At 66.2% G+C, this 113185-nt stretch carries 81 protein-coding genes, 1 tRNA gene and 10 pseudogenes; 38 read left to right on the top strand and 54 right to left on the bottom strand.

Features of this window, described 5'->3' with window-relative positions; genetic code table 11:
- The 6 genes and pseudogenes from XcuCFBP2542_RS08620 to xopL all read left to right on the top strand — a co-directional run.
- On the top strand, window positions 1-987 hold a 987-nt coding region (locus XcuCFBP2542_RS08620), incomplete at its 5' end, for a restriction endonuclease subunit S (protein ID WP_104603184.1).
- Window positions 984-4274: a type I restriction endonuclease subunit R gene (locus tag XcuCFBP2542_RS08615; protein ID WP_104603175.1), complete on the top strand. Its 3291-nt coding sequence runs from the start codon at window positions 984-986 to the stop codon at window positions 4272-4274. The genes XcuCFBP2542_RS08620 and XcuCFBP2542_RS08615, both read left to right, overlap by 4 nt.
- A gap of 23 nt (window positions 4275-4297) precedes the next feature.
- Window positions 4298-5017, top strand: a complete 720-nt coding sequence (locus XcuCFBP2542_RS08610; protein WP_104603174.1) for a M48 family metallopeptidase — start codon at window positions 4298-4300, stop codon at window positions 5015-5017.
- A gap of 299 nt (window positions 5018-5316) precedes the next feature.
- Window positions 5317-5514: a hypothetical protein gene (locus tag XcuCFBP2542_RS08605; RefSeq protein ID WP_104603173.1), complete on the top strand. Its 198-nt coding sequence runs from the start codon at window positions 5317-5319 to the stop codon at window positions 5512-5514.
- Between the two features lie 247 nt (window positions 5515-5761).
- Window positions 5762-6098 (top strand): annotated as a pseudogene (locus tag XcuCFBP2542_RS08600) (exo-alpha-sialidase); the annotation flags it as partial.
- 217 nt (window positions 6099-6315) lie between these two features.
- Window positions 6316-7965: a type III secretion system leucine-rich repeat domain-containing effector XopL gene (gene xopL, locus XcuCFBP2542_RS08595; RefSeq protein ID WP_223214460.1), complete on the top strand. Its 1650-nt coding sequence runs from the start codon at window positions 6316-6318 to the stop codon at window positions 7963-7965.
- Window positions 7966-8067: 102 nt separating this feature from the next.
- On the opposite strand, the gene XcuCFBP2542_RS08590 is transcribed toward xopL, so the two are convergent.
- The 10 genes from XcuCFBP2542_RS08590 to pilG form a co-directional block, all read right to left on the bottom strand.
- The gene (locus XcuCFBP2542_RS08590; RefSeq protein WP_104603171.1) at window positions 8068-8799 is read right to left on the bottom strand and encodes a copper homeostasis protein CutC; all 732 of its coding nucleotides are present in this window, start codon (window positions 8797-8799) and stop codon (window positions 8068-8070) included.
- Window positions 8796-9860: a glycosylasparaginase gene (locus XcuCFBP2542_RS08585; RefSeq protein ID WP_104603183.1), complete on the bottom strand. Its 1065-nt coding sequence runs from the start codon at window positions 9858-9860 to the stop codon at window positions 8796-8798. Before XcuCFBP2542_RS08585 ends, XcuCFBP2542_RS08590 begins: the two co-directional genes overlap by 4 nt.
- 221 nt (window positions 9861-10081) lie before the next feature.
- On the bottom strand, window positions 10082-10657 hold the full coding sequence (locus XcuCFBP2542_RS08580) for a GNAT family N-acetyltransferase (protein ID WP_104603170.1): 576 nt from the start codon (window positions 10655-10657) through the stop codon (window positions 10082-10084).
- Between the two features lie 181 nt (window positions 10658-10838).
- Window positions 10839-11318 (bottom strand): chemotaxis protein CheW, encoded by a 480-nt coding sequence (locus XcuCFBP2542_RS08575; protein WP_104603169.1) that lies wholly within the window; start codon window positions 11316-11318, stop codon window positions 10839-10841.
- 33 nt (window positions 11319-11351) lie between these two features.
- Entirely contained in the window at window positions 11352-12524 is a 1173-nt protein-coding gene (locus XcuCFBP2542_RS08570; protein ID WP_104603168.1) for a chemotaxis protein CheB, read from the bottom strand.
- 7 nt (window positions 12525-12531) lie between these two features.
- The gene (locus XcuCFBP2542_RS08565; protein ID WP_104603167.1) at window positions 12532-19419 is read right to left on the bottom strand and encodes an Hpt domain-containing protein; all 6888 of its coding nucleotides are present in this window, start codon (window positions 19417-19419) and stop codon (window positions 12532-12534) included.
- A gap of 113 nt (window positions 19420-19532) precedes the next feature.
- On the bottom strand, window positions 19533-21569 hold the full coding sequence (locus tag XcuCFBP2542_RS08560) for a methyl-accepting chemotaxis protein (RefSeq protein ID WP_104603166.1): 2037 nt from the start codon (window positions 21567-21569) through the stop codon (window positions 19533-19535).
- 39 nt (window positions 21570-21608) lie between these two features.
- The gene (locus XcuCFBP2542_RS08555; protein ID WP_039413900.1) at window positions 21609-22139 is read right to left on the bottom strand and encodes a chemotaxis protein CheW; all 531 of its coding nucleotides are present in this window, start codon (window positions 22137-22139) and stop codon (window positions 21609-21611) included.
- Window positions 22139-22501 carry a response regulator gene (locus XcuCFBP2542_RS08550; RefSeq protein WP_104603165.1) on the bottom strand — a complete coding sequence of 121 codons (363 nt, stop codon included), beginning with the start codon at window positions 22499-22501 and terminating at the stop codon, window positions 22139-22141. Before XcuCFBP2542_RS08550 ends, XcuCFBP2542_RS08555 begins: the two co-directional genes overlap by 1 nt.
- A 17-nt stretch (window positions 22502-22518) precedes the next feature.
- The gene (gene pilG, locus XcuCFBP2542_RS08545) at window positions 22519-22920 is read right to left on the bottom strand and encodes a twitching motility response regulator PilG (RefSeq protein ID WP_104562659.1); all 402 of its coding nucleotides are present in this window, start codon (window positions 22918-22920) and stop codon (window positions 22519-22521) included.
- 238 nt (window positions 22921-23158) lie between these two features.
- Between pilG and gshB the strand changes: the two genes are divergently transcribed.
- The gene (gene gshB, locus XcuCFBP2542_RS08540) at window positions 23159-24109 is read left to right on the top strand and encodes a glutathione synthase (RefSeq protein WP_104603164.1); all 951 of its coding nucleotides are present in this window, start codon (window positions 23159-23161) and stop codon (window positions 24107-24109) included.
- On the top strand, window positions 24106-24981 hold the full coding sequence (locus XcuCFBP2542_RS08535; protein WP_104603163.1) for an energy transducer TonB family protein: 876 nt from the start codon (window positions 24106-24108) through the stop codon (window positions 24979-24981). The genes gshB and XcuCFBP2542_RS08535 overlap by 4 nt, the downstream gene beginning before the upstream one ends.
- A 78-nt stretch (window positions 24982-25059) precedes the next feature.
- Here XcuCFBP2542_RS08535 and XcuCFBP2542_RS08530 read toward each other — a convergent pair.
- From XcuCFBP2542_RS08530 to mrcB, 5 genes and pseudogenes are all read right to left on the bottom strand, one after another.
- Window positions 25060-25305 (bottom strand): annotated as a pseudogene (locus tag XcuCFBP2542_RS08530) (ADP-ribosylglycohydrolase family protein); the annotation flags it as partial.
- Entirely contained in the window at window positions 25302-26021 is a 720-nt protein-coding gene (gene tsaB, locus XcuCFBP2542_RS08525; protein ID WP_104603162.1) for a tRNA (adenosine(37)-N6)-threonylcarbamoyltransferase complex dimerization subunit type 1 TsaB, read from the bottom strand. The gene tsaB and the pseudogene XcuCFBP2542_RS08530, both read right to left, overlap by 4 nt.
- 27 nt (window positions 26022-26048) lie before the next feature.
- Window positions 26049-28058 (bottom strand): DNA repair helicase YoaA, encoded by a 2010-nt coding sequence (gene yoaA / locus XcuCFBP2542_RS08520; RefSeq protein ID WP_104603161.1) that lies wholly within the window; start codon window positions 28056-28058, stop codon window positions 26049-26051.
- Window positions 28059-28214: 156 nt separating this feature from the next.
- Window positions 28215-28739 (bottom strand): tetratricopeptide repeat protein, encoded by a 525-nt coding sequence (locus tag XcuCFBP2542_RS08515; protein WP_104603160.1) that lies wholly within the window; start codon window positions 28737-28739, stop codon window positions 28215-28217.
- Window positions 28740-28752: 13 nt separating this feature from the next.
- Window positions 28753-31197 carry a penicillin-binding protein 1B gene (gene mrcB, locus XcuCFBP2542_RS08510; RefSeq protein WP_104603159.1) on the bottom strand — a complete coding sequence of 815 codons (2445 nt, stop codon included), beginning with the start codon at window positions 31195-31197 and terminating at the stop codon, window positions 28753-28755.
- Window positions 31198-31461: 264 nt separating this feature from the next.
- Here mrcB and XcuCFBP2542_RS08505 point away from each other — a divergent pair, with 264 nt between their 5' ends.
- Window positions 31462-33564 (top strand): glycosyltransferase, encoded by a 2103-nt coding sequence (locus tag XcuCFBP2542_RS08505; RefSeq protein ID WP_104603158.1) that lies wholly within the window; start codon window positions 31462-31464, stop codon window positions 33562-33564.
- Window positions 33565-33640: 76 nt separating this feature from the next.
- On the opposite strand, the gene XcuCFBP2542_RS19715 is transcribed toward XcuCFBP2542_RS08505, so the two are convergent.
- A complete protein-coding gene (locus XcuCFBP2542_RS19715) occupies window positions 33641-35155 on the bottom strand; it encodes a hypothetical protein (protein ID WP_167526925.1) in 1515 nt (504 codons plus the stop codon).
- 151 nt (window positions 35156-35306) lie between these two features.
- Window positions 35307-37604 carry a RelA/SpoT family protein gene (locus XcuCFBP2542_RS08490; RefSeq protein ID WP_425478017.1) on the bottom strand — a complete coding sequence of 766 codons (2298 nt, stop codon included), beginning with the start codon at window positions 37602-37604 and terminating at the stop codon, window positions 35307-35309.
- Window positions 37605-37783: 179 nt separating this feature from the next.
- On the opposite strand from XcuCFBP2542_RS08490, the gene pqqA reads away from it, so the two are divergent.
- From pqqA to XcuCFBP2542_RS08455, 7 genes and pseudogenes are all read left to right on the top strand, one after another.
- A complete protein-coding gene (gene pqqA, locus XcuCFBP2542_RS08485; RefSeq protein ID WP_002812057.1) occupies window positions 37784-37864 on the top strand; it encodes a pyrroloquinoline quinone precursor peptide PqqA in 81 nt (26 codons plus the stop codon).
- A 79-nt stretch (window positions 37865-37943) separates the two neighbouring features.
- Entirely contained in the window at window positions 37944-38843 is a 900-nt protein-coding gene (pqqB, locus tag XcuCFBP2542_RS08480; RefSeq protein WP_104603156.1) for a pyrroloquinoline quinone biosynthesis protein PqqB, read from the top strand.
- Complete coding sequence (pqqC, locus tag XcuCFBP2542_RS08475) at window positions 38840-39592, top strand: pyrroloquinoline-quinone synthase PqqC (protein ID WP_104603155.1); 753 nt, start codon at window positions 38840-38842, stop codon at window positions 39590-39592. Before pqqB ends, pqqC begins: the two co-directional genes overlap by 4 nt.
- Window positions 39589-39867, top strand: a complete 279-nt coding sequence (gene pqqD, locus XcuCFBP2542_RS08470) for a pyrroloquinoline quinone biosynthesis peptide chaperone PqqD (protein ID WP_104603154.1) — start codon at window positions 39589-39591, stop codon at window positions 39865-39867. The genes pqqC and pqqD overlap by 4 nt, the downstream gene beginning before the upstream one ends.
- Window positions 39864-40997, top strand: a complete 1134-nt coding sequence (pqqE, locus tag XcuCFBP2542_RS08465) for a pyrroloquinoline quinone biosynthesis protein PqqE (RefSeq protein WP_104603153.1) — start codon at window positions 39864-39866, stop codon at window positions 40995-40997. Before pqqD ends, pqqE begins: the two co-directional genes overlap by 4 nt.
- Before the next feature lie 52 nt (window positions 40998-41049).
- Window positions 41050-41554: pseudogene (locus XcuCFBP2542_RS08460) on the top strand (hypothetical protein); the annotation flags it as partial.
- A gap of 282 nt (window positions 41555-41836) precedes the next feature.
- The gene (locus XcuCFBP2542_RS08455; protein ID WP_104603181.1) at window positions 41837-43327 is read left to right on the top strand and encodes a PhoPQ-activated pathogenicity-related family protein; all 1491 of its coding nucleotides are present in this window, start codon (window positions 41837-41839) and stop codon (window positions 43325-43327) included.
- A 115-nt stretch (window positions 43328-43442) separates the two neighbouring features.
- Here XcuCFBP2542_RS08455 and hrpA read toward each other — a convergent pair whose 3' ends face one another.
- Window positions 43443-47555, bottom strand: a complete 4113-nt coding sequence (gene hrpA, locus XcuCFBP2542_RS08450) for an ATP-dependent RNA helicase HrpA (RefSeq protein WP_104603152.1) — start codon at window positions 47553-47555, stop codon at window positions 43443-43445.
- A gap of 105 nt (window positions 47556-47660) precedes the next feature.
- Between hrpA and XcuCFBP2542_RS08445 the strand changes: the two genes are divergently transcribed.
- The 4 genes from XcuCFBP2542_RS08445 (at window position 47661) to XcuCFBP2542_RS08430 (ending at window position 51308) form a co-directional block, all read left to right on the top strand.
- The gene (locus XcuCFBP2542_RS08445) at window positions 47661-48209 is read left to right on the top strand and encodes a Dps family protein (RefSeq protein WP_104603151.1); all 549 of its coding nucleotides are present in this window, start codon (window positions 47661-47663) and stop codon (window positions 48207-48209) included.
- 220 nt (window positions 48210-48429) lie between these two features.
- A complete protein-coding gene (recQ, locus tag XcuCFBP2542_RS08440) occupies window positions 48430-50232 on the top strand; it encodes a DNA helicase RecQ (RefSeq protein WP_104603150.1) in 1803 nt (600 codons plus the stop codon).
- A 113-nt stretch (window positions 50233-50345) separates the two neighbouring features.
- Window positions 50346-50825 (top strand): hypothetical protein, encoded by a 480-nt coding sequence (locus XcuCFBP2542_RS08435; RefSeq protein WP_104603149.1) that lies wholly within the window; start codon window positions 50346-50348, stop codon window positions 50823-50825.
- Window positions 50826-50903: 78 nt separating this feature from the next.
- Window positions 50904-51308, top strand: coding sequence for a response regulator (locus XcuCFBP2542_RS08430; protein ID WP_104603148.1), 405 nt, complete (start codon window positions 50904-50906; stop codon window positions 51306-51308).
- 606 nt (window positions 51309-51914) lie between these two features.
- Here the strand turns inward: XcuCFBP2542_RS08430 and XcuCFBP2542_RS08420 are convergent.
- The 3 genes from XcuCFBP2542_RS08420 to XcuCFBP2542_RS08410 all read right to left on the bottom strand — a co-directional run bounded on the left by XcuCFBP2542_RS08420 (window position 51915) and on the right by XcuCFBP2542_RS08410 (window position 54130).
- Window positions 51915-52625 carry an rRNA pseudouridine synthase gene (locus XcuCFBP2542_RS08420; protein ID WP_104603146.1) on the bottom strand — a complete coding sequence of 237 codons (711 nt, stop codon included), beginning with the start codon at window positions 52623-52625 and terminating at the stop codon, window positions 51915-51917.
- A 141-nt stretch (window positions 52626-52766) separates the two neighbouring features.
- Complete coding sequence (locus XcuCFBP2542_RS08415) at window positions 52767-53126, bottom strand: response regulator (protein ID WP_104603145.1); 360 nt, start codon at window positions 53124-53126, stop codon at window positions 52767-52769.
- Window positions 53123-54130: a sensor histidine kinase gene (locus XcuCFBP2542_RS08410; RefSeq protein ID WP_104603144.1), complete on the bottom strand. Its 1008-nt coding sequence runs from the start codon at window positions 54128-54130 to the stop codon at window positions 53123-53125. The genes XcuCFBP2542_RS08415 and XcuCFBP2542_RS08410 overlap by 4 nt, the downstream gene beginning before the upstream one ends.
- A gap of 499 nt (window positions 54131-54629) precedes the next feature.
- Between XcuCFBP2542_RS08410 and queC the strand changes: the two genes are divergently transcribed.
- On the top strand, window positions 54630-55304 hold the full coding sequence (queC, locus tag XcuCFBP2542_RS08405; protein WP_104603180.1) for a 7-cyano-7-deazaguanine synthase QueC: 675 nt from the start codon (window positions 54630-54632) through the stop codon (window positions 55302-55304).
- Between the two features lie 47 nt (window positions 55305-55351).
- Window positions 55352-55427: transfer RNA gene (locus tag XcuCFBP2542_RS08400), tRNA-Lys, on the top strand.
- A 173-nt stretch (window positions 55428-55600) separates the two neighbouring features.
- Here XcuCFBP2542_RS08400 and queE read toward each other — a convergent pair.
- The 13 genes from queE to XcuCFBP2542_RS08335 all read right to left on the bottom strand — a co-directional run bounded on the left by queE (window position 55601) and on the right by XcuCFBP2542_RS08335 (window position 67503).
- The gene (gene queE / locus XcuCFBP2542_RS08395) at window positions 55601-56284 is read right to left on the bottom strand and encodes a 7-carboxy-7-deazaguanine synthase QueE (protein WP_104603143.1); all 684 of its coding nucleotides are present in this window, start codon (window positions 56282-56284) and stop codon (window positions 55601-55603) included.
- 43 nt (window positions 56285-56327) lie between these two features.
- Window positions 56328-57146: a tol-pal system protein YbgF gene (gene ybgF, locus XcuCFBP2542_RS08390; RefSeq protein WP_104603142.1), complete on the bottom strand. Its 819-nt coding sequence runs from the start codon at window positions 57144-57146 to the stop codon at window positions 56328-56330.
- A 6-nt stretch (window positions 57147-57152) separates the two neighbouring features.
- Window positions 57153-57671, bottom strand: a complete 519-nt coding sequence (pal, locus tag XcuCFBP2542_RS08385) for a peptidoglycan-associated lipoprotein Pal (RefSeq protein WP_016904129.1) — start codon at window positions 57669-57671, stop codon at window positions 57153-57155.
- A gap of 57 nt (window positions 57672-57728) precedes the next feature.
- The gene (tolB, locus tag XcuCFBP2542_RS08380; RefSeq protein WP_104603141.1) at window positions 57729-59048 is read right to left on the bottom strand and encodes a Tol-Pal system beta propeller repeat protein TolB; all 1320 of its coding nucleotides are present in this window, start codon (window positions 59046-59048) and stop codon (window positions 57729-57731) included.
- A 273-nt stretch (window positions 59049-59321) separates the two neighbouring features.
- Entirely contained in the window at window positions 59322-60362 is a 1041-nt protein-coding gene (gene tolA, locus XcuCFBP2542_RS08375; protein ID WP_104603140.1) for a cell envelope integrity protein TolA, read from the bottom strand.
- Window positions 60352-60801 carry a protein TolR gene (tolR, locus tag XcuCFBP2542_RS08370; protein WP_104603139.1) on the bottom strand — a complete coding sequence of 150 codons (450 nt, stop codon included), beginning with the start codon at window positions 60799-60801 and terminating at the stop codon, window positions 60352-60354. Before tolR ends, tolA begins: the two co-directional genes overlap by 11 nt.
- Window positions 60802-60958: 157 nt before the next feature.
- Window positions 60959-61738, bottom strand: a complete 780-nt coding sequence (tolQ, locus tag XcuCFBP2542_RS08365; RefSeq protein WP_104603138.1) for a protein TolQ — start codon at window positions 61736-61738, stop codon at window positions 60959-60961.
- A gap of 11 nt (window positions 61739-61749) precedes the next feature.
- Entirely contained in the window at window positions 61750-62208 is a 459-nt protein-coding gene (ybgC, locus tag XcuCFBP2542_RS08360; RefSeq protein WP_104603137.1) for a tol-pal system-associated acyl-CoA thioesterase, read from the bottom strand.
- 52 nt (window positions 62209-62260) lie between these two features.
- On the bottom strand, window positions 62261-63295 hold the full coding sequence (gene ruvB, locus XcuCFBP2542_RS08355; RefSeq protein ID WP_104603136.1) for a Holliday junction branch migration DNA helicase RuvB: 1035 nt from the start codon (window positions 63293-63295) through the stop codon (window positions 62261-62263).
- A gap of 178 nt (window positions 63296-63473) precedes the next feature.
- The gene (locus XcuCFBP2542_RS08350) at window positions 63474-65381 is read right to left on the bottom strand and encodes a potassium transporter Kup (protein ID WP_104603135.1); all 1908 of its coding nucleotides are present in this window, start codon (window positions 65379-65381) and stop codon (window positions 63474-63476) included.
- Between the two features lie 53 nt (window positions 65382-65434).
- Window positions 65435-66019 carry a Holliday junction branch migration protein RuvA gene (ruvA, locus tag XcuCFBP2542_RS08345; RefSeq protein ID WP_104603134.1) on the bottom strand — a complete coding sequence of 195 codons (585 nt, stop codon included), beginning with the start codon at window positions 66017-66019 and terminating at the stop codon, window positions 65435-65437.
- Between the two features lie 118 nt (window positions 66020-66137).
- Window positions 66138-66662 (bottom strand): crossover junction endodeoxyribonuclease RuvC, encoded by a 525-nt coding sequence (gene ruvC / locus XcuCFBP2542_RS08340; protein ID WP_104603133.1) that lies wholly within the window; start codon window positions 66660-66662, stop codon window positions 66138-66140.
- A 112-nt stretch (window positions 66663-66774) separates the two neighbouring features.
- A complete protein-coding gene (locus XcuCFBP2542_RS08335) occupies window positions 66775-67503 on the bottom strand; it encodes a YebC/PmpR family DNA-binding transcriptional regulator (protein WP_104603132.1) in 729 nt (242 codons plus the stop codon).
- A 433-nt stretch (window positions 67504-67936) separates the two neighbouring features.
- Here XcuCFBP2542_RS08335 and xopR point away from each other — a divergent pair, with 433 nt between their 5' ends.
- Window positions 67937-69175, top strand: coding sequence for a type III secretion system effector protein XopR (gene xopR / locus XcuCFBP2542_RS19710; protein WP_170066967.1), 1239 nt, complete (start codon window positions 67937-67939; stop codon window positions 69173-69175).
- A 41-nt stretch (window positions 69176-69216) separates the two neighbouring features.
- Here the strand turns inward: xopR and XcuCFBP2542_RS08320 are convergent.
- From XcuCFBP2542_RS08320 to aspS, 4 genes and pseudogenes are all read right to left on the bottom strand, one after another.
- Window positions 69217-69566: pseudogene (locus XcuCFBP2542_RS08320) on the bottom strand (CobW C-terminal domain-containing protein); the annotation flags it as partial.
- A gap of 90 nt (window positions 69567-69656) precedes the next feature.
- Window positions 69657-70260, bottom strand: a pseudogene (locus tag XcuCFBP2542_RS08315) (esterase/lipase family protein); the annotation flags it as partial.
- Between the two features lie 146 nt (window positions 70261-70406).
- Complete coding sequence (locus XcuCFBP2542_RS08310) at window positions 70407-70934, bottom strand: GNAT family N-acetyltransferase (RefSeq protein WP_104603130.1); 528 nt, start codon at window positions 70932-70934, stop codon at window positions 70407-70409.
- 204 nt (window positions 70935-71138) lie between these two features.
- Entirely contained in the window at window positions 71139-72938 is a 1800-nt protein-coding gene (gene aspS / locus XcuCFBP2542_RS08305; RefSeq protein ID WP_104603129.1) for an aspartate--tRNA ligase, read from the bottom strand.
- A 156-nt stretch (window positions 72939-73094) separates the two neighbouring features.
- On the opposite strand from aspS, the gene XcuCFBP2542_RS08300 reads away from it, so the two are divergent.
- Entirely contained in the window at window positions 73095-73871 is a 777-nt protein-coding gene (locus tag XcuCFBP2542_RS08300; RefSeq protein WP_104603128.1) for a DUF3011 domain-containing protein, read from the top strand.
- A 75-nt stretch (window positions 73872-73946) separates the two neighbouring features.
- Here XcuCFBP2542_RS08300 and XcuCFBP2542_RS08295 read toward each other — a convergent pair whose 3' ends face one another.
- The gene (locus XcuCFBP2542_RS08295; protein ID WP_372372224.1) at window positions 73947-74531 is read right to left on the bottom strand and encodes a hypothetical protein; all 585 of its coding nucleotides are present in this window, start codon (window positions 74529-74531) and stop codon (window positions 73947-73949) included.
- Window positions 74532-74602: 71 nt separating this feature from the next.
- Window positions 74603-74896, bottom strand: coding sequence for an FmdB family zinc ribbon protein (locus tag XcuCFBP2542_RS08290; RefSeq protein ID WP_104603127.1), 294 nt, complete (start codon window positions 74894-74896; stop codon window positions 74603-74605).
- 551 nt (window positions 74897-75447) lie between these two features.
- On the opposite strand from XcuCFBP2542_RS08290, the gene XcuCFBP2542_RS08280 reads away from it, so the two are divergent.
- Both XcuCFBP2542_RS08280 and XcuCFBP2542_RS08275 read left to right on the top strand, forming a co-directional pair.
- Window positions 75448-77862: a TonB-dependent receptor gene (locus tag XcuCFBP2542_RS08280; RefSeq protein WP_104603126.1), complete on the top strand. Its 2415-nt coding sequence runs from the start codon at window positions 75448-75450 to the stop codon at window positions 77860-77862.
- A gap of 76 nt (window positions 77863-77938) precedes the next feature.
- On the top strand, window positions 77939-80086 hold the full coding sequence (locus XcuCFBP2542_RS08275) for a phosphocholine-specific phospholipase C (RefSeq protein ID WP_104603177.1): 2148 nt from the start codon (window positions 77939-77941) through the stop codon (window positions 80084-80086).
- Between the two features lie 152 nt (window positions 80087-80238).
- On the opposite strand, the gene bla is transcribed toward XcuCFBP2542_RS08275, so the two are convergent.
- Window positions 80239-81132, bottom strand: coding sequence for a class A beta-lactamase (gene bla / locus XcuCFBP2542_RS08270; RefSeq protein WP_104603125.1), 894 nt, complete (start codon window positions 81130-81132; stop codon window positions 80239-80241).
- Window positions 81133-81232: 100 nt separating this feature from the next.
- Here bla and ampR point away from each other — a divergent pair, with 100 nt between their 5' ends.
- Entirely contained in the window at window positions 81233-82105 is an 873-nt protein-coding gene (gene ampR / locus XcuCFBP2542_RS08265) for a LysR family transcriptional regulator AmpR (protein WP_104603124.1), read from the top strand.
- A gap of 315 nt (window positions 82106-82420) precedes the next feature.
- Here the strand turns inward: ampR and XcuCFBP2542_RS08260 are convergent, their stop codons facing one another.
- The gene (locus XcuCFBP2542_RS08260; protein WP_104603123.1) at window positions 82421-84340 is read right to left on the bottom strand and encodes an ABC-F family ATP-binding cassette domain-containing protein; all 1920 of its coding nucleotides are present in this window, start codon (window positions 84338-84340) and stop codon (window positions 82421-82423) included.
- A gap of 179 nt (window positions 84341-84519) precedes the next feature.
- On the opposite strand from XcuCFBP2542_RS08260, the gene XcuCFBP2542_RS08255 reads away from it, so the two are divergent.
- From XcuCFBP2542_RS08255 to ybaL, 4 genes are all read left to right on the top strand, one after another.
- The gene (locus XcuCFBP2542_RS08255) at window positions 84520-86913 is read left to right on the top strand and encodes a TonB-dependent receptor plug domain-containing protein (RefSeq protein WP_104603122.1); all 2394 of its coding nucleotides are present in this window, start codon (window positions 84520-84522) and stop codon (window positions 86911-86913) included.
- Window positions 86914-87508: 595 nt separating this feature from the next.
- Window positions 87509-89896, top strand: coding sequence for a TonB-dependent receptor plug domain-containing protein (locus XcuCFBP2542_RS08250; protein ID WP_104603121.1), 2388 nt, complete (start codon window positions 87509-87511; stop codon window positions 89894-89896).
- Between the two features lie 210 nt (window positions 89897-90106).
- Complete coding sequence (locus XcuCFBP2542_RS08245) at window positions 90107-92503, top strand: TonB-dependent receptor plug domain-containing protein (RefSeq protein WP_104603120.1); 2397 nt, start codon at window positions 90107-90109, stop codon at window positions 92501-92503.
- A gap of 470 nt (window positions 92504-92973) precedes the next feature.
- The gene (gene ybaL, locus XcuCFBP2542_RS08240; RefSeq protein ID WP_104603119.1) at window positions 92974-94671 is read left to right on the top strand and encodes a YbaL family putative K(+) efflux transporter; all 1698 of its coding nucleotides are present in this window, start codon (window positions 92974-92976) and stop codon (window positions 94669-94671) included.
- Window positions 94672-94825: 154 nt separating this feature from the next.
- On the opposite strand, the gene XcuCFBP2542_RS08235 is transcribed toward ybaL, so the two are convergent.
- The 7 genes and pseudogenes from XcuCFBP2542_RS08235 to XcuCFBP2542_RS08200 form a co-directional block, all read right to left on the bottom strand.
- Window positions 94826-95395, bottom strand: coding sequence for a relaxation protein (locus XcuCFBP2542_RS08235; protein ID WP_104603118.1), 570 nt, complete (start codon window positions 95393-95395; stop codon window positions 94826-94828).
- 29 nt (window positions 95396-95424) lie between these two features.
- Complete coding sequence (locus XcuCFBP2542_RS08230) at window positions 95425-96738, bottom strand: DUF6792 domain-containing protein (RefSeq protein ID WP_104603117.1); 1314 nt, start codon at window positions 96736-96738, stop codon at window positions 95425-95427.
- Window positions 96735-97313: a hypothetical protein gene (locus tag XcuCFBP2542_RS08225; protein ID WP_104603176.1), complete on the bottom strand. Its 579-nt coding sequence runs from the start codon at window positions 97311-97313 to the stop codon at window positions 96735-96737. The genes XcuCFBP2542_RS08230 and XcuCFBP2542_RS08225 overlap by 4 nt, the downstream gene beginning before the upstream one ends.
- Window positions 97314-97492: 179 nt before the next feature.
- Window positions 97493-98158: pseudogene (locus XcuCFBP2542_RS19345) on the bottom strand (Tle-like phospholipase domain-containing protein); the annotation flags it as partial.
- Entirely contained in the window at window positions 98155-98733 is a 579-nt protein-coding gene (locus XcuCFBP2542_RS08210; RefSeq protein WP_249027631.1) for a hypothetical protein, read from the bottom strand. The gene XcuCFBP2542_RS08210 and the pseudogene XcuCFBP2542_RS19345, both read right to left, overlap by 4 nt.
- A 156-nt stretch (window positions 98734-98889) precedes the next feature.
- A pseudogene (locus XcuCFBP2542_RS08205) lies at window positions 98890-99582 on the bottom strand (DUF6792 domain-containing protein); the annotation flags it as partial.
- Window positions 99579-100157 carry a hypothetical protein gene (locus tag XcuCFBP2542_RS08200; protein WP_104603114.1) on the bottom strand — a complete coding sequence of 193 codons (579 nt, stop codon included), beginning with the start codon at window positions 100155-100157 and terminating at the stop codon, window positions 99579-99581. The pseudogene XcuCFBP2542_RS08205 and the gene XcuCFBP2542_RS08200, both read right to left, overlap by 4 nt.
- A gap of 340 nt (window positions 100158-100497) precedes the next feature.
- On the opposite strand from XcuCFBP2542_RS08200, the gene XcuCFBP2542_RS08195 reads away from it, so the two are divergent.
- The 7 genes from XcuCFBP2542_RS08195 to XcuCFBP2542_RS08165 all read left to right on the top strand — a co-directional run bounded on the left by XcuCFBP2542_RS08195 (window position 100498) and on the right by XcuCFBP2542_RS08165 (window position 110861).
- Window positions 100498-101259, top strand: coding sequence for an HpcH/HpaI aldolase family protein (locus tag XcuCFBP2542_RS08195; RefSeq protein ID WP_104603113.1), 762 nt, complete (start codon window positions 100498-100500; stop codon window positions 101257-101259).
- Window positions 101260-103392, top strand: a complete 2133-nt coding sequence (locus XcuCFBP2542_RS08190; protein ID WP_104603112.1) for a TonB-dependent receptor family protein — start codon at window positions 101260-101262, stop codon at window positions 103390-103392.
- A 322-nt stretch (window positions 103393-103714) separates the two neighbouring features.
- Window positions 103715-104941, top strand: a complete 1227-nt coding sequence (locus tag XcuCFBP2542_RS08185; protein ID WP_167526927.1) for an ATP-grasp domain-containing protein — start codon at window positions 103715-103717, stop codon at window positions 104939-104941.
- On the top strand, window positions 104938-106740 hold the full coding sequence (locus XcuCFBP2542_RS08180; protein ID WP_104603110.1) for an IucA/IucC family protein: 1803 nt from the start codon (window positions 104938-104940) through the stop codon (window positions 106738-106740). Before XcuCFBP2542_RS08185 ends, XcuCFBP2542_RS08180 begins: the two co-directional genes overlap by 4 nt.
- Entirely contained in the window at window positions 106737-107921 is a 1185-nt protein-coding gene (locus tag XcuCFBP2542_RS08175; protein ID WP_104603109.1) for an MFS transporter, read from the top strand. Before XcuCFBP2542_RS08180 ends, XcuCFBP2542_RS08175 begins: the two co-directional genes overlap by 4 nt.
- Window positions 107899-109668, top strand: coding sequence for an IucA/IucC family protein (locus tag XcuCFBP2542_RS08170; protein WP_104603108.1), 1770 nt, complete (start codon window positions 107899-107901; stop codon window positions 109666-109668). The genes XcuCFBP2542_RS08175 and XcuCFBP2542_RS08170 overlap by 23 nt, the downstream gene beginning before the upstream one ends.
- Entirely contained in the window at window positions 109665-110861 is a 1197-nt protein-coding gene (locus tag XcuCFBP2542_RS08165; RefSeq protein WP_104603107.1) for a type III PLP-dependent enzyme, read from the top strand. The genes XcuCFBP2542_RS08170 and XcuCFBP2542_RS08165 overlap by 4 nt, the downstream gene beginning before the upstream one ends.
- 47 nt (window positions 110862-110908) lie before the next feature.
- Here the strand turns inward: XcuCFBP2542_RS08165 and XcuCFBP2542_RS08160 are convergent, their stop codons facing one another.
- The 5 genes and pseudogenes from XcuCFBP2542_RS08160 to cobO all read right to left on the bottom strand — a co-directional run bounded on the left by XcuCFBP2542_RS08160 (window position 110909) and on the right by cobO (window position 113066).
- Window positions 110909-111817, bottom strand: a complete 909-nt coding sequence (locus XcuCFBP2542_RS08160; protein WP_104603106.1) for an AraC family transcriptional regulator — start codon at window positions 111815-111817, stop codon at window positions 110909-110911.
- Between the two features lie 76 nt (window positions 111818-111893).
- Window positions 111894-111980, bottom strand: a pseudogene (locus XcuCFBP2542_RS20000) (nicotinate-nucleotide--dimethylbenzimidazole phosphoribosyltransferase); the annotation flags it as partial.
- Window positions 111968-112319 (bottom strand): annotated as a pseudogene (locus tag XcuCFBP2542_RS08155) (bifunctional adenosylcobinamide kinase/adenosylcobinamide-phosphate guanylyltransferase); the annotation flags it as partial. The pseudogenes XcuCFBP2542_RS08155 and XcuCFBP2542_RS20000, both read right to left, overlap by 13 nt.
- Window positions 112307-112471, bottom strand: coding sequence for a hypothetical protein (locus XcuCFBP2542_RS19575; protein ID WP_158251442.1), 165 nt, complete (start codon window positions 112469-112471; stop codon window positions 112307-112309). The pseudogene XcuCFBP2542_RS08155 and the gene XcuCFBP2542_RS19575, both read right to left, overlap by 13 nt.
- A 62-nt stretch (window positions 112472-112533) precedes the next feature.
- A pseudogene (gene cobO / locus XcuCFBP2542_RS08150) lies at window positions 112534-113066 on the bottom strand (cob(I)yrinic acid a,c-diamide adenosyltransferase).
- Window positions 113067-113185: the final 119 nt, after the last annotated feature.

The following is a 113185-nucleotide window of genomic DNA, read 5'->3' as shown; positions in this document are numbered from 1 at the left end:
CACCTTCTGGGACGGTGGAAAGGGCCTGTTTCCAAGGCTCAACGCAGATTCAGGGGCCTCAAGGCACCCACACGAATCCGCGATGAGCCAGATATCAAGGCGATGGTTCCCGTCGACGATCTTGATGCTCGGTTTTTCGCCTACCAACTTCAGAGTAAGAAGCATATTGTTTTGGATATGGTCGATACGGCAGGCCATGGAACAGGGAAGCTGGACACAATTCTTCTGAAATCTGTTGATTTAGCACTTCCACCAATCCGCGAACAACGCCGCATAGCCCACATCCTCTCCACCTGGGATCAAGCCATCGTCACCGTGGAAAAACTGCTAAAAAATAGCCAAAACCAAAAATCGGCACTGATGTGCGAACTTCTTTCGCGCAGGAAAGAAGGCGAAGACTGGAAAACTTACCAATTGGGCGATTTATTCACAGAGCGCATCGAAGGCAAGCAAGACAGCCTCCCCCTTCTTTCAATTACACGGGACGATGGCATTGTCTTGCGTGACAGCGTGGGACGCAAAGACACCTCGAATGAGGACAAGTCAAAATACCTGCGCATCTGTCCTGGCGACATTGGCTACAACACCATGCGCATGTGGCAAGGCGTTTCGGCGCTGTCCCAAATCGAAGGCATCGTTAGTCCCGCATACACCATCATTCTTCCAAACGAAAAAATCGATGCGCGCTTTGCGGCATATCTTTTCAAGCTTGAAGAAATGATTTTTACGTTCTATCGCCATTCGCAAGGATTGGTGTCAGATACGTGGAACCTGAAGTTTGAACACTTCAAGAAGATCAAGGTACGCATTCCAATGCTCGCCGAACAGGAGCGTGCCGTGAGGGTTCTGACAGCAGCAGATGACCTCATCAATGCGCACAAGGCCCAAATCAAAAAGTTGCGCAGCGAAAAAACAGCCCTCATGGCCCAACTCCTCACCGGCAAGCGCCGCGTGCGCCTGCCCGCCGAAGAGACGAGCGCCGCATGACCCACAGCGCCCCCGACACCCGCGAACAGGCCGGCGCGCAGCTGCCCGCCCTGCACCTGCTGTGCAACCTGGGCTGGCAGTACCTGAGCGCCGCGGACTGCCTGGCATTGTGCGGCAGCACCCGCGAGGTGCTGCTGGTGCCGCGGCTGCTGGAGGTGCTGCAAACGCGGCGCTACATCTACAAGGGCCAGGACTACCCGCTCTCGCCCGGCGCCATCGACCAGATCGTGCGCGAGCTGTCGGCATTGCCGCTGGGCAATGGGTTGCTGGCAGCCAACGAGCGGCTGTACCAGTTGCTGGCGCTGGGCATCACCGTCACCGAGTTCATGCCCGACGGCAAGAAGCACCAGCCCACCATCGCAGTGATCGACTGGCTGGATGCGGCTGCCAACCGCTGGGATATCACCGAAGAGTGCGAGGTGCTGTCCGCGCAGGGCACGCACAGCCGCACCCCGGACATAGTGGGCTACGTCAATGGCCTGCCGCTGGTGGTGATCGAGGCCAAGCGCCCGGCTGCCGGGCATGCCGGCAAGTCAATGGTGGACGAGGCTATCAGCCAGCAGTTGCGCAACCAGCGCAGTGAGGAGATTCCACAGCTGTTCGGTTACGCGCAGCTGCTGCTGGCGCTCAGCCTGACCGAAGCGCGCTACGGCACTACCCAAACGCCGGCCAAATTCTGGGCGCGCTGGCGCGACGAGCAGTTCGACGAGGCACATCTGCATCGCCTCAAGAACGCCGCGTTGCCCGCGACCACGCGCGATGCGCTGCTGGCCGGCAAGCCGGCGCCACTACGCGCTTACTGCCAGGCGCTGTGGAACCAACCCATGCTGCCGACAGAGCAGGACCGGCTGCTGGCCGGCCTGCTCACGCCGGCCAGGCTACTGGAGTTTCTGCGCAACTTCGTGCTGTTCGACCGCAAGGCCGGCAAGCTGGTGGCGCGCTACCAGCAGTTCTTCGGTATCCGTGCATTGCTGGCGCAGATCCGCAAGATTCGGCCCGATGGCGGCCGGGAGGGCGGCGTGCTCTGGCACACCACCGGCTCGGGCAAGAGCTTCACCATGGTGTTCCTGACCAAGGCGCTGCTGCTGGATGAAGCCCTGCAGGAATGCCGGGTACTGGTAGTCACCGACCGCACCGACCTGGAAACCCAGCTGGCGCGCAACTTCCTGAGCGGCGGCGCGTTCGGCTCGGCGGTCGCCACCCGCAAGGAGGGCGAACGCAGCAAGGCCACCACCGGCCGCGACCTGGCGCAGCGTATCGGCCAGGGCAATGAGCGCATCACCTTCTCGCTGGTGCAGAAGTTCACCACCGCCGCCAAGCTGCCCGAGTGCCGCAACCCCTCGCCCGATCTGATCGTGCTGGTGGACGAAGGCCACCGCAGCCACGGCGGCGAAACCCACGAACGCATGCGCAAGGCGCTGCCCAATGCGGCCTACCTGGCCTTCACCGGCACCCCGCTGCTGAAGGACGAAAAGACCGCCAACAAGTTCGGCCCGATCCTGCACGCCTACTCGATGCAGCGCGCGGTGGAAGACCAAACCGTGGCGCCGCTGCTGTACGAAGAGCGCGTGCCGGAGCTGGACGTCAACGAAGCAGCGGTGAACCGCTGGTTCGACAAGATCACCGCCGGGCTGTCCGAGGCGCAGAGCAGCGACCTGAAGAAAAAGTTCGCCAGCAAGCGCGCGGTGTATGGCGCGGAAAACCGCATCGAACTGATCGCCTGGGACATCGCCGCCCACTACCACGAGCACGTCAAACCGCTGGGGCTGAAGGGCCAGGTGGCCACCGACAGCAAGCGCGATGCAATTCGCTACAAGCGCGCATTGGACCAGACCGGCCTGGCCAGCAGCGCCGTGGTGATCTCCCCACCCGACACCCGCGAGGGCAACAGTACGGTAGACGAAGACAACGCGCCTGACATCCACAAGTGGTGGAAGCAGACCATGACCGATGCTCGCATCAGTCCAGAAGACTACGAGCGCGAAACGGTGCATGCCTTCGGCGGCGAAGGCGAGCCAGACCTGCTGATCGTGGTGGACAAGCTGCTTACCGGCTTCGACGAGCCGCGCAATGGCGTGCTGTACATCGACAAGCCGCTGAAGGGCCACAACCTGATCCAGGCGGTAGCGCGAGTCAACCGCCTGCACGATGCCAAGCGCCACGGCCTGCTGGTGGATTACCGCGGCATCCTGCCGGAGCTGGATACCGCCGTGCGCGCCTACCGCGATCTGGAAACCCGCACGCAGGCCGGCTTTGATGTAGCCGACCTGCAGGGGCTGTATCACGCGGTCAGCAGCGAGTACAAACGCCTGCCCGCACTGCATGCGCGGCTATGGGCGTTCTTCGAGGGGGTGACCAACCGCCGCGACCTTGAACAGTTCCGACAACGCCTGATCCCGCACTTCGTCCGGGACGCCGATGGCGAGGACTACGACGAACGCCAGGCCGTGCGCGAGGACTTCTATGCTGCCCTGACCGAATTCGGTTTATGCCTGCAGACCGCCTTGTCCTCGCGCAGCTTCTTCGAAGACACAGCCTTTCCCGATACGCTAATCGACCGCTACAAGCAGGATCTGCGGTTCTTCTCGGGCCTGCGACTGACCGCCCGGCGCGACGCGATGGAGACCGTGGACTACGGCGTCTACGAAGAACAGATCCGCAAGCTGGTGGACAAACAGGTGATCGGGCGTGAGGTCCGTGAACCGGAAGGCGCCTATGTGGTGCACGAACTGGGGCAGTCGCAGGACCCGCACACCTGGTCGGAGGAAAAAACCCGTAACGAGGCAGACCTCATCCAGACCCGGCTGCGCAAGACCATCGAACAGGACCTGGCCGGCGATCCCTACGCGCAAAAGGTGTTCGGCGAGCTGCTGCGGCAGGCCATCGCCGAGGCAGCCGCCATGTTCGACCATCCGTTGAAGCAATACGCGGTACTGCGGGCATTCGAACAGCGCCTGCAAAGCGAGCAGCCCCCTGGAATTCCTGCAGCGCTGGCCGACAAGCCACAGGCCAGTGCGTATTTCGGTGTCATCCGGCTCGCGCTGGGCGAACAGGCCATGGATGCCAATAGCGCGGAACGGATGACTGAGCTGGTGACGCTGGCCATCACCATCGACGAGGTGGTACGCAACGCGGTGGCAGAACATTCGTTGAACCCGCACAGCATCGAGTCCCAGATTCGTCAGACACTGCTTCCGGCGATGTTCGATCTGCTTGGGCTGGATCACGCCAAGACCATCGTGGACCAGGTGATCCACATCGTGCGCATCGGGCGCAGCCGCGCGTGACAAATGCCGCCCCACAAGACCACATGGTGGTGACCTATGGCGAGCGCCGCATTCACTGCCAGATCCACCGATCCCCCACCCGCCCCATCGCGCGCGTGGCGATCCATGTGGAGCCGGATGGTCGCGTCCGACTGGATGCGCCGCTACAGGCAACCGACGCGCAGATCCGACAGGCCCTCACCTGGCGCGCGCGCTGGATTCACCTGCACCTGACCGCGATCGAAAGCCGCCTGCGACACGTCACGCCCTACGCCTACGTCAGTGGCGAAACCGTGCTGCATCTCGGCAGACGCTACCGACTGAAGGTGACCCCTGACGCAGAGCAGAACGGCGTGCGCCTGCGTAGCGGCTATATCGAAATATGCGTAACCAGCCGGGCGCCCGAAGCGGTACGCACCGCGCTGGAGCGCTGGCAACGCGAGCGTGCCAGACAAGCGCTACCCCAGCGCGTCGCCGACATGGCCGCGCATCTGCGCTGGCTCAAGCAGCCGCCGCCCCTCGCATTGCGGGCGATGCAGCGGCAATGGGGCAGTTGCTCGCCGCTGGGCAGGATCAGCCTGAATCTGGCGCTGATCCGTGTGCCTGCGGTTTGCATCGATTACGTCATTCTCCACGAGCTGTGTCACCTGAAGCTTCACAATCACGGCAAGGGCTTCCATCGACTACTCGACGCCCATATGCCCGACTGGCGAAATGTAAAGCGTCGCCTGGATGGCCTGGCAGAGCTGGCGCTACGTCAGTGAAAGGCGGTTCCACCGCCTGCTGAGCGTCCACCTGACGGTAGCCATGCACAGAAGAGTGGAATTCCCTGTAACCCGCCGATGTGACACCACGGCCAGTCACTGACACACATAGAGTGATGTCGGCGGCCCTTCAGCCGGGCCGCCCCCAGCCGTTATCAGAACATCCGGTGCCGCCGCGCCGCCCGTTGCCCTGAAGGTATCGGGCGGACCAGATTCCAGGCAAGATCACCGGCTGACTCCGTTACGGATGCGCGTGCTTGCGACGTAGACGGCTTGATTGCAGGTTCCAGGAGCGTTGCATGTCCTCGTCCACCGTTACGCAAGAATCCGTTCCCGCCGCTGCGGGCAGCCAGCATGCCGTTGCCGAGCAGGTCCACGGCAAGCCCATGGACAGCACCGAGGCGGCGCACCGAATGGCCTTCCTGTGCCAGACCGAATCGGCGAAGAAGCCGCAGACGCTGTTGCCGCCACAGGTATGCGACGACAACGTGGCCTGAGCCCATCGAAGACGTGCAGCGGTGGCGGCGGCGTTCCGCCGTCGCCACCGCCCATCAGCTGACCGACTGGGACGACCTAAGCACCGTGAGCAAGCTGGTCATTGGGTATCCATCAAGTCCACACTGCATTGGATCCGGATGTTTGCCACGCGCCTGCTGACCTGCCTTGCTGGAAGTCTTGCTGCCTGCAGCGCGCAGGCACGCGCTCCCGTCCTTCCGGCCTTGCCTATCGTGCGAAGCGAATTCGTGGTGGGGGCTGCGTCTCACCTCCGTCGACAACGGGGCGACATGGTCGGCGCCGCAGCGACTGCCGGGCGGCATCCTTGGGCCGATCAAGAACAAGCCGCTGCAGTTGCCGAGCGGACGCATCCTGGCACCCAACAGCCGCGAAGATCGCGGCTGGCGCGCGCATCTGGAATGGTGGGTTGGTGCACATCAGCTACACCTGGAAGCGCCGACGGATCAAGCGTGTGGTGCTCGATCCCACCCGGATCAACGCATGCGGCTCCTGCTAGGCGCCCGCCCCCGCAACGCAGTCTGAGCGCTGTACAACGGCGTGCGGGCACGCCGCCGAGCCTTCGTAATGATGACGATGGCTTCGCCCCGCAGGATTAGCCGATAGCATTGCATGCCGATCATCGTCGGTGAGCTACAGCCAAGACGAGGAATGCGATGCGACGCGTCGATCAACCACGCCTGCCGGGCATGCCTGTCGGACTGCCGGAGCAGGATGCGTCCAATGCAACTGCGACCGCGCGCAATGTCCCACCCACACACCCCGCGCCCGAGCGCCCTACCGGCATGCTCGGCGGCCTGCTCAGATATGTGCCGGGCCACCGGCCCGGTCGCCCCCGTGTGCCACCGACCGTTGGCGCTTCACTATTACAGCGCTCCACAGCACTTCGCCCCTACCGCGACGTCTTATCGCAATGGCAACGACACTACAAGGCAGATCGCGATCGCTGGCACCGCGCATGGCGCGAGGCCAACCGCAACAACCCGGCGACCGAAACAAGCACCGCCCTGGCACTGAAAGCAACAGCCGACATGCTGGAGGACGCAGCCCTACCGGGGAGGGTATCGCTGGAGCTGCACTCAGTTCCCCTCCCACAATTCCCCGATCAGGCATACCGTCTTTCTCATCTGCAGCACATGACGATCAACGCGGCGGGGTTGATGGAGCTTCCCGCCACCATGCAGCAATTCGCGGGCTTGGAAACACTGACGCTTGCGCACAATCCGCTTGACTCGCTACCTACATCCATCGCAAGCCTCAGCCGATTGCGTGAGCTCTCCATCTTTTCCTGCCCGGAATTGAAAGAACTTCCCGAACGCCTGGCGCGCACCAATGCATCCGGCGAGCACGAGGGGTTGGTCAACCTGCAGAAGCTGCAGTTGGTAGGAACCGGGATCACATCGCTTCCGGCTTCCATCACCGGCCTGCAAAGCCTGAAAACGCTACAGATACGCAATTCGCCGCTGTCCGCCCTTGCCCCGGCCATCCATCAAATGCCAAGGCTGGAGGAACTTGATTTGGAAGGCTGCACGGCGCTGTGCAACTATCCTCCGATTTTTGGCGGCAGCGCGCCATTGAAACGACTGAGTCTGAAAGACTGCAGCAACCTGCGCACGCTGCCGCTGGACATTCACCGCTTGACGCAACTCGAAGAACTCGATCTGCGAGGCTGCGAAAATCTATCCAGACTGCCCTCGTCGATCGCCAGATTACCTGCCAGTTGCATTATCCTGGTGCCGCCGCATTTACAAGCGCAACTCGACCATCATCGTCTGATTGCGCGCCCCGCCGAACCAGAGCGGACTGGCCAGGTCGCCCCGGATCTCTCGCCCCCTATTGCCGGCAATCAAGCCAGCGCATCCTCCTCCACGGCGACTACAACCGAACTTCTGCACAAGGTTGCGCTCGAACGCATCGAAGACACCGCACAGGCTATGCTTAGCACGGTCATTGATGAGGAAAGAAATCCCTTTCTGGAAGATGCCCCATCCTATCTTCCAGAAAAGCGCCACCCCGGAACTCCCACCACCTTCGGCCAGATTCCGGTGTTGAAGAAAATGCTGGAGGAAAGCAGGGATGGCCATTTTCTGGCACGGGTGAGCGACATGGCAGGCCCATCCCCAAGGGTCGAAGACCCGACGGAGGAAGGCTTCAGCCGCCACTACACGAACGTCAGCAACTGGAAGGCGCAGAAGAGCGCGCACCTGGGCATCGTCGATCATCTCGGGCAGTTCGTTTATCACGAAGGAAGCCAGCTCGACGCAGCGACGCTGGCCAAGGCAGTCCAGATGTGGAAGACCCGGGAGCTGATTGTCAATGCACACCCCGAAGAACGGGCGCGCCTTCCCTCTTTCACGCTGCACATTCCCGAACGGGTCAGCGACGACTCTGATAGCGAACAGCAAACAACCTCGGAACATTCACGCCAGCGGTAGCGGCAAACGCGACATGCAGAGCGGCCAATCAAGCATTGCTGTGATTGTGCTTGAGCAAATCAGGCAGCGCCTACTTTGGCGAAACGACCCTTTGCACGTGTTTCACTCTTGCTGCAACGCGTCCACCATCCGTCGTACCCGCACGATATCGGTACGCTGATAGTCTCCGCCCAGATCGCGGATATACGGGTGCGGAGACGACACCTGGGCGGCGATCATGCCACGCGCCGAAGCATGGAATTCGTGGGCACCGGTGCGCTGCCGTACCATGCAGAGGTTGTGCTCGGAGAGTCCGGCGCCGGGCATGATGCCGATGCGACCGGCGGCCTGCCGCACCAGCGCGGCGATGACGTCCACGCCCTCGATGGCGCTGGCGCGTGCACCGGAGGTCAGCACGCGTTCGCAGCCCAGCGCGATCGCATCTTCCAGCGCGCGCGCGGGCTCGGCACTGACGTCGATCGCACGATGGAAGGTCACGCCCAGCGGGCCGGCCGCCTCGATCAACACGCGCATCGTGACCCTATCGACCTGTCCATCGCGATCCAGCGCACCCAGCACCACGCCATCGCAGCCCAGCGCCACGCACTGCTGCACGTCGCGGCGCATCGCCTCCACTTCATCGGCACTGAACACGAAGTCGCCCACACGCGGCCGGATCAGCACATACAGCGGAATCCGCAAGCGCGCGCGCACCACCGCCAACGTGCCGAACGACGGCGTCAACCCGCCGCCATCCAGCCCCCCGCACAACTCCACCCGCATCGCCCCGCCGTCCTGCGCAGCCACGGCCGATGCCACCGAATCGGCGGCCACTTCCAGGCCCAACGCACTCATGCGGCCGGCTCGGTGGTGTAGTGGCTGTCGCCGGGCACCAGCAGATCCTGCCGTTGCGCATCGCAGACCGCATAGCTGAAGCCCTTCTGGATCGCAAAGGCGCCCACCTCGCCACGCGTGTTCATCGCCAGGAACCCCACCTGCAGCGTGCGCGTCAGCTCCGGTTTGCGCCGGATCAGCCGCATCACCACCTCGCGGCAGGCATCGGCCGGCGACTTGCCCTGGCGCATCATTTCCACCACTGCAAAGCTGCCGACATTGCGGATCACCTCTTCGCCCACGCCGGTAGAGGTCGCGCCGCCCACCTCGTTGTCCACATACAGGCCGGCGCCGATGATCGGGCTGTCGCCCACCCGCCCGTGCATCTTCCACGCCATGCCGCTGGTGGTGCACGCACCGGACAGATTGCCGTGCGCATCCAGCGCCAGCATGCCGATGGTGTCGTGGTTGTCCTTGCCGCCGGGCAGCTTGGCATCACGCCAGGCGCGGTTTTCCACATTGGCCTCGGGCGAATACTGGGAGGTCTTCAACCATTGCTTCCACGCCGCTTCGGAACTCGGCGTCAACAACCTGGTTTGCGGAAAGCCCTGCGCAAGTGCGAACTGCCGCGCGCCGTCGCCCACCAGCATCACATGCGGGGTCTTTTCCATCACCGCGCGCGCCACCGAAATGGCATGCACCACGTCTTCCAGCGATGCCACCGCGCCACAATTGCCCAGGTGATCCATGATGCAGGCGTCCAGCGTCACCCGCCCATCGCGATCCGGATACCCGCCCAGGCCCACCGTCGGATTGTTCGGGTCCGCTTCGGGCACGCGCACGCCGGCCTCCACCGCATCCAGCGCCATGCCACCGGCGCTCAGGATCTTCCACGCGGCCTGATTGGCGGCCACGCCAAAATCCCAGGTGGAAATCACCCGTGCCTGACCTTTGGGCAATGCCGAAGGACGTACCGCCGCCGTGCCTGCGGCCGCGGCCTGCGCACGCGCGCCCCACCCGGCCAGGCCGGAAGCGATGGCGCCCAGGGTGGCGCTCTTGAGAAAACCACGGCGTTGAATCATCCAGGCGACTCCATGACCAAAACGACTGCCGCGCACCAGGCGGCAGCTTGCCATGATGCGGCAGCACGGCCTGCAGATAAACCGCCTGGCGGCCTGCGTGGATGCGGATCCAGGCACAACGGCCAATGCGCAGCACTGGCCGCCTGGCCCTGCAACGCGCTGCACTCATCGGGTTGCTGCAGGTTCGCCCATGCGCCGGACACGCCTGCCCCACCGCCACCTCACTCGACCGCCGTCTGCTCGTCATCGTCGCGCAACAGGCTGGTCAGCACATGGTCGCGCCACACCCCGTTCAACTGCAGATAACGCCGCGCGCGGCCTTCGATCTGGAAACCCAGCCGTGCCAACACCTGTGCGCTGCGCACGTTCTCCGGCACGTATTGCGCCATCACCCGGTGCAATCTCAATGGACCGAACACGAACGCAATGCCTTGTGCGGCGGCCCACTGCATCAGGCCACGGCCCTGCCAGGCGGCGTCCAGTCCATAGCCCAGATGGCAGGCCTGCAACGCACCGCGCTGAATCTGGGTGAATCCCACCGTGCCGATCACCTGCTGCCCGGTCAGCAGCACCAGTTGCAGTTCGCGTTCGCCTGGCACCGCGCTGCGATAGGCAATGCACAACCTGCGCCAGCCTTCTACGGTGTAGAACGCGGTTGGCCGCAGTGGCATCGCATCGGCCAGGTGCGCGCGATTGCGCACGTGATAGTCGGCCACCGCCGCCGGATCGACGCCGGCCAGGTCGCACAGCGCAACGCCACCGGCATGCCGCTGCGGTGCGAAGGTGGGCAAGCTCATCGTGTGCCCGGGTCGGCGCGACGCCGTGTGCAGGCACCTGCGCCCCCTGCGTGGCAGCCCGTGGCGGCGCCCGCCGACCAGGCATCCAGACAGCGGTTGGAAAGAACCATCCTCACCGGTTCGACTGCAGCGGCCCGCCCTATCCACGCGGCGATGTACCCGGCGCTTGCGCGCATGCCGGTCAGGCGGCGTCGGCAGTCGCCAACGCCTGCGCAACCTGTGCCTCGATGGCATCCAGGTTTGGCAACAGTGCGCTCTGCTCGCCCAGCAGCACGCGCATGTACACGCCGTCCGGTAGTGCGTCTTCGGATGCGTCGGCCAGCAGGCCGTCGCGCGGCACCGAGATCAGCTGAGGAAACGAGGCGGTGAGCAGGGCAAAGTACGGCAGCGCGGGATTGCCGCCCAGCGCCTTCAGCACGATCACCTTGTTGTTGAGTGCGGCCGGCTCTTCGCCCAACCCGCTCAGGCGCGCGAACGACAGCAGCGGCACCTTCCAGCCATACCAGTCGATACGGCCCACCACCCAGCGCGGCATGTCCGCCAGCGCTTCCACCGCCACCCGCGACATTACCTCGGCCACCGTGGCGTTGGGGAGCAGCACGCGCTCGTTGCCTGCCTGGATCAGGACGCCGCGGATTTCGTCGTTATTGGCGTAGCTCATGGCACGGTTCCGGTCTGAAAGAAGGGGCCGGGCTTACGCCGGCCAACGCTGCGCCAGCGCCTGTGCCAGTTGCGCAGGATCGGCGATTAGGATGCCCTGGCGCGCCAGGCGGGCGGCCGCGGCAGGGTCGTAGCAGCCATCGGCGGACTGACCGGCCAACCAGGCACCCTGGCCAGCCAATGCCAGTGCCCCGTCCACCAGCGCCTCGTTGGCGCCGCTGAGCATCAGCACGGCGCTATCGGCCGCCGGCAACGCGGCAATCAGCCCGGCGGGGTCGCTTTGCGTCACGAAGGCCAGCCCGTCCTGGTGCCGCTGTACGCCAACGCCGTCGGCCAGCACGTAGACCCTGGCCGGTGCCACCACCTGCCCGGCTTCGGCCAGATCGACCGGCAGCGCGGACACGCGCCCCATCTGCCGGACCAGGTTACCGTACTGGCCACCGTCCAGGGTCATGCGCACCAGTACGGCACGCGGAAACTCCGGCGGCAGCGCGGCCAGCAGCCGGCGGATCGCATCCGGCCCGCCGATGCCGGCCATCACCAGCACCGCGCCGGTGGGCGCACTCGTGTGTTCCAGGTCCATCAGCGACAGGCCGCCCGTGGACAGTGCGGCCACGTCCAGCTCGGCACGCGCGCGCGTCACCACCTGCACCTCATCGACCAGGCCCCAGGTACTGGAATCGCCAAGCGTTGGCGCCGGCTTGTCATCGGCTGAGCTGGCGACCTGCGCGAACAAGGCATCGCCCGGCACGCTTTCGAAGGCATGCGCGGCCGCTTCCAGGTGCTGGTCCAGCTGCAGGTCCGAATGCTGCCGCGGTTGGATCGCCAGGCCGGGTTCGGGATGCAGCGACGGCTCGCTTTCGGTGCCTGGCGGCAACACGTCGGCATGACCGTGCAGCTTGGCGGCCAGATGGCGCACCCAGCGCTGCGCTTCCCAGCCCTCGCGACGCACCGTGAGTTCGGCCTCGTCGAAGATCACCGTCACGCCAGGCAGGTTGAAGGCCGGCTCCAGGGCTTCGAGCGCATCTTCGATGGCCGGTTCCAGCGCCACCAGCACCGCTACCGGTTCGGCATCGCGCAAGGTCTGCACGTCCACCGCTGCGGGGTCGTCTTCCAGCACCACCTGCGCGCCAGCCGAGGCCAGCGCTTCGCGCAGACGCTCGCGCGCCGGCCCTGGCCGGCCCAACAGGGCCACCGGAGTTCCCACTGCGCCATTAGTCTCGGACACGGGCAATCCCCAGTAGGTCATACACGTTTCGCATCAGATCCAACTCTTGGTAGGGCTTGCCCAGGTAGCGCTGCACGCCGATCTCGAAGGCGCGCTGACGATGCTTCTCGCCACTGCGCGAGGTAATCATCACGATCGGCACCGCCTTGAAGCGCGGGTCGGCACGCATCGCGGTGGCCAGCTCGTAGCCGTCCATGCGCGGCATTTCGATGTCCAGCAGCATCAGGTCGGGCACGCGCTCTTCGAGCAGTTCCAGTGCCTCCACGCCATCGCGGGCGGTACTGACATCCAGGTTGTGGCGTTCCAGCACACGGCTGGTGACCTTGCGCATGGTCAGCGAATCGTCCACCACCATCACCAGCGGCACCTGACGCTGTGCTTCGGCGGGACTGTCCAGCGCCGGACGTGCCGGCTGGCTGAGGTAACGACGCACCAGCGGCGCCACGTCCAGGATCACCACCACGCGACCATCGCCGGTGATGGTGGCACCATAGATACCCGGCACCGAGGCGATCTGCAGGCCCACCGGCTTGACCACGATTTCGCGGTTGCCCAGCACCTGGTCGATCGCCACCGCGGCGCGCAGGTCGCCCGCACGCACCAGCAGCAACGGCACCTGCGCCTGGCCATCGGCACGCGCCGCAGCCTGGCCGACCAGCGAGCCCAGGTCGTGCAGCACGTACTCTTCGCCGGCGTAGTGGTAACCGCCCTCGCCCGACTCGTAACGGCTGCGCGAGATGCGGCCGATACCGCTGACCGACCCCACCGGCACCGCGAACGTGGTCTCTCCAATACGGACGAACACCGCCTGGGTGACCGCCAGCGTCTGCGGCAGGCGCAGGGTGAAGGTGACGCCCTGGCCACGCACCGAGTGGATGTCCACCGAGCCGCCGAGCTGACGCACTTCGTTGCGCACCACGTCCATGCCCACGCCACGGCCGGCCAGCTGGCTGACCTGCTCGGAGGTGCTGAAGCCGGAGGCGAAGATCAGCCCATCGAGTTCGGCATCGCTGAGCTCCTGGCCCGGTTCGATCAGGCCGCGCTGTTCGCCACGGCGACGGATCGCCTCGCGGTCCAGGCCGGCGCCGTCGTCGGCCACTTCCAGCACGATTTCCGAGCCTTCGCGGCGCAGACGGATCGCGATGCTGCCTTCTTCCGGCTTGCCTGCATCGCGGCGTTGCTCGGGCGTCTCCAGCCCGTGCGCGACCGAGTTGCGCAGCATGTGTTCCAGCGGCGCGACCATGCGATCGAGCACGTTGCGATCCAGTTCGCCCTGGGTGCCTTCCAGCAGCAGATGCACCTGCTTGCCGGTGTCGCTGGCGGCTTGACGCACCACACGGCGCAACCGCGGCACCAGGCCATCGAACGGCACCATGCGCGCGCGCATCAGGCCATCCTGCAGCTCGGAGCTGACGCGCGACTGCTGTTGCAGCAGGCCGTCGTACTGACGCGAGAGATCTTCCAGCACGCCCTGCAAACCGCCCAAGTCGGCCGCCGATTCGTTCAAGGCGCGGCTGAGCTGCTGCAGGGTGGAGAAGCGGTCCAGTTCCAGCGGATCGAAGGTGCGATCGCCCTGGTCCTGCTCACGCTGGTAACGCGCCACGATCTGCGCTTCGGTCTCCAGGTCCAGACGCCGCAACTGGTCGCGCAGGCGGGCGTTGGTGCGATCCAGTTCGCCCATGGCGCCACGGAACGCGCCCAGCTGCTGTTCCAGGCGCGAGCGGTAGATCGCCACTTCGCCGGCGTGGTTGACCAGGCGATCGAGCAGATCGGCGCGTACGCGCACCTGCTCCTGCTGCACGCGCGGCAGGAAGTCTTCTTCGGTTTGGCCTTCCACCGGCACCGGTGCCGACAGCGGTGCCGGCTCCACCGACGCCTTGGCGATCGCGCGGACATCGGCGTCGCTGGGCGGGGCGGCATCGCGGCCACGGGTACGGGTTTCGAAGGTTTCCACCAGGTCGGTGGGCATCGCCACGGCGCGGTGCATGCCGGTACGGGTCAGCAACTGATGCAGGCGATCGAAACCACGCTCGAACAGGCGCACGTCGTCGCGGTCGATGTCGGTGCGGTTGGCCGCCACCGCTTCCAGCAGCGATTCGATCGCGTGCCCAAGGTCGCCGATGGCATTGATGCCGGCCATGCGCGCACCGCCCTTGAGCGTGTGCAGATCGCGCTGCAGTCCGTTGAGGACCTCGCGGTCTTCCGGCACTTCGCGCATGCGGGCGATCAGGCCATCGCAGTGGTCCAGCAGGTCGCGACCTTCCTCGACGAAGATGTCGACCAGTTCGCCGTCGAGTTGATCGAAGTTGAGCGGGCCCACATCGAACGCGGCACCGACGTCGTTGCTGCCGGTATCGGTACGCGCGGCGTCTTCCACCGGTGCGCTGAACGCGGCGGTAGGGTCAGCCGGCTCGGCCGCGTGTTCGCTGGCAGAGGCATCGTGTTCGGCAGCATCGGCGTGTTCGGCCTGCTCCATGTGCTCGACCTGGTCTGTCGTGGCTGTCGCATCGATGGATGCAGGCTCGCCAGCGTGCTGCGCGTCGGTCTTGGCGACCGGCTCGGCATGCGACTCGGGCGCGATCTCCGATTGCGGATCGCTCGCCTCTTCCGCCTGGTCGGCCGCATGCGCCATTTCGACCGCCTGCACCGATGCGATGGTGTGCTCGGGCAGCGCCTCATCGGCCTGTGCGGAGTCGTGATGCTGACCGGACGGCGCATGCGCCGTGTCGGCGTGTTCGGCCTCGATCTCGGCAACTTGCTCGCCGTGCGTCGCGTCCTCGACCGCCGTGTATTCGGTCGTCTCGATCTGCTCGCCGGAGTCTGTGCGTGCCTCGAACGGCACGCCCCAGGCTGCAGACTGCTCCGACTGCGGCTGCTCCGCGTGCGCCTCGGCGTCCGACTGCGCAGCATGCTGTGCGTCGGCGTCGTGCGACGCTGCGGCTTCGTCGTCGTTTGCCTGCTTGGCGACGTCATCGGAGTGGAGCGGCGCGCCGACATCGGCATCGGCGTGCACCGCTTCCAGCGCGTCGATGCTCTCGACCGTCGCGTCGTCGGCCACGGTGTGGGCATCGTCCGCGCTGGCAAGCGTCTGCGTCTGACCAAGCGCGGCTTCTGCGTCGGCCAGCTCGTCGACTACGACGGTGTCCGGCGTGGAAACGCGGGTGTCCGCCCCATCTGCAGCTGGATCGCCCGCTGCCACGTCATGCGCAACGAACGAAGCATCCGCATCGGACGCGGCATGCGCCTGCGTGTCAGCCGGTTCGGCCGGCGCCTGCGCTGCGTCGTGCGCCAGCGCCGCGTCGGCAACATCGGCAGGCTGTCGTTCGGTGGCGTCCCAGGCATCGGTTTCGACCGCCGACTCATCGGCCAGCGTGTCGTGTGCGTCGTGGGCCTGCGCTGCAGCGTCGTGGTGGTCGGCGCCCACGGCGTCGCCCTGCACAGTTGCTGCGTCGTCGACTGCCGTCTCCGCCGTGTCGGCGTGCTGATCCTGCGACAGGGCGTCGTGATCGTCCGGCGCCGGTGCCTGCAGCGCATCGGTGGCGTGTTGGCCGGCCTCGGATTCGGCCAGTTCGTCCACCGCCATCGCAGCCTCGGCAGGGACCTCGGCGTCATGCGTGTGGTCGGCCGGCTGCGTCGGCGAGGTGGCGTCGGCGGGCAGTGCACCGGCATCCAGGTACTGCGACAGATCCTCCACGCCGGTCAGTTCGACCGTCGCATCACCAGCAACAGAGGTCTCGCTCTCCGCATCGACGTCGTCCAGTTCTTCCAGGAACGCCTGCGGCGGCCACTGTGCTTCCGGCAGCGTCTCCACCAGAGCACGCAAGCGCGCGGTCAACGGCGCGAACGACGGAATCAACGGCGCCTCGGCGCGCAATGCCGTGACCGTGGTGGCGATCGCTGCGGCCATCGCCGCGATTGCATCGATCCCTTCCGGCGACGGCGTTGCCGATGCCGAGAGCAAACGCTTCACATAGCTCTCGGCCGGCGTCGTCACCAGGGTAATTTCCGGCACGTCGGTCATCGCGAACGCGCCACTCATGGTGTGCACGGCACGCAACAGCTCTTCGGTCGCCAACTGTGGTGCCGCCTGGGTGGCCTGCAGCCAGGCGTTGACGGTTTCCAGGTGCGTGGCGACCTCGGCTTCGAGGATTTCGCGCAGCACACTGTCCACCGATGCCGGGGTTCCCCCGCTGGCGGCAGGCGCACCGGCATCGGCCAAAACCGCAGCCACTTCGGTGGTTGCCGGCGTCGCCGCTGCAGGCACGTAATAAACCTCTTCACCGGCCGCAACGCGCTCGGCAATGGCCTGGATTTCCGGCAGGTCCGCGCTGATGCGGCCCTGGTCGCGCAGTGCTGCGTTGAACTGCGGCAGCACCTCGTAGGCCAGCCCGACCATCGCCACCACCGCCGGACTGGGCGGGCGCGAGTTATCCAGCACGCGGTTGAGCATGCTTTCGATCTTCCAGCTGAACTCGCCGAGCACGCTGGCACCGACCAGGCGGCCGCTCCCCTTCAGGGTGTGGAAGACCCGGCGGATCGTGCGCAGCTTGTCCGGGCTGTTCGGCGCGGCGCGCCAGACCGGTAGCAGCTGCCCCAGGTTGACCAGTTCCTCGTCGAATTCTTCGAGGAACACATCGCGGATGTCGTCATCGATATCGCTGTCGCCGAAGCCGCCGAAGATGCCGGCATCGGCCGCCACCGGCACCGGCGCACTGGCGGGTGCCGGTGCCGGTGCGACCTCGGCTGCGGTCTCGCTGCTGCTCGGCGAAACCGGTGGCCGCTCGGTGTCGAACTGCGCAGCGGCCGCGTCCAGATCGGCCAAAAACGCCGCCGATGCCGCATCCACGTCGAACGCGCTGACCACGGCCTGCTGCACGCGCGGGGGAGCCTGCTCGGCAGCCGCCTCGCTCGGTGTGTCCTGTGCCTCGGGCGCGGCATCCACGAACGGACCTTCCGGTTCCTGCGCCGGAGCCGGCGGCGCTGGCGGCGGCGAGAACGCATCTTCGATGCTGACCTGCGCGCGGCGCGCTTCGTTTTCGGCGATGAAATCCAGCGGCGCTTCGGTCTGATCGGCGTCGCCAGGCAAGGTGATCTGCTCGATCTGCAGCGGCGCCTCATCGGCCCCCACCGGCGCAGCGGCGTGTTCCTGTTCCAGGGCGCTCAGGTCCACGGTGTAGCTGACCTGCGCAGCCTCGCTGGCCAGATGCCCATCCTGCTCGGCCGACACCGGGTCGAACGCGGAAGGTGCAATCGGTGCCGCCTGCTCGGTGGTGTCCAGCCGCCAATCGCCGGGCGCCTGCGCGCCATCGTCGGACAGGTCCAGCGGCGCCACCGTGAACGGCACATGCGCCTGGCCGGACACGGTTTCCTCGGCAGTCACCGGGTCGAACGAAAACACCGTGTCGGTGGCTGCCGCGCCGGTGTCGTGCACCGCGCTGGCCGCGAACGGGGTTTCCACAAGGGTTTCGTTGGCCCATTCCAGCACTGCGGCCGGCGTGGCATCGTTGGCCGCCGCCTCCGGGGTACCGGCAAGCGGCAGTGCGCCGACGGCGACCTGCTGCGGCGCGACGACGCTGCCCGGCTGGTCGGTCCCCACCGGCAATTCGGACGGCTGCCCGGACGGCAACGGCCAGTAGCGCAGCGTTTCCAGGCTGTTGCGGGTGATGTCCAGGATCTCCTCGCGGCCGGGACGGCGCTCGCGCAGGGCTTCCAGGTAGTACTCCAGGCTGGCCATCGCATCGGCCAGCGTGTCCAGCTGGCGGCCGCTGGGCACGCGCTGCTTGCCGATCAACTCCTGATCGACATAGCGGCGCACGCCTTCCAGGTAATCGGCCGCCTGCGGCAGCTCGAGGATGCGCAGCGCCCCGCCGACCTCGCCCAGCAGATGCGGGACCTCGGCCAGCCGGGCATGGTCCCAGTTGGTTTCGATGAAGGCGACGAAGTGTTCGCGCGCCGTACCGAAATTGGCGATCGCTTCCTGCGCCAGCACGTCCACGGTGCGACGCACCTCCGACGAGGTGGCGCTGTTGCTGGCTTCATTGCCATCGCCGATGTCGGCGCCAAGACTGGCGACCTGGTCGTCCAGCGAGGCATCCACGTACAGCAGCGCGCCGGCGATATCCAGCAGCACGCCTTCGTCCATCTGCACCTGGCCATCGACCACGCGCGCCAGCGCATCGCGCTGCTGCACGACGACATTGCGTGCCACGCCCAGGCCCATCATGCCCAGCGTGTCGGCCACGCTGCCCAGATCGTTGACCTGGGTCTGCAGCTCGGCGATCTCGCCGCCGGTGCGCAGGTGCAGGTCCAGCGCGTCCTTGACGCGCAGCAATTCTTCCTTGACCGCGCTGCCAACGGTATCGAGCAGCGCGCGGTTACGCCCGCTCAGGCTGCCGCGTGCGTGATCCAGCTCGGCCTCGGTGGCCATGCCGGCCTGCGGGTCGATCGCAAACAGCACGCTCTCGCTCAAGCCGGGCTGGCCACGGGTGGCACGGATTTCATTGAGCAACGGCAGCAACACGATCGGAATGTCGCGATGGCCGTTTTGCAGGCGTTCCAGATAATCGGGCAGCAGCACGGCACCGCGCATCAGCATGGCGCAGGCCTCGTCGCGGTCGGCGATCTCGCCGACCTGTACCGCCTGGGCCAGCAGTTCCAGCTCCTCGGCGACCATTGCCGGCGCGTACAGCTCGACCATGCGCAAGGTGCCCTGCACCTGGTGCAGGTAGCCGGCACAGAAACGCATCCGGCTGGTGTCGGAGGGTTCTTCGGCGAAGTACTCGATCTCGTTGCGCGCCTGGCGCAAGGTCTCGTCCAGCTCCGGCTTGACCCAACCCAGTGCGGCATGGCTCATTGCATCGCGAAGCGCACTCATTGCAGCCCCCTGACGACGGCCGGCCCACCGCTGGCGCGGCGACCGGTCCCTTCCTGCATCGACGTAATGCGACTACGCGCCATCTGCTGATCCTTTCCCGTTCCGCGTCGTGGTCACGCCGGCAGCTTGAAGTCGGCGACCGAACGGCGCAGATCGGCGGCAAGCTGGGCCAGGTTGCCGATCGACTCGGCCGTCTGTTCCGCACCCTGCGATGTCTGGCTGGTGATCTGTCGGATCACGCCCATGGTTTGTGTGATGTCCGTCGCCGCTGCCGACTGCTGGTGCGCGGCGATAGAGATGTTCTTGATGAGGTTGTTCAAGGCGTTGGACACGCGCTCGATTTCGGTCAACGCGGTGCCGGCGTCTTCGGCCAGGCGTGCGCCGGACACCACTTCGGAGGTGGTCTGCTCCATCGAGCCGACCGCCTCGTTGGTATCGGCCTGAATGGTCTGCACCAGGCCTTCGATGCGGCGGGTCGCGCTGGAGGTGCGTTCTGCCAGGCGCTGCACTTCGTCGGCCACCACCGCGAAACCGCGACCGGCCTCGCCCGCCGAGGCCGCCTGCACCGCGGCGTTGAGCGCCAGGATGTTGGTCTGCTCGGAAATGTCGTTGATGAGTTCCACGATCGAGCCGATTTCCTGCGAGGACTCACCCAGACGCTTGATGCGCTTGGAGGTTTCCTGGATCTGGTCGCGAATTTGGTCCATGCCCTGGATCGTCTCGCGTACCACGCCGGCACCTTCGGCGGCGATGACCACCGAGCGCTGCGCCACTTCGGCCGATTCGGTGGAGTTGCGCGACACCTGTTCGATGCTGGCGGCGATTTCGCTGATGCGCTCGGAGGCGGTGGTGATCTGGTTGGCCTGCTGGCCGGCCGCTTCGGCCAGCTGCATCGCGGTAGCCTGGGTTTCCTGGGTCGACACGGCCACCTTGGCCGAGGTGTCGTTGATGGTGGTCACCAGGTGGCGCAGTTCGTCCACGGCGTAGTTGATCGCGTCTGCAATGGCGCCGGTCATGTCCTCGGTCACCGAGGCCTTGACGGTCAGGTCACCCTCACCGAGCGAGCTGATTTCGTCCAGCAAGCGCATGATCGCCTGCTGGTTGCGGCTGTTGAATTCCACCTGTGCCTGGTAGCGCACGTCCTGCTCGCGGCTGCGCACCCGCACCGAGCTCCACACGAACCCGACGATGGCCAGCAAGGCGACCAGGCCGGACACCACGCCCAGCCAGAAGTTGGGAAACCACCGGGTGTCGCGCGCCGAACCGAACGCGGAGAACGCATCGAACAGCTTCTTGCTGTCATCGAGCATCTTGCCGGAACTTGCGGTCAGCGCCGCAGCAGCGGACTGCGCCGCGAACAGGTTGCGCGAGGCGGCCAGGATGGCGTCGATGTCCTTCTTCATCGTCGCCCATTGCGCCTGCGACTGCTCCAGTGCGGCCAGGGCGGCAGGGTTACGCACCGCAGCGATGCCGAGCTCGTCGTTGCCTGCGCGCAGGCCTTCCAGCATCTGGGTGAACACCACCGAGTCGCGCGCCAGCGCATCGCCGGAGGCGGCCGCGTTGGCACCACCGGCGCGCATTTCAGTGACCCGGCGCGCCATGGTGCCGGCGACCACCACCTGCTGCAGGGTGTTGTAGATCTGCGAGGCCGGCGCGCCGCTGGCGGTCATCGCGCGCACCACTTCGTTCAACTGCGCCTGCAGCTGCGGCACGCTGCCGGAGAAGCGTTCGGCGTTTCCGGCCAGGCCCAGCACCGCCGCTTCGCTGGCAATGACCTGGTCGGCGTTCTTGCCCATCGGCACCCAGGTGGATTTGAGCTGCGCCATCGGGCTGGCCACCGAACCTTCCTTGCCGAAGCGGCCATCCAGCTCGCTGACCGTGCTGTCGATGCGGGCCTTGGTGTCCTTGAAGGCAGCGAACGCCTTTGCATCGCCGGAAATCGCTTCGCGGCCCTGGTTGGCCAGCTGCTGCGAGAGCACCTGCAGGTCGGCCGCACCGGTGCCGGCACCGGCAAGACGACTGCCCTGCCAGGTCGCGACGCCAGTGTTGGCGCCAAACACGATCATCGACAACACCAGCAAGCCAAGCCAGAAGCTGGTGCTGACGCTGCCGAGCTTGTTGGTCTTGCGGGCGTCCGGGGCGGTACTCATGGTTCGACCTCGATCTGTAGGACGTGGCGGGGTCGCGGCTTAGGCCGCGGCCTGCCGGAATTCAGGAGTGCGCGACAGCAACGCCAGGGAGAACACACCCCAGTCCTGCGTCTCGTTGCGGAAGGCACGTTCGATGAAGTGCGCATAGCGGCCCTGGGCCAGCTCGCCGGGCTCCACCGCCTGGGCCTGTTCGAAGCTGCGCTGGCCGTAGAGCTCGTCGATGGTCAGCGCGACGTCGCCGCCGCTCTGACGCATGATGAGCACGCGCTGGCCTTCCTGCAGCACCGTGCGCCGGCCCTCCAGGAACTGCTTCAGATCGATCACCGGAAACAGGTTGCCACGCAGGTTGCCCACGCCCAGCAGCCAGGGCTGGGCGCCCGGCACCGGCGTGACCGGCGGCATCGGTACGATTTCCGCCACTTCGCGAAAATCCGAGACCAGTCGCCGGGTACCGACGCGATACCCCACGCCACGCCAGATATCGGCCGAGAACTGGCGTTCCGGCAGCGGCGTGGCGTGCGCAAGACTACGCCGTTCGTAGTCTTCGAGAATGTCGAATGGAGAGCGCATCAACGCACCAGTTGTTTGATGCGCGCGAGCAGATCGTCTTCGCGCGGCGGCTTGACGATGTAGTCGCTGGCACCTTGCCGCAACCCCCAGGCCTTGTCGGTTTCCATGCCTTTGGTGCTGACCAGCAGCACCGGGATGTCCTTGGTGGCCTGGTCGCGCGCCAGTGCGCGCGTTGCCTGGAAGCCGCTCATGCCGGGCAGCACCACATCCATCAGCACCAGATCAGGCGCCTGGCTGCGTATCAGCTCAAGTCCCTGCTCGGCGTTGTCGGTGGCGACGACGGTGTGGCCGGCTTTTTCCAGCCATTGACTGAAGACTGCCCTGTCGGTGGGCGAGTCCTCGATCAATATGATTCGAGCCATGTTGCCTTTCCCCCTGGTCAGGCGTGGACGTAGGTGCGGATCGCGCTCAGTAGTTCTTCACGGGTGAATGGCTTGGTCAGATACTGCTCGGAACCGACGATGCGGCCACGCGCCTTGTCGAACAGGCCATCCTTGGACGACAGCATGATGACCGGCGTCGATTTAAAGAGCTGGTTGCCCTTGATCAACGCACACGTCTGGTACCCATCCAGGCGCGGCATCATGATGTCCACGAAAATGATCTGCGGTTGCTGGTCGGCGATCTTGGCCAGTGCCTCGAAACCATCGGTCGCTGTCACCACCTCACAACCTTCCCGCTTCAGCAGCGTTTCGGCGGTGCGGCGGATGGTCTTCGAATCGTCGATGACCATCACCTTCAGTCCTGCGAGTTCCCCACCCGCAGCCATGTTTTCAGTCATGCAAATATCCCCAGGCGCGCGACGCTTCATCCCTTACGGCGTCGCTACGAAAGTGCATGTATATCCCAAGACCCGCATTGACTGTCAAGGGTGCCCTGCCACCGCCCCGCCAGGCGGACGTTTCAACCACGCCAGGATGTGTCGAAACCGGCAAGTCGCGCATCTGCGACCGAGCCGGGTGCGCCATCACCCATCGCTTGAAGCTACCATCGGCAGCCTGTTCGAAAGGTTTAGCCCCATGTCGCTCGACGTCGTTGTGGTGATGGATCCCATCGCCTCCATCAAGATCGCCAAAGACACCACCTTCGCCATGCTGCTGGAAGCCCAGCGCCGTGGCCACCGCCTGCACTACGTGCGCCCGGGCGGGTTGAGCCTGCGCGAAGGCCGCGCGGTGGCGCAGGTCGCGCCGCTGGGCGTGCGCGAGGACAAGGCCAGCTGGTTCACCCTGGGGGAGTTCGCCGAGCTGGCCTTCGGCCCCGGCCAGGTGGTGCTAATGCGCAAGGACCCACCGGTGGACGCCGAGTTCGTCTACGACACCCAGGTGCTGAGTGTCGCCCAGCGCGCCGGCGCGCAGATCGTCAACGACCCGCAGGGCCTGCGCGACTACAACGAAAAACTGGCCGCATTACTGTTTCCGCAATGCTGCCCGCCTACCCTGGTCAGCCGCGATGCGGCCGCGCTCAAGGCCTTCGTGCTGGAGCACGGCCAGGCGGTGCTCAAGCCGCTGGACGGCATGGGCGGGCGTTCGATCTTCCGCAGCGGCACCGGCGACCCCAACCTCAATGTGATCCTGGAAACGCTGACCGACGGCAACCGCAAGCTGACCCTGGCGCAGCGCTTCATCCCCGACATCACCGCCGGCGACAAGCGCATCCTGCTGGTGGACGGCGAGCCGGTGGACTATTGCCTGGCGCGCATCCCGCAGGGTGACGAATTCCGCGGCAACCTGGCCGCCGGCGGGCGCGGCGAAGGCCGGCCGTTGTCCGAACGCGACCGCTGGATCGCCGCGCAGGTGGGGCCGGAAATGCGCCGCCGCGGCATGCGCTTCGTCGGCCTGGACGTGATCGGCGACTACCTGACCGAGGTCAACGTCACCAGCCCCACCTGCGTGCGCGAGCTGGATGCGCAGTTCGGCCTGAACATCGCCGGGCGGCTGTTCGATGCGATCGAGGCCGGCGTGCCGCAATGAGCACGGCGGCGGCCCTGACTGCAGCAGTGGACGAACGCCGGCGGCTGACCACCACGCTGGTGATCTCGCTGGTGCTGCACGGCGCGCTGATCCTGGGCGTGGGCTTCGCGGTCAGCGAAGACGCGCCACTGGTGCCGACCCTGGACGTGATCTTCAGTCAGACCAGCACCCCGCTGACGCCCAGGCAGGCCGACTTCCTGGCGCAGGCCAACCAGCAGGGCGGCGGCGACCACGACACCGCCCAGCGCCCGCGCGACAGCCAGCCCGGCGTGGTGCCGCAGGACCGCACCGGCCTGGCGCCGCAGGCGCAGCGCGCCACCAGCGCTCAGGCTCCGGCCCCCACCCAGACCCGGGTGGTGAGCAGCCGCCGCGGCGAGCAGGCCATGCCGACGCCGCAGCCGAACCCGCAGACCGACCCGCTCACCCCGTCCGATGCGCAACGCATCCAGCGCGATGCGGAGATGGCCCGGCTGGCGGCCGAGGTGCACCTGCGCTCGGAACAGTACGCCAAGCGCCCGAACCGCAAGTTCGTCTCCGCCAGCACCCGCGAGTACGCCTACGCCAACTACCTGCGCGCCTGGGTGGACCGTGCCGAGCGCGTGGGCAACCTGAATTATCCGGACGACGCACGCCGCCGCCGACTGGGCGGCAAGGTGGTCATCAGCGTGGGCGTGCGCCGCGACGGCAGCGTGGAAGGCAGTCGCGTGCTGATCTCCAGTGGTGTCCCCGCGCTGGACGCGGCCGCGCTGCGGGTGGTGCAACTGGCACAGCCGTTCCCGCCGCTACCCAACACCCAGGACGATGTGGACATCCTGGAAGTCACCCGGACCTGGCTATTCCTGCCCGGCGGCGAGTTGCACGACGACCGCTGACACCCCCCAGGCGTCGTCGACGCGACGGCATGGCCGACTACACGACCTGCCGCGTGCGGCAGCTGGCGCGACAGGTCAGCGGCTCATCTGGCCGGCGGGGTCGAAGCCTTGCCAGTGCAGCAGGCTGTGCGCCAGGCACAGCGCCATCGCGGCGGCGTTGGTCCACTACCCTGCACGCAGGGCGAACGGACCACCACAGTGCATATCGTCGATCGGCGTGAAGCTACCCGGCGCGCAGAATTCCAGCGTGATGCCCGGCGCATCGCCGACCGCCAGGCCGAGCAGACACCCGCGAAAACGTGCGCGCCGGGCAGCGTCGGTCATGGCGTCGCGGCGGCTGCCTTCGCGGCGCGGGCGGCCTGTTGCTCGACCAGGGTGAGTGCGACGTTGTCGCGCAGATAGGCTGGCTCCACCCGCTCCGGCGCTACGCCTTCGCCGCGCTGCAACGCCGGCACCGCGAGCGTGAGCAAATCGGCCGCACGCGGCAGCCCGGTCGCATCGACACTGGTCAGGCGGGTCGCAAAACGCTGTTGCAGCAGTGCGTCGGCTGCGGCGAAACCGGTGCCGACACCGGCCATGCGCGCTGCGGTGTCGGGCACCGCGAGCGCGTCCGGTGCGCACACCATCTCCGGCACCAGTTCCAGCAAGGTGTCGCCGCTGCGCGCGAACACGCCGGCATACACCTCGCCCATGCGCGCATCGATGCAGGCCAGCACATGCGTGGCCTCGGCCGGCGCGCGCAAGGCCAGCACCTGCAGCGTGGAGACGGCCAGCACCGGCAGATCCAGCGCCAGGGCGATGCCTTGCGCGATGCCGATCGCCAGACGCACGCCGGTGAAGGCGCCAGGCCCGCGGGCGACCGCGATCGCATCGAGCTGGCGCCGGGCGATGCCGGCGTCGGCCAGCAGCGCGTCGGCCCAGGGCAAGGCCAGTTCGGCGTGGCGACGCGGTGCCAGTTCGAAGCGCTCGATCACACGTCCATCCACGTGCAGCGCCACGGAGCAGGCTTCGGTGGAGGTTTCGAAAGCGAGGACTTTCATGGCAGGACCGCAGGCAGGAAGGGAAGCTCAGTCATCGCCGAACGGCAACGCGAGCACGCCATTGTCGCCCACTGGCTCGGCGACGCCAAAGAACGCGCGCACCTCGCCGATGTCGCGCGTGCGCGCAAACGGTGGCAGCGAGGCCATGAAAGTGCGTCCGTAGCTCTTGTTCACCAGCCGCGGGTCGCACAACACCAGCACGCCACGGTCGGTTTCGCTGCGGATCAGCCGGCCCACGCCCTGCTTCAGCGCGATCACGGCCTGCGGCAACTGCTCGTCGCGGAACGGGTTGCCACCCTCGCGGCGGATCGCATCCAGCCGCGCTTCGAACACCGGGTCGTCGGGCGCGGCGAACGGCAGCTTGTCGATCACCACCACGCTCAGCGCATCGCCGACCACGTCCACGCCCTCGCGGAAACTGGCAGAGCCCAGCAGCACGCCGTTGCCGGAATCGCGAAAGCGCTGCAGCAGGGTCGCGCGCGGCGCCTCGCCCTGCACGAACAGCGGCCATGGCGCACCGCGCAGCGCGTCGGCGGCCTCGCGCAGCGCGCGGTGCGAGGCGAACAGCAGGAATGCGCGGCCATTGGAGGCCTGCAGCACCGGCGTCAGCGCCGCGATCAAGGCGGTGCCGAAGCCGCGCGCGGCCGGGTCGGGCAGATTCGGCGGCAGATAGCACAACGCCTGGCGTGCCCAGTCGAACGGGCTGGGCTGCAGCAAGGTCACCGGGTCGCGCAAGCCCAGCCGCAGTGCGATGTGGTCGAACTCTCCGCCCACCGCCAGCGTGGCCGAAGTGAACACCCAGGCCGCCTGCGACTTTTCGCGGTGCGCGCGCAGCGGGCCGGACACATCCAGCGGCGTGCGCTGACAGCGAAAGCCACGCGGGCTGAGCTCGTACCAGAGCACATCGGTATCGACCGTCGCTTCTGGCGGATCCTGCGCAAAATCCGCTACCGGCAGATCTTCGCCCAACCAGCGCGAGAGGCGATTCAAGGCTTCCTGCGCACGCGCGGTGCAGCCGTCGAACCCCGGCGAGGCCTCGCGCAATGGCAGCAAGGCCTCGCCCAGCCGCGCCAACGCCGACAGCACCGCATCGAAACCTTCGCGCACCTGCGGCTTGGCCAAGGCGCGCCACTGCGTGCCACGCGGCGGCAGCCCTTCCATGCCGGCGCGCAGGCTGCGCAGCGCATCGTCCAGGGCCAGGATCGGCGCCTGCAGGCTGGCTTGCGCACCGGCGACCAGCCGCGCCTCCACCATGCAATCGCGCGCCAGTTCCTGCCACGGGCGCATGCCGAAACTTTCGCCAAAGAAATTGGCCGCCAGTTCTGGCAGCTGATGCGCTTCGTCGATGACGAAGGCCTGCGCGCCCGGCAGGATCTCGCCGAAACCTTCCTGCTTGAGCGCCAGATCGGCCAGCAGCAGATGGTGATTGACCACCACCAGATCGGCGGCCTGCGCACGCTGGCGCGCCTGCACCACGAAGCACTCGCTGTAGAACGGGCAGTCGGTGCCCAGGCAGTTGTCGACCGTGGAGGTCACCATCGGCAGCAGTGGCGAATCGTCCGGCAGGGCATCCAGTTCGGCCATGTCGCCGTACTGGGTGCGCCCGCTCCAGGCCACGATGCGCTGGAACTGGGTGACCTGCTCGGGCGTGGCCAGGCGTGGCTCGCCCCGCGCCTGCTGGGTGCGGTACTTGCACAGATAGTTGGCGCGGCCCTTCAGCAACGCGCTGCGCAGGCCCACGCCCAGCGCGGCGCGCACGCGCGGCAGATCGCGATGGAACAGCTGGTCCTGCAGCGCGCGCGTGCCGGTGGAGACGATGGTCTTCAAGCCCGATAGCAGCGCAGGCACCAGATACGCATAGGTCTTGCCGGTGCCGGTGCCGGCCTCGGCCAGCAGCACATCGCGCTGTTCAAAGGCCTCGGCGATGGCGCCGGTCAAACGCAGCTGCGCAGCGCGCGGCGCAAATGCATCGAGCTGGCGCGCTAGCGCCCCGCCCTCGCTGAGCGCATCGATGCTGGCAGTGGCAAGTTGGGACATGAGACCGAACGGATGCAGGTGGACAAGCCCGCCAGCCTAACGCGTGCGCAGGGATGCTGCCTGCTTGCCGGATCGGGTGGACCACCGCATCGCATCCAGATGCAGGCGCTCACCCTTGCCAATCGACCGGGCGCGACGCACCCGGCCCTGCGGTCCTCAGTAACGCTTCATGCCCGGCACGGTGCAGCCAGCGATCTGCGTCTTGGCGGAAGCGGCGTTCTCTTTCTCGCCGCGCGCCAGTCGCGATTGCTCGATGGTGGCCCAATGGCGGCGGCACAGCGGGCCGGTCTTGGAGCCCAGATCCACCGCCTGCTTGGCGAAGCGTTCGGCGGCCGGCCAGTCGGCCTGCAACACCGCCACTTCCGCGCGCTCCTGCAGGATCGCCGGATCGCCGGAAACCAGCCCGATCGCCTGATCCAGCGCGGCCGCCGCACCCGGCAGATCGCCGGCCTGGCGTTTGGTCCTGGCGGCTTCGCGAAGATCATCCACCTGCGGGTCGCGCAGTGGCTGGACCGACAACTCGGTGTCGTCGGCGCCGGCCTCGCGTTCGATCAATCCCAGGCGCTGCGCAGGCGTGGTCGGATCGACCGGCGCTGGCGGCGGCGCAGGCGGCGCGGTGACGCAGGCGGTGACTGCGGCTAGTACCCCGATCAGGGCGAGAATACGGTGCAATCGGGTCATCTGGTCACTCCAGTCAATGGGCAGGGGGCGCCGAAGCGGGCGCTGGCGCAGGGTCTTCCGGCCGCTTCTCCAGACCGAAGAAGCGTCGCCAGCCGCCACCGCTGGACTGCTCGGCAGGCGCTGTGGCCTCGCCGGGCGCGCCGGCGATGGGCGGTGCGGTCCCGGCACAAGAGGCGAAGGCAGGCGTGAAACCGACCACGAACGGGAACTGGCGCGCGCCCGGGCAGCCCGGATTGGTCACGCCGGTGCCGGCCGCGTCCACCCATTGCCAGTCCAGGCCCTTGCCACTGACCTTGAGCGGTGCGCTGGGCAGGCGCGCGAAGATGCTCGACCACACCCGCATCGCGCCGGTGGCGCCGTACAGGCCGGTCTGCTCGTTCTGGTCGTTGCCCATCCAGATCACCGCCAGGTGGTCGCCGGTATAGCCGGCATACCAGCTGTCGCGGCCGTCGTTGGAGGTACCGGTCTTGCCGGCCGGAGACAGCCGGCCCAGGCCGTCGCCCAGCAACTGGCGCGCGGTTCCGCCGCTGACCACCTGTTGCAGACCGATGCTGATCAGGTTGGCGGCGACCGAATCGCCTTCCTGCGCCGGCGCGGGGGTCTTGTCGTAACGCTTGAGCAGCTTGCCTTGCGGGTCGAGCACGCCACGCACCGCATGCAGCGGCTGGATCTCCCCGCCGGCGGCCAGGAACTGGTACAGCTGCGCCATGCCGTACGGGCTCTGGTCGGTCGCACCCAGGATCAGCGACGGATTCGGGTCGGCCTTGATCCCGGCCAGTACCTGGATCAACTGCGCGATACGGTCGGCCCCCACCTGCATGCCCACCCGCACCGTGGCCTGGTTGTAGGAATGCGCCAGCGCATCGATCAGCCGCACCGTGCCATGGCTGCGGTTGTCGGAATTGCCCGGCGACCAGGTCTTGCCGCGGCTGAGCTGCACGGTGACCGGCGAATCGTCGACCCAGCTGGACAGCGCCCAGCGGTCCGGCGAGGCCAGCGCCAGCATGTACACGAACGGCTTGAGCAGCGAGCCTACCGGCCGTTGCGCTTCCACCGCCCGATTGAAGCCGGGCTTGGCGACGTCGCGGCTGCCGACCACCGCCAGCACATCGCCACTGTGCACGTCGGTCAGCACCAGCCCGGCCTGCAGCGGCGGGCGCTTCTTGTTGTCCAGCCGCTTGATGGTGCCGGTCACCGCGCCTTCGGCATAGGCCTGGGCCGCAGGCGACATGCCGGTGAGCACGCTCATGCCGGCCCCCTGCAGCACGCCTTCCGGATAGTCGTGCGCCAGTTGCCGCCGCACCAGGTCCACGTAGGCGGGAAAGCGGTTCGCCGCGACCAGGCCCGGCTCTTTCGGCACGCCCAGCGGCGCGGCGAGTGCGCGCTTGTACTCGGCGTCGTCGATCAGCTGGTTCTCGTGCAGCTTGCCCAGCACGAAGTTGCGCCGGTCCAGTGCACGTTCCGGGTTACGCCGGGGGTCGTAGTACGACGGCCCCTTGACCAGCCCGATCAACAGGGCGATCTGTTCGGTGGTCATCGACGTGAGCTCGCGCCCGAACCACAGCTCGGCACCGGAGGACACGCCGTGGATCGCCTGCCCGCCGCGCTGGCCCAGATACACCTGGTTGAGATACGCCTCCAGGATGGTGCGCTTGTCGTAGCGCGCCTCCATGATGACCGCGTACAGGATCTCGTTGAACTTGCGGGTGAGCGTCTGCTCCTTGCCGATGCCGAGCAGGCCGCTGCGGGCCAGCTGCTGGGTCAGCGTGCTGGCGCCCTGACGTACCTGGCCGCCCGAGCGCAGCATGATCCAGGCCGCGCGCAGCATGCCACTCAGGTCGATGCCGTGGTGGCTGTTGAAGTCGCGGTCTTCCACCGCCTGCAGGCCGGTGACCAGCAGCTCCGGCACCTCTTCCATGCGCACCAGGCGACGTTCTTCCTGCTTCTGCCCGTACAGCGTGGCGATGCGCGCCGGATCCAGCCGCGCACTCTTGAGCGCCTTGCGGGTACCGGTATCGCGCAGGCTCGCCACCCGCCCGCCGGACAGCGCCACCTCGATCCGGCGCGCCGGCACCGCACCATCCACGTCGTTGTAGCCGCGGCTGGCGATGGTGAAACGGCTGCCGTCCTGCTGGTACGTGCCGGCCAGCTTGGCCTGTCCGTCGTCGCGGTAGGACGCCGCATCCAGTTCGGTCTTCAGGGTCGCCGTGTCCAGCGCGTTGCCGGGGGCCAGCACCAGGGGGCGTCCGTACACGCGGGTGGGGATCTGCCAACGCAATTCGCCGAAACGCTGGCTGACCTGGGTGTTCAGATACACCGTGTAGGGAATCAGGAAGCCGAGCGCAAGCGCCAACGCGGCAAATCCCCAGACGATCAGCCTGCGTTGCCAGCGGGAGCCTTGCTCTTGGGAGTCGTCCTCGAAGTCTTCGGGATCGTCGTGGTCGTTGCGTCGGGGCACGGGAATGCAGGCATGGAGAATCCGGCGAGTCTAGCGCAGCGCTGTCGTGGCTGCCGCCTGCGGGTTCGGCTTGACTTAAAAATGGCTAAACCGCAAGCCTGCCCGCCGTGCCGCGCATGCGGGCGATACCGCGGGCGAATCGGCAGGCCATGCTCGGAATCGGCGGCGGCCCCTCGTACACTGCGGGTCCGCCGCGCGGTCCACGCCTCGCACCACGACCGCGCACCCATCGCATCTGCCGCTGCATGCTGGAGTTTCTAAGGAATGTCGATGTCCCTGGCCGACGCGCGTTATCTGTTCAATCGCGTGCTTGGCCTGATCCACCGCAGCGTGGCAAGCATGCGCACCCGTGGCTGGCGTGCCACCTGGCAGCGCATCCGCGTGCATACCCAGGCACCGCCGGTCGCGCTCGGCACGCCGTTGTGGTTGCCGCCGCCGGCGCCGTTCGCTGCGTTCGCCGTGCCGTACAACGCCACCCCGCGCGTGAGCGTGGTGATCCCGGTCTACGACCACATCGCCCACACATTGGCCTGCCTGCGCGCGCTGGCCGCGCATCCGCCACAGCTGGCGATGGAAATCGTGGTGGTGGACGATGGCAGTAGCGATGCCACCACCGCACAGCTGCCGCAGATTGCGGGCCTGCGCTACCACCAGCGCTCCAGCAACGGTGGCTTCATCGCCGCCTGCAACGACGGTATCGCCGCCTCACGCGGCGAGTATGTGGTGCTGCTCAACAACGACACCATCCCGCAGCCAGGCTGGCTGGATCGGCTGCTCGCCACCTTCGACCAGCATCCTGGCGCCGGCCTGGTCGGCGCCCAGCTGGTGTATCCGGATGGGCGGCTGCAGGAGTCCGGCGGCGTGGTGTTCGGCGATGGCAGCGCCTGGAGCTACGGCCGCTTCGAATCGGCGCAGGACCCGCGTTACGCCTATGTCCGCGCAATGGATTACTGCTCGGGAGCCGCCATCGCGCTGCCACGCGCGTTGCTGCACACGCTGGGCGGGCTGGATCGCCGCTATATGCCGGCCTACTACGAAGACACCGACCTGGCCTTTGCGGTGCGCGCTGCCGGCCACCAGGTACTGGTGCAACCGGCCAGCGTGGTGGTGCACGACGAAGGCACCAGCAACGGCACCGACGTCCGCACCGGGGTCAAGGCGTATCAGGTGCGCAACCAGAGCGTGTTCGCCGAGAAATGGCAGTCCGCATTGGCGGCGCACTTGCCGGTGGGCACCGTCCCCGGCCCGGCGCAACTCCACCGCGCGCAACGCCAGGTGCTGATCCTGGACGAATGCGTACCGCAACCGGACCGCGACTCGGGCTCGCTGCGGCAATTCAACCTGATCCGGCTGCTGCGCGAAGAAGGCGCGCATGTGGTGTTCGTCCCGACCCGGCGCGAGCATGCCGGACGGCATACCCTGGCACTGCAGCAGCTGGGTGTGGAAGTCTGGCATGCGCCATTCCTGGACGGCATCGCTGGCTGGTTGCGCACCCACGGTACGCGGTTCGCGGCGGTGCTGCTGGTGCGTCATCATGTGGCGCACGCCTGTCTGCCGCTGCTGAAGCAATACGCTCCGCAAGCGCGCACGCTGTTCGACACCGTGGACCTGCACTACCTGCGCGAACGCCGCGGCGCCGAACTCGCCGCCGATGCCAACCTGCTGCGCAGTGCAGAGCGTACCCGCCTGCGCGAGCTGGAGGTCATGGCCGCCACCGATGTCACCCTGCTGGTGTCGGCCGCCGAACAGGCGCAACTGCGTGTGGACGCGCCGCAATTGCGCACCGCCCTGCTCTCCAATCTGCACGAGGTGGCCGGCAGCGGCCTGCCGTTCGCGCAACGCCGCGACCTGGTCTTCGTTGGCGGGTTCCGGCATGCCCCGAACGTGGATGCAGTGCAATGGTTCATCAGCGCGATCTTCCCGCAGGTCCGCGCACAGCTGCCCGAGGTGATGTTCCACTGCATCGGCGCAGACCTGCCCGAGGCGTTGCGGCTGCTCGCCGACGAATCCCCAGGCGTACAGCTGCACGGCCATGTGCCGGACTTGACCCCGTTCATGGACAACGTCCGCATCGCGGTGGCGCCGCTGCGCTTCGGCGCAGGCGTCAAGGGCAAGATCAACCTCAGCATGGCGCACGGCCAGCCGGTGGTCGGCACCACCTGCGCGGTGGAGGGCATGCACCTGCGCGATGGCGACGACGTCTGCGTGGCCGATCAGGCCGATGCCTTCGCCGATGCCATCGTGCGCCTTTACCAGGATGCGACGCTGTGGCAGCGCCTGGCCCACAACGGGCTGCGCAACGTCGCCGAGCATTTTTCGCTGGATGCCGCGCGCGATACCGTGCGGACATTGTTCATTGCCGATTGAGCCGGCAGATTGAGCTGGCCGTGTTGGCTCGGCCCATCGCCGGATACACAGCCGGCGGCGGCGATGTGTGAACCCATCAGCGCTGCTCGGTCACCGCCCTGACCCTGCGCGTGAACTCGGCCAGCTCCGGCAGGCCGGGATCCAATTGACGCGCCTGCTCCTGCGCACGTCGCGCGAACGCCGCATCTTCCTGGCCCAACCGCTCGCTGCCGACGGCGATCCAGCGCTGCGCCAGGCGGCGGCGTGCGCCGGCCACCGCATCGCCATCGGGGGTCAGTGCCTGCCACGCATCCAGGCAGCCGCGCGCGGCGCGCAAACGGTTGTCGCGCAGTTCGTCCTCGAAACAGCGCCGGCTGGCGGGCGCCACGCGCGCGGCCGCCTGCAGCACGCGCGGATCGCGTGGCGCCAGGGCTTGCGCGGCGCGCACGGCATCGTAGGCGCTGGCACCGGGCGGCGTCATCCACTGCTGGCGCGCCTGAGCCTCGACGGCGCGTTGCAGCAGCGCACGCAGGCGGCGCTCGCGAAGCCCGCGCGACAAGCCGGCGGCAGGTCCGCGTTGCGCCTCGCGCGCGCGCGCGATGGCCTGCTCGGCCTGCACGATCGCCAGCTGCCCAGGCGCCAGCTCCTGCGCCTGGCGCAGCGACTGCGCGGCCTGGTCGAAGCGGAAATCCGCTGCCTGTCGTGTGGCCTGTGCGGCGTATTCGCCGGCCACCCGATCAAGCCCGCGACGCGCGCCAGCATCCTCCGGCTCGGCCGCCAATACTGCCCCGAAATCGCGCGCGGCCGGCGCCAGGCGGCCACGCCGCAGCAGCCCCTCGGCACGTTGCCGGCGCAGGTCCAGCAGACGGTGGTAGTGCCCCTCGGTCGAGGGCAGATCCACGTGCCCGGCGTCATACACCCTGGCCGCCGCCAGCAACCCGGCCGCCTCGCCAAATGCGTCGCGGGCCAGGGCCTGGCGCGCCTGCGCCAACAGGTCGGTCAAGGCATCCTCGCGCCCTTCCAGCGCATCGGTCCGCTCCGGCGCCAGGGCCAGGATGCGTTGGAACAGCGGCAGCGCACTGTCCGGCGTGCCATCCAGGCGGCCTTGCTGCTGCGCCGCCACCGCGCGGGCCAGCATGGCATCCAGCCCCGCCCGCTGCGCCTGCAGTTGGCGCAGATGCACCGCAACCGGTGCGATCTGCGCCTGCGGCACTTGCAGCACATCCGCCAATGCCAGCGCGCGCTGGGCGGCCGCTGCGTCACCGGCGGCGATGGCCGCACGCGCCTGCACCACCGCGGCCGCCCCTGTCCGCGCCAGTCCGGCGCGCGCCTCGCTGCGGTCACCATCCAGCGCCAGCGCGGCGGCATACAATTCGCGCGCACCGTTGCCATCGGCAACGCTGAGCTGGCCACGCGCCAATGCCGTATCGCCACGCTGCAGCAACTGCTGGATGCGGCTTTCCGGCCACAACCAGTCGGCCAGCGGCTTGCGCAACACCACCGCGCTCACCACCAGGCAGGCGCACGACAGCATTGCCACACGCCACAGCGCACGATTGCGCAACGGCGCCCAGAGGCGCGCAGACCTGGCCCAGCGCGGCAGCGAAAACATGGGGTGGCGTCCATCCTTGGCGCGACCTGACGGGGGCGCGTTCACCCGGCCATGGTAACGGGGCGTTGCGAAGGCGGTGTGGGTTGTTCGGGAATAGAGAATCGGGAATCGGGAATCGTTGCGGCGAGTACGCTGCGGTCGTGCCGGCCGCTCAGCCCAGCCGCCGCACTTCGTTCACGCCGGGCAAGGCATCCAGCTTGCCCAGCAGCGCCGACAACTGGTCGTAGTCGCTGACCTTGAGCCGCAGGCGCAGCTGCGCCCGCCCGGTATCGCGCACGTTGTCGCTGTTGATCTCCAGCACGTGCGCGTCTTCCTGCGCGATCAGGTTGGTGATGTCCTTGAGCAACCAGCGCCGGTCCACCGCGCGCACCTGCACATCCACTTCATAGCCGCTGCCCGCCTTGCCCCATTCCACCGGCAGCACGCGCTGCGGATGCGCCGCTGCCAGCCGCGCCAGCGCCACGCAGTCGCTACGGTGCACGGTAATGCCACGGCCGCGGGTGAGGTAACCGGCAATCGGCTCGCCGGCCACCGGCTGGCAGCACCGCGCCAGCTGCACCAGCAAATTGCCCACGCCCTGCACGGTGAACTTGGACTTGCCCAGCCCCTCGCGGCGCGCGGTCGGACGCGGCGGCGCAGGCACTGCCGGCTGCGAGGCGGCGCGCTCGGCTTCCAACAGCGCACGGCTGACCTGGTTGGGGCCGGTGTCGCCCAGCGCCACCTGGATATAGAGATCATCCACGCTATCGGCGTGAAACTTGCGCGTCGCCACGCCCAGGTCGGCCTGCTGCAGGCCCAGCCGCTTGAGTTCGCGGTCGAGCAGTTCCTTGCCGGCCTGCACGTTGCGGGCGCGGTCGAGCTTGTGGAACCAGGCACGCACCTTGTCGCGCGAACGCCCGCTGGCCAGGAAGCCGTTGGCGGCCAGCAGCCAGTCGCGGCGCGGGTCCGCTTCCTTGGCGGTCATGATCTCCACGCGGTCGCCACTGCGCAGCCGGTAGGTCAGCGGCACGATCCGGTCATTGACCCGCGCACCACGGCAGCGGTGCCCCACCATGGTGTGCACGTGGTACGCAAAATCCAGCGGGGTGGCGCCCTGCGGCAGATCGATCACCTCGCCCTTGGGGGTCAATGCATACACACGGTCTTCGATCAGCTCGGCATCCAGCGCGCCGGCCAGCTCGCCATGGTCGCCCTCCTGCACCTGCTCCAGCAGCTGGCGCATCCACAGGATCTTGCGGTCGAAGGCCTTTTCGGCGCCCTTGCCGCCCTCCTTGTATTTCCAGTGCGCGGCCACGCCGAGCTCGGCCTGGGCGTGCATCTGGTGGGTGCGGATCTGGATTTCGATGGTGCGCCCTTCCGGGCCGACCACGGCGGTGTGCAGCGAGCGATAGTCGTTGGCCTTGGGCCTGGCGATGTAGTCGTCGAACTCGCTGGGCACCGGCGTCCACAGCGAATGCACCGCACCCAGCGCCGCATAGCAGGCAGCCACGTCGTCCACCATCACCCGCACCGCGCGGACGTCGTAGAGCTGGTCGAAGGACAGGCGCTTTTTCTGCATCTTCCGCCAGATGCTGTAGATATGCTTGGGCCTGCCGCTGACCTCTGCGCGCAGGCCTTGCTGGGCCAATGCATCGAACAGGGTGCGTTTGACCGCGTCGATGTAGCGCTCGCGCGCGATGCGGGTTTCGTCCACCTCGCGCGCGATGCGGCGATAGGTCTCCGGCTCCAGGTGCCGGAACGCCAGGTCTTCCAGCTCCCACTTGACCTGCCAGATCCCCAGCCGGTTGGCCAGCGGCGCATGGATGTCGCGGGTGAGCTGGGCCAGCGCGCGGCGCTGATCTTCGCTGAGGCGGTCGGCCACGCGCATGCGTGCCAGCTGCCGTGCCAGCAGGATTGGCACCACGCGCAGGTCGTGGATGATCGACAGCAGCAGCCGTCGCAGGCCTTCGCTGTTGCGCCCGGCATCGCGCCCGGCGTGCAGCGCCCACACCTGATCGGCAGCGTCCAGACCATCCAGCAGGCCCTCCACCGCCACGCGGCGCTCGGCCGGTTGCCACGGCAGGCCGGCAACGCAGGCGCGCAGGCTGGGCAGGTCGAACAGCAGTGCCGCGATCAGGGTGGCTTCATCAGCGGCCAGCAAGGCCAACGCATCCAGCGTATCGCTCAGCAAGGTCCACGACCCGGCGGCGGGCGCGGCGGGCGGCGCATGCTGCCAGGCCTGTGCCAAGGCCTCGCGCAGTGCAGGGGCGATCGACGCGACAGCCGGACGCTGCAGCAAGGCGTGCAGGCAATCGAGCGAAGAACTGGTCACAGCAGTGGACACGGGCAGGCGACATTCATGGAGACTGATGTGTACGGTAACGTGCGCGTCACCATCCCCACAACGCACGGTGTTGCGGATGCCGCGCGGCGTGGCCACCGCTGCGCGGATGCCCGGTTCATCCGGCAAGGCGTTGGCTGGCCACGCTTGCATGAGACCTCGCGCACATCGCTGCACGCCGCACATTGCGCAAGCGCGTGTTTTTACGTGCCCTTTACAACTCGGCCTAGCCGCCTGCCTATGCTCCATGGACGCCCCCACGGCATCCCGCTGCGGTGGCGTTCCCCCATCAACTACGAGGTGAGCCGATGAAGACCTGGAAAAAGCCGGTAGTGCGTGAAGTCAACTGCGGCGCCGAAATCAACTGCTACGTCTCTGGCGAGTTTTGATCCGGCCACGCACAGGCGCTACCGCCCTTCCCTTCGATGCATGACCGGCGCTTGTCGGCAGTGTAGGTAACAGCTCTCCATGCGCATCATTGTCCTGGGATCGGCGGCCGGCGGTGGGCACCCGCAATGGAATTGCCACACGCCCGCCAGCCGGCGGGCGTGGCAACAAGTCGACGGTGCCCAGCGTCGCACGCAGGCCAGCATCGCCGTGAGTGCCGATGGGCACCATTGGGTGCTGGTCAATGCCTCCCCCGATTTTCGCCAGCAGCTGCTTGCAACGCCCGCGCTGTGGCCGCAGCAGGGCCTGCGGCATTCGCCGATCGAAGCGGTGCTGCTAACCAGCGGCGAGATCGACCATATCGCCGGGCTGCTGTCGATGCGCGAGAGCCAGGAATTTTCGCTGCATGCCAGCAGCCGCGTACTCGACCTGCTGGCGCAGAACCCGATCTTCGACGCCCTCAATCCGCACTACGTGTCGCGCCAGCCCTTTGCACTGGACACGCCACTGGCACTGCTGGGCCTGCAACTGACGCCATTTTCGGTACCGGGCAAGGTTCCGCTGTTCATGGAATCGCGCAGTGGCGGCGACCTGGCCGGTTCCAATGAAGAAACCCTGGGCCTGACCATCGACGATGGCCGCCACCGCGTGCACTACATACCCGGCTGCGCGGCCATGACCGATGCGCTGCGCACGCGTCTGCGCGGCGCCGAACTGGTGTTCTTCGACGGCACGCTGTGGCGCGACGATGAAATGGTGCAGCTGGGCGTCAGCCAGAAAACCGGCCAGCGCATGGGCCATCTGAGCATCGATGGCCCGGAAGGCACCATGGCCGCGTTCGCGCCGCTCGATGTGGCGCGCAAGATCTTCATCCACATCAACACCACCAATCCCGTACTCGATCTCCATTCGCCCGAATACGCCAACGCGCGCGCCAACGGCTGGGAAGTTGCGCACGATGGCCTGGAGATCACCCTGTGACCGCCCTGCTCACCCCGGACCAACTGGAAGCGGACCTGCGCACCATCGGCGCGCGCCTGTATCACGACCAGCACCCGTTCCATGCACTGCTGCACGATGGCAGGCTCGACCGCGGCCAGGTGCAGGCCTGGGCGCTTAACCGCTTCGAATACCAACGCTGTATCCCCTTGAAGGACGCGGCGATCCTGGCGCGCATGGAAGACCCGGGGCTGCGCCGCATCTGGCGCCAGCGCATCCTCGACCATGACGGCAACAGCGCCGCCGATGGCGGCATCGCGCGCTGGCTGCATCTGACCGACGCGCTGGGCCTGGACCGCCACCTGGTCGAATCCGGACGCGCACTGCTGCCGGGCACGCGCTTCGCGGTGCAGGCGTATCTGCAGTTCGTGCGCGAGAAGAGCCTGCTCGAAGCGATTGCCTCCTCGCTCACCGAGTTGTTCGCGCCCAACATCATCGGCCAGCGCGTGGCCGGCATGCTCAAGCACTACGACTTCGTCTCTCCCGAGGCCTTGGCCTACTTCGAGCATCGCCTGACCGAGGCACCGCGCGATTCGGATTTCGCGCTGGATTACGTCAAACAGCATGCCGATACGGTGGACAAGCAGCAGTTGGTCAAGGCGGCACTGCACTTCAAGTGCTCGGTGCTGTGGGCGCAGCTGGACGCCTTGCACCTGGCCTACGTCACGCCGGGCATCATCTGGCCGGATGCGTTCGTCCCCGACCGCGCTGCCAGCCGGGCCGCCGCGTGAGCAGCATCGCCCACGACAGCCAGCCGGCCCTGCGCGCAGGCGTGCGCCTGCAGCACGACCGCGCACGCGATCAATGGGTGCTGCTCGCACCCGAGCGCGTGGTCGAACTGGACGAGATCGCCTTGGTGGTGGCGCAACGTTTCGACGGGACGCGCTCGCTGGCGCAGATTGCGCAGGAGCTGGCAGCCGAATTCGACGCAGACCCTGCGCAGATCGAGGCCGACGTGATCGAACTCACCGCCACCCTGCATCAGAAGCGTTTGCTGAAACTATGAGCAGCGCCGTGCCGCCACCGCCGCTGTCCGTGCTGCTGGAGCTGACCCACCGCTGCCCGTTGGCGTGCCCGTACTGCTCCAACCCGATTGCGCTGGCTGCACTGCGTGAAGAGATGGATACCGACGGTTGGCGTTCGCTGCTGCAGCAGGCCGCCGACATGGGCGTGTTGCAGGCGCATTTTTCCGGTGGCGAACCGATGCTGCGCAAGGACCTACCAGAGCTGGTGGCGCACGCGCGCGCACTTGGCCTGTACAGCAACCTCATCACCTCCGGCGTGGCCGGCGGCGAGCCGATGCTGGACCAGTTGCAAGCGGCCGGGCTGGAGCACGTGCAGTTGAGCGTACAGGACGTGGACCCGGCCGGTGCCGATCGCATTGCCGGGTATCGCAACAGCCTGTCCAGGAAGCGCGAATTCGCAGCCGCCGTGCGTGCGCGCGGCCTGCCGCTGACGCTCAACGCGGTGCTGCACCGGCATAACGCCGAACGGGTGCCACAGATGATTGCGCTGGCGCTGGAATGGCAAGCCGAGCGCATCGAAGTGGCCCACACCCAGTATTACGGCTGGGGCCTGCGCAATCGTGCGGCCTTGATGCCCAGCCGTGCGCAGGTGATGGGCACCATTGCGGCCGTAGAGGCCGCACGGCGCGAACTTGGCGACCGCCTGGCGATCGACTTGGTCACCCCCGACTATTACGCACGCCAGCCCAAGCCCTGCATGGGCGGCTGGGGCCAGCGCTTCGTCAACATTTCTCCGCGCGGCGACGTGCTGCCCTGCCATGCGGCCGAAACCATCGAAGGCATGCGCTTCGACAACCTGCGCGATCATACGCTGGCCGAAATCTGGAACCACGGCGACGCCTTCGTGCGGTTTCGCGGCACCGCGTGGATGCCGGAGGTGTGCCAGGGTTGCCCCAAGCGCGAGATCGACTGGGGCGGCTGTCGCTGCCAGGCGCTGGCGCTCAGCGGCGACGCCGCCACGCTGGACCCGGTGTGCGAGCGCGCGCCCGCGCATGCGCAGGTGCGCGCCATTGCCGAACGCGAAGCCGCGGCGGTGGCACCGGCGTTGGTCTACCGCCGCCCGGTACGCGCCGAACGCGTAGCTTCCATGGCCGACCTCACGCCGGACTAGACGCCCCCCGACAGCGTCTACACTAGCGGTCTCCTACTGACGGATGGCTCCCATGTCGCTCGCGCGCCGCATTCCTCTGCTGGTCTGCCTGACCCTTGCGTTGACCGCCACACCCGCGCTGGCCCAAAGCGCCGTACAGGGCGACCTGCAGTCGCAGATGAGCGCCGAGCAGTTCAAGGCCGCCGGCCTGGACAAGCTCAGCGCCAGCGAACTGGCCGCGCTCAACAATTGGTTGCAGGGCAAGGTTGCCAAGGAGGCCGCCGTGGTGGTCGAGCAAGCCAAGGAAGCCGGCCGCCAGGAGATCATCGTCAAGAACCGCGGCTTCTTCGACTTCGGCAGCAAGGAGCCGATCGAAAGCAGCATCGTGGGTGAGTTCAAGGGGTTTTCCAAGGGCCGTGTCTACTCCCTGGCCAATGGCCAGGAATGGGAACAGACCGATGCAGCCAGCTTGTCGGGCGTGCGCAAGGATGCCCCGAAAGTGAAAATCAAGCCGGGCGTAGTCGGCGTGTGGTATCTGCAGATCGAGGGCTACAACACCCCGGCCAAGGTGCGGCGGANATACGCATTGAGTCGACCAGAGCGAAGTCACGAGGACTTTCCCAGTAGGAGCGCGCCTGAGCGCGATGAGGCGTTACCGGTAACGCCTCATCGCGCTCAGGCGCGCTCCTACTGGGAAAGTCCTCGTGACTTCGCTCTGGTCGACTCAATGCGTATGGATCGTGATGTCCTGGATTTGGTGACGTGCAAGACTTGCGATCTGGAAAGGGCCTGACCGCGTCCTTCTCACTCGACCTGCTCCACGCTTGAATTGGCGCGCCGCGCTGTTTCCGGAGGACACGATGCGCTTGATGACGTATTGCAACATTGCATGGTTGGTGCTTGTCACCGGATCGGCGCTGGCATCCACCGCGACCGATCGCTGCGCCATCTCGCCGGAGGTCGGGTTTGACCAGGCGCTGGTCTGCTACCACGATGCAGTGGAGCAACAACCCTTGGTCTATACCCGCCTGGCCACCAGTACGGTCAACGGCGTGGAGCGGCGCGATTATCTGCTGACCTCGCAGACCTGGTCGCCGGAGTCACTGGTCACTCCGGCGGTGTGGCAGCACGACGTGGCGATCTACCTGCCCACCGATGCGTTGCCAACCCGCGCTGTACTGTTGTCCACCAACGGCACCCGCAACGCCGCGCCCGAAAGCCCCGCCCAGCCGCCCAGCGAACTGCCGTCCGAAGCACTGGCGGCGCTGGCACGGCGTAGCCGCACCGTGGTCATCGCAGTGAGCGATATCCCCAATCAGGCCCTGACCTACCAGGGCGATGGCATGCCGCGTCGCGAGGACGACAGCGTCGCCTACACCTGGGCGCAATTCCTGAAGGCACCGCAGCAGCGCAAGACCATGCCGCTGCATGTGCCGATGGCCGCTGCCATCGCGCGCAGCATGTCGCTGGCCGAGCGCGAACTGGCGCCGCTGAACATTCATCGTTTCATCCTTGCCGGTGCCTCCAAGCGCGGCTGGGCGAGCTGGCATGCCGCCATCGCCGACCAGCGCGTGGAGGCGGTGGTGCCATTCGTGATCGACATCCTCAACATGCCGGCCGTGCTGGACCATATGTACCGGACCTACGGCGGACATTGGCCGATTGCGTTCAACGCCTATGCCCAGCAGGGGATCACCAGCCAGCTGCAGACGCCGGAGTTCGCGCAATTGGTCCAGCTGCAGGATCCGCTCAGCTACCTGCACACGCCGTACCGCAAGCGGCTGTCGATCCCCAAGTACATCGTCAACGCCAGCGGCGACGACTTCTTCCTGCCGGACAACACGCAGTTCTTCTACGACGCGCTGCCGGGCAGCAAGGCCCTGCGCGTGGTACCCAATAGTGGACACAAGGACATCCGCGCCGTGATGGTCGACACCTTGGTGCCTTTTGTCACCCGGCTACAACAGCGGCGTTCGCTGCCGCAGCTCAGCGATGCACTGGAGGCAGGAGCAATCCCTCAGATTCGGTTGCGCTTGTCCGAACGCCCGATCCGGTTGCAGCTCTGGAGCGCCAGCAATGCACAGGCACGCGACTTCCGCTACGCCTGCGGCATTCGCTACAGCGCCACCCCGTTGGAGCTACCGCGCGGCGGCAGGATCACCGTGCCGGTGCAGATGCCTGCGCTCGGCTGGAGCGCCTATTTCATCGAAGCCACCTACGCAGATGGATTGGTCGCCACCAGCCAGACCTACGTGCTGGGCAAGCAGCAGTACCCAACCCAGGCACCACCGACCGACAATGCTGCCTGCAGCACGCTGCCGGGCGCAGCGCATAGCGCTGCTTCGCACTGAACAACGGCCCCGGCGCGTGCCGTTGCAGTGAAGCCAAGAATTCTTCGTAGCAGCGCGCTGGCGCGCGCTGCGGCATTACCAGGAACGCCCCAGCGCGCGCCAGCGCGCCCCTACCTCAGCCGCGCAACGCCGCCACCCGCTGCGCCAGTTTCTTCGCCGACACGCCGGACTTGGCCCCCAGCTCCTGCGCGAATACCGACACTCGCAGCTCTTCCAGATCCCAACGCAGCGCCTGCCAATCGGGGCGCTGCTGCAGCCCGCGCGCAGCCGCGTCCTCCAATGCGTCCACGAACGGCTTGAGTTCCAGCATGCGCGCCTGGTCACGCGCCGGGTCGCGCTTGGCACGTTCGGTGCGCAGGATCATCGCCTTGAGATAGCGCGGATAATTGGCCAGCGCTTCGGCCGGGGTCTGGCGCAGGAAGCCGGCATGCACCAGGTTACGCAACTGTTGCTCCATATCGTCCAGGTTGCCGCGCGCCCAGCCCATCAACGGGGCTTCCAGCAGCGGCTTCAATTCGGCCACCGCACCCAGGATGCTTTCGGCCAGCCTGAGGCGTTCCATCGCTTCGCCGAACAGGCGCTTGATCGCATCGTCGCGGCGCTGCGCAAACGCGCCCGGGTCGCGGATTGCGCCCAGTCCCTCGGCCAGCACCGCATTGAGCGCGGCATCGACCAGATCGCCGCGCAGGCGTTCCTGCGATTCGATCGCCGCATACAGCAGCCCGGTCTTGGGCGACACCGGCAGCTGCTTGCGCGCCTGCTTGATCTTGTCGGCCAGGGCGATTTCCAGCAGCCGCCGCACGCCACGCGGATGCGCCTGCACCGCTTCGTTGCGGTCGGCGAAGATGCGTAGCGCTGCATCCTCGCCCTGATCCACCAGCGCCGGATACGCCGGCACACCGGCTTCGCCGGCCACCTGCTCGGGGATCGGCGCAGCCGGAAAGTCGCGCAGGCCTTCGGCGGCCAGCGCACGCCCCGCACGTGCGGCAAACGCTTGGCCGGCACGGTCGCCGAAACGCGCGCGCAGCCCATCCAGATCGCGCGATTCGGCCAGCACCTTGCCGCCGTCATCGCGCAGTCGCAGGTTCATCAGCAAATGGGTATCCAGCGCCTGCTCATCGAAGTCCAGCGCTGTCACCTGCACGCCGGTGGCCTTGGACAGGAAACGCGCCAGCTCGCCGCGCATGTCGTCGGCCGACGGCAGGCTATAGGCCTCGTAGAACGCCCGGCCAAAATCCGGCGCCGGCACGAAATTGCGTCGTTGCGCCTTGGGCAGGCTGCGGATCAGCGCCGACGCCTTGTCGGCGACGAAGCCCGGTGCCAGCCAGGACAACCGCGCCGGATCCAGTGCATTGAGCAGATGCAGCGGCACCTCCAGCGTCACGCCATCGTCGATGGCGCCCGGCTCGAAGCGGTAATGCAACGGCAACCGCGCATCGCCCAGTGGGAAGTATTTCGGGAATCGGTCGGCCTCGCTGCCTTCGCCGGGCAGCAGATCGTTCAAGCTCCAGTGCAGGCTGCGGCGCTTGTCGGTCGGCAGCGTCTTCCACCAGGCGTCCAGCCCGCTGGCCGAATGCAGCTCGGCCGGAATGCGGTCCAGATACCAGCGCGCCTGCCAGTCCTCGTCGGCCACGATACCGGCGCGACGCAGCTTGGCCTCTTCCTCGCGCGCCTGTTCCAGCACGCGCAGGTTGTCGGCCACGAACGCTGCGCGCGTGGTGATCTCGCCGGTCACCAGGCCCTGGCGCACGAACAGGTCATGCGAGGCCGCCGGATCGATCTTGCCGAAGTGCACCGGCTTCTTCGGCGCCAGCACCAGCCCGAACAGACTGATCTGCTCGGACGCCACCACCTGCCCCTGCGCGCGCGACCAATGCGCATCGAAATGCTTGCGCGCCAGCAGATGCCCCAATTCGGCGATGGCCCAATCCGGCTCGATCGCCGCATTGGTCATGCCCCAGACTTTCTGCGTGTCCAGCAGCGTGGCGGCCAGGATCCACGGCGGCGGCTTGCGTGCCAACGCCGAGCCGGGAAACGGCACGAAGCGGCGCTGCCGTGCGGCCAGGAAATCCCCTTTTTCGGTGCGGTGGCCGATCTGCGTGGGCAGGCCGGCCAGCAGCGCGCGGTGCAGCGCCTGATACGCCGCAGCACGTTCACGCTCGCTGGTGCGTGCCGATGCCTCGGCGGCCTCGGCCTGCCGGTTGGGCGGAACCGCTGCAGGCTGCACGGATGGCGCAGCCGGATCGGCCTTGCCCTCGCGTGCCAGCCGCGCGGCGCGGTGCAGCTGCCCGCGCGTGGGCCGGTTGGCGTTGTGGCCATCGGCGCTAGCCGGCGCGCTGGCGCCGGCTAGCAGCGGCGCCAGCATTGCCGTGGCCGGCTCCTCGCTCCAGCCCAGTTCTGCGCACAACAGACGCAGCTGCCGATGCAGTTCGCGCCACTCGCGCATGCGCAGGAAACCCAGGAAATGCCGGCCGCACCAATCGCGCAACTTGGACTGGGTGAGGTCTTCGTGCACCTGCCGGTACGCCTCCCACAAGCGCAGGATGCCGACGAACTCCGAGCGCGCATCGGCAAACAGCGCATGTGCATTGTCGGCCGCCTCGCGTGCTTCGGGTGGGCGCTCGCGCGGGTCCTGGATGCCCAGGAACGCTGCAATGACGATCATCTCGCGCAGGCAGCCGTGCTGCTGCGCAGCCACCAGCATGCGTGCCAGCTTGACGTCCACCGGCAGGCGCGCCATCTGCCGGCCGATGGCGGTCAAACGCCGCTCTGCATCGATCGCACCCAGCTCCAGCAATTGCTGCCATCCGTCTGCGACCGCACGCTCGTCCGGCGCTTCCAGGAACGGAAAGTCCTCGATCCGTCCCAACCCCAGCTGCAGCATGCGCAGGATCACCCCCGACAACGACGAGCGCCGGATCTCCGGATCGGTGAAGGCCGGGCGCGCGGCAAAGTCGGCTTCGGCATACAGCCGGTAGCAGATGCCCTCGGCAATCCGCCCGCAACGGCCCATGCGCTGGTTGGCGCTGGCCTGCGAAATCGGTTCGATATGCAGGCGATCCAGCTTCTGCCGCGGGCTGTAGCGTTTGACGCGGGCAAAGCCCGGGTCCACCACATAGCGGATGCGCGGCACCGTCAGCGAGGTCTCGGCGACGTTGGTGGCCAGCACCAGGCGCCGACGCGGGCCGGGGTTGAACACCCGGTCCTGGTCGGCCGCAGAGAGCCGCGCATACAGCGGCACCACTTCGGTGTCGCGGTACTTGCGCCGCTCCAGGGAATGATGCGCATCGCGGATCTCGCGCTCGCCCGGCAGGAACATCAGCACATCGCCACGCGGGTCCAGGCGGGTGATCTCGTCGATCGCCGCCACGATGGCATCGTTGACGGTGCGTTCGCCGTCGCGCCCGGCAGCGTCGTCATCCCCGCCCGCCTCGCCGTCGAGCGGCCGATAACGCACGTCCACCGGGAAGGTCCGGCCTTCCACGCTGATGACCGGCGCGTTGTCGAAATGCTGGGCAAAGCGCTCGGTATCGATGGTGGCCGAGGTGACGATCAACTTCAGGTCGGGGCGCTTGCCCAGCAACTGTTTGAGATAGCCCAGCAGGAAATCGATGTTGAGGCTGCGTTCGTGCGCCTCGTCCACGATGATGGTGTCGTAGGCCGACAGCCAGCGGTCGCTGGCGATCTCGGCCAGCAGGATGCCGTCGGTCATGAACTTGATGCGGGACTGCTCGCCTACCCGGTCGGTGAAGCGCACCTGAAAGCCCACCGTGGTACCGAGCGGCGTCTTCAGCTCGTCGGCCACGCGTGCGGCCACCGCGCGCGCGGCAATCCGGCGCGGCTGGGTGCAGCCGATCATGCCGGCCGCACCGCGCCCTGCGGCCAGGCATAACTTGGGCAGCTGGGTGGTCTTGCCCGAGCCGGTCTCGCCGGCGATCACCACCACTTGGTGGTCGCGGATCAACGCAATGATGCGCTCGGCCTCGCGCGCGATCGGCAGCTGCGCATCCAGGGTGATGGCCGGCTGTTGCTCGGCACGCGCCTGCCGCTGCGCCTGCGACGCCGCCAATGCGTGCTCGAACGCCTCGCGCGCCTGCACGTTGCCCGGCTTGCCATGCCACCGAGACCACAGGCCCAGCAAGCGCCCACGGTCGCGGCTCATCGCGCCATCGACGGCGCGGCGACGCTCGCGCAAGGTATCGGCAAGGTCGGTGTCGATAGCGCTCATTGATTGAGAAATGTGAAAGATTGAATGACGTTTGATCCTTTAGTCTGTCTATTGTGACGCCATATCTGTTCCACCAGACAACCAACCCTCGGTAAGGACCCTCCCATGTCCAAGAAAAAGAACGCCAACAAGCCTGTCGTCGTCAACGATGCCCTGCCGGTCGCTGCCGCCTCCGCGCCGCATATCGATATCGGGATCAAGGACGCCGATCGCAAGCAGATCTCCGACGGCCTGGCCCGCTACATGGCTGACGCATTCACCTTGTATCTGAAGACCCACAACTTCCATTGGAACGTCACCGGGTCGATGTTCAACTCGCTGCACACCATGTTCGAAACCCAGTACACCGAGCAGTGGGCGGCGCTGGACGAAGTGGCCGAGCGCATCCGCGCCCTGGGCTACAACGCACCGGGCTCGTACCGCGAATTCGTCGCACTGACCTCGATCCCGGAAGAGCCAGGCCTGAGCGACAGCGCCGACTGGCGCGAGATGGTGCGCCAGCTGGTCAGCGGCAACGAAGCGGTCTGCCGCACTGCGCGCAAGGTGCTGGGCACCGCCGACAAGGCCGGCGACGACCCGACCGTGGACCTGCTGACCCAGCGCCTGCAGACCCACGAAAAGTACGCCTGGATGCTGCGCTCGCTGTTGCAGTAACCCCTCGGGCGTCGCCCCTTTGCGTTTGAGCCCTCTCCCGCCGGGAGAGGGTTGGGGTGAGGGTGCAGGGCGAAGCCCGCGTCATCCCAACCGCACAAGCCTTCAGTCAATACCCCGCGCCCCCACACACAGCACATCGCGGCAATCTCCGATCTGCCGTCGCGCACAACTGCCCGCATGCCATCCGACCTGGGCTTGACCCGCGCGGTATCCTAGCGACATGTCTTCCCCCGCACACGAACTGCTCAGCCGCGTCTTTGGCTACGACGCCTTCCGCGGCCCGCAGCAGGCCATTGTCGAACACGTCGCCGCCGGCAACGACGCGCTGGTGCTGATGCCTACCGGCGGCGGCAAATCGCTGTGCTACCAGGTGCCGGCGCTGCTGCGCGATGGCATCGGCATCGTGGTCTCGCCACTGATTGCGCTGATGCAGGATCAGGTCGAGGCGTTGCGCCAGCTCGGTGTACGCGCCGAATTCCTCAACTCCACCCTGGATGCGGAAAACGCACAGCGGGTAGAGCGCGCCCTGCTCTCCGGCGACCTGGACCTGCTGTACGTGGCGCCGGAACGGCTGCTGACACCGCGCTTCCTGTCGTTGCTGGAGCGCAGCCGCATCGCGCTGTTCGCCATCGACGAGGCCCACTGCGTCTCGCAATGGGGGCACGACTTCCGCCCGGAATACCGCCAGCTCACCGTACTGCACGAGCGCTGGCCACACATCCCGCGCATGGCGCTGACCGCCACCGCCGACCCGCCCACCCAGCGCGAGATCGCCGAGCGCCTGGACCTAGTGGAGGCGCGCCACTTCGTCAGCTCCTTCGACCGCCCCAACATCCGCTACACCGTGGTGCAGAAGGACAACGCGCGCAAGCAGTTGCAGGAGTTCCTGGGCCGCCATCGCGGCTGCGCCGGCATTGTCTATGCGATGTCGCGGCGCAAGGTCGAAGAAACCGCCCAGCAGCTATGCGCGCAAGGCTTCAATGCCCTGCCCTACCACGCCGGCCTGCCGGCGGAAGTGCGCGCCGAGAACCAGCGCCGCTTCCTGCGCGAGGACGGCATCATCATGGCCGCCACCATTGCTTTCGGCATGGGCATCGACAAGCCCGACGTGCGCTTCGTGGCGCACGTGGACCTGCCCAAATCGCTGGAGGGCTACTACCAGGAAACCGGTCGCGCCGGCCGCGATGGCGAGGCGGCCGAAGCGTGGCTCTGCTACGGTCTTGGCGACGTGGTGCTGCTCAAGCAGATGATCGAACAGGGCGAAGCGGCCGAAGAGCGCAAGCGCCTGGAGCGCGCCAAGCTCGATCACCTGCTCGGCTATTGCGAATCCATGCAGTGCCGCCGCCAGGTGCTGCTGGCCGGCTTCGGCGAGACCTATCCCAAACCCTGCGGCAATTGCGACAACTGCCTCACACCGGCCGCCGCCTGGGACGCCACCGTGGCTGCGCAGAAGGCGCTGAGCTGCGTGTATCGCAGTGGCCAGCGCTTCGGCGTGGGCCACCTAATGGACATCCTGCGTGGCAGCGAGAACGAGCGCATCAAGCAGCTGGGCCACCACCAGCTGAGCACCTACGGCATCGGCCGAGATCTGGACGAACGCACCTGGCGCAGCGTGTTTCGCCAGCTGGTTGCCGCCAGCCTGCTGGAAGTGGACAGCGAAGGCCACGGCGGCCTGCGCCTGACCGACGCCAGCCGCCAGGTGCTCAAGGGCGAGCGCCAGGTGATGATGCGGCGCGAAAATCCATCCGCCGGCCGTGAGCGCGAGCGCAGTACCCAGCGCACCGGCCTGCCAGTGCAGCCTCAGGATCTGCTGCTGTTCAATGCCTTGCGCGGCTTGCGCGCGGAACTGGCCAAGGAGCAGAACGTGCCGGCCTTCGTCATCTTCCACGACAGCACGCTGCGCAATATCGCCGAACAACGCCCGACCAGCATCGACGCCCTGTCGCGCGTAGGCGGCATCGGTGGCGGCAAGCTGGCCCGGTATGGCGCGCAGCTGATCGAGATTGTCCGCGAACAAGGATAAGGCGCCCCGCCAGCGTGGCCCCCGGCCAAGCGACAGCGGGCATTCAATCAGGCGTTGCTACCGTCGCCTCAGAAGCCGCGCACGCTACCCGTCCTTCCTGTAGGGTCGAACCGATGACATCTCGCCTGTTCCTGCTGGTCACACTCCTCGTCGCCGGTGACGCACTCGCCCAGGCCGGCGATGCCAGCACCGGGCAAGCCGCCGCACGCGCGCTGAATCTGAGCGTTCCACAGGCCCCGCTGCAGTACCGTTCCGACCCGGAGTACAGCACGGACCCGCCGGGCACGTTCTACGGCGACAAGCGCGGCCCCCGGCCAGTCTCCACGCGCCCGAGCGCGGCTTCACTCGCTGCCGAACGCGCCGAGCAGTGCCAGGGCAAGTTGCACGGGGCGGTGGAGACCGGCATCGGTTATTCCAGCCGTGGCGGCAACAGCAACTGGCAGGCCGCCAACCTGAATTCCTGCAAGACCTATTACGACGACGGCGACGACGCGCATCAGATCGGCGTCAGCATCAGTATTGGGCGTGGCGAAGGCCCAGTGTTCGGCCCGCGCTATGCGCCTGGCTATGGCCCGGGCCCGTTCGGCTGGTAACCATACGGCTGCGCCTGCGTTGACGAAGGATTCACTGCTCCATCGCCGAGAATGGGGCCTGCCTTGCGAGACACGTCCATGCTACCCAACAGGGATCGGCCAGTGGTCTTCGTCGTCGAAGACGGCGACGGCACACGACAACTCAGCTGCCTTGTGCTGGAGAGCTACGGATTCACCTGCCGTAGCGCGGGTTCGGTCGAGGAAGCCCTGGCACTGATCGAAACCGACCCGCGCGTGGACGTGCTGTTTTCCGACATCCACTTTCCCGGCGGCCTGACCGGCGTGGACCTGGCGGTCAAAGCCACACATGCGCCGTACAACCTGCCGGTATTGCTGACCTCCGGCCTCGCAGTCGAATATGTGGAAGAGATCCTGCCCGACGGTGTGGCCTTCCTGGAAAAACCCTATACCCCCGAGCAGTTGCTCACCGCCATCCGCAGCGTGATGGCCAAGCGTCGCGTGCTGTCCAGCCCAACCGCGTAACGCCGACGCATCACCAGGAAGGCATGCGCATGCATGTTGTTCGTCGGACGCCTCCATGGGCAATGACAGCATCGCGCTGCGACGACACCGGTCGCGGCACCACCGTGCTGCCGGCCAGGTAAAGCACCTGCCGCGGGTTGATCGCGATGCTCGATGGACCCACTCCGTTCCCGATGGAGCCATCGGTCTCCAGGCAGGGCCCATCGCCTGGGTTATGCGTACTGCCAGACTCACCAGCACTCCGCGCATTTCACGCCATCAATCAGTGGGCTCGCTAGGCTGATTGCCAGTGCAGCGCATCGCTGCAAAATTTCAGGAGAATCCCATGGGCGACAACTCGTTTCTTTCGCCAGCATTCGTCATCTTGGTCATCGGCGTCATCGCTGTGGTGTTGTGGTTGGTGACGCGCGCCAAGAAAAAACGCAACAAGAAGTGAGCCTGCTGGCGGCGGTGCCACGCGATGATCGGCACCGCCTGGCCGCTCCGATCGCCACACAGCGATCGGGTGCTGACCAGGCACGGGAGGCGACTTGAACACTGGTGGCTGCCACCAGGACGAATACGGCGCAACGGGGCGCAACATCCGTCCCTATCGCAGCGCAGCGCTCAGAAACGCTCACCTGCCGGCAGATAGCGCCATTGCCCGCTGACCAGCCTGCCCAATGACACCCGGCCGATGCGGAGCCGACGGATCCCGACCACGTCCAGCCCCACCTCGCTGCACATGGCACGCAACTGGCCCGGCTGCACGTGCTTGATCGCGAACCGTAACCGTTGCTCGCTCTGCCAGCTCACCTTGCACGGCGGCAGGTGCCGTTGCCGATACACCATGCCCTGCGTCAATCGCGCCATGCCATAGGGGTGCAGCGTGCCACGCACGTCCACCACGTATTCCTGCTCGATGGACGCGGCATCTTCGGTGAGCCTGCGCAGCACGCGGCCGTCCTGGCTCAGCACCAGCAGCCCGCTGGCCTCCTCGTCCAGCGCCAATGGTGCAGACAGGCGCAGGAAATGACGCTTGAGGATGCGTGTCGGCAGCGGGTCCAGCTCGCTGCGCGATGCTGCAGTGGCCAACGCCATCGCTGCATCTGCGGACAGTCCCGCCGGCTTGTGCAACAACAGCGTGGCAGGTTCGGCGGGCGCGAGAACGGCATCGGCCGCCAGGCTCACCTGGGCGGCGACCGCCAATGCTTGCGGCTCTTCCACCACTACCCCGTCGATGCTGACCCAGCCGCCTTCGATGTACTGCTGCGCCTGGCCACGCGAGCAGCCGAACAAGGCGGCAACGCATTTATCCAGGCGAATGGGATCGGACATCGGGCAAGCTCGGTGGCGGGGATGGCAGTGTACGTGGTGACCGCCGGCAACGCGCGCTGCGCTTGCCCCACCCTACGCCGCCCGCGCGTCCTGCCCGCCCGTACCGCATCGCCGATGGCGATACGACGCGATGCAGCGCAGTCAGCCTGGTCTCGTGTTTTCCAGCTGCAGCAGCGCCGCCTGCAGGTCACGAAACTGGAACGGCTTCTGCAACCCATGACGATGGCGAAAGCGCTCCGGAATCCCGCTCTGCGCATAACCGGTCACGAAGATATAGGGCACGCCACGCGCGTCCAGCGCTTCGGCCACGGGAAACGACAAGCTGCCCCCCAGGTTGACGTCCAACACGGCAAGATCCACCACGTTGCGATGGACGACCTCCAGCGCGGCATCGACATCGCCCACGGTCGCAACCACCTGGTATCCCAGTTCGACCAGGCAATCCTCCAGCAGCATCGCCACCAGCGATTCGTCTTCGACCAGGAGTACGCGCAAGCTCACGAGACCAGTGCCTCGGGGGCCGTCGCCAGCGGAACGACAACCCGAAAGCGGACCCCGCCCGGTTCGAACGACAGCGCCGCCTCGCCCTTGAGATCGTGTGCCAGGCCGCGCTCCAGCAGGCGCGAACCGAAGCCCCTGCATGCCGGCGGTTGCACCGCCGGCCCCCCGGACTCCTGCCAGACCAGTTCCAGTGTCCGCCGACCGTCCCGATCGTGCAGTTCCCATGCGATGTGCACCCGGCCTTGGTCCGCGGACAATGCGCCGTGCTTGAGGGCATTGGTGCACAGCTCGTGCAACGCCATCGACAGCGCCAGCGCACGGCGCGGATCGAGCCGGCAGGGCGCTCCCTGCAAGATGAAGCGCGGGCTGTCGCACGATTCGTACACTGCGGCCGCGTCGCGTGTCAGTTCCTGGATATCCGCGCCGACCCAGTTTTCCCGCGTCAACGTATCGTGGGCGCGCGATAGCGCCAGCAGCCGCGCGTCGATCTTTTCGTGCGCATCGGCCAGGTTGGCGGCGTTGGCGAAGGACTGCCGCGCCAGCGACTGCACCATCGCCAGCGAATTCTTGACCCGGTGATTCAGTTCGTTGATGAGCAGTTGCAGATGCTGCGCATGCTGGGTGTGTTCGGTGATATCGCGGGTGGCCCCAGCGATTGCCTCCACCTTGCCGTCGAGCCCGAATACCGGGGTGAAGATGTAGTCGTAGATGCGCAGCCCGTTGACCGAGTGCGGAAATGGCACCTCGCCACGCAGTGGCTGACCGGTGGCGATCACCCGCTCGATCTCCCTGTCATGCATGGCCGCATGCCAGGGCTCGTAGCCCAGTTCCAGGCACGTCTTGCCACACGCCTCTTCCCAGCGCAGGCCCCACATCGTCAGCAGCGCCTGATTGGCGTAGACGAAGCGGTGACGGGTATCGAACACATACAAGAGGTCCGGTATCGCCTGTAGCAAGGCCTCGTAGATACGCGACTTTGCGGCGTCTTCCTGATGCATGGCCATTGACGACCTGGTCCTGAAGTTGCAACACGTTGAGTGGGACCGGCTGGTGGGACGATTGCACGGGCGCCAGGCCTGGATGACCTGTCTCCAGCGCAGTAGCTGCCACAACATCGCCGCACCTGCGCGGCAACGGACTCTCGACAGGCTGCAGCGCTTGGTTAGCCACTCTAAGTGGAACGCCGTGAACGCCTCATCATCGGCACGGACTACCTCCATGTTCAATAAGGCATACCGCAGAGCACCACGGCGGGGCCGCTTCGACCCTGATTTTCCGGCAACTGCAATAGTTGCTGCGATCAAGATCCACTACACCGCATGACGTCGGAATTACCCCAACTGGACAATCACTCACTGCCAGCGGACGCATCGCGCCGTTTCGGCGGGCAAGCCTCCTGGCCGCTCGCCACGCCGCGCGCGGACGCTGTCCGCCAGCGGCGCTGTCGCCGCATCCTGCCGTCCCTGTTAGCCTTGCACTTTGGATTTTTCTGCGTTGATGGTCATGAAGAAAGCTGTGGTTCTGTTGTCCGGCGGCATGGATTCGGCCGCCGTCGTCGCACTCGCGCAGGAGCAGGGCTTCGCCGTGCACGCGCTGAGCGTACGCTACGGTCAGCGCCATACCTCCGAGCTGGACGCCGCCGCACGCGTGGCAGCGGCGCAGGGGGTGGTTGCGCACAAGGTGGTCGAGGTGGATTTGCGCAGCATCGGTGGCTCGGCACTCACCGACGACATCGACGTCCCCGATGCCGGCGGCGAGGGTATTCCCGTTACCTACGTGCCTGCACGCAACACCATCATGCTGTCGCTGGCGCTCGGCTGGGCCGAGGTGGTCGGCGCCAACGACCTGTTCTGCGGCGTCAACGCCGTGGATTACTCCGGGTATCCGGATTGCCGTCCCGAATTCGTGCGCGCGTTCGAGGTACTGGCCAATCTGGCTACCAAGGCCGGCGTGGAAGGTGCCGGCATGCGCGTGCACGCGCCACTGCAATTCCTCAGCAAGGCCGACATCGTGCGCGAAGGGCTGCGGCTGGGCGTGGATTTCGCGCTGACCGTCTCCTGCTATCGCGCCGATGCCGCCGGGCGCGCCTGCGGCCACTGCGACGCCTGCCGCCTGCGCGCGGCCGGTTTCGCAGACGCCGGGGTCGCAGACCCCACGCATTACGCGATTTCGCCTTGACGCCTGGGTAGGGTAGAATGCGCACCCCGACGCGCAGTCGGGGTAGCGGGCCGTTAGCTCAGTCGGTAGAGCAGAAGACTTTTAATCTTTTGGTCGATGGTTCGAATCCATCACGGCCCACCACCTCCAGCACCGCGTGCATGCCATGCCCGGCCGCTTCGCTCCCCCAGTCGGTTCACCCCATGCATCGTCGCTCCCGTGGCCTGCAAGCGCGCGCGTGGCAAGACAGGTGTTGATCGCAAGCCCCAAGCGGAGCCTGCGGTGCGTGTAGGGCAACCGGCCACGGCATGCGGGTGTCAACGACCGGGTTCGTCATTCCATAGCAGCTTGTGCAGCTGCATCTGAAAGCGTACCGGCAAGCGATCGGCGACGATCCAGTCGGCCAGCTGGCGCGGGGTGACTTCGCTCTTGCTGGGCGAAAACCACACCGTGCAACGACGGTCCAGTGCGTGGCTGGCGACGCGCTCGCGCGACCATTGGTAGTCGGCCCGGCTGCAGATCACGAACTTGATCTGGTCGCGGGCGGTCAGCAGCGGCAGGTTGTCCCAGCGGTTGCGATGCTCCTCGCCCGAGGCGGGGGTCTTGATGTCCACCACCCGCGACACGCGCGGGTCGACCTCGGCCACGTCCAGGGCGCCTGAGGTTTCCAGCGACACGTCGAAGCCGGCGTCGCACAGCTGTTTCAGCAGCGCCAGGCAGCGCTTCTGCGCCAGCGGCTCGCCGCCGGTCACGCAGACATGGCGCACACCATGGCTGGCGACCTCGGCGACGATGGCGTCGATATCGTGCCACTGCCCGCCGTGGAAGGCGTACGCAGTGTCGCAATACTGGCAGCGCAGCGGGCAGCCGGTCAGGCGCACGAACACGGTCGGCCAGCCGGCGGTGTCGGCCTCGCCTTGCAGGGACAGGAAAATTTCGGTGATCTTCAATCGCGGCAACGGCGACTGGACGATCTCGCTGGGGACGGCGGCGGCGTTCATGGGCAAAGTATGCGCCGCGCCGAAGGCACGAGCGCGACACGGTTCAGCGCAGTTGCTGACCGAGACGAATGGACTGCAGGCGCTCCTGCGCAACGCGCGCGGCATCGGTGCCGGGGTACTGCGAGACAACCTGCTGCAAGGTTTGCTGGGCCTGGTCGTTCTTGCCCGCGCCGTACTGCGACAGGCCAAGCTTCAACAGGCCGCCAGCGGCCTTGTCGTGCGTGGGATAACGGCTGACAAGGTCGCGGAACTGCGCCTCGGCCAGCTGGAAATTACGGGTGGCGTAGTAACTTTCGCCCAGCCAGTACAAGGCATTGGGGGTGTAGACGCCATTGGGGTACAGCTGGAGAAAACTCAGGAACAGCTGCGAGGCGTCGTCGTACTTGCCGTTCTTCAACGCATCGAACGCAACGTTATAGGCGGTGCGCTCTTCATTGCTGACGGCCAGGGTGCCTGGATCGCCATGCACGCTGGGCGGCTTCTCGGAAGTGGCCGCCGCTGCAGGCCGCGCGGCCTGAGCCGGGGCGGGGGTAACGCTACCGGTGGCTGAGGGCAATGGCGGTGTTGTGCCACCTGCACCTTCCAACCGATTCAGGCGTCCGTCCAGGTCCAGATACTGGTCCTTGGATTGCTGCTTGAGTTGCTCGTTGTCGTGCTGCAGCTGTTCAACGGTCGCGCGCAAGCCCTGCAGGTCAGAACGCGCCTGCTGCAGTTGGTTGAGGAGATCGTTATTGGCCTGGCTATTGGCCTGCTGTTGCTCGAGCACGGCCACACGATCAGCGAGACTGGCTCGCTGGGCGTATGCCGGCGCGGCGACCACCAGGGCCGCCGCGACGAACAGGGATGTCACTCGAAAGCGCATCGCTTCTTACTGAGCCGTGTACACGATTTCGACGCGACGGTTCTGCGACCAGCAGCTTTCGCTGGTTTCGGTGCAGACCGGACGCTCTTCGCCGTAGCTGACCACGGTCAGCTGGCTGGCCGAACCACCGGCAGCCTGCAGCGAGGAGGAGACCGCGTTGCCGCGACGCTCGCCCAGACCCATGTTGTACTCGCGCGAACCGCGCTCGTCGGCATTGCCCTGCAGGGTAATGCGCGAGGACGGACGGTCACGCAGGTACTTGGCGTGGCAGGCCATGATGGCCTGGAATTCCGGCTTCAGGGAGTCCTGATCCAGATCGAAGTAGACCACGCGCTGGCGCAGGCAGGCATCGGTATCCAGGTCGCCCGGGCCGTACAGGCCGGAGGTGGACGGGCCGGTGGGAACGGAGGAACCGGCGGTGGTATCGGTTGCGGGAGGCGGAGTTTCCTTCACCTTCTTCGAGCAACCAGCCAGCACGGCAACGGACAGCAGGGAGACAAGCAAGACGCGGGTGGACTTGTTCATGGGATACCTATGGAGGCTCTGGGCCAATGAGTGGTTTAACGCAGCGAAATATTAACATTAATGCGCGGTTCGGTAAGGCCCCCAAGCGGGTTCTCTCACATCACCATCGGCCAGAACCAGACGCTGGCGGACCCGAGCGTCGGCGGATACGGCGTAAAGCACACCCCGGCCACCCTCACGTGCGGCGTACAACACCATGCTGGCGTTGGGCGCGAAGCTCGGCGATTCGTCCAGCGAACCCGGCGACAGCGTGCTCCAGCTAGGCGAACCCAGGCTGCGATCCATCATCGCAATGCGGTAGCTGTTGCCGCTGCCCTGCGCAACGGCAATCTTCTTGCCGTCGAACGAGACACTGGCGGTCGCGTTGTAATTGCCCTGAAAGGTCACGCGGTTGGCGCTGCCGCCGCTGGCAGCCACCTGGTAGATCTGCGGACGGCCGCCGCGATCGGAGGTGAAATAGATGCTGCCGCCATCCGGCGCCCAGGTCGGCTCGGTGTCGATGCCGAAGTGGTTGGTCAGCTGGGTCAGCTGCTTGCTGCCCAGATCCATCACGTAGATCTCGGGGTTGCCGCTGCGCGACAGCGCCAGGGCAAGCCGGCGACCGTCAGGCGAGAACGACGGTGCACCGTTGATGCCGCGGAAGCTGGACACCAGCTCACGTGCGCCGGTGGCGATGTCCTGCAGGTAGATCGATGAATTGCCGCGCTCGAAGCTCACATAGGCCAGCTTCTTGCCATCAGGGCTCCAGTTCGGCGACAACAGCGGCTCGGCCGAACGCACGATGGTCTGCGGGTTGTAGCCGTCCGAATCGGCCACCATCAGCGCATAGCGCATGGCGCCGCCCTTGCCGCTGGCGGTGACGTAGGCGATACGGGTCCAGAATGCGCCGCGCACACCGGTGATCTTTTCGTAGATCGCGTCGGCCATCTGGTGCGAGACATCGCGCATCGCATTGGCACGCGCAGTCATCGCCAGCCCGAGCAGGCGCTCGCCCTTAGCCACGTCGAACAGTTCGTACTCGACGCGATAGGCGCCCTCACCTGCGTCCATCACCCGGCCGACGACGATGTAGTTCTGCTTGAGCGTGCGCCAGGTCTGAAACTGCACCTCGGTGCCACGGGTCGGCTTTTCGACGATCTGCGCGGCGGGCAGCGTGCGGAACTGGCCGGAACGATCCAGGTCGGCACCGACCACGGCCGAGACGTCGGTCTGCGGCGCTGTTCCGGAGCCCTGGTAGGGCATGGGGACAACGGCAATCGGCGTGGCCGAGGCGCTACCGCCCACGATGTCGATGGTGAGCCCTTGCTGCTGCGAGAGCGCGCTCAGCGGCAACAACAGGGCGGTCAGGGCAGCTAGCCAACGCAGCGGTTTTTTCATGGACGGCTCGGATCGGGCAGGAAAAGTGGGCAAGGGATACCAATCAGCGAGTGAACATACTCGCAATCATGAACGCGACCGCGTGAAAATGGAGCAAGCGGAAGCTTGGCACAGCCGGAAGCTTGGCACAGCGACTCCGTGAAGCGACAGCAGGGTGGAACGAGGCCCGGCCAGCAGCATTGGAGTTGCGTGCCAAGCTCGGATACACCCCGCAGCCGCCGACACCAGGCGCCCATGCGGCATCTGCCGGCCAGCAGACGCCGGGTACGGGCATCATTGATCCTGCGCGGTGAACACGAAGGTCAGGTTGCGCTGGAACACCGATTCGAAGCCGCGATACGGCAGCGGCTGCGCGCTCAATACCGCCGCTTCGATGGAGCGCTGGCCGGCCTCGTCGTACGGGCAACCCGGCGCGACCTTGGCCTCCATGACGCTGCCACCGGGCAGCTGACGGATGTTGATGGTGCACTTCTGGCCGGGCGGCACGGAGGGCGGACGCACCCACTGCGCCAGCACCTTCTGCTGGATCGCAGCAGCGTACTTGGCCGACAGGTCAGTGCTGGTACCGCCCTGCCCTGCGGTCGGCTGCGCGCTGGTCGCTGCGGCGGCCGAGGCCTGCTGCGCGCGCGCGGCGGCCACCTGGCGCAGCTTCTGCTCGGCCAGCGCCGCTTCCTTGTCGGCCTGCGCGCGCTGGCGGCGGATATCGGCGATCTTCTTCTCACGCTCGGCGTCCGCTGCCGCCTGCTGCGCCGCGGCCTGTTTCTTCTTGGCGTCGTCTTCTTCCTGCTGCTTGGCCAGGCGCAGTTTCTGCTCGGCCTCTTCCTGGCGCTTGCGCTCGGTCAGGTCGATCTGCTCCTGGCGGCGCTTGGCTTCCTGCTCCTGCTTGGCCTTTTCGGCAGAAATGGCCAATGCATCGACCTTCTCCTGATCGACCTTGTCCGGCTGGGCCACGCGCTCCTGCGCCTGCGCCTGCTGCGGGGTGGGCGCGTCCTGCGGGCGCGGCTCGGGAATCGGCTGCGGCGGCGGCACGCTGTCTTCGGGGGCGGGTTCGGGCAGCGGGGCCGGTGGCGGCGGCGCCTCCACCGGGGTGGCCTTCAGCGCCTGGCGGGCCACGCGCGCGTCGGCGGCGGACACGTCCAGCGAGGCCTCCATGCTGGAATCACCTGCGGCCGGTTCCACCGAGCGTTCCGGCGACCACAGCCAGCCGGCGATGAACACCAGCGCGACCAATACGTGCACGACCAGGGCCAGGACCACCGGCCGCAGCCAGCCGTCCTCGCGCGAACCTTGCGTGGGGAATGCGTCAGCGTGCATCGCTGCCTGCAGTGCCGCCGGAGTCGGAAATCAGGCCCACCTTCTCGACCTTGGCCTGCTTGAGCACATCGATGGCGTCCATGATTTTCTGGTACGGGGCGGCACGATCGCCGGCCACCACCACGCGGGCGTCCTTGTCCTGCGCCACGATGGCGGCCAGTTGCGCCTGCAGCGCCGCCACGTCCATTGCCTGCGGCTTGCCCTTGGGCAGTTGCAGGGCCAGTTGGCCATCGGCGGCGACCACCACCACCACCGGGTCCTGCTTGCTCTCCAGCGCCTTGGCGCGCGAGCTGGGCAGGCTGACGTCGGTGCTCAGGGTCAGCAACGGTGCGGTCACCATGAAGATGATCAGCAGCACCAGCATCACGTCGATGTACGGCACGACGTTGATGTCGGATTTGAGCTTGCGCTTCTTGCGGCGGGAAATACCGGAGATCATCGCGAAACGTTCCTAATTAATCCTCGGCGCCGGGTGTCAGCGGGGTCGCGCGGTGCCCAAGTGCGGGGCAGACGCGCATGACGCTGTGCATCGACGCGACTGGCTCGCCCGGCGACTTCCCGCATCAAACCGTGCGGGTGCATGCCGGGGGCGCGCATCACTCGTCCGCGCCGGCCTGGCGCTGCAGGATGGAGCTGAACTCGTCGGCGAAGGTTTCGTAGCGCACCGACAGCCGTTCCACGCGGGTGGTGAAGCGGTTGTAGGCCCACACCGCCGGAATCGCCACGAACAGGCCGATGGCGGTGGCGAACAGTGCTTCGGAGATACCCGGCGCCACGGCCGCGATACCGGCCTGTTCGCCACTGCTGACCATGTCGTGCATGGTCACCATGATGCCGAACACGGTACCGACCAGGCCAACGTACGGCGCGGTGGAGCCGATGTTGGCCAGCAACTCCAAATTGCGCTCGAGCTGGTCGACCTCGCGGGTGAAGGCGGTGCGCATGGCGCGCTGCGCGCCTTCCAGCTGGACGCGCGCGTCCAGGCGGCGGCGATCGCGCAGGCGCGAGAACTCGCGGAAGCCGCTTTCGAACATCGATTCCAGCCCGCCCACGGTGCGGTTGCGGTCGGTGGCCGAGGCGTACAGCTTGGCCAGATCCGCGCCGGACCAGAAGCGGTTCTCGAACTCGTCGGCCTCGCGGTTGGCCAGCTTGAAGGCGCGTGCCTTGCGGAAAATGATGACCCAGCTGATGAACGAGCCGATCAGCAGCAGCAGCACGATGATCTTGACCGGGATACTGGCCCGCAGGATCAGGTCCACGTAGTTGATGCTGCTGTTGTGCGCTACTGCGGCGGTTTGCGCCGCTGCGGCGGTGACGTCCTGGGGTAGTGCTTCCACTACCGTGTCCTGCAGGGCCAGGAGCAATGCAATCGACATCCGTTCGTTCCTCAGTAATCGGATTCTGGGGTTTCTAGAGCTTTCAACACGTCATACAGCGCATCGTCCATGCCGCGCGGGCGGAAGTCGCTGGCACCCAGGGCGGCAATGCGCACCTGCGCGGTCAACAACACTTCGCCCTCGCGGCGCACCGACTGCGCGAACAGCAGGCTGGCCCGTCTGCATTTCAACACCACCGCCGACACCGACAGCGCGTCGTCAAGCCGGGCCGGCTTGAGGAAATCCAGTTGCATCGAGCGGACCGCAAACACCAGACCATGCTGCTGGCGCATCAGATCCTGCCCGTAGCCGGCCGCGCGCATCCATTCGGTGCGCGCGCGTTCCATGAAGGCGACGTAGCGCGCGTGGTAGACCACCCCGCCGGCGTCGGTATCTTCCCAGTAGACGCGTGTCGGCCAACTGAATACAGGCGGGGAATCGGGAATCGGGAGTCGGGAATCGGCGGTCATGGGGACGGATTTTCAGTCGAGACGGCCCCGGTGAACGACGAACGGAGCGCCATCAGAACAGGTCTCCCGGTTCGCCGATGGCCGGGGCGCGGTCGCGCGGGGGCTTCAGGCCCAGGTGCAGATAGGCCTTGGGCGTGACCATGCGCCCGCGCGCGGTGCGGATCAGAAAGCCCTGCTGGATCAGATAGGGCTCGACCACGTCTTCCAGCGTGCCGCGTTCTTCCGACAGCGAGGCCGCCAACGATTCCACGCCCACCGGGCCGCCATCGAAGTGGTCGATGATGATGCGCAGCATGCGGCGGTCGAGTTCGTCGAAGCCTTCCGGATCCACTTTGAGCATCTGCATGGCCGCCTGCGCCACGGGCAGGTCGATATGGCCGGCGGCCTTGACCTGCGCGTAGTCGCGCACGCGGCGCAGCAGCCGGTTGGCGATGCGCGGCGTGCCACGGGCGCGACGCGCGATCTCGGCCGCGCCTTCCGGCGTGCAATCGATGCCCAGGATGGCCGCCGAGCGGATCACGATGCGGGTCAGCTCGGCCGGCGAATAGAACTCCAGCCGCTGCACGATGCCGAAGCGATCGCGCAAGGGCGCGGTCAGCAGGCCGGCACGGGTGGTGGCGCCGATCAGGGTGAACGGCGGCAGGTCGATCTTGATCGAGCGCGCGGCCGGGCCGTCGCCGATCATGATGTCGATCTGGAAATCTTCCATCGCCGGATACAGCACTTCTTCCACCACCGGCGACAGGCGGTGGATCTCGTCGATGAACAACACATCGTGCGGCTGCAGGTTGGTCAGCAGCGCGGCCAGATCGCCGGCCTTTTCGATCACCGGGCCGGACGTCACCCGCAGGCTGACGCCCAGCTCGTTGGCGATGACATGGCTGAGCGTGGTCTTGCCCAGGCCCGGCGGCCCGAAGATCAGCACATGGTCCATCGCCTCGCCGCGCGCCTTGGCGGCCTGGATGTAGATGTCCATCTGCTCGCGCACCGGCTGCTGGCCAAGATAATCGGCCAGGCGCTTGGGCCGGATGCTCGCATCGGCGGCATCGTCTTCGCGGGTGGAGCTGCTGGCGATGATGCGGTCCATTGAAAAGCCGGGAATGGGGAATCGAGAATGGGGAATCGAGCGGACAATAGTAGCGGTTACCGGCAACGCTGGTGCCCTTTTCAGCCGTCGCCGAGTGTCTCGGGCCGGCGCAGGCCGTTGCTTTTCCTATTCCCCATTCCCGTCTCCCGATTCCCAAGGCCGCGACACTGTCGCGGCCTCAGATCTCCACCTGCGCGCCGAGCTCCACCAGGCGGTTGCCGGGGATGCGGAAGAAGCCGGTGGCCGGGGCGGCATTGCGGTGCATCAGCGCGAACAGCTTGTCGCGCCAGATCGGCATGCCGCGGTTGGCGCTGGCCACGATGGTTTCGCGGCTGGCGAAGAAGGTGGTGTCCATCGGGTCGAAGTGGATGCCGCCCTGGTCGCAGGAACGCATCAATGCCAACGGCACGTCGGGCGTTTCCATGAAGCCGAAGCGCACATAGACGCGGTAGAACTCATCGCCGATCGATTCGATCTGCAGACGCTTGTCCACCGGCGCATACGGGATCGGCAGCGTGTCCACGTTGAGGAAGATGTTGCGTTCGTGCAGCACCTTGTTGTGCTTGAGGTTGTGCATCAACGCATGCGGCACCACCATCGGGTCGGCGGTCAGGAACACCGCCATGCCGGGCACGCGCACCGGCGGTGCCAGCATCAGCCCGGGCAGGAAGCTGTCGATGCGGATACCGTCCTTGCGAATCTCTTCGCGCAGCAGCGCACGGCCGCGGCGCCAGGTGCGCATCAGGGTGAACACCACGATGCCCAGCGCCAGCGGGAACCAGGCGCCCTGCAGCAACTTGGCGCCATTGGCGATCACGAAGGCCAGTTCGATGATGAAGAACACCACGCACAGCGGCAGCACCCAGCTGCGCCAGCGCGGCCACAGCGCGCGCGCCACCAGCGCCAGCAGCAAGGTGTCGATCAGCATGGTCATCGACACCGAGATGCCGTAGGCCACCGCCAGATTGGTGGAGCTGCGGAAGATCAGCACCAGCGCGATCACCATCACCATCAGCAACCAGTTGATGCCGGGCACGTAGATCTGGCCGATGGTGTCGCGTGAGGTGTGCTTGACCAGCATGCGCGGGATGTAGCCCAGCTGCATGGCCTGGCGCGCCACCGAATAGGCGCCGGTAATCACCGCCTGCGAGGCGATCACCGCCGCCAGCGTGGCCAGGACGATCATCGGATACAGCGCCCAGCCCGGCACCGCCTCGAAGAAGGGGTTCTTCAACGCGGAGGGGTGGTTGAGCACCAGTGCGCCCTGACCGAGGTAATTGAGCAGCAGCATCGGCAGCACGAAGAAGTACCAGCCATGGCGGATCGGGCGCGCGCCGAAGTGGCCCATGTCCGCATACAGCGCCTCGCCGCCGGTCACCGCCAGCACCACCGCGCCGAGGATGAACACCCCGTGCCAGCCGTGCTGCAGGAAGAAACGGATCCCCCACCACGGATTGAAGGCCTTGAGCACCTCCGGCGCATCCACGATGTTCCAGATCCCGATCGCCCCCAGCGACAGGAACCACAGGCAGGTGATCGGACCGAACACCTTGCCGACCTTTTCGGTACCGAAGCGCTGGGCCATGAACACCAGCAGCAGCACCACGACGGTGATCGGCACGATGAACGGGTGCAGGCTGGGGGCGGCGACCTCCAGGCCCTCCACCGCGCCCATCACAGAGATGGCCGGGGTGATGACGCCGTCGCCGAAGAACAGCGAGGCGCCGAAGATGCCGAGGATGCCCACCACGTAGGCCGAGCGCGAGCCCTGCCTGAGGGTGCGCTGGGCCAGCGCCATCAGCGCCATGATGCCGCCTTCGCCATCGTTGTCGGCGCGCATGATGATGGTGACGTACTTGAGCGTCACCGTAATCATCAGCGCCCAGAACGCCAGCGACAGCACGCCCAGCACGGTGTCGTGGTCGCTGGTCAGCCCATAGTGCGGCGAAAACGCCTCCTTCAGGGTGTATAGCGGGCTGGTGCCGATATCGCCGAAGACGACACCGATGGCGCCGATGACCAGGGCCATGTGGCCGTTGGCGGGCGCGTGGCCGTGGCCCGCTGCAGGAGTGGAGGTCTGTGACATGAGTGGGCAGGGTATCGCCGAAGGGCGTGAAGAGTGGGAAAGGCCGAGGCTGCTTAACGCAGCGCGGCCTGCAGGGCCTTGCGGATGACCGTGGCGACGTCGTCGCCGTCTGCCCCGGCCTCGCGTGCCATGCGTGCGGCCTCGGCCGGCTTGTAGCCCAGTTGCTGCAGCGCGACGGTGGCTTCGGACACTGCATCGGGACCGAGCTGGCCGGTGATCGGCGCGCCGCTGCTGAAGTCGGCCGCGCGGTCGCGCAGTTCCACCACCATGCGCTCGGCAGTCTTCTTGCCGATGCCGGGGATGCGCGTCAACGCGGTGATGTCACCGCTGGTGATGAGGCGAGCGAACTCGTCCACGCTGACCCCGGACAACACCGCCAGCGCGATCTTGGCGCCGATGCCGGTGACCTTCTGCACGTCGCGGAACAAGCGCCGCTCGCCCTCGCGCAGGAAACCGTACAGCGCGACGCTGTCTTCCTTCTGCGCGTAGTGGGTGAACAGGATGACGTCGCGACCGACATCGGGCAGGTCGTAGAAAGTGCTCATCGGCGCCTCCAGCTCATAGCCCACCCCGCCCACGTCGATCACCAGCCACGGCGGCTGCTTGTAGGCCAGGATTCCGCGTAGACGGCCGATCATTGGGCACCGCCTGTGCGGTGCCGGGAATGGGGAATCGGGAATGGGGAATCGACACAGCACGCGCCGTTGTGGACTCCGCTGTTGGCGTTACCGATTCCCGATTCCCGATTCCCGATTCTCATTTCTTGCGGCTCCAGGCCTGTTGGGTGTTGACGCCCAGGCGCTGCGCGGTGGCGCGCACGTGGGCGTGGGTGATGGCGACCGCCAGTGCGTCGGCGGCGTCGGGCTGCAGCTTGCCTTTCAGGTTGAGCATGATGCCCACCATATGCTGGACCTGCATCTTGTCCGCGCCACCCTTGCCGACCAGGGCCAGCTTGACCTCGGTGGCAGCGTACTCGTGCACCGGCAGGTCGCGCATGACCACCGCGCAGATCGCCGCGCCGCGCGCATGGCCGAGCTTGAGCGCCGAGGCGGCGCTCTTGCCCATGAAGACCTTTTCGATCGCCACCTCATGCGGCCGGTAGGTCTCGATCAGCTCGCCCAACCCGTGCAGCAAGCGCTTGAGCCGCTGGGAGAAGTCGCCCTCGCCCAGCAACAGCAACGGTGCGTGGTGCACATGCCGGCTGCGACCGCCCTCGTCGATGTCGATGATGCCGATCCCGGTGCGCTGCGAGCCGGGATCGATGCCCAGGATGCGGGTCATTGGCGGGCCGGGAGTGGGGATTGGAGATTGGGGATTGGTAACCTGCGTGCAGCGCAGCGCGCACATCGCTGTTGCGAATCCCGAATGCCCAATCCCGCCATCCCCACCTGCATCAGGCGCCAAGCGCCGCTTGATCGACGTTCGAATACACGTCCTGCACGTCGTCCAGGTCTTCGAGCATGTCCAGCAGCTTGCGCACCTGCACGGCGGTGTCGCCGTCCACGGCAATGTCGTTCTCGGCGCGGAAGGTGATGTCGGCATGCGCCGGTTCCAGGCCGGCGGCGGCCAGGGCGTTCCTGACCTGGATAAAGGCATCCGGGGCGGTCAGCACGTCGATGGCGCCGTCTTCCGGGTACACCACCACGTCGTCGGCGCCGGCTTCAATGGCGGCGTCGGTGAGCGCGTCTTCATTGGCACCGGCGGCGAAGCTGAGCACACCCAGGCGCTTGAACATGAAGGCCACCGAGCCCTCGGTGCCCATGTTGCCGCCGCACTTGCTGAAAGCGTGGCGTACGTCGGCCACGGTGCGCACGCGGTTGTCGGTGAGGCAATCCACGATCACCGCCACGCCGCCGGGCGCGTAGCCCTCGTAGCGGATTTCTTCGTATTCCACCCCTTCCAGCTCGCCGGTGGACTTCTTGATGGCGCGCTCCATCACGTCCTTGGACATGTTGGACGACAGGCCCTTGTCCATGGCGGTGCGCAGGCGCGGGTTGTTGGACGGATCGCCGCCGCCAGCGCGGGCGGCCACGCTGATCTCGCGGATGATCTTGGTGAACATCTTGCCGCGTTTGGCGTCGGAGGCGTTCTTGCGGCCTTCGATGGAGGGGCCTCTACCCATGGGTGGTTCCAGACTGGCTTGGATGACAGGGCGCGGATTTTACCCGATTGCCTGCCCTCACCGGGGCAGCAACGTGCGCCAGCGGACGCGCAATCCCCAAAACGGCCCTGGCGCAGGAAAGGTCATCGCCTGCGAGGCGGTGGCCGACGAGCGCAGCGGGCCGCCATGAGGGTCGGCAGGGATCCGTATAAAGAAGCGCCAAAAGTGAGCCAACTCGCTGTCAGTACAGAACTTTTTCACGAATCCCTGCCAACCCTCAACGTCTCGGTCTGCGCAGCTGGTTGGGGCTGGCACTTGCGGCGCTGGCGATCGCCGCAGGGATGCGTCTGGACTGACGCTCGCGCTTTCGGCCTGCGCGACGCCAGTTCGCCACCGGCCTTCCGCACCGGGTGGCGGTCGCTACGATAAGCGTGCATACCTACCGGAGTTTGTGATGCGCCTGAATCCGTTTTCGCGCACTGCTCATCGGGTCGCAACGGAGCCGCTCAGCCCCACAGCTCCAGCTGGGACGCCAACCGCTCCAGGTACGGCGTCGCCGCACCCGCTGTCACACGCGCCCAAGACCGGCACCACGAAGCGTGCGTCCAAGTCGCGGCAGGGCATGCTTACGTTGGCGCGTCAATCGCTGGCGACGCTGCGCAAGCAGTTGCCCTCCATGTGCGTGGGATCGTCGGTCACCAAAACAACGTCGAGCCAGCCTCCGACCGCACCCGCACCCGCACCCGCACCCGCACCGCATGACATTGCACTGCGCGTTCCCACACAGCGCCCACCGCTCAACCACGCCGCTGTTGATGCGCGATGTGAGGCGCCCAGTGCAATGCCCAAGCCACGCAATCGTGTCCCAACGCAGACAGCAACGCCGCAACGGCAACCGCTGCCGACCGCGCTTAATGCAGCGCGCCCGCAGCCACGTCAGGGCGGCACCGCGGAACGGTGGCAACGGCAGGCTCCAGGCCCGGCCAGGCGCGACCAGATCGGCCAGCCGCAGCAGCCTACATCGCCAGTGCGGCCAGCACCGTCTGCGAGTCGGGTATCGCCGCCACAGGCACCGCCCACGCAGTCCAGGCGGCTCCCTGCGGTGCGCAACATGAATCTACGATTGGCGGCGCTGAGCAAGCAGTGCTACGACATCAGCCAGCGGCTCTACGACGAGGACCGCCCCCCTCGTCCCGAAGAGCAGGCGATGTTCGAGACGCGTGCCGCACTGATCGCCGAGCGCAACGCCGTGCGCGATCAGCAGCTCGATGATATGCTGGCGGCGCTGGCGCCATTGGAAAAGATCGCTGCGCCGAAAACCACCAGCAGCGGTTTGCTCATGGTCCAAACAGATGTGATGCAGTCCAATCGACATGCGTTGCTTGCGGTAGGCCGCGACAATATCAACATGACCAAGATGGCGGTGCATTACGCGCGCGCGCAGCGGCGCCTGGAGTCCTTGAAGGAGAGCGACGCGCCCCATGACAAGATCCGGCGCCTGCAGCGCATGATGCAGGGCTACACCAATCTGCTGGCATTGAACGAGATCGTCAAACGCACCGATGACCAACTGCAGCGGATGGGCGCGCCACGCTTGATGGATAGCATACCTACCACACGGCAAGAGCGCGCACAGTACGAGCAGAGCGAACGTGATGCCCACCAAGAGGCAATCGACAACGGCTATTACTGAGGATCGATCACGTAGTGGCCGGTGCGCGTAGACCGTGTGCGGGCCGCATCGCCTACTTCATGCAGCTCCGGCATCGGTGCGGCCCAGCACTGAATCTGCTGGCGCTGCCAACCGATGTCGGTGTACGGCAGCGGCGTCATGCCGGTGTGTGCCGGATGACCGATTCCTTCGCATCCACGCGGTGGCGCGCGGCGCGCCAGAAACCGGCGGCACTGGTCCTGGTAGCGCCGCCGACGCCGGATAGTTCGCCCACCCGGTCCATGCGGCTGGACAGCCAGAAAAAGCCTTTGCGGCGAATCACCTGCGGCAACCCGCTGTGCACCATGTGCGCAAACCGCTGCGGGTGAAACGGCCGACTTGCGAGAGACACGACGCCGCTAATGCCGCATTCGAAGGCCTTCAGAAGATCATGAAAAATTCGTTTATGGCAGCGAATTAGCTAATTTTTGACTGCTTTTTATACGACTCCCTGCCGACCCTCGCTATGGCTGGCCTGCACCACGCAGTGGCCGCGCAGCCCCGGCAGGCGGGTTTCCCACCGCCACGGTGCCGTCGGAGTCGCCGTCCAGCGCCGCCAGCCAGCGGCCGACGCCGCGCGGGATGCAGCCGGCCACCTGACCGGTCTCGGCCGCACCGTCCCACTGCGCAAAGCCCTGCTGCAGCAACGCGGCACTGCGACCCATGGCCCAGACGCCACCGCGCCGGGCCAACCCGCGCGCGGCAGCGCTTCCGCGCAGCGGCGAGCCCAGGCACACCACACGGCGTACCGGCAGGTCGGGCGCATCGCACAAGGCCTGCAAGGCCATCAGCCCGCCCAGGCTATGGCAGACCAGCAGCTGCGCGCCGCTACTGCGTACGCGCGCGATCAGCTGCGGCACCGCCTGCGCCGGGCCACCCAGCACGCTGGCGTAGCCGAACAACGCTGGCGCCAGCCCGTCGCCGCGCAGCCGGTGGGCCAATGGCAGCAGCCAGTGCACGCTATTCCAGATGCCATGCACCAGCAGCACATCGGCGGTGGTGGTGGTCGATTGCTTGCGCGAGCTGCGTCGCGGGGTGACCGCAAGGGCCGAAGATGCGCTGGACAAAGGCAGGAGGACCGGAACGTGGCGCGCAAGCGTCGAGCAATGCAGACGCGGTGCAGGATCTGCAGTGTACGAGCGCCCGACGCTAGCGCGTGAACGGAAGAAGGCGCGGCGCGACACGCCAATCCCCAATCCGCCAATCCCGGCTCTCAGCGCGCGGCGACCAGGGGGCCACGCCGCAGGATGAACTCGCGGTCGACGATCTTGCCGACCGGAAAGTCGTACTCGCCCACCTTCTCGAAACCATAGCGGGCATAGAAGCGCTGGGCGCCGAAGTTTTCCGACCACACGCCGATCCACAGCGTGCGCGGGCCGTCGCGCTCCAGCCACTCCAGTGCGGTTTCGAACAATCGGCTGCCCCAGCCGCTGCTTTGATAGTCCTGGAGCAGATACAGGCGCTTGAGCTCACCGTCGCCGGGGCGCACGTCGTCATGCGGCAACCCGCATGGGCCGGCGGCGGCGTGGCCGACCAGCAGGTTATCTAGCTCCAGCAGCCAGATCGCATAGTCCGGATGCGCCAGCACGATGCGCGCGCGCTCGACCGCGTAGGTCTCTTCAAGAAAGCCGCGCAGGTCTTCCTGCGGATAGAGATGGCCGAAGGTTTCGGTAAAGGTCTGCGCAGCCAGAAGCGACAACGCTTCGGCATCGTCCGGCGTGGCGCGGCGGATGCGGGTCATGCGGGCCTCTCGTGCCGGGTGGACGTGGCAGCTTGTCGCATGCAGCGTTGGTGGTGCAAGCGGGGGAATCGGGAATCGGGAATCGGGAATCGGGAATCGGGAATCGGGAATCGCAAGAGCGACAAGCCGGAGCGCTGTGTTCGCGGCGTGCGGCCGGGTGGCACTGCCTGGCCACGCATTCGGCGTGACCAGGGGTGGTACAGGTCAGGCCTGCTTGGGGCGCACCTGTACGTGCACCTCGGCCAGTTGCTCGGCGGCGATTGGCGACGGGGCGTCGGTCATCAGGTCCTGCGCGCCGGTGGTCTTGGGGAACGGGATCACGTCGCGGATGGACTCGGTGCCGGCCATCAGCGCGGCAATCCGGTCGATGCCGAAGGCGATGCCGCCGTGCGGCGGGGCGCCGTAGTTCAACGCGTCCAGCAGGAAGCCGAACTTGGCACGCGCTTCGTCGGCGCCGATACCGAGCAGTTCAAACACCGCGCTCTGCATGTCCGGGCGATGGATACGAATCGAGCCGCCACCGATTTCATTGCCGTTGAGCACCATGTCGTAGCCACGCGACACCGCGGTGCGGGCATTGGCGCGCAGGTCGGCGATATCGTCCACCGCTGGTGCGGTGAAGGGGTGATGCAGAGCGACGTAGCGCTGCGCTTCGTCGTCCCATTCGAACATCGGGAAATCGGTGACCCACAGCGGCGCCCAGCCATCGGCGACTAGGTTGAAGTCCTTTCCGGCCTTCAGGCGCAGCGCGCCCATGAAGTCTGAAACTTTGTTGTAGGTGCCAGCACCAAAAAATACGATGTCGCCAGGAGATGCTTTAACCGCATGGAGAAGAGCAACCGTCTTTTCAGGCCCCAGTACCTTGACGACAGATCCCGAGACCTGGCTGATATCAAAGCCACTTTCGATAGACCCACCACCCTGCGCACCATCCGGTGTCTGCCCATACTTGAGCCAAGCCAAACCCTTGGCGCCGTACTTGGCGGCATGCGTGGCGTAGTCGTCGATCTGCTTGCGCGACAAGCTTGCACCGCCCGGAATAAGCAGGGCAGCGACACGTCCGTCGGCATCGTTGGCAGCGGTGGCAAAGAAGGCGAACTCGCTGTCTTTCACCAGCTCGGCCACATCGACCAATTCCAGCGCGATACGCAGGTCCGGCTTGTCCGAGCCATAGCGACGCATCGCCTCGGCCCAGGTCATGCGCGGGAACTGCGCGGCCAGCTCGACGTCCACCACTTCCTTGAAGATGGCGCGGATCATGTCTTCGACGAAATCCTGCACGTCGCGCTCGCGCACGAAGGCAAATTCCATGTCCAGCTGGGTGAATTCCAGCTGGCGATCGGCGCGCAGCGCTTCGTCGCGGAAACAGCGCGCGATCTGGTAGTAGCGATCGAAGCCGGCCACCATCAGGATCTGCTTGAACAGCTGCGGGCTCTGCGGCAGTGCGTAGAATTCTCCCGGATGCATGCGTGCCGGCACCAGGAAGTCACGTGCGCCTTCCGGGGTGGCCTTGGTGAGGATCGGGGTTTCGATGTCCTGGAAGTCGCGCGCATCCAGATGCCGGCGCAGCGCCTGCACCAGCTTGATGCGGGTGCGCTGCATGCGCTGCATTTCCGGGCGACGCAGGTCAAGGTAGCGGTATTTCAGGCGGGTTTCTTCGCCCGGGTTTTCGTGCGCATGAAACGGCAACGGCGCAGCCTTGTTGAGGATGGTGATGCGCGTGGCGATCACTTCCACCTTGCCAGAGCGCAGCTTGTCGTTGACCGCATGCCGCGCACGCACCACGCCTTCCACCTGCAGCACGTCTTCATAGCCCAGGCTGGCGGCCACCGGGAACACCTCGGCGTTCTCCGGCTCCACCGTCACCTGCACGATGCCTTCGTGGTCGCGCAGGTCGATGAAACACACCCCGCCCAGATTGCGGGCCACATCGGTCCAGCCGGCGAGAGTGACGGTTTGGCCGATCATGGTCGCATCGACCAGGCCGCAGAAGTGGGTACGCATCGAAAGCTCCGCTGAAAACCCGACGCAGGCAGCGCCGGAAAGCCGGATATTCTGGGGCCGGCGGCCGGCAGGAGCAAATGCGGCGACGGTCACCGGCGCTTAAGTCGGTGCCCGGCTGAATAGGCACCACGCCCCTCCCGCACCAAGGACGTCCCGATGCTGCGCACCGCCCTGCTGCTCTCCGGCTTCAGCCTGATCGCCCTCGGTGGCGCGCTCGGCGTCCGCCCCGCCGCCGCGCAGGACCGCGGCTGGAATGGCCCCAGCATCACCTGTTCCAGCAACGACAACCGCCGCCGCGAATGCGACACCCCGTTCCGTGGGCGCGCCGCGCTGGTGGAAAACATCTCCGGAACGCGCTGCATCGAAGGCCGCAACTGGGGCAGCGACCGCGGCCGCATCTGGGTGAACAATGGCTGCCGCGGCCGCTTCGTCGAGGCGCGCGGCGGCTGGGGTGGTGGCGGCTGGAATGGCGGCGACGACCGCCCCGGCAATGCCACCGGCATCGTGCGCTGCGAGAGCCGCGACCAGCGCCAGGCGATCTGCAATACCGGCTGGCGGCGCGCCATGCTGGTGCGCCAGCTTTCGGATACCCCGTGCGTAGAAGGCCGCAACTGGCGCCAGGAAAACGGCCGGATCTGGGTGGACGACGGCTGCCGGGCGGAATTTGCGCAGGTACGCGGCGGCCGCGGCTGGGATCGCGACGACGGCGGCGACTGGCCAGGCGAGCGCCCACGCCCCGGCTACTCGGTGACCTGCAGCAGCGACGACCGCCGCCTGCGCACCTGTCCATGGGACAACCGCGCCGGTGACCCGGTGCCGACGCGCCAGCTCTCGGACACCCGCTGCGAGGAAGGCCGCACCTGGGGCTATGACCCGCAGCGTTCGATCGTCTGGGTCAACGATGGCTGCCGCGCGCGCTTCGACGCACGCTGACGGCGGTTGCGCGCAGGCGGCCGCGCGCGTCGATGCCAAGCCCCTGCGTCAGGCCGACAGACTGCTACGCGGCGCTCAGCCGCCCCAGGGAGCGGGCGGCAATGCCACCGGCCGGGTAAGATCGAACGCGACCCGCAACAGCCGCCCGTTCGGGCGGCTCAGCTCGTAGACCAGCTGCCGGCCCGGCTGGATATCGATGGCCCAGGTGTTTTCCAGCGAGGCAGTGGACCCGAGCCGCTGGAACAGGGCGATGGATGCCGCGTCCACCGGAAATTCCTGGCGCGTGGCGGTACCGCCAGCGCGGCTGTCGCCGCCGTACTGGGTCATTGCATCGGGGCTGCCGTCGGGGTGCCGGTGATCGTGCTTGAGCCGCACGCCGGCCGACGTGCGGGTCAGCACCCAGGTCCGCGAATGATCGTCGCCAACGTGGAACGGCACGCGCAATTCATGGATTGGATCCTCGCAGCCGCGGACATGCATCACCAGCACCTTGCCGGCGAACGGGCCGGGGGTTGCCGACGCGGGAGCATCGACCAGCACGCGGCCGGCGAAGGCCTGCCCGCAATAGACGGCCAGCGCCGCCATGAAACGGTCGGCCGACGCCAAGGCGACCACAGCGGGTGGCGATGCGGGGCCGGCACATCCACCCGTTGCCACCATCGCGACGACGACCATTGGCCAGCACGCACGGCGCAGCGCGCGGCCGGCCAGCGGTCCGCGCAGGCGCCCCATCATGCCGGGCCGGCCGCCGGTGTCGTCGCAGCCGGCTTGCTGTCGCTGGCCGCGGCCGGCTTGGCCTCGCCCCCACTGTTGGTTTCGGTGAGGTTCTTCTTCTTTTCGCCGGCTGATTTGAAGTCGGTCTCGTACCAGCCGCTGCCGGACAGCCGGAACGACGGTGCAGTGACCTGGCGTTTGACCGTGGCCGCGCTGCAGGCCGGGCAGGTCTGCGGATCGGGGTCGGCCATCTTTTGCAGGCGGTCGAACGCATGGCCGCAGGTGGTGCACTGGAACGCGTAGATAGGCATGACGGAAGACGTGGGAAGACGATGCAGGCGCAGATTCTAGACCGATGCGCACGCGCCGGGGCAGCGGCGCGGCACATCACATCACATCATGCCAAGGCTGCGCTGGCCGTATCGACCCGCTCTTTGCTCTTCAACAGAACCACCAACCAACTGTCTGGCGTGGTGTCCTTGCCGATTGCGGGACCGTTGGCGGCATGGATGCCGCCATCGAGCCCCCATGGACGGGTTAACGGCGTGTCCCGCGAGCGGTGAGGCCACCGCGCCCTCGACGCTGCGGCTTTGCTGAAGGGCCCTTGCCCGCCCACCATCGCAGGACACGCTGCAAGTACGTCCTTGTAAGCTCCGTGGCAGCATCCATGCCGCCAAGGGTCCCGCGACGGTGGGCGGGCAAGGACCAGTCGAGATGATCGGTGCGCAGGGTTTTCAAACCCGCTCTTGCCGCTGCGACTCGACGCATCGCTATGCTTGACCGCAGCCCCATCCGTTGCTGCGGTCATCATCACGCAACGCAAGCGCGGCAGGCTTCGCAGATCCCCCGCTGTTGGATTGCAATGGATTCGACGTCCTCCTCGCGCGTGCGCCACCCGGCAACGCTCGCATTACTGCTGATTCCGCTCACCCTGCCCGCTTACGCACAGCACGCTCCAGACGACGCAATGCCAGGCTTGGTTGCGAGCGACGCACCGACCGGCAATGGCGAGCAAGTCTCCACGCTGGGGCAGGTGCAGGTAGTCGGCCAGGCGATGACCTATTCCAAGACCACGGTGAGCAAGGAGATGCTGGACCGGCAATTCGTGCTGGGCAGCGTCAACGGCGCGCTCAACGAGTTGCCCGGCGTGGTGGTCACCGAAGCCGATGCGTTCGGCTCGTCGGATTGGGGCACCCAGATCAGCATGCGCGGTTTCGTCAGCAACCGCGACACACAGCAGATCGGCACCACCATCGATGGCGTCCCCAATGGCGGCTCGGCCTATGGCGGTGGCTCCAAGGCCAACCGCTTCATCGACATGCCGGACCTGGAGACGGTGGAAGTGAGCCAGGGCACCGCCGATATCGCCTCGCGCTCGAACGAGGCGCTGGGCGGCACCTTGAACTACCTCACCGGCGAGCCGCTGGAAGAACAGCGCGTGCGCGTGATCGGCGGCATCGGCGACAACCAGGCGCGCAAGTACTACGCGCGCTACGACACCGGCATGGTGGGCGGCAACACGCGCGCCTGGATCAGCGGTTCGTCGGCGCGCAACGACGACTGGATCGACGGTAGCGGCCACACCCGCCGCGATCACCTGGCCGGCAAGTTCGTCAGCGCGTTGGGTGCCTGGACGCTCAGCGGCTACGCCTCCTACAACGATGCCGACGAATCCGAATACACCAGCGTGACGCCGGAGCAGTTTGCGCGCGACCCCGAACACGATCTGCTGACCGGCAGGCTCACCGGCATCCCGTCTCTGGACCAGAACTACCGTTCCGGCTCGCGTGCATTGCGCAAAAACACGTTTGGCTACCTGCGCGGCGCCTTCGACGGCGGCAGCGGCATCAAGGCCACGCTCACCGGCTACGCACACCGCATGCAGGGCCGCGGCGACTGGATCCCGCCCTACCTGGTGGATGTCACCAATGACGGAGCCGGCGCGCCGGAATCGGAGGCGCGCGGCGGCAACACCGTGTACGGCGGCAGCGACCTGGGCAAGCTGCACTACCTCACTCCCGGCGGCGCCGCAGCCACGCAGCTGGCCGGCTGCACCGGCAGTGATGCGATACCGGCCGAATCGAATCCAGCCTGCTATCCGGCAGGCTCGGTGCCGGTGCAGTCGTATCGCCACAGCCACTACGACAACCACCGCGCCGGCGCCATGGTCGATGTGGAATGGCGCCACGACCTCGGGCCGATCGACAACACCGTGCGTGCCGGCGCGTGGCTGGAGCGCTATGACCGCAGCGTCACCCGCGACTGGCATCGCCTGCTCAACGTGGGCACCAACATCAGCTTCGATCACCAGCCGTACTGGGTGCAGTTCAAGGACGAATACCAGACAGACGAGCAGATGTACTACGTGGAAGATGTGATGCGCTATGGCGCGTTCGCCTGGCGCGTGGGGGTGAAGCAATTCTTTCTCGACCAGACCCGCGACCGCCGCATCGGCGATGCGCAGCATGTGGAATCGGATGCGCATTCAGACCCGCTGCTGTCGGCCGGCCTGACCTGGACCACACCGGTGCAGGGGCTGGAAGCCTTTGCCGGGTACTCGCAGAATTTTGCGGCGATTCCCTCCGGCGTACTGGGCGAAACCGACCCGATCGCCTTGAGCCGGGTGAAGCCGGAGACCGCCGACAACGTAGAACTGGGCCTGCGCCTCAGCCGCTGGCCGTTGACCGGTAGCCTCACCCTGTACGACATCCGCTTCGATAACCGCATCGTCTATGTGCCGGCCAACTTCGTTACCGGCATCGACTACCTGGGCGAAACCGACGGCGTGTACGAGAACTTCGGCGGTGTGCATGCGCGCGGCGTGGAAGCCGCACTGGGCTACGGCTGGGACAACGGCTGGCGCATCAATGGCGCCTACACCTACAACAAGGCCGATTACCTGGGCAGTGGCGATACGGCACGCGATACCGCGCTGGAGATCACCCCCGGTGCGCAGGTGATCGGCCAACCGCGCAACACCTTGGTGATGTCGGCCGACTGGCGCGGGCAGGCATGGCGCTTCGGTGTGTCCGGTCGGTATCTGGGCAAGCGCTACCTGGATGCCTCCAACCGCACCGCGCTCGATGGCGTGACTACCTTCACTGCGAATCTGGGGCTGGAGCTGGCGCAGCTGTCACCGCAGCTGAAGGGCCTGCAGCTGGCACTCAACGTCAGCAACCTCACCGACAAGCGCTATCTGGAAGGGGTGGACGGCAGCGATAGCGCGTTCATCGCCGCGCCGCGCACGCTTGGGCTGACGCTGACGCTGGATCTGTAACGACGACCTGCCATGCTGTGCGATGCTCGCAGTGCACACCGCTGTGGGCATCCCTTTCGATGCGATGCGAATGCCCATGATCGACCTGCCCCGCCGCCGTTTGCTGCAAGCCGGCCTGACCAGCGGCGCGGCCGCCCTGCTGCCCAGCATCGCGCGTGCCGCCGCCATCGCACCGGACCGCCGCAGTGGCACGCTGGAAGATCTGCAGCATGTGGTGATCCTGATGCAGGAGAACCGCGCGTTCGATCATTACTTCGGCGCACTGCCTGGCGTGCGCGGCTTTGGCGATCGCTTTCCGATTCCGGCTCCACCGCTGCCAGGTGCGCCCTCGCGCACGGTGTGGCTGCAGCCCAGCGAAGACGGCACGCAGTGGTTGACGCCGTTCGCGCTCGATACCGCAGCGCAATTCGGCTTCATGCGCATCAAGGGCACGCCGCACAGCTGGCCGGACGCACAACGGGCCTGGGACCATGGCCGGCTCGGGCACTGGACGGCGGCCAAGCACAATCACGCGCTGGGCTACTACGGGCGTGCCGATATTCCCTTCCAGTACGCGCTTGCCGATGCGTTCACCATGTGCGATGCGTACCATGCCTCGATCCAGACCGGCACCAATTCCAACCGGGTGTTCCTGTGGACCGGCGGCAACGACCCGCAGGCGCACCATGGCGGGCCGGTGATCGGCAACTCGCACGACAACTTTCCGGAACTGGGCGGTTTTGCCGAGCCGTATCGCTGGACCACCTATGTCGAGCAGTTGCAGCACGCCGGGGTGTCCTGGCAGATCTACCAGGACATGGCCGACAACTTCACCGACAACCCGCTGGCCGGATTCGAGACCTTTCGCCATGCCTACCGCCAGGCGCCCGGTCACGATGCGCAGCTGCGCGCGCGCGGCGTCAGCACCCGCGGCGTGGCGCAGCTGCGCGAGGATGTGCTGGCCGGCCGCCTGCCGTCGGTGAGTTTCGTCATTGCCGACGCGGCAGGCAGCGAGCACCCGGACCCATCCAGCCCGGCGCAGGGCGCGGCCTATACCGCGCGGGTGTTGGATGCGCTCACCGCCGATCCGCAGGTGTGGAGCCGCACGGCATTACTGCTGATGTTCGACGAGAACGACGGCTTCTTCGATCACATGCCGCCACCTGCGCCGCCATCGCCGGACCCGCGTGCCGCTAGCGGGTTTGCCGGCGCCTCCAGCATCGCCACCGACGACGACGACCATCGCCAGCCTGCACCGGGCGAGCAGAAAGTGGATCTGCTTGAGCTACGCGGCCGCCCGTACGGGCTTGGTCCGCGCGTGCCGCTGTATGTCATTTCGCCGTGGAGCCGTGGCGGCTGGGTGGATTCGCAGGTGTACGACCACACCTCGGTGCTGCGCCTGCTGGAACGGCGGTTTGGCGTGCAGGCAGCGGAGATCACGCCATGGCGGCGTGCGGTGTGTGGCGACCTGACCAATGCGTTCGACTTCCGCAGCGCCGATGCACGCCCATTCGTCGCAACGCTACCGGATGTGGGCGATGCGGCAACGCGTGCAGCGGCCATGCGCGAGCACACGCTGCCGCCGCTGCCGGCCACCTTGCAACCGCCCGCGCAAGCCTTCGGCGTGCGCCGCTCGCGCGCCGTGCCGTATCGCCCGAGCGTGCAATTGGCGCATGTGCCCGAGCGTGGCGAGGTGCGGCTACGCATGCACAACAGCGGCGGAGCACTGGTGTTGCAGGTCTATGACCGCTACGACCTGGCAGCGATCCCGCGCCGCTACACGGTCGGCCCCGATGCCGTGTTGGACGGCGACTGGGCCACCTACGATGGCCGCTACGATCTGTGGCTGATCGGCCCGGCTGGATTCCATCGTCATTATCGCGGCGACCTGAGCGCCCCGTTACTGGTGGCTGAGATCGCACAAGATCCGAACGACGCCACAGCCGTGTTGCTATCGCTGCGCAATGGCGGCAGCGCTGCCGTGCAGGTGGAGCTACAACCAGGTGCCTATGCAGCCGCGCAGCCGCACGAGCGCCTCGGCATTGCGCCCGGCGCGACCGAGCAGCGCCGTTGGAAAGCGGCAGGAACCGGCGGCTGGTACGACCTGTGGGTGCACCACGACGGCGCGGCCCAGCGCCTGGCTGGTCGTATCGAAACCGGCGCCGACAGCGTCAGCGATCCCGCCATGGGGGGGCCTGCGCGGTTGCAACAGGACAGGCCTGTCATCATCGGCGCGCTGGGTTGAGTGGCCGTGCCAGGTTGAATGTTGCCGCTGGCCAGCGGCAACCATCGCTCCGCATCACGCCGCTGCGTGGAAGAACGTCGCAACCTCCCTAGCCAGCATCGTGCCTGCCGAATCGACATGCGCCGCTAGCGGCACGTGTCGCTTCGGCAGGCTCACCTTCCAAACCATTCCCGCACCGCGACCGCCACCGCCTTCAGCGCCGCATCGCGTGCAGCATCGTCGACCTTGGCACCGTTCAAGTACGTGGTCAGCAGCAGTGGCGGCCGGCCCTTCGGCGGCCAGAGGATGGCGATGTCGTTGCGGGTATCGGTGCCGTTGCTACCGGTCTTGTCGCCGATCTTCCAGTCGGCCGTGAGCCCCGCTCGCAGGCAGTCGTCGCCGGTGCGGTTGTCGATCATCCAGTCGGTCAGCTGCTTGCGGGAGGCAGGCTGCAGCGCAGCGCCAAGCAGCAGCGTGCGCAGCGTCGACGCCATGGCCACCGGGGTGGTGGTGTCGCGCGGCTCGCCGGGGGCGAACCCGTTCATCTCCGGCTCGTAGCGGTCACTGCGGGTCTTGGCATCGCCGATACCGCGCAGGAAGGCGGTCACGCCGGGTGGGCCGCCGACCAGCGGGAACAACCGGTTGGCAGCCGGGTTGTCGCTATAGATCATCGTGGCCCGGCACAGGTCGCCGACACTCAGCGCGCCGCCGACATGGCGCTTGGTGACCGGGGCATGCTCCAGCATGTCCGAGGCACGGATCTTGACCGGTTGCGCCAGCGTGAGCTTGCCCTGATCCACCCGCTGCAGCACCGCGGCTGCCAATACAAATTTGAAGGTACTGCACATCGGAAAGCGCTCGTTCTCGCGCTGCCCGAGGCGCCAGCCGGTGGCGCTGTCGAGCAGGCTGATGCCCAGGCGACCACCGGTGCCACGTTCGATGTCCGCCCATTGTGCCCGCAGCAGGTCGTCCATATTCACCGCCGGGCTGAGTGCGCGCGCGGGTCTGGACGCCGCAGACAGCATGCCCGCGCCGGTTGCGCACAAGAACTCTCGCCGATTCAACATGCGTTTGCCTCCTTGAGGGAGCCCGCAGTATCGATGCGCACGCCGCAGCCGACCATCGCGATGTTTCGATCACAGGCATGAATTGAACTAATCTCTCTCGATGCCCCGCCCCCGCCTCCCGCTCAATGCCCTGCGCGCGTTCGAAGCCGCCGCGCGCCATCAAAACCTGACCCGTGCAGCGAACGAGCTGTGCGTGAGCCAGGCCGCACTCAGCCACCAGATCAAGGCGCTGGAGCAACGGCTGGGCACCAGCCTGTTCCATCGCCTGCCGCGCGGGGTGACGCTGACCGACGAGGGCGCGGCGTTGGCACCGGTGCTGGGCGAGGCCTTCGACCGCATCGCCGCCACCCTGGAGCGCTTCGCCGATGGGCGCTATCGCGACGTGCTCAGCGTGGGCGTTGTGGGTACCTTCGCCACCGGCTGGCTACTGCCGCGATTGCCGGCCTTTCATGCCGCGCATCCGGAGATCGAACTGCGCCTGTCCACCCACAACAACCGGGTCGATCTGGCCGGCGAAGGGCTGGATCTGGCGATCCGTTTCGGCGATGGCGACTGGCAGGGCCAGATTGCGCAGGCGCTGATGGAAGCACCGTTCGCGCCGGTGTGCGCACCCAACATGGCGCGTGGCCTGTGCACACCAGCCGATCTGGCCCAGCTGCCGTTATTGCGCTCGTACCGTCTGGACGAATGGCCGCAGTGGTTTCGCGCAGCGGGCGTGGCCGAGGTCGCCGCACGCGGGGCGATGTTCGATTCCTCATTGACGCTGGCCAGCGCCGCGGCAGCCGGTGCCGGCGTGGCGTTGTTGCCGCTGCCGATGTTTCGCCAGGATCTGGATGCCGGGCGGCTGGTGTGCCCGTTCCCGATCACGATCGATGCGGGGCGTTACTGGCTGACGCGACTGCGCTCGCGGCCGGGGAGCGAGGCTGGGAGGAGGTTGCTTGCGTGGTTGTTGGTGGAGCAAAAGCCGGGGTGAAGTGGACTGCGTTCCAGTGGTGATTGCCTGCGTGCACTCGACACTGCCTCCCTTATGAGATGGCTACGCCGCACCACACCTGGCCCCTCCATCAAGATGGCTGTCTTCCGCCGTACCCTCACCCCAACCCCTCTCCCGCAGGGAGAGGGGCTGTTAATCACCAGAGCTGCGGCTTGCTCCCTTCTCCCGCTGGGAGAAGGTGGCGCGTAGCGCCGGATGAGGGTGCGGGCGCGAAGCGCACTTCCATCACCTTCAAGCTCTACGCATCATCGATCAACAGGCACTCTCACCAGCCCCATCATCGCGCCCCCGCTCCTATACCCCCTCGATCAGCTCCATCCACGCCGCTTCCGCTGCGGCCAGTTGCTGCGCGGTAGCCTCGCGGTCGCGGCCCAGCACTGCCATCTTTTCGCTGTCGGCATAGTTGGCAGGGTTGGCCAGTGCGCGGTCGAGTTCTGCAAGCGCCGCCTCCAGCTCGCCCACGCGCTGTTCAGCGCTGGCCAGCTTATGCGGGTTGACGGCTTTTTTCGGCGGCAGCGGTTTGGTCGGCGGCGGCGGGGTGGGTGCCACTTCGGCCATCTTCTGCTTGGTGCCCTGCGCGGCCGGGCGGCTGCGCAGCCACGCGGCGTATTCGTCCAGGTCACCAGCGAACGGTTCGACCACGCCATCGGCCACGCGCCAGAAACTGTCGCAGACCAGGCCGATCAGATGGCGGTCGTGCGAGACCATCACGATGGCGCCTTCGAAATCGCTCAGCGCTTCGGCCAGCGCCTCGCGCATTTCCAGATCCAGGTGGTTGGTCGGTTCGTCCAGCAACAGCACGTTGGGCTGCTGCCAGGCGATCAGCGCCAGCGCCAGACGCGCGCGCTCGCCGCCGGAGAAGCCGTCCACCACTTCGAAAGCGCGGTCGCCGGCAAAATTCCATTTACCCAGGAAATCGCGGAACGCCTGATTGGAACCATCCGGCGACAGGTTGCGGAAGTGGTCCATCGGCGACTGGCCTTCATGCAGCGATTCCACCGTGTGCTGGGCGAAGTAGCCAATGCGCAGGTCCGGATGCGCACTGCGCTCGCCCGACAACGGTGCCAGCTCGCCCACCAGGGTCTTGACCAGGGTGGACTTACCCGCGCCATTGGGCCCCAACAACCCGATCCGATCACCTGCTTCCAGGCCGAAACCGACATCGTGCAGGATGACCGTGGCAGCGTCGCCCCCATCCGCCCTTCGGGCACCTTCCCCCGTACGCGGGGGAAGGGACGCGGGCGCGGGATAACCCGCTTGCAGATGATTCAAGCGGATCAACGAAAACGGCAGCCGATTGGGCTGGGCGAACTGGATGCGGAATTCGCGCTCGGCGCGCACCGCCTCGGTGCCGGCCATCTTGGCCAGGCGCTTCATGCGGCTCTGCGCCTGGGTGGCCTTGCTGGCCTGCGCCTTGAAGCGGTCGATGAAGCTCTGCAGATGCGCGCGCTCGGCCTGTTCCTTGTCGTGCGCGATCTGCTGCTGGCGCAGGTGCTCGATGCGCTGGCGCTCGAAATCGGTATAGCCGCCGACATACAGCTTGGCGGTGCCACTGTGCAGGTGCAGCGTATGGGTGGCCACGTTGTCGAGAAATTCGCGGTCGTGCGAGATCAACAGCAAGGTGCCCGGGTACTTGAGCAGCCATTGCTCCAGCCACAGCACCGCATCCATGTCCAGGTGGTTGGTGGGTTCGTCGAGCAGCAGCAGGTCGCTGGGCATCATCAGCGCGCGCGCCAGATTCAGACGCACCCGCCAGCCACCGGAGAACGAGGACACCGCGCGGTGGTGCGTATCGGCCGGGAAGCCCAGGCCGTGCAGCAGCTTGCCGGCGCGCGCCTCGGCGTCGTAGGCGCCGATCTCGGCCATCTTCTGGTGCGCGTTGGCGACCGCCTCCCAGTCCTCGCGGGCGGTGGCCTCGGCCTCTTCCTGCAGCACCGCAGACACTTCGATATCGCCGCCGAGCACAAACGACAGCGCCGGGTCGGGCAAGGACGGGGTTTCCTGCGAGACGCTGGCGGTGCGCACCTTGCCGGGCAGGTCCAAGTCACCCTTGTCGGCCTCCAGCTCGCCCTTTACTGCGGCAAACAGGCTCGACTTGCCAGTACCGTTACGGCCCACCACGCCAACGCGGTAGCCGGCATGCATGGTCAGGTCGACGTTGGACAACAGCAGACGCTCGCCGCGTCGCATGGAGAAGTTGCGCAGGGAAATCATTGATGGACAGTCCGATAGAACGAAAAGGAATGAGCAGATGAGCAGCATTCCTGCGACGCCATTCTAGCGTTAACGAATAATTAGCGCCTTCAGGTTGGCCGATGCAGATCTTCGCCCGCGCCCGACGCCACCTGCCCAGTCTTGCCGGGCCTTGCCCGGACCCACGTTTCGGAGTTGTCATGAACATCCCCCTGTCTTCGCTTGCGACCGCCGTGGTCGCTGCACTGCTTGCCTCTCCCGCCCAGGCCCAGACCGCCGCACCTGCCACCGCGCCGGCCAGCACCGCCAACACCCTGGATACGGTGATCGTCACCGGCACCCGCGTGGCCGACCGCACCGTGGCCGAATCGCAGTCGCCGATCGACATCATCAGCGCCGAGTCGCTGCAGGCCACCGGCACCCCCGAGCTGGCCACCGCGCTGGCGCGCGCGCTGCCCTCGCTGAACTTTCCGCGCCCGGCGCTGAGCGACGGCACCAGCGCGATCCGCCCTGCCCAGCTGCGCGGCCTGTCGCCGGACCAGGTGCTGGTGCTGGTCAACGGCAAGCGCCGCCACACCTCCTCGCTACTCAACCTCAACGGCACCATCGGCCGCGGCGCCGCCGCAGTGGATCTGAACACCATCCCGGTGACGGCGATCGCACGGGTGGAAGTGCTGCGCGACGGCGCCTCGGCGCAATACGGCTCCGATGCCATCGCCGGCGTGGTCAACATCGTGCTCAAGGGCGCCGAACAGGGCGGCAGCCTGCAGGCCGGCTTCGGCCAGTACTCGGCCGGCGACGGCAGCAACTACGAGCTGTCCGGCGACACCGGCGTGGCCTATGGCGGCGACCGCGGCTGGCTGCACGTGGCCGCCCAGCTCAACCAGCAGGACCCCACCGACCGCGCACGCGGCTATGCCGGCGCGCCCAGCGTCTCGCAGCCGGCCGTGGGCCAGAAGGCATTCAAGATCGGCGACCCGGACGTCAATGCGCAGGCCGCCTCGCTCACTACCGAATACCAGTTCAGCGACAGCATCACCGGCTACGCCTTCGCCACCGCCAGCAACCGCGACATCACCTCGTTCGCGTTCTTCCGCGCGCCAGGCAGCAGCCAGAACATCCTGTCGGTCTACCCACAGGGCTTTTTGCCGGAGATCCAGAGCTACGCCAAGGACCGTTCGCTGGTGGCCGGCGTGCGCGGCGCCACCGCCGGCGGCTGGGACTGGAATGCCAGCTATAACTACGGCTACAACCGCATCGACTTCCACACCCGCAACACGCTCAACGTGAGCCTGGGGCCGACCTCGCCCACCTCGTTCTACGACGGCGCGCTGGAGACCACGCAGAACATCGTCAACCTGGACGTCAAGCGCGGTTTCGACTGGGGCCTGGCGTATCCGGTGACCGTGGCCTTCGGTGCCGAGTACCGCAACGAAAAGTGGAACCAGTCGCCGGGCGAAGTGGGCTCGTACTTCCAGGCTGGCACGCTGGCCGGCGGCGCGCAGGGCTTCGGCGGATTCGCACCCAGCGTGTCCGGGCAGTATTCGCGCGACAGCTACGCGTTGTATGCCGACATCGAAGCCGACTTCACCGACAAGTTCTCCGCCGGGCTTGCCGGGCGTTATGAGGACTACAGCGATTTCGGCAGCCAGGCCTCGGGCAAGGCGTCGGCGCGCTATGCGTTTACCGACAAGATCGCATTGCGCGGCACGGTGGCCTCCGGCTTCCGCGCGCCGTCGCTACCGCAGCAGTATTTCCAGTCCACCAGCACCACCTTCCTGGCCGGCAACCCTAATCCATTCGAGATCCGCACCTTCCCGGCCGACAGCAGCGTAGCGCGCGCCTTCGGTGCCGAACCGCTGGATGCGGAAACCTCGCTGTCCTACAGCCTGGGCCTGGTGCTGCAGCCCACCGATGCGCTCTATCTCACCGTGGATGCGTACCAGATCGATGTGGACGACCGCATCGTGCTGTCGTCCAACCTCACCGGTGCCGGCGTGCGCAGCCTGCTGGAATCGCAGGGCATCTTCGGCATCAACGGCGGACGTTACTTCACCAATGCAGTGGACACGCGCACGCGCGGCGTGGACGTGGTGGGCAGCTACCGCTGGCAGCTGGCCGCCAGCCGCGTGGACCTGACCGCCGGTTACAACTACTCCGAAACCGAGGTGCGCAGCGTGGCCGCCAACCCGGCGGCGCTGTCGGCCAACGGGCTGAGCCTGGAGCGTATCGACCGCACTGAGCGCGGCCGCATCGAAGAAGGCTTCCCGCGTGACAAGTTCCTCATCAACGGCAGCTGGAATTCCGAGCACTGGACGCTGGCGCTGGGTGCCACCCGCTACGGCAAGTACAGCACGCGCCCGGCCGCGGCGATCAACGACCAGACCTTCGGTACCAAGTGGGTGGTGGATGCATCGGCCAGCTACAAGGTGGACCGCTGGACGCTGACCCTGGGCGCAGACAACCTGCTGGACCAATACCCGGACGAAAACAATTTCGCCAACTCCACCAGCGGGCAGTTCCCATACAGCAACCTGTCGCCGTTCGGCTTCAATGGTGCCTATGTCTACGGGCGCATCAACTATCGCTGGTAACGCTGCCCCGCTGAGCCACCCATGCCGCCGCTGCGCGCATGCGCTGGCTGCCCGAACACCTGGATTTCCATGCGTTTCCGCAGCGAATATGGCTGACTGCAATCGGGTTTGAAGTATCTGCATGCTTTTTGTGCAGGAACACAAACGCTCGACCACATGCCCCGGCCAGTCCGGGGCATGTGCGTTTTAGGGAGCGGCTGCATGCGTCCCTGGCGGGCACCACCGTGGGCGTCGGTGGTGGCAACAGCGGCGAAGCAATGCAGCGCAGTTTGCGCAACGGCGTGCAGCAAGCGTGCAGATCGCCGCGTGAAACGCAGATTTCATAGCAGATATTACGCCCCATAACGTCCGGCGCAAAACGCCGCTATTCCGGGGGGCGTTCCAAAGAAGTGCGAACCACGCATCACTTTGGTGCACGATGACAACGTTGGCATCAGCATATTGTTGATGACGGTTGCATGCGCAACGTAACCAAAATTTGACATGCGGTTACGCGTGGTTAATGGTTGAGAACGCACCGCAGCTGCCGCAACGGACGCGGCCTGGGAGGGGGCCCACTGCGCTGCATCCGTTCCCCACTCGGAGTTTTCACCGCATGAATTGCAAGTCCAGTCCGCTCGCAGTCGCTGTCGTTGTTGCCTTGTCGTTTTCCGCTTCAACCGTAGTCGCGCAATCGCAGGCTCCCGCCCAGAAAACCCTCGACACGCTGATCGTCACCGGCACGCGCGTGGCCGATCGCACCGTGGCCGAATCGGCATCGCCGATCGACATCATTTCGCCACAGGCACTGGAATCGACCGGCACCACCGAGTTGGCCACCGCGCTGTCACGCGCAATCCCCTCGCTCAATTTTCCCCGTCCCGCCATCTCCGATGGCTCCGATGCGGTCCGCCCGGCGCAGCTGCGTGGCCTGTCGCCGGACCAGGTGCTGGTGCTGGTCAACGGCAAGCGCCGCCACAGCACCGCGCTCATCAACCTCAACGACACCCAGGGCCGCGGTTCTTCGCCGGCCGATCTCAACACCATTCCGATCGCCGCGGTGGAGCGCATCGAAGTGCTGCGCGACGGTGCCTCGGCGCAATACGGGTCGGACGCCATCGCCGGCGTCATCAACATCGTGCTCAAGGGCAGCGGTGAAGGCGGTAGCGTCAATGGCCGCTACGGCAAATACAGTGCCGGCGACGGCGAGCAGTACCAACTGTCCGGCGATGCCGGTTTCAGCTTCGCCGGCACCGGCAAGGTGCATCTGGCCGCGCAGGCCGGCCATTCGGACCAGACCAACCGCGCGGTGCCGTTCGGCGGCCGAGTGGAGCAGCGTTACGGCGATCCCGAGATCGACCAGGGCGCGGTGTCGTTCAACGGTCAATACAGCCCCACCGATTACCTCACCTTCTATTCGTTCGGCACGCTCAGCCGGCGCGAAGTGCTGTCCAACGGCTACTTCCGCTTTGCCGGCGACAACCGCAACCGCCCGGAAATCTATCCGGACGGCTTCCTGCCGCAGATCTACAACGTCAGCAAGGACGTGTCGTGGGTGGGCGGCTTGAAGACCTCCACCGACGGCGGCCTGAACATCGATCTGAGCTACAACTACGGCCAGAACAACCTCACCTTCGATGTACGCAACAGCTTGAACAACAGTTTGGGCCTAGCCAGCCCCACCAACTTCCATGCCGGCACGCTGGAAGTGACGCAAAACGTGCTCAATGCCGACTTCACCAAGACCCTGGACTGGGGCCTGGCCTATCCGGTGACGCTGGCCTTCGGTGCGGAATGGCGCGGCGAGAAGTTCAATCAATCACCGGGCGATGCGGCTTCCTCGGCCAACGGCGGCATTCCGTCGGCCAATGGCGCGTTGATCCCGGGCGCGCAGGTATTCCCAGGCTTCAAACGCTCCGATGCCGGCTACTACAACCGCAACAGTCACTCGGCGTATGTGGACCTGGAAGCGGACCTGACCGAAAAATTCTCCGCCGGTCTTGCCGGGCGCTACGAGAAGTACAGCGATTTCGGCGACACCGCGACCGGAAAGCTGTCGCTGCGGTATGCATTCAATCCCAAGGTGGCGCTGCGTGCCACGGTGTCCACCGGGTTCCGCGCGCCCTCGTTGCAGCAGCAGAATTTCCAATCGATCGCCACGCAGTTTCTCAATGTGGCCCAGCCCAACGGCACGGTGGCGGCGATTCCGTTCGAGATCGGCACCTTCCGCACCGATAACCCGGCGGCCATCGCGCTGGGCGCCGAACCACTCAGGGCCGAGGAATCCAACAACTACGGGCTGGGCGTGGTGCTGCAGCCGGTAGACAACCTGTACATCACCGTCGATGCCTACCGCATCGATATCGATGACCGCATCGTGCTGTCGGAGAACCTCACCTCCACCGCCGCACGCAATTATCTGCAGGCCAACGGGTTTCCCGGCATCGGTGGCGGGCGCTATTTCACCAACGCGGTGGACACCAAGACCCAGGGCGTGGATGCAGTGGGCAGCTATCGCTGGACCCTGGACAGCGGAAATGCCGAGCTGACCACCGGCTACAACTACAACAAGACCGAGATCGAACGCATCGCCGCCAACCCGGCCGCGCTGGAGGCGATCGACCCGGGTGCGGTCCGCATTGGCCGGGCGGAACTGGGTCGCATCACCGAAGGGACGCCGCGCGACAAGTTCTTCCTGGGCGGCACCTGGTCGCCGGGCAACTGGTCCTTCACCGGCACCGCCACGCGCTGGGGCGAGTTCAGCACCTTCGGCACCAATGCCGGCAGCGACCAGACCTACGCGGCCAAGTGGACGCTGGATCTGGCCGCGTCCTACAAGCTGGGCGCCTGGGCGTTCACCGTCGGCGGCGACAACGTGTTCAACGAATATCCGGATCGCCAGCAAGCCGGCCTGGGCACGCGCAACTATCTGCCCTACAGCAATGCCTCGCCGTTCGGCTTCAACGGCGCACTGGTGTACGCCAACGTGAACTACACATGGTGAATGCCGCGCGCCGGGCGGCAACGACCGGCGCATTGCTCGCGCGGCAATGCGGCTGACCGCGCATTGCCGATTACCGCCGTTCCCGCACTGCACGCCCGGCTCCCGATGCGTGCAGGACGCGGGTACTACGGATTTCCCCTCCGCCGCCGCAGTACCGGCATTCCCTAGCCTGGCGGCTACGCCCACCCGCCCCTTTGAGCCTTGATCCCCATGCACACCTCCAACGCCCTCTCGCTGGCAATTTCGGCTGCACTGACGCTGTGCGCGTTTACTGCCGGCGCGCAGTCGCAAACCGCCGAACCGCAAAAAACCCTGGATACCCTGATCGTGACCGGCACGCGCGTGAGCGACCGCACCGTGGCCGAATCCGAATCGCCGATCGACATCATCACCGAGCAATCGCTGCAGGCCACCGGCGCCACCGACATCGCCACCGCGTTGGGCAAATTGCTGCCTTCGTTGAACTTCCCGCGCCCGGCCATTTCCGACGGTAACGATGCAGCGCGCCCGGCCACGCTGCGCGGGCTGTCGCCGGACGCGGTGCTGGTGCTGGTCGACGGCAAGCGCTACCACACCTCCTCGCTCATCAACTACAACCCCTACGTGGGCCGCGGCTCGGCGCCAGCCGATCTCAATTCACTGCCGATGTCGGCGATCGCACGCATCGAAGTGCTGCGCGACGGCGCCTCGGCGCAATACGGCTCCGATGCCATCGCCGGCGTGGTCAATATCGTGCTCAAGCATGGCGCCGATGCCGGCAGCAACAGCGTGTCGATCAACGGCGGCCTCATGGACAAGGGCGATGGTGCGCAGAATGGTATCGATGGCTCGATCGGCCTGCCGTTCGGCGGCGGCGGCGATGCCGCACCAGGCTGGGTGCGGCTGTCCTGGAACTACCAGAACACCATGGACACCAATCGCAGTGAAAACACCAACCGCGCCACCACCATCGCCGGTGCGGCCAATCCCGGCGGTGTGCCCTACCAACGCCATGGCGATCCGGATTCCACGTTCTATCAAGGCCTGGCCGCATTCGGCTACACCTTCTCGCCTAATCTCGAGCTGTACGGCCATCTGAGCATGAGCCGCCGCGAAGTGACCTCCAACGGCTACTACCGCGCCTATGACAACACCAGCCGCAATGTGCAGGCGGTGTATCCCAACGGCTTCCTGCCGCAGATCTACAATCCCGTCAACGACCGCTCGGCGGTGCTGGGATTGAAGGGCAGCACTGCCAGCGAATGGAATTGGGACCTGTCGGCCACCTATGGCAAGAACGACATGACCTTCAACATCCTCGACAGCATCAACACCAGCCTGTACTGGTCCACCGGCAACTCGCCACTGAACTTCAATGCCGGCGGGTTCGAGACCGAACAGGGCACGGTCAATCTGGACATCAACAAGTCCTTCGACTGGGGCCTGGCGTATCCGGTGAACGTAGCCTTCGGTGCCGAGCATCGCCAGGACCGCTACGCGATCACTGCTGGCTCGCCGGCCTCGTATTTCTTCGACCCCAACACCATCGACCCCTCCACCGGCACGCCTTACCCCGGCGGCGCGCAGGTGTTCTCTGGCCTGGAACCCTCGGTGGCCGGCAAATTCGGCCGCCACAGCAATGCGGTGTACGCCAATCTGGAAGCGGATCTGACCGACAAGCTCTCCGGCGGTATTGCCGGGCGCTTCGAGAACTACAGCGATGCCGGCTCCACCCGTGCGGGCAAGCTGTCGGCACGCTATGCCTTCACCGATACGTTCGCACTGCGCGCCACCGTCTCCAACGGCTTCCGCGCACCGTCGTTGGCGCAGCAGAACTACGCTTCGGTGGTCACCCTGCCGCAGGACGGCCAGTTGGTCCAGGTGGGCACCTACCGCACCTCCGATCCGGTTGCCCTGCAGCTGGGCGCCCGCCCGCTGAGCCCGGAAAAATCCACCAACTACGGGCTGGGCGGCGTGTGGCAACCCACCGCCAACTTCACCTCCAGCCTGGACGTCTACCAGATCCGCATCTGGGACCAGATTCTGTATTCGGACCAGCTGCAGCTGGCGCAGCCCATCGGCCAGGTGGCCGCGGTGCAGTTCTTCGTCAACGGCGCCACCAGCCGTACCCGCGGCGTGGACTGGATCAACAGCTACCAGGCTGAGCTGGGCAGCTACGGCAAGCTCAACCTGAGCGCCAGCGCCAACTACAACAAGACCACCATCCTGGAATTGTCCAACCCCAACTTCGGACGCGCCAGCCAGGGCCTGCTCACCCAATCGACGCCGCGCACCAAGTACATGGCCGCAGCGGATTGGTCGATCGGCGGGTTCGCGCTGAACGTCAATGCCACCCGCTACGGCGCGATCAAGCGCATCGGCGACCCGGCCGATGGCAGCCAGGATCAGACCTACGCTGCGCGTTGGCTGTTGAACCTTGCCGCCAACCAGACCTGGAATGCCTTCACCTTCACCGTCGGCGCAGACAACCTCACCAACCAGTACCCGACCAAGGCCCAGCTGACCACCGGCTACGACGACCGCGCCAGCGGCCTGCAATATTCGTCGCTCTCGCCGTTCGGCTTCAACGGGCGCTACTGGTACGGCCGGGTCACCTACCGGTTCTGATCCGCGACAGGCTGCGCCGGGCTGGGGTCCGGCGCAGCGCAGCTGCGTGGTCGCGCTGCGACGACCACGCGCGGCGCGGCGCATCCGCAGGGCGGGCATCGATATCCCGTTGCGCGACAAGGCAATGCCACCGTCCCGGTGCGGCGTCCACGCCGCCGCCGTGGCGCGCCGTTCCCGTGCCGGCAATCAGGCTGCATCCACCACGCAGCGTGGATGCACACCGACAGCCTGGGCAGCGACCCGCTGCAGAGGGAGCATGGGTGAGCGGTACCGACAACGGCTCGCATCACGTTAATCAAGCCGTGTGTACTATGACGGCCCGGCCACACCGGACCAGCGCCTGCGGTCCTGTTCCCTTCGCGCCGGACACCCGCCATCCGCACGCAATGCCCGCAGGCGATGCGCTGCGCAGCGATACTGGCCAGGGCCCGCCCCAGCTCTTTCTCCGGACTCCCTCACAACGGATTGGAATGCATCACGACACCAGCCTCATCGACATCATCGCCGTCGGCCTCGCGGTCGCTTTCGTGCTGGGCACGCTCGCACAGAAGGTGAAGCTCTCGCCACTGGTCGGCTACCTGCTGGCCGGCGTCTGCGTCGGGCCATTCACGCCCGGCTTCGTGGCCAACCAGGACATGGCCAACCAGCTGTCCGAGCTGGGCGTGATGCTGCTGATGTTCGGAGTGGGCCTGCATTTCTCGCTCGACGATCTGATGGAAGTGAAGTGGATCGCGGTACCCGGCGCGCTGGCGCAGATCGTGGTGGCCACCCTGCTCGGCTGGGCGCTGGCCTGGAGCATGGGCTGGCCGCTGATGCACGGGCTGGTGTTCGGCCTGGCGCTGTCGGTGGCCAGCACCGTGGTGCTGCTGCGCGCATTGGAAGAGCGCCGCTTGCTGGACACCCAGCGCGGCCGCATCGCGGTGGGCTGGTTGATCGTCGAAGACCTGGTGATGGTGATCGCGCTGGTGATGCTGCCAGCACTGGCCGAGGTGCTGGGAACCGGCGCGCCGGCCGCCACGCACGCAGGCCACTCTCCGTCGCTGCTGGCCGCGCTCGGCGTGACCGTGTTGAAACTGGTGGCCTTCGTCGCGGTGATGCTGGTGGTCGGGCGCCGGGTGATCCCGTGGTCGCTGGAAAAGGTCGCCGCCACCGGCTCACGCGAGCTGTTCACCCTGGCTGTGCTCGGCATCGCGCTGGGCGTGGCGTTCCTGTCGGCCACGCTGTTCGGCGTGTCGTTCGCGCTGGGTGCGTTCTTTGCCGGCATGCTGCTCAAGGAATCGGAACTGAGCCACAAGGCGGCCAACGATTCGTTGCCGCTACGCGACGCATTCGCCGTGCTGTTCTTCGTGTCGGTGGGCATGTTGTTCGACCCGATGATCCTGGTCGAACACCCCTGGCAGGTGCTGGCCACGTTCCTGACCGTGACGGTGGGCAAGTCGCTGGCGGCCTTCCTGATCGTGCGCGCATTCGGCCACCCCACCGGCACGGCGCTGACCATTTCCACCAGCCTGGCGCAGATCGGCGAGTTCTCTTTCATCCTGGCCGGCCTGGGCGTACAGCTGGCGATCCTGCCCGAGACCGGGCGCGATTTGATCCTGGCCGGCGCGCTGCTGTCGATCGTGGCCAACCCGTTCCTGTTCTCGTGGCTGGACCGTTGGCAGGCCCGGCAGGCGCAGGATGCGCCGGCGGTCGTGGAACCGGAGCTGCCGCCCGGCCCGCCACTGCCCACCAGCGGCCATGCCATCGTGATCGGCTATGGCCGCGTAGGCAGCGCGCTGGCGCAGTTGCTGCGCGGGCGTGGTGTCCCGGTGCTGGTGATCGACGACAACGGCGAGCATGTCGCCAAGGCGCATGCCGCCGGCATTCCCGGTATCCGCGGCAGCGCGGCCGCCGACCGGGTGCTGGCCGAGGCCAGCCCCGAACACGCCAAGATCGCAATCCTGGCCATCCCGCAACCGCTGGAAGCCGGCGAAGCCCTGGCCAAGCTGCGCGCGATCAATCCGTCGCTGACCCTGCTGGCGCGCGCGCACAGCGATGCGGAGGTGAAGCATCTGCTCGACCACGGCGCCGACGGCGCGGTGCTGGCCGAACGCGAACTGGCCTACTCGCTGGCCGAGATGGTGATGTCCACCCCGCCATATCGGGCGTTGAACGTGCCGGCGTCGTGAGCCTGCGACTTACTCCCGATGGCACACGGTCCATCGCCAAACCAAAGGATGCGCATGGAGCACTATCACGGCGATGGAGCCTGTCTCCGTCCTGGCGCAGGCGGTTTGGCAAGGCCCCGAGAAGCCACAGGCAACGCAGTTGCTACCGCCAACATCAGCGTGGCTTGACAGGCCGATACTGACGCCTTTCACCGTAAGCGGCGCCTTTGGTTTCGACATTCGCGCATAGGCGGCCCTCGCACAGGGTCACGTCCGCCGCGTTGTAGGCGCGCAGCAACTCCGCACGCAACTGATTGTCGCGGATCTCCTGGCGGTACTGGCTCAACAACCATCCACCACCGCCCAGCAACAGCAGCAGACTTCCCAGGACAACCGCAGCGCCTTTCCACAGCAGCAGGCGCTGCCCGCGCTCGATCCGCTTGAGTTGATCGGACAGCGACTGCGCGCCTTCGCCGATCAAGCCACCGGCTTGCTGTAGCCGCCTCTCGAAGCCGGCGACGGGTTGGTCCATTCCCTGCTGGATGCTTCGAATCAAGGTGTCGGGCACGCGCTGCAGCGTCTGCTCGGCCGAACGGGTGACCACAGTTGGCAGCGACTGGGCCACTTGCTCCAACTGCTGCGCAAGATGGCGTTGCAGGTGTTCCAATTCGGCGCATCGACGCTCGAACTGCTCCATCAAGGCAGCGGTCTTGCTGACCAGCTCCATCGGGTTCTGTGCATTCATTGTATGTCCGGCCTTCCTGGTGATGACGCCTACAGGCTGCGCGCGCCGACGCGCATGGTTTCCTGCTGTTGCAGCTCGGCCTGTTGCCGCTGCGCTTGCATCGCTTGCTGGACTGCCTGCTGTTCCTGCTGGTTCACCGTTTCGACGGCCTCGGCGCGCAATGCGCGGCCAGGCGGCTCATTGGCCAGCACCTGTGTCATCTGACGAAACTCATCACGGTCGCCGCTGCGTGCGGCGGCCAACATGCGGTCCAGAAACGCGCCCGGGTCGTCCTGCAGTGTTGGCGGCCTGCCCTGTGTCGACGATGCCGCACGCACATCCTGTGTGTCCTGCTTGAGCGGCACTTGCCACGTTTGCGGCGCATGGCTGCGCTCGCGGTCCTGCTGGAATTGCTGCATCTGCTGCCCCCAGCTGGGCGCATCCATTTCACGACGCCCGGCCCCTGGCTCCAACGGGCCGCGCAGGTGATCGATCCCATCGTGGACAAGTCCAGGAATTCCGCGCGAGTACAGCGTCACGCCCGCCCGCAGCGTTTCCACGTCATCGCGATACTTCCCGATCATCGGCGCGTACTGCCTGGCGAGCTGCTGCGTCGAAGGGTCTTCCAAGACGGATGTATCCAGTTTGCCGGCCCCATCGACTGGCAGGAAGTTATGCATGCGATGCGACTCACCCAGCTTGACAGCCGCAGACACCGGATCACGCGCATCCAATGCACCGGCGTCGTTGACATAATCAGCGGCCTTTAAAATAGCAATCTCGTGCGCTGTGGCATAGACCTGGACCTGGCCGTAATGGCGGCTTGCGGCGCTGACTGCATCGCCGGCCATGACGTGATTGATTACATCGCCGCCGCCCTCCGGGATCCGCCGATCCAGACTGACCGCGCCGTAGGCGTCGAAGGTCTGCCCCTTGAGCTTGAAGTGATGTGCAGTCACTTGCGCCAAATTACCACCAAGCGAGTGGCCTGCAACCGTCACATCGGGTGTTGGCAAGCCGGTACTGACATGCTTCTGCTCTGCATATTCCAAGGCGCCCCGGGTAAATGCAATGGCGTCCGCTACCTGTGCATTGTGACGGGTTGCGACCATTCCACCGTCGGCCAGTGCGCCGTCCAGGATGGGCTGACGATCGAACTCGCTTCCTCGGTGGACAACCACCATTTCCCTGGTATCGACCCTTTCGTAAATCACGCCCTGGTAGCCTGACGGCCTGTCTACATAGTCCAGACGTCTGAAAGCAATACCACCGATATCTACGATAGGGCTTGTCGGCCCCACCTTATCTGGCTTTTGATATGCATCATACGCAAGCGCAGCGTATTCCTGACTGGTCAGGCTCATGGGGCCACCTTCTCCGCCTCGAGAGTTACAACAAACAGATTTCTTCGATTGGGCTCAGCGTAACTCTCGGCAGATGGCATGCCTGTATCTGGAAAGTCATCGACACCACTTCTCGGATAGCCGCCTTTCCAAAAGTAGGTTTTCTTTGAGGCCGACTGCAGGATCTGCTGTTTCTCCAAGCTAGGCGCAAAGTCAGTCTCCTCATGTCTTCCACTTGCTTTCAGCGACATGCCGACCCCTGCCAACTCCCAGTGACACACACCCTTTCCATAATAATCTGCATCAATCATGCCATCTGCAAAGATCGTCGCCACATAGGTCGTGGCATCGATTTTTTTGAAGACTGCAGGAACACTATCTTCTTTTTGCTTGGACCAGACCCCGGCTATCGGCTCAATCGGGGTGCACAGCGTATGATTAGTCATCTGATAAAAAGCCGCGCCATCCACGAAACCAAACGGCCCCGGCGCATCTTCGATGGTCATGGTGATCCGATAGGCCTGCATAGGCTGCGGATTCTTCCGATAGATCGGATCACCGTCGGCGTCATGGGCCTGTACGTCCTTGGATTGCATAGTGGTCTCCTTTGCTCCGCAAGCGCACAGCAATGCGGCCAGGGAGATGCATAGCAGTGCGGTGGAGGTGCGATACACGATTGATTTGACCAATAAATGCTTCATTTCCGAGCCTACGCCGTTTTCATAGCTGCCTCAACAGGATTCGCCAGGGACCGAATCCAGCCGGTCGCCATCGCCAACATGAACGCAATAGACAACGGATTGCAAGCATCAAGCACCTTCTTATCGTTGGTGTGATCAGCAAGCTTCAGCGTGGCGTTTTCCCGCGACGCAACATAGATCTCCACGCGCCCACAATTCCAGCTTGCAGCGCTGACCACATCACCGGCCATGACGTGATTGATGACCTCATTGCCACCTTCGGGAATCCGACGATCCAGGCTGGTCGCTCCATAGGCGTTGAATGTCTGTCCTTTCAGTCCGAAATGGTGAGCGGTGACCTGGGTCAGGCCACCGCCGAGGGAATGCCCGGTCACAGTGACCTCGCGCTTCAGTCCATCACGTTTTTCTTGACGCTCCGCCAGCTCGATCGCCCGTTGTGTCAGCTCGATGGCATCGGCGGCCTGGGCATTGTGACGCGTCAGCACCATGCCGCCGTCAGCGTAAACCCCATCCTTTAAAAGCTCTCGATCAGGCTCGGTGCCGCGATGGGCGACGACTACCTCCTTAGTATCCACGTTCTGATAGACGACCCCCTGATATCCCGAAGGGCGATTCATGTACTCGAGACGCTGATATCGACCCTCTCCAATTGAAACAACAGGACTCTTTAATCCAACCATATCAGGCCTATTATAAGAGTCATTTGCGAGCGCTGCATAATCTTTGTCAGTTAGAGTCACGGCACTTCCCTCCTGGCAGACAAGGTCACCTTAAACAACTCTCCACGCAACTCATCCTTGAACTTAGCAGGGTCGCCTTCCCCAGTATCTGGAAAGTCTTCCAACTCGTCTCTTGGGTAGCCACCCTTCCAAAAATAAGTCGTCTTTTCGCCTAAACTAACAATCTGATCTTTTTCCAGGCTAGGCGAGAAGTTGGTTTCCTCTTTCTTACCACTCGCCTTTAAAGAAATTCCGACCCCGGTCAACTCCCAATGGCACACGCCCTTTCCATAATAATTGGCGTCAATCATGCCATCTGCAAAAATCGTGGCCACATAGGTCGTTGCATCGATTTTTTTGAAGACTGCAGGAACACTATCTTCTTTTTGCTTGGACCAGACCCCGGCTATCGGCTCAATCGGGGTGCACAGCGTATGATTAGTCATCTGATAAAAAGCCGCGCCATCCACGAAACCAAACGGCCCCGGCGCATCTTCGATGGTCATGGTGATCCGATAGGCCTGCATAGGCTGCGGATTCTTCCGATAGATCGGATCACCGTCGGCGTCATGGGCCTGTACGTCCTTGGATTGCATAGTGGTCTCCTTTGCCCCGCAAGCGCACAGCAATGCGGCCAGGGAGATGCATAGCAGTGCAGTGGAGGTGCGATACACGATTGATTTGGCCAATAAATGCTTCATCTCCGAGCCTACGCCGTTTTTATAGCCACCTCAACAAGATTCGCCAGGGACGGAATTCAGCCGATAGCCATCGCTCAGCATGAACGTGATGGACAACGGATTGCGAGCATCCAGCACCTTCTTATTGCTGGTGTGATTAGCACGCTTCAGCGTGGCGTTCTCCTGCGACGCAGCATAGATCTCCACGCGCCCGTGACTTCGGCTGGCGGCCCTGACTGCATCGCCGGCCATGACGTGATTGATTACATCGCCGCCGCCCTCCGGGATTCGCCGATCCAGACTGACCGTGCCGTAGGCGTCGAAGGTCTGCCCCTTGAGCTTGAAGTGATGTGCAGTCACTTGCGCCAAATTACCACCAAGCGAGTGGCCTGCAACCGTCACATCGGGTGTTGGCAAGCCGGTACTGACATGCTTCTGCTCTGCATATTCCAAGGCGCCCCGGGTAAATGCAATGGCGTCCGCTACCTGTGCATTGTGACGGGTTGCGACCATTCCACCGTCGGCCAGTGCGCCGTCCAGGATGGGCTGACGATCGAACTCGCTTCCTCGGTGGACAACCACTATTTCCCTGGTATCAACCCTCTGGTATATCACGCCTTGGTAGCCTGACGGCCTGTCCACATATTGCAAGCGTCGGACAGGCAACCCGCCAATGTCTACAATGGCGCTTCTCTCTCCAGTATCTTCAGGTCTGTCGTAGCCATCGCGAGTCAGCGCGGCATACTGCTGGCTGGTGAGACTCATGGGGCAACCCTCTCCGCATTGAGAGTTATACGAAATAAGTTACTCCGATTCGGCTCTGCGTATTTCTCAGCAAATTCCTCACCGAAGTCGACGTAACCCTCAAACTTACTTTTTGGAAACCCTCCCGACCAAAAAAAAGTTTTTTTTTGACTAGACTCATCAAAATATTTCTTTTCTAGACTAGGCGCAAAAGCTGTCTCCGCACTACTACCTGTCGCCTTTAAGGAAACGCCAATACCTCCAAATTCCCAGTGGCAGATTCCCTTGCCATAGTAGTCAGCATCGACCATGCCATCCGTATAAACCATCGCCATGTAAGCCGTATCGTCGACCCTATGAAAAGTAACAGGTATTGCATCTTCCTTCGGCTTTGTAGACATCCCCAACGCAGGGTCGAACGGCGCACATTCATCGCGATTCGTCATGTCATAGAATGCAGTACCTGACACTAATCCAAACGGCCCCGGCGCGTCCTTGATGGTCATGGTGATCCGATAGGCCTGCTTCGGATGCGGGTTCTTCCGATAGATCGGATCGCCGTCGGCGTCGCGGGCCTGTACGTCCTTGGATTGCATGGTGGTCTCCTTTGCTCCGCAAGCGCACAGCAATGCGGCCAGGGAGATGCATAGCAGCGTGGCTGAAGTGCGATACATGGTGTGAGTGGCCGATAACGCCTTGTTTCCGCAAGGCTACGTCCTTCCCTGGGTAGCAACAACACCTCTCCTGGTGCAAGGCCGTGCTGCTGATCGAATCGCGTGCGGGCCGCAGGGCTCCACCGATAGTCGACGACCGTCCACACATCCAGGCCAACACGAGCACGGCCAGCCCCCTGGTTACCAAAAAAACCGGAAACACACTTGATAATCATTCCCATCAAGAGCAGGATGGGCGCCCATTCCCCTGGCGGCCTCTTCCATGATATTTGCGGTTGGCGTCCTCAATGCATTGCCCAGCGTGCAGCTGTGCGAACTGCTGGGACGCATCGGCTATGGTTTCGTGGTGCTCGACCTGGAGCATGTGCTGCGTGCGCCCGATGAACTCGAACACGCCGTTCGCGCCTGCGAGCTGTCCGGCTGCGAGGCCTGGGTGCGGGTGCCGGAGGTGGACGAAAAACTGATCGGACGCGTACTCGATGCCGGCGCGCGCGGCATCGTGGTGCCACGCGCCGAATCGGACGCGCAGGTGGCGCAGGCCGTCGCCGCCGCGCGCTTTCCGCCGCTGGGCCGGCGTGGCATCACTGGCGGCCGTGTCACCGGCTTCGGCAATGTCGATCTGCCGACCTACATCGCCCAGGCCAATCGCGACATCCGCATCGTGCCGATGATCGAAAGTGCGGCCGGCATTGCCGCACTGGCGCAGATCCTGGCCGTGCCGGGCGTGGCGCTGGTGATGGAGGGCGCGTTGGATCTGGCGCTGGACCTTGGCCTGGGCCCGCAGCCCACGCATGCGCAGGTGTGGGAATTACTGCTGCAACTGCATGCGCAGTGCCGCGCGGCCGATGTGCCGTTCTGCCCCAATCCCCGCACCGATGCGCAACGCGCGCATTGGCTGCAGCAGCCGGAGCTGCGCTGGCTGCTCGCCGGCGAAGACCGCGCCCTGATCCAACGCGCACTGCGCGGCCATCTGGCCACCTTCGACACACCCACTTCCCTACCCGCCTGCAGGAGCACGCCGTAGATGCCCACCTTCCGTTTCCAAGCGCTGAGCCTGGCCATTCTGGCGGCCAGCCTGAGCCTGCCATTGCAGTTGCTGGCCGCCGATACACAGGCGACCGACACCGCCGAAGGCCAGACCCCCATCCGTGCGCTGGACGCCATCCAGGTGCAAGGCAGCCTGCTCGGCCGCTCCAAGCCCGATGATGTGCAGCGCTACGCCGGTAGCCGCCAGGTGATCGACCGCGCGCAATTGCGCAATGGCGGCAATCGTTCGCTGGACGATGCGCTGCAACGCGTGCCCGGCATCAAGATCTTCGACGAAACCGGCACCGGCGCGCTCCCGCAACTCATGTTGCGCGGCCTGTACGAAAGCCGCAGCGGCCGCGTGCAGGTGCTGGAAGACGGCATTCCGCTGGCATTGGCACCGTACGGGCAAACCAGCCTGTCGCTGTTTCCGGTGGAGCTGAACCAGATCGACCGCATCGATATCGTGCGCGGCGGCGCGGCGGTGCAGTACGGGCCGAACAATGTCGGCGGGGTGATCAACCTGGTCAGCAAGGAGATCCCCAGCGAATGGAGCACCACGCTGGCGCACAAGGTTACCGCCGGCGGCCAGGGCCAGTTCCTGCAGGACAGCGCACTCAGCAGCGGCGGCTATCTGACCGATAACTTCGGCATGCAGGTCGATGCCAACCGCACCTGGGGCGAGTACTGGCGCGCGCACAGCGATACCGACATCAGCAACCTGCGCGTGCGCGCGGAGTGGTGGCTGGACGACACCAAGTTGTTGAAGGCCAGCGTGCAGCGCTATCTGGTGGACATGGATCTGGCCGGCGCGCTCAGCCCGGCCGACTACCGGCGCGATCCGCGCCAGTCCACCCGCCCGCTGGACAGCTTCAATGGCCGCACCACGCGCGCGTCGCTGAGCTACGAACAGCTGCTGGGCGATTGGGGCCCGCTGCAGGACCTGCGGTTGGAGTGGACCAACTTCAGCGCGCGCAGCAGCCGCAACTTCGTCGTCGGCATGCGACAGGCCGCTACCGAAACCTGGCGCTCGGACCTGCCGCCGCAACTGCGCCAGACCGCGCCGCGCGACTTTCGCGTGGTTGGCAGCGAGCCGCGACTGACGTGGAACATGGGCACTGACGGCGGCGTGCGCCAGCAATGGACCGCCGGCGTACGCGCGGTGCGTGAGGACATCGATTTCCTGGTCGGCAACCTGCGCCTGCGTGATGGCCTGTTCACCACCGTGCGCGACTGGCAGTTCGAAGACCGCGCACTGGCGGCCTATGTCAGCAATGCCATCACCCTGCCGGACGAGCGCCTGACCATCACTCCCGGGCTGCGCTACGAGCGCCTGGATTCGCGCTACTTCAACCGCGCCACCGGCGTGCGCACGCTCAACCAGACCCGCGACGTGCTGCCGGGCCTGACGCTGGGCTTCCAGGCCAATGACCAGTGGTTCTTCTATGCCGACGGGCAGCGTTCGATGCGTGCGCCGCAGGTCACCCAGATCATCTTCGGCAACAACCTGGACGCCGAGCTGGCGTGGAATTACGAAGCCGGCACGCGCTACCAGCCCAACGACCGCACCCGCATCCAGGTCGGCGCCTACCTGATCGACTTCGATCAGCAGATCCAGCTGGACAACACCACCCGCGTGTTCCGCAACCTGGGCAAGACCCGCCACCAGGGCGGCGAGGTGGAACTGCAATGGAGCCCGGAGAACCTGCGCGCGCTCACCCTCAACGCCGGCTATGCGTATCTGGATGCCAGCCAGGAATCGGGTGCGTTCCGTGGCTTCCGCGTGCCCTTCACCTCGCGTAACCAGATCACCCTGGGCGGCAATTACGCGCTTGGTCACACCACGGTCGCGTTGTCGGGCTATTACTTCAGCAAGGCCTTCAGCGATGCTGCCAATACCGTGCAGGAGAATGCCATCGCCTCGGTCGGCCAGCTGCCGGCCTACATGGTCTGGAACACGCAGCTGAGCCACGCGCTGTTCGAACGCGATGGACAGAAATTCAGCGCATCGTTGGCGATCAACAACCTGTTCGACCGGCAGTACTGGTTCCGTGGCGTGGACACCAGCCCGTGGGGCCGCCAGGCCGCACCGGCCCGCACGTTCACCGCTGGCCTGGAGTACACGTTTTAGCAGACAACAAGCCAACGGCGGTGCCGTGGGTCGAACTGTCGATGGATGGCGCCGCCATGCCGATCTGATTCACGCCTGCTGAGCCGCTTGAGAAATCACGCTGCAGATCCAATGCAGATGCAATACACGACCGATGGACAGGGGCATCGGTCGCGCCTGATGGCGACGGCGATCGGTCTGCGATCGCCCTGGAAACAGACCGCGTGCACGCAGCACGCGGCATTGCGATCGCTGCATCGCAGGCCACCCAACGCCCTTGGCGGCGCCAGGCAGCCCGTTTCAGTACCGGTTCTTCCACCGTCCCTGTCGAACGAGAGCTGCCATGAACGCTGTCCCCCACGCACCACTGGTGATCCTGAGCCACGTCTGCCACCCGGCCATCACCGACGGCTTTGTGCCCGTCGCCCAGGCACAAAGCATCCCGGTCTGGCTGCTGACCGACCATCGACTCGATCACCTTGCCTATTACCGCGACCATCCGGCGCATGCGCCGCAGCGGGTGATCGAATGCGATGTCTTCAATCCACTGGGCGTGCTGGACGTACTGCACGATGCCGATGTAGCGCCGCGTGCGGTCTTCAGCAATAGCGACCATCTACAGACCAGCACCGCGTTGGTGGCGGCCGGCCTGGGGCTGCCTGGCAAGGATTGGCAGGTGTGCTACGCCGCCAAGAACAAGGCCGCGATGCGGCAGCGCCTGCGCGCGCGTGGGCTGCCCTGCCCGTGGTTCTGCACCCTGGCACCCGGCGCCACGCTGCCGGCACAGATTCCATGGCCGGTGGTGGCCAAACCGCGCGAAGGCGTGGCCAGCCTGGACGTACGCCACTGCACCGATGCGGCCCAGTTGCAGGCCTATCTGGACGATGTCTGGCAGCGGCATCCGCAGCGCACGGTGCTGCTGGAAGGCATGCTGCACGGGCCGCTGTTCACCCTGGAAACACTGGGCGACGGACACACGCTGCAGCCCATCGGCGGGTTCAAGGTGCGGCTGTCGCCGCCGCCGCATTTTGTCGAATGCGAAGCGCAGTGGGATGGTGATGTGCACACACCGGTGATCGCGCAGGCCTTGCAGCAATTGCGCAGCTTCGGTGTGAACTTCGGACTGTGCCATAGCGAATTCATCCTCACCGCCACCGGCCCGGTGCTGGTGGAGATCAACTACCGCAGCATCGGCGACCGCCGCGAATTCCTGCTCGATGCCATGTTCGGCCAGCAGTGGTTCGCGGCCGCGCTGGCACCGCATCTGGGCCAGCCGCTGCCGCAGTTGCATAGCGCGCGTACGCATGCACTGTTGCGCTATTACCTGGCCGAGCACGACGGCGAGCTGATCGCCGCCAGCGAAGACCGCCAGCACCGCGATGCGCGCTGCGATCTGCAGTACCGGCGCATGCGCGCACCGGGCGAGCGCATCCAGCTGAGCCATTCCAACAAGGATTACCTGGGCGTACTGAGCGCACTGGCCAGCGATGCGCAGGCGCTGCAACAGGCGGTGGTGCAGGCCGAAGCCGGCCTGCACTGGCGGATCGAGCATCCGGAGCTGCGCGCATGAGCCGTGCCATGGACCAACGCTATATCGCTACGCGCATCATCGATGCCTGCCTGCGCGAAGACCTGCGCGCGATCGTCAGCCATGGTGGCCCGGCATTCCCCGATGCGGATGTTCTGGCGCAGTGGCCTGGAGCCGTCCCGGGCGATGGCTGGTGGAAGATTGCGCATCTGCCCGACGGCACGCTGTGGCTGCCCATCCGCCGCCGCGGCCTGCTGCAGGCCATCAGCGCCTGCGACGACCGTTGGCTGGTGCAGGGCGCGGGCGCTGCCCAACTCGAGCAAGGCACCCGGGCATGGCTGCACCGCATGGCCAACGGCCTCGATGCGGACACCCAGCGCCTGCACCAGGCCTACGCCGACGAGGCCGATTGCGCTGCAAGCCACCGTGCCCTGGCACGGCAGGCGTATGCCGCGCAGGCACCGGCACTGGCCGAGGCACTGCACTACACCGATGCCGCCGAGCGTGCCTATCGCTGCGATCAGCTGGCCAGCTACCGCGACCATCCGTTCTACCCCACTGCACGCGCCAAGGCCGGGCTGGAGCCTGCCGAATTGCGCGACTACGCGCCGGAATTTGCGCCCAGTTTCGCGCTGCGCTGGCTGGCGCTGCCGCAGACACAGCTCAGCTGCACCAGCCCACCGCCGATAGACCTGTGGCCGACATTCGCCGACGTGGGCTTGCCGCCCGCGCTTGCCGCCACCCACGGGCTGTGGCCGGTGCACCCGCTGGTGTGGGAGCGCCTGGAGCAACCCGGCTTCGACCTACCTGCCGGCGCTGTGCGCGCACCGCAGCCCTGGTTGCAGGTGCGCCCTGGCCTGTCGGTGCGCACCTTGGTGCCGCTGCAGCACCCGCAGTTGCATCTGAAGCTGCCGATCCCGATGCGCACGCTGGGCGCGTTGAATCTGCGTCTCATCAAACCTTCCACCTTGTACGACGGCCACTGGCTGGAACGCGCCTTGCGGCTGATCGATGCGCACGATGCGGCGCTGCGCGGCCGCTGCGTTTTCGTGGACGAATCGCATGGCGGGCATGTCGGCCAGGCGCGGCATCTGGCCTATCTGCTGCGCCGGTACCCGCCGCTGGAGGACACCACGCTGGTGCCGGTGGCGGCGCTGTGCGCCCTGCTGCCCGATGGCCGGCCGATGGCGGTCCATCTGGCCAAGCGGTTTACGCAAGGCGACATCCACGCCTGGTGGCGCGACTACACCGAGCTCCTGCTGGCCGTGCATCTGCGGCTGTGGTTGCGCTACGGCATTGCACTGGAGGCCAATCAACAGAACAGCGTGCTGGTGTATGCCCCTGGCCGGCCCACCCGGCTGCTGATGAAGGACAACGACGCCGCGCGCATCGCCATGCCGCAGTTGCGCGCGCAGCTGCCGCTGATTGACGCGCTGGGCCCGCTGCACGATGCACGTATCGCCGTGAACGATGCGCAGGCGCTGGCACAGATGTTCTGCACCATCGTGCTGCAACTGGATTTGCAGGCGGTGCTGGACGGCCTGGCCGAATGGCAGCCCGAGTTGCGCGCGGCATTGCTTGCGCAGCTGCAGCAGCAATTGCTGCAGACCCTGGCGCAGCTGGACGCCGAAGGCATCGACACCGCGCCCGCATATCGCCTGCTGGCCGCGCCCCGGCTGCCGGTGAAATACCTGCTCAGCGCCGGCAGCCTGCTCAGCAAGCAGCTCACCGGCGCGGCCGACATCAACAAGTTCTACGGCGACAGCGCGCCCAATCCCTTCGGCACCGCGTTCGCCAGTGCGCCGCCATCGCCGCGCCGACAGGCCGGAGCACGCCAATGAGGCGTGTTTTAGGCCCGGTGCTGGCAGCACACTACCTGGCGGCCTTCACCGCACTGGGTATGCCGCTATTCCTGCCGCAGGTGCTGGCCGATCTGGCGCCGGGCGCCGCAGTGGGCTGGAGCGGCGTACTGTATGTACTGCCGACGCTGTGCACGGCACTGACTGCCAGCAGCTGGGGGCGGCTGGCCGATCGCTACGGGCGCAAACGCTCGTTGCTACGCGCACAGCTGGGGTTGGCGCTGGGTTTTGCCATCGCCGGCTTCGCGCCCACGCTGACCTGGCTGGTGGTTGGTCTGGTCGTGCAAGGCGCCTGCGGCGGCTCGCTGGCGGCGGCCAACGCGTACCTGGCCAGCCAACCGCAGGCCGGCCCGCTGGCACGCGCATTGGACTGGACGCAGTATTCCGCACGGCTGGCCATGGTCAGCGCACCTGCGTTGCTGGGGCTTGCGCTGGCACTGGGCCCGGCGCAGTCGCTGTACCGCGCGCTGGCGCTATTGCCGCTGATCGCGTTCGCGCTGACCTGGCGGCTGCCGGCCGACCCGCCACCGCTGCGGCCGGTTGCCGCTGCCACTGTGGATACGACCAGCATGCCGCCCGCGCATGCAGCACCAGCGACTCTGTCGCTCTGGCCTGCGCTGCTGCTCGCGCAGTTCCTGTTCTGCTTCGCGATGGTGGTGACGTTCCCATACTTCATTCCCTACGCACTGGCGCGCGGCGCTGGACACGATGCACTGGCCGGGCTGCTCTACAGCCTGCCGCACCTGGTCTACCTAGTGGTGCTGCCATGGTGGCGGCGCGGCGATGGCGAGCGGTGGCTGGTCCCCGGCCTGGCACTGTTCGCGCTGGCCTGCGTGTGGCAGGCGGTGCTGCACGATCCCATCGCACTGGCCGGCGCGCGCCTGTTGTTCGGCGTCGGTATGCTGGCCGCCCTGCGCGGGCTCAATCGCAGCCTGGCGCTGGTGGCCAGCGGGCATGGCGCCGGGCGCCTGTTCGGCCGCTTCGATGCCTGCGGCAAATGGGCCGGCGTGCTCGCTGGCGCCGCTGCGGGTGCGCTGACCCAGGCCGCCGGGAATGCCGTCCCCTTTCTTGCCGCTGCGCTGGCTGCGGCCGCTGCTGCACTCACCGTTCTGGTGCGCTTTCCTTCAAGGAGACCTGCCGATGTCCCCGCACACGATGCATGACCCCTGGTACACCACCATGGCCGACGCGCAGGCCTGCACCTGCTGGCTGAACTGCTACCTGCGCGAGTTCGCCATTCCGCGTCGCACCGCCGACTTCGACTACCGCGGGCTGGATCGCCCCGGCCCACGCGTGGCCGAGCAGCGCTGGCTGCGCATCGACCTGGGCGAGACCGGCACGCTCTGCGTCCGCATCGCCTATGCCGACCGCCTGGGGCGCTGCCGCTTCGCGTCCACGCCCTTCCTCAAGGCCACCGGCCAGCCGTGGCGTAGCCTGGATGCGCCTGCACTGGCGCGTTGCCTGCTGCAATCGCTGGGCAGTACGCACGCGGTCAACCCGGAACTGCTTGCGCAGAGTGCCAACAGCGTGGCGATCACCACCGCGGCCCTGCGTCAGGCGCAGTACCGAGCACCGACCGGCGAGGCGATGATCGACGCCGAACAGTCGCTGCTGTGGGGCCATGCATTGCATCCCACACCGAAGAGCCGCGAAGGTGTCGCGCTCGAACAGGTCCTGGCATGCGCACCGGAAGCGCGTGCGGCATTCCCGTTGTTCTGGTTTCGCATCGACCCGCGCCTGCTGCGGACACAGGGCGCCGATGTCCGCGCCAGCCTGCGGCAACTCAGCGGCACCGACGCGCTCTACCCCTGCCACCCGTGGGAAGCACAACGGCTGCTCGACGACCCGCTGCTGCGCACGCTGCAATCGCGCGGGTTGATCGAACCGGTGGGGCCTTGCGGCGAGCTGCTATGGCCCACCTCCTCAGTGCGCACGCTGTATCACCCGCAGCTGGACTACTTCCTCAAATGTTCGGTGCATGTGCGGCTGACCAACTGCGTGCGCAAGAACGCCTGGTACGAACTGGAAAGCGCAGTCGCCCTCACCGAGCTGCTGGCGCCGAGCTGGCGCGCGTTGGCGGCGCAGGTGCCGGGCTTCGATGTGATGCTGGAACCGGCAGCCACCTCGCTGGAGGTGGCGCAGGTGGATCGCGCCCTGCACGATGCCGACCCGCTGGCGGCGCGCGCGCTGTCGGAGAGTTTCGGCATTCTGTATCGCAAGACCATTCCCGCCGCGCAGCGCGCACGCTGGCAGCCGCAAGTGGCCGCCGCCCTGTTCACCTGCGATGCGCAGGGCAACAGTGTGTGTGCCGCACGCCTGCAGGCGCTGGCCGGCCCACGGATGGATCGGCATACCCGCACCGTGCGGTGGTTCCGCGCCTACGCAGGGCTGTTGCTGGACGGCGTCTGGAGCGCACTGTTCCAGCATGGCATTGCACTGGAGCCGCACCTGCAGAACACCGTGATCGGGTTTGCCGACGGCTGGCCCACGCGCGTGTGGATCCGCGATCTGGAAGGCACCAAGCTGCTCGCCCACCATTGGCCGGAAGCGCGCCTGCAGGGTGTGGGCGAACGCGCACGGCAATCGCTGTACTACACGCCGGAACAAGGTTGGAACCGGGTGGCGTATTGCGCACTGGTCAACAACCTGGCCGAGGCGATCTTCCACCTGAGCGAGAGCGATGCGGTGCTGGAAACGCGCCTGTGGCACTGCGTGGGGGAGATGGCGATACGTTGGCAGCAGCGTCACGGCGCACAACCAGCGCTGCAGGGGCTGATCGATGGCGCGCCGCTGCCGGGCAAGAACAATCTTGGCACGCGCCTGCTGCAACGCGCCGACCGCCAGGCCGATTACACCGCACTGCCCAACCCCATTGCGGCGCTCGCCATCGCGCGTCGGGTGGCCGCATGAGCCTGCGCATCGACACCACTGCGGTGATGCGCGCATTGCCACGGCTGCGTGCCGACAGCGACGGCCCGCTGTGCGCCTATGTCTACGATCTGGCCGCTCTGGACGCGCACGCCGCCTGGATGCGCGCGCAACTGCCTGGCCACTGCGACCTGTTCTACGCGGCCAAGGCCAATGCGCAGGCGCCCATCCTGCGCACGCTCGCCGCGCATGTGGATGGCTTCGAAGCCGCCTCCGGTGGCGAACTGGCCTGGTTGCACGCGCAGCAACCGCAGGCGCCATTGCTGTTCGGCGGGCCAGGTAAACTGGACAGCGAGCTGGCCCAGGCCACTGCCCTGCCCGACTGCAGCATGCATGTGGAAAGCATCGGCGAACTGCAGCGCCTGGACGCCATCGCGGCGCAGGCCGACCGCTGCGTGCCGGTGTTCCTGCGCATGAATATCGCCGTGCCTGGGGCGCAGAGCACGCGGCTGATGATGGGCGGCCAGCCCTCGCCATTCGGCCTGGACCCGCAGGATCTGGATGCGGCCATGCAGCTGTTGCGCATCAGCCCGTCGCTGCGGTTGCAGGGCTTCCATTTCCACCTGATGTCGCACCAGCGCGATGCCGGTGCGCAGCTGCAGTTGATCGGCGCCTATCTGCGCACCGTGCAGCAGTGGCGACAGGCCTACGCGCTCGGGCCGTTGCGAGTGAACGCCGGCGGTGGGTTCGGCGTGGACTACCTGGCGCCGGAGGCCTCGTTCGACTGGGCCGGCTTCTGCGCCGGGTTGCCGGGGCTGCTGCGCGAGCACGGCAGCGAACTACGCCTGCGGCTGGAACCGGGCCGCTATGTCAGCGCCAGCTGCGGCTGGTACCTGATGGAAGTGCTGGACATCAAGCGCAGCCACGGCCAGTGGTTCGCCATTGCCCGTGGCGGCACCCACCATTTCCGCACTCCGGCCGCGCAGGCCCACGACCACCCCTTTCGCGTGTTGCGCGGCCCCCGCGCACCAGTCATCAGCGACACGCCGGTGACCCTGGTCGGCCAACTGTGCACGCCCAAGGACGTGCTGGCGCGCCAGCAACCGGTGGCCGCGCTCGCCCCCGGCGATTGCCTGGCCTTCCCGTTGGCCGGCGCCTATGCGTGGAATATTTCGCACCAGCAGTTCCTGATGCACCCGCCACCACAGATGGTGTTCTTGCCGGTCGATGGCTGAGCGACTCGATCGCATGCATCTGCACTGTCCATTGCACAACTGCTGTCTCAGAGGTGGCTATCACCCGTGGCCACCGGTATCCGGATATCGGCGCGCAGAGTCGCTTCAGGTGTTTCTTCCGGGTCATCCAGGAACAGGTAATGCACGGGCGCCTCGCGCAGCACATAGCCACTACCTGGCAGCCAGAAGGCCAACATGCAATCCAGCGCGTCCTCCAGCCCCGCATAGGAACCTACCTGACGCAGCACCGCGTGCAGGCCGCCATTGAGATGGCGCAGCTGCAAGGGCGCTGCGGGGGTGGCGAAGGCGGATGTGGCGAAACCGACGCCGCACTCGAACAGGTGCGCATGCGCCGGCACATCACGATGATCGCTCAGCGGTAGCCCGACCAGGCACTGCAGATGATCGACGACGCCGGTGCGCGCGGCCCAGGCCACGATCTGGCCGAAGCCGCGATCCAGATCGTCGAATGCCCCACGCTTGCGCAGCACCACCAGCTCGAACGGCTCCAGCGTCTGCACGCTGACCGCCAGCGGTGCCGATGCGACGCGCGCGCCCGACGGCGGTGCGGACAGCTGCTGCAATTTGCTGGCACGTAGCGCCGGGCTTGCACGCAAGACGCTGGGGCTGGCCTGCAAGGCATTGCGGCAGGCACGCGCCAAGGCCTGCGGGGTCTGGTAGCCCACCGCCAGCGCGACCTCGGTCACCGATGCATCGCCGCGCCCCAGCAGATGCAGTGCCTGGCTCAACCGCAGCCGCGCAACCGTCTGCCCCACCGGCTCACCGGTGAGCGCGCGATAGACCCGATGAAAGTGATACGGCGACTGATGCGCGATGGCGGCCAATTCGGCCAGATCCGGCAGTGCCGCGCCACTGCGCACGACAGTCTGCAAATGCGCAACCACGCGCTCCACACCGCGCTGCCAACCGCTAACGGATGAGTCTGCTGCTTGCATGATGATGGCTCCCTGGCGACGGCATCAGCATCGCCGGATTGGTCGACGTGCGCGGTCCCGATCTTGCGCATTCGAGGCCACGGACGAAGTTGCGCACCATCTCACCGGTCACCGCCTGCGGAAACGCCGACACGCCATCGGCCGCCACGCCGTGGCCAGCAGCGCCGCGCGCTCGCGCGCGAAGGCATCTGCATCCGGGTGGCCCAGCAGGTTGGTCAGCCACAGGGTCAAGCAATCCACCAGCACGCAGCGCCGCGGCGGCGCCAGCGCCTGCAGGGTGGCGGCCAGGGCAATGGGTTCTTCCACGCACTGCCAGTGCGCCGGGCGCCGGGCGCCGGCTACGGTGATGCGCAATGCGCTGCTGCATTTCCGCGTTGAAGGCCTGCGCGGTGGCGATGTAGGCCACCTCGGCGGCCGTACCGGCGGCGAGAGCGCCCGCGGCCAGGCGTTCGGCCAGTGCGCTCTTGCCGGAACGGGCGCCTCCCAGGATCAAGTGCCGCATGGCGGGTCCTTGCAGGTGAGCCGCCTCAAGGCGGCGGTCTCCGGATGCGTGTGCACCGCATCGGCCAGGCGCTCGAACGTGGCCTTGCGCAGCGCGGCGATATCTACCGGCAGCGCCTGCAGCATCGCCGCGGTGGTCATCAGCAGCAGCATCGGGCGCGACCCAAGGTCATGCCACACGTCAGCACATCACCGGGCAGCGCACGCACGCATGCCTACAGCTCGATGCCGAGCTGCGCCTTGATGCCGGCGTTGAAGGCATGCTTGACCAGCCGCATCTCGGTGACCGTGTCTGCCACCTCGATCAACTCGGCAGGCGCTCCGCGTCCGGTGATGACCACATGCTGCCCCGGCGGACGCGCGGTCACTGCGGCCAGCACCTCGTCCAACGCAACATAGTCCTTCACCAAGGCGATAGTGAGTTCGTCCAACAGCACGAAGTCGTAGCGCGCATCGGCCAGCATGCCGCCTGCGCGGCGGCGATGTCCACGTTGCGGTCCTGGGTTTCCCAGGTGAAGCCTTTGCCCATTACGTGCTAATCGAGCAGGTCGGGAAAACGGCGAAAGAATGCCTCTTCACCCATTGAAAACGTGCCCTTGATGAACTGCACCACGCCGCAGTACAGGCCATGCCCCAGCGAGCGCGCCAGCATGCCGAAGCCGGACGAACTCTTGCCCTTGCCGTTGCCGGTATTGACCAGCAATACGCTGCGGTCGATCACTGCGCGCGCGATGCGCCGGTCCACCAGTTCCTTCTTGCGTTGCGCGCGTTAGCGCTAATCCTACTGTGTCATAAAAATGTTATTCTGCAGGCAATCCACACCGTGCTGAGATGAACATGGCCGCAGTCAGTCACCAAGCGCGTTTT

The organism is Xanthomonas cucurbitae (genome assembly GCF_002939885.1).
In the GTDB taxonomy this organism is placed as follows: domain Bacteria; phylum Pseudomonadota; class Gammaproteobacteria; order Xanthomonadales; family Xanthomonadaceae; genus Xanthomonas; species Xanthomonas cucurbitae.
This window is presented reverse-complemented; position numbering and strand designations above follow the sequence as displayed.

Bases quoted from the DNA above. Each gene is read 5' to 3' on its own strand.
- XcuCFBP2542_RS08430 (WP_104603148.1), top strand. From the start codon at position 50,904: ATGCTACCCAACAGGGATCGGCCAGTGGTCTTCGTCGTCGAAGACGGC.
- XcuCFBP2542_RS08300 (WP_104603128.1), top strand. From the start codon at position 73,095: ATGCTGCGCACCGCCCTGCTGCTCTCCGGCTTCAGCCTGATCGCCCTC.
- tolA (WP_104603140.1), bottom strand. From the start codon at position 60,362: ATGCACGCTGACGCATTCCCCACGCAAGGTTCGCGCGAGGACGGCTGG.
- XcuCFBP2542_RS08180 (WP_104603110.1), top strand. From the start codon at position 104,938: ATGAGCCGTGCCATGGACCAACGCTATATCGCTACGCGCATCATCGAT.
- XcuCFBP2542_RS08160 (WP_104603106.1), bottom strand. From the start codon at position 111,817: ATGCAAGCAGCAGACTCATCCGTTAGCGGTTGGCAGCGCGGTGTGGAG.
- XcuCFBP2542_RS08550 (WP_104603165.1), bottom strand. From the start codon at position 22,501: ATGGCTCGAATCATATTGATCGAGGACTCGCCCACCGACAGGGCAGTC.
- XcuCFBP2542_RS08515 (WP_104603160.1), bottom strand. From the start codon at position 28,739: ATGACCCGATTGCACCGTATTCTCGCCCTGATCGGGGTACTAGCCGCA.
- XcuCFBP2542_RS08565 (WP_104603167.1), bottom strand. From the start codon at position 19,419: ATGAGTGCGCTTCGCGATGCAATGAGCCATGCCGCACTGGGTTGGGTC.
- ybgC (WP_104603137.1), bottom strand. From the start codon at position 62,208: ATGACCGCCGATTCCCGACTCCCGATTCCCGATTCCCCGCCTGTATTC.
- XcuCFBP2542_RS08445 (WP_104603151.1), top strand. From the start codon at position 47,661: ATGTCCAAGAAAAAGAACGCCAACAAGCCTGTCGTCGTCAACGATGCC.
- XcuCFBP2542_RS08200 (WP_104603114.1), bottom strand. From the start codon at position 100,157: ATGCAATCCAAGGACGTACAGGCCCGCGACGCCGACGGCGATCCGATC.
- XcuCFBP2542_RS08290 (WP_104603127.1), bottom strand. From the start codon at position 74,896: ATGCCTATCTACGCGTTCCAGTGCACCACCTGCGGCCATGCGTTCGAC.
- XcuCFBP2542_RS08535 (WP_104603163.1), top strand. From the start codon at position 24,106: ATGAGCACGGCGGCGGCCCTGACTGCAGCAGTGGACGAACGCCGGCGG.
- XcuCFBP2542_RS08560 (WP_104603166.1), bottom strand. From the start codon at position 21,569: ATGAGTACCGCCCCGGACGCCCGCAAGACCAACAAGCTCGGCAGCGTC.
- XcuCFBP2542_RS08210 (WP_249027631.1), bottom strand. From the start codon at position 98,733: ATGCAATCCAAGGACGTACAGGCCCATGACGCCGACGGTGATCCGATC.
- XcuCFBP2542_RS08295 (WP_372372224.1), bottom strand. From the start codon at position 74,531: ATGGTGGCAACGGGTGGATGTGCCGGCCCCGCATCGCCACCCGCTGTG.
- XcuCFBP2542_RS08195 (WP_104603113.1), top strand. From the start codon at position 100,498: ATGATATTTGCGGTTGGCGTCCTCAATGCATTGCCCAGCGTGCAGCTG.
- XcuCFBP2542_RS08255 (WP_104603122.1), top strand. From the start codon at position 84,520: ATGAACATCCCCCTGTCTTCGCTTGCGACCGCCGTGGTCGCTGCACTG.
- xopL (WP_223214460.1), top strand. From the start codon at position 6,316: ATGCTCGGCGGCCTGCTCAGATATGTGCCGGGCCACCGGCCCGGTCGC.
- pal (WP_016904129.1), bottom strand. From the start codon at position 57,671: ATGAACAAGTCCACCCGCGTCTTGCTTGTCTCCCTGCTGTCCGTTGCC.
- XcuCFBP2542_RS08225 (WP_104603176.1), bottom strand. From the start codon at position 97,313: ATGCAATCCAAGGACGTACAGGCCCATGACGCCGACGGTGATCCGATC.
- bla (WP_104603125.1), bottom strand. From the start codon at position 81,132: ATGTTGAATCGGCGAGAGTTCTTGTGCGCAACCGGCGCGGGCATGCTG.
- XcuCFBP2542_RS08615 (WP_104603175.1), top strand. From the start codon at position 984: ATGACCCACAGCGCCCCCGACACCCGCGAACAGGCCGGCGCGCAGCTG.
- ampR (WP_104603124.1), top strand. From the start codon at position 81,233: ATGCCCCGCCCCCGCCTCCCGCTCAATGCCCTGCGCGCGTTCGAAGCC.
- tsaB (WP_104603162.1), bottom strand. From the start codon at position 26,021: ATGAAAGTCCTCGCTTTCGAAACCTCCACCGAAGCCTGCTCCGTGGCG.
- pqqE (WP_104603153.1), top strand. From the start codon at position 39,864: ATGAGCAGCGCCGTGCCGCCACCGCCGCTGTCCGTGCTGCTGGAGCTG.
- XcuCFBP2542_RS08185 (WP_167526927.1), top strand. From the start codon at position 103,715: ATGAACGCTGTCCCCCACGCACCACTGGTGATCCTGAGCCACGTCTGC.
- XcuCFBP2542_RS08580 (WP_104603170.1), bottom strand. From the start codon at position 10,657: ATGAGCTTGCCCACCTTCGCACCGCAGCGGCATGCCGGTGGCGTTGCG.
- xopR (WP_170066967.1), top strand. From the start codon at position 67,937: ATGCGCCTGAATCCGTTTTCGCGCACTGCTCATCGGGTCGCAACGGAG.
- pqqA (WP_002812057.1), top strand. From the start codon at position 37,784: ATGAAGACCTGGAAAAAGCCGGTAGTGCGTGAAGTCAACTGCGGCGCC.
- queC (WP_104603180.1), top strand. From the start codon at position 54,630: ATGAAGAAAGCTGTGGTTCTGTTGTCCGGCGGCATGGATTCGGCCGCC.
- XcuCFBP2542_RS08335 (WP_104603132.1), bottom strand. From the start codon at position 67,503: ATGGGTAGAGGCCCCTCCATCGAAGGCCGCAAGAACGCCTCCGACGCC.
- XcuCFBP2542_RS19575 (WP_158251442.1), bottom strand. From the start codon at position 112,471: ATGCTGCTGCTGATGACCACCGCGGCGATGCTGCAGGCGCTGCCGGTA.
- XcuCFBP2542_RS08610 (WP_104603174.1), top strand. From the start codon at position 4,298: ATGGTGGTGACCTATGGCGAGCGCCGCATTCACTGCCAGATCCACCGA.
- ybaL (WP_104603119.1), top strand. From the start codon at position 92,974: ATGCATCACGACACCAGCCTCATCGACATCATCGCCGTCGGCCTCGCG.
- XcuCFBP2542_RS08455 (WP_104603181.1), top strand. From the start codon at position 41,837: ATGCGCTTGATGACGTATTGCAACATTGCATGGTTGGTGCTTGTCACC.
- XcuCFBP2542_RS08260 (WP_104603123.1), bottom strand. From the start codon at position 84,340: ATGATTTCCCTGCGCAACTTCTCCATGCGACGCGGCGAGCGTCTGCTG.
- XcuCFBP2542_RS08310 (WP_104603130.1), bottom strand. From the start codon at position 70,934: ATGACCCGCATCCGCCGCGCCACGCCGGACGATGCCGAAGCGTTGTCG.
- XcuCFBP2542_RS08410 (WP_104603144.1), bottom strand. From the start codon at position 54,130: ATGGCCATGCATCAGGAAGACGCCGCAAAGTCGCGTATCTACGAGGCC.
- recQ (WP_104603150.1), top strand. From the start codon at position 48,430: ATGTCTTCCCCCGCACACGAACTGCTCAGCCGCGTCTTTGGCTACGAC.
- XcuCFBP2542_RS08605 (WP_104603173.1), top strand. From the start codon at position 5,317: ATGTCCTCGTCCACCGTTACGCAAGAATCCGTTCCCGCCGCTGCGGGC.
- tolQ (WP_104603138.1), bottom strand. From the start codon at position 61,738: ATGTCGATTGCATTGCTCCTGGCCCTGCAGGACACGGTAGTGGAAGCA.
- queE (WP_104603143.1), bottom strand. From the start codon at position 56,284: ATGAACGCCGCCGCCGTCCCCAGCGAGATCGTCCAGTCGCCGTTGCCG.
- XcuCFBP2542_RS08230 (WP_104603117.1), bottom strand. From the start codon at position 96,738: ATGAGCCTGACCAGTCAGGAATACGCTGCGCTTGCGTATGATGCATAT.
- XcuCFBP2542_RS08275 (WP_104603177.1), top strand. From the start codon at position 77,939: ATGATCGACCTGCCCCGCCGCCGTTTGCTGCAAGCCGGCCTGACCAGC.
- tolB (WP_104603141.1), bottom strand. From the start codon at position 59,048: ATGAAAAAACCGCTGCGTTGGCTAGCTGCCCTGACCGCCCTGTTGTTG.
- XcuCFBP2542_RS08245 (WP_104603120.1), top strand. From the start codon at position 90,107: ATGCACACCTCCAACGCCCTCTCGCTGGCAATTTCGGCTGCACTGACG.
- tolR (WP_104603139.1), bottom strand. From the start codon at position 60,801: ATGATCTCCGGTATTTCCCGCCGCAAGAAGCGCAAGCTCAAATCCGAC.
- gshB (WP_104603164.1), top strand. From the start codon at position 23,159: ATGTCGCTCGACGTCGTTGTGGTGATGGATCCCATCGCCTCCATCAAG.
- ruvC (WP_104603133.1), bottom strand. From the start codon at position 66,662: ATGACCCGCATCCTGGGCATCGATCCCGGCTCGCAGCGCACCGGGATC.
- XcuCFBP2542_RS08590 (WP_104603171.1), bottom strand. From the start codon at position 8,799: ATGAGTGCGTTGGGCCTGGAAGTGGCCGCCGATTCGGTGGCATCGGCC.
- XcuCFBP2542_RS08235 (WP_104603118.1), bottom strand. From the start codon at position 95,395: ATGAATGCACAGAACCCGATGGAGCTGGTCAGCAAGACCGCTGCCTTG.
- aspS (WP_104603129.1), bottom strand. From the start codon at position 72,938: ATGCGTACCCACTTCTGCGGCCTGGTCGATGCGACCATGATCGGCCAA.
- XcuCFBP2542_RS08190 (WP_104603112.1), top strand. From the start codon at position 101,260: ATGCCCACCTTCCGTTTCCAAGCGCTGAGCCTGGCCATTCTGGCGGCC.
- hrpA (WP_104603152.1), bottom strand. From the start codon at position 47,555: ATGAGCGCTATCGACACCGACCTTGCCGATACCTTGCGCGAGCGTCGC.
- XcuCFBP2542_RS08280 (WP_104603126.1), top strand. From the start codon at position 75,448: ATGGATTCGACGTCCTCCTCGCGCGTGCGCCACCCGGCAACGCTCGCA.
- XcuCFBP2542_RS08350 (WP_104603135.1), bottom strand. From the start codon at position 65,381: ATGTCACAGACCTCCACTCCTGCAGCGGGCCACGGCCACGCGCCCGCC.
- yoaA (WP_104603161.1), bottom strand. From the start codon at position 28,058: ATGTCCCAACTTGCCACTGCCAGCATCGATGCGCTCAGCGAGGGCGGG.
- XcuCFBP2542_RS08585 (WP_104603183.1), bottom strand. From the start codon at position 9,860: ATGATTCAACGCCGTGGTTTTCTCAAGAGCGCCACCCTGGGCGCCATC.
- XcuCFBP2542_RS08505 (WP_104603158.1), top strand. From the start codon at position 31,462: ATGTCGATGTCCCTGGCCGACGCGCGTTATCTGTTCAATCGCGTGCTT.
- ruvB (WP_104603136.1), bottom strand. From the start codon at position 63,295: ATGGACCGCATCATCGCCAGCAGCTCCACCCGCGAAGACGATGCCGCC.
- ruvA (WP_104603134.1), bottom strand. From the start codon at position 66,019: ATGATCGGCCGTCTACGCGGAATCCTGGCCTACAAGCAGCCGCCGTGG.
- XcuCFBP2542_RS08420 (WP_104603146.1), bottom strand. From the start codon at position 52,625: ATGTCCGATCCCATTCGCCTGGATAAATGCGTTGCCGCCTTGTTCGGC.
- XcuCFBP2542_RS08250 (WP_104603121.1), top strand. From the start codon at position 87,509: ATGAATTGCAAGTCCAGTCCGCTCGCAGTCGCTGTCGTTGTTGCCTTG.
- XcuCFBP2542_RS08165 (WP_104603107.1), top strand. From the start codon at position 109,665: ATGAGCCTGCGCATCGACACCACTGCGGTGATGCGCGCATTGCCACGG.
- XcuCFBP2542_RS08170 (WP_104603108.1), top strand. From the start codon at position 107,899: ATGTCCCCGCACACGATGCATGACCCCTGGTACACCACCATGGCCGAC.
- XcuCFBP2542_RS08575 (WP_104603169.1), bottom strand. From the start codon at position 11,318: ATGAGCTACGCCAATAACGACGAAATCCGCGGCGTCCTGATCCAGGCA.
- pqqB (WP_104603156.1), top strand. From the start codon at position 37,944: ATGCGCATCATTGTCCTGGGATCGGCGGCCGGCGGTGGGCACCCGCAA.
- ybgF (WP_104603142.1), bottom strand. From the start codon at position 57,146: ATGCGCTTTCGAGTGACATCCCTGTTCGTCGCGGCGGCCCTGGTGGTC.
- XcuCFBP2542_RS08435 (WP_104603149.1), top strand. From the start codon at position 50,346: ATGACATCTCGCCTGTTCCTGCTGGTCACACTCCTCGTCGCCGGTGAC.
- XcuCFBP2542_RS08175 (WP_104603109.1), top strand. From the start codon at position 106,737: ATGAGGCGTGTTTTAGGCCCGGTGCTGGCAGCACACTACCTGGCGGCC.
- XcuCFBP2542_RS19715 (WP_167526925.1), bottom strand. From the start codon at position 35,155: ATGTTTTCGCTGCCGCGCTGGGCCAGGTCTGCGCGCCTCTGGGCGCCG.
- pilG (WP_104562659.1), bottom strand. From the start codon at position 22,920: ATGACTGAAAACATGGCTGCGGGTGGGGAACTCGCAGGACTGAAGGTG.
- XcuCFBP2542_RS08555 (WP_039413900.1), bottom strand. From the start codon at position 22,139: ATGCGCTCTCCATTCGACATTCTCGAAGACTACGAACGGCGTAGTCTT.